Origin of the sequence: Rhizobium sp. WYCCWR 11128, assembly GCF_013416305.1 — a bacterium.
Lineage (GTDB): Bacteria > Pseudomonadota > Alphaproteobacteria > Rhizobiales > Rhizobiaceae > Rhizobium > Rhizobium indicum.
This window is the reverse complement of the sequence record NZ_JACCEZ010000005.1, coordinates 1-115,343: the sequence shown is the minus strand read 5'-3', so window position 1 is coordinate 115,343 and position 115,343 is coordinate 1. Positions and strand designations below refer to the sequence as shown.

The 115,343-nt window shown below is 62.1% G+C and carries 104 protein-coding genes and 2 pseudogenes (1 of these 106 running past the window's edge); 66 read left to right on the top strand and 40 right to left on the bottom strand.

What is annotated here, in order from left to right:
- The 4 genes from pbpC to cueR form a co-directional block, all read left to right on the top strand.
- Positions 1–1,985, top strand: partial view of a penicillin-binding protein 1C gene (gene pbpC / locus HX898_RS17405; protein WP_180195240.1) — the 3' portion only. 94 nt of this gene lie to the left of the window's left edge; only the last 1,985 of its 2,079 coding nucleotides appear in the window; its start codon lies off the left edge, out of view; its stop codon occupies positions 1,983–1,985.
- A gap of 160 nt (positions 1,986–2,145) precedes the next feature.
- Positions 2,146–4,755, top strand: coding sequence for a malto-oligosyltrehalose synthase (gene treY / locus HX898_RS17400; RefSeq protein ID WP_180195239.1), 2,610 nt, complete (start codon positions 2,146–2,148; stop codon positions 4,753–4,755).
- A gap of 108 nt (positions 4,756–4,863) precedes the next feature.
- Positions 4,864–7,389 (top strand): heavy metal translocating P-type ATPase, encoded by a 2,526-nt coding sequence (locus tag HX898_RS17395; protein ID WP_180195238.1) that lies wholly within the window; start codon positions 4,864–4,866, stop codon positions 7,387–7,389.
- 9 nt (positions 7,390–7,398) lie between these two features.
- A complete protein-coding gene (gene cueR, locus HX898_RS17390) occupies positions 7,399–7,788 on the top strand; it encodes a Cu(I)-responsive transcriptional regulator (RefSeq protein ID WP_025397678.1) in 390 nt (129 codons plus the stop codon).
- 42 nt (positions 7,789–7,830) lie between these two features.
- Here the strand turns inward: cueR and HX898_RS17385 are convergent, their stop codons facing one another.
- Entirely contained in the window at positions 7,831–8,139 is a 309-nt protein-coding gene (locus tag HX898_RS17385) for a hypothetical protein (RefSeq protein WP_180195237.1), read from the bottom strand.
- A 188-nt stretch (positions 8,140–8,327) separates the two neighbouring features.
- On the opposite strand from HX898_RS17385, the gene HX898_RS17380 reads away from it, so the two are divergent.
- From HX898_RS17380 to HX898_RS17370, 3 genes are read left to right on the top strand one after another with little or no spacing between them, the layout of a single operon-like run.
- Positions 8,328–8,867, top strand: coding sequence for a sigma-70 family RNA polymerase sigma factor (locus HX898_RS17380; RefSeq protein WP_064655082.1), 540 nt, complete (start codon positions 8,328–8,330; stop codon positions 8,865–8,867).
- Positions 8,854–9,621 (top strand): anti-sigma factor, encoded by a 768-nt coding sequence (locus tag HX898_RS17375; RefSeq protein ID WP_164052531.1) that lies wholly within the window; start codon positions 8,854–8,856, stop codon positions 9,619–9,621. The genes HX898_RS17380 and HX898_RS17375 overlap by 14 nt, the downstream gene beginning before the upstream one ends.
- A 20-nt stretch (positions 9,622–9,641) precedes the next feature.
- The gene (locus HX898_RS17370; RefSeq protein ID WP_171598162.1) at positions 9,642–10,352 is read left to right on the top strand and encodes a Bax inhibitor-1/YccA family protein; all 711 of its coding nucleotides are present in this window, start codon (positions 9,642–9,644) and stop codon (positions 10,350–10,352) included.
- 326 nt (positions 10,353–10,678) lie between these two features.
- Here HX898_RS17370 and HX898_RS17365 read toward each other — a convergent pair whose 3' ends face one another.
- The 4 genes from HX898_RS17365 to repA form a co-directional block, all read right to left on the bottom strand.
- Positions 10,679–11,812 (bottom strand): RHE_PE00001 family protein, encoded by a 1,134-nt coding sequence (locus HX898_RS17365; RefSeq protein ID WP_138331543.1) that lies wholly within the window; start codon positions 11,810–11,812, stop codon positions 10,679–10,681.
- A gap of 180 nt (positions 11,813–11,992) precedes the next feature.
- Positions 11,993–13,207 (bottom strand): plasmid replication protein RepC, encoded by a 1,215-nt coding sequence (gene repC, locus HX898_RS17360; RefSeq protein ID WP_171598164.1) that lies wholly within the window; start codon positions 13,205–13,207, stop codon positions 11,993–11,995.
- Positions 13,208–13,361: 154 nt separating this feature from the next.
- On the bottom strand, positions 13,362–14,357 hold the full coding sequence (repB, locus tag HX898_RS17355) for a plasmid partitioning protein RepB (RefSeq protein ID WP_171598165.1): 996 nt from the start codon (positions 14,355–14,357) through the stop codon (positions 13,362–13,364).
- Complete coding sequence (gene repA / locus HX898_RS17350; protein WP_180195236.1) at positions 14,354–15,550, bottom strand: plasmid partitioning protein RepA; 1,197 nt, start codon at positions 15,548–15,550, stop codon at positions 14,354–14,356. Before repA ends, repB begins: the two co-directional genes overlap by 4 nt.
- Before the next feature lie 203 nt (positions 15,551–15,753).
- Here repA and cobF point away from each other — a divergent pair, with 203 nt between their 5' ends.
- The 5 genes from cobF (at position 15,754) to HX898_RS17325 (ending at position 20,095) form a co-directional block, all read left to right on the top strand.
- The gene (gene cobF / locus HX898_RS17345; RefSeq protein ID WP_171598167.1) at positions 15,754–16,518 is read left to right on the top strand and encodes a precorrin-6A synthase (deacetylating); all 765 of its coding nucleotides are present in this window, start codon (positions 15,754–15,756) and stop codon (positions 16,516–16,518) included.
- 73 nt (positions 16,519–16,591) lie between these two features.
- Positions 16,592–17,971, top strand: coding sequence for a precorrin-3B synthase (cobG, locus tag HX898_RS17340; RefSeq protein WP_180195235.1), 1,380 nt, complete (start codon positions 16,592–16,594; stop codon positions 17,969–17,971).
- A 2-nt stretch (positions 17,972–17,973) separates the two neighbouring features.
- Positions 17,974–18,606 carry a precorrin-8X methylmutase gene (locus tag HX898_RS17335; RefSeq protein ID WP_171598169.1) on the top strand — a complete coding sequence of 211 codons (633 nt, stop codon included), beginning with the start codon at positions 17,974–17,976 and terminating at the stop codon, positions 18,604–18,606.
- The gene (locus HX898_RS17330; protein ID WP_180195234.1) at positions 18,603–19,334 is read left to right on the top strand and encodes a precorrin-2 C(20)-methyltransferase; all 732 of its coding nucleotides are present in this window, start codon (positions 18,603–18,605) and stop codon (positions 19,332–19,334) included. The genes HX898_RS17335 and HX898_RS17330 overlap by 4 nt, the downstream gene beginning before the upstream one ends.
- Complete coding sequence (locus HX898_RS17325) at positions 19,331–20,095, top strand: precorrin-3B C(17)-methyltransferase (RefSeq protein ID WP_171598171.1); 765 nt, start codon at positions 19,331–19,333, stop codon at positions 20,093–20,095. Before HX898_RS17330 ends, HX898_RS17325 begins: the two co-directional genes overlap by 4 nt.
- Here the strand turns inward: HX898_RS17325 and HX898_RS17320 are convergent.
- Entirely contained in the window at positions 20,059–20,829 is a 771-nt protein-coding gene (locus HX898_RS17320) for a cobalt-precorrin-6A reductase (RefSeq protein ID WP_180195233.1), read from the bottom strand. The two genes, HX898_RS17325 and HX898_RS17320, sit on opposite strands and share 37 nt — an antisense overlap.
- Between HX898_RS17320 and cbiE the strand changes: the two genes are divergently transcribed.
- Both cbiE and cobM read left to right on the top strand, forming a co-directional pair.
- Entirely contained in the window at positions 20,828–22,060 is a 1,233-nt protein-coding gene (gene cbiE, locus HX898_RS17315; RefSeq protein ID WP_180195232.1) for a precorrin-6y C5,15-methyltransferase (decarboxylating) subunit CbiE, read from the top strand. The genes HX898_RS17320 and cbiE overlap by 2 nt on opposite strands.
- Before the next feature lie 4 nt (positions 22,061–22,064).
- Positions 22,065–22,823: a precorrin-4 C(11)-methyltransferase gene (gene cobM / locus HX898_RS17310; RefSeq protein WP_180195231.1), complete on the top strand. Its 759-nt coding sequence runs from the start codon at positions 22,065–22,067 to the stop codon at positions 22,821–22,823.
- 96 nt (positions 22,824–22,919) lie between these two features.
- Here cobM and HX898_RS17305 read toward each other — a convergent pair whose 3' ends face one another.
- Both HX898_RS17305 and HX898_RS17300 read right to left on the bottom strand, forming a co-directional pair.
- Complete coding sequence (locus tag HX898_RS17305) at positions 22,920–23,732, bottom strand: TIM barrel protein (protein ID WP_180195230.1); 813 nt, start codon at positions 23,730–23,732, stop codon at positions 22,920–22,922.
- A 161-nt stretch (positions 23,733–23,893) separates the two neighbouring features.
- On the bottom strand, positions 23,894–24,922 hold the full coding sequence (locus HX898_RS17300) for a LacI family DNA-binding transcriptional regulator (protein WP_180195229.1): 1,029 nt from the start codon (positions 24,920–24,922) through the stop codon (positions 23,894–23,896).
- A 131-nt stretch (positions 24,923–25,053) separates the two neighbouring features.
- Here HX898_RS17300 and HX898_RS17295 point away from each other — a divergent pair, with 131 nt between their 5' ends.
- From HX898_RS17295 to nadC, 8 genes are all read left to right on the top strand, one after another.
- Positions 25,054–26,142 (top strand): fatty acid desaturase family protein, encoded by a 1,089-nt coding sequence (locus tag HX898_RS17295; RefSeq protein ID WP_180195228.1) that lies wholly within the window; start codon positions 25,054–25,056, stop codon positions 26,140–26,142.
- 21 nt (positions 26,143–26,163) lie between these two features.
- Positions 26,164–26,478 (top strand): MocE family 2Fe-2S type ferredoxin, encoded by a 315-nt coding sequence (locus HX898_RS17290; RefSeq protein WP_180195227.1) that lies wholly within the window; start codon positions 26,164–26,166, stop codon positions 26,476–26,478.
- Between the two features lie 11 nt (positions 26,479–26,489).
- Positions 26,490–27,716, top strand: a complete 1,227-nt coding sequence (locus HX898_RS17285; RefSeq protein ID WP_180195226.1) for an FAD-dependent oxidoreductase — start codon at positions 26,490–26,492, stop codon at positions 27,714–27,716.
- Between the two features lie 26 nt (positions 27,717–27,742).
- Positions 27,743–28,558, top strand: a complete 816-nt coding sequence (locus tag HX898_RS17280) for a 3-methyl-2-oxobutanoate hydroxymethyltransferase (protein WP_180195225.1) — start codon at positions 27,743–27,745, stop codon at positions 28,556–28,558.
- Positions 28,559–28,587: 29 nt separating this feature from the next.
- On the top strand, positions 28,588–29,586 hold the full coding sequence (locus tag HX898_RS17275; RefSeq protein WP_180195224.1) for a hypothetical protein: 999 nt from the start codon (positions 28,588–28,590) through the stop codon (positions 29,584–29,586).
- Positions 29,587–29,655: 69 nt separating this feature from the next.
- Positions 29,656–30,627, top strand: coding sequence for a quinolinate synthase NadA (nadA, locus tag HX898_RS17270; protein ID WP_017991961.1), 972 nt, complete (start codon positions 29,656–29,658; stop codon positions 30,625–30,627).
- Positions 30,624–32,165, top strand: a complete 1,542-nt coding sequence (locus HX898_RS17265; RefSeq protein WP_180195223.1) for an L-aspartate oxidase — start codon at positions 30,624–30,626, stop codon at positions 32,163–32,165. Before nadA ends, HX898_RS17265 begins: the two co-directional genes overlap by 4 nt.
- The gene (nadC, locus tag HX898_RS17260; RefSeq protein ID WP_180195222.1) at positions 32,143–33,066 is read left to right on the top strand and encodes a carboxylating nicotinate-nucleotide diphosphorylase; all 924 of its coding nucleotides are present in this window, start codon (positions 32,143–32,145) and stop codon (positions 33,064–33,066) included. The genes HX898_RS17265 and nadC overlap by 23 nt, the downstream gene beginning before the upstream one ends.
- Positions 33,067–33,070: 4 nt before the next feature.
- Here the strand turns inward: nadC and HX898_RS17255 are convergent, their stop codons facing one another.
- The 5 genes from HX898_RS17255 to HX898_RS17235 form a co-directional block, all read right to left on the bottom strand.
- Entirely contained in the window at positions 33,071–33,559 is a 489-nt protein-coding gene (locus HX898_RS17255) for a VOC family protein (protein WP_138389834.1), read from the bottom strand.
- Positions 33,560–33,643: 84 nt separating this feature from the next.
- The gene (locus tag HX898_RS17250; protein WP_180195221.1) at positions 33,644–34,891 is read right to left on the bottom strand and encodes an ABC transporter substrate-binding protein; all 1,248 of its coding nucleotides are present in this window, start codon (positions 34,889–34,891) and stop codon (positions 33,644–33,646) included.
- Positions 34,892–34,917: 26 nt separating this feature from the next.
- The gene (locus tag HX898_RS17245) at positions 34,918–36,018 is read right to left on the bottom strand and encodes an ABC transporter ATP-binding protein (protein ID WP_180195220.1); all 1,101 of its coding nucleotides are present in this window, start codon (positions 36,016–36,018) and stop codon (positions 34,918–34,920) included.
- A 3-nt stretch (positions 36,019–36,021) separates the two neighbouring features.
- On the bottom strand, positions 36,022–36,960 hold the full coding sequence (locus HX898_RS17240; RefSeq protein WP_180195219.1) for a carbohydrate ABC transporter permease: 939 nt from the start codon (positions 36,958–36,960) through the stop codon (positions 36,022–36,024).
- Positions 36,957–37,853, bottom strand: a complete 897-nt coding sequence (locus HX898_RS17235; protein ID WP_032986887.1) for a sugar ABC transporter permease — start codon at positions 37,851–37,853, stop codon at positions 36,957–36,959. Before HX898_RS17235 ends, HX898_RS17240 begins: the two co-directional genes overlap by 4 nt.
- Positions 37,854–38,033: 180 nt before the next feature.
- Here HX898_RS17235 and HX898_RS17230 point away from each other — a divergent pair, with 180 nt between their 5' ends.
- From HX898_RS17230 to HX898_RS17190, 9 genes are all read left to right on the top strand, one after another.
- The gene (locus tag HX898_RS17230) at positions 38,034–38,846 is read left to right on the top strand and encodes an aldo/keto reductase (protein WP_180195218.1); all 813 of its coding nucleotides are present in this window, start codon (positions 38,034–38,036) and stop codon (positions 38,844–38,846) included.
- 131 nt (positions 38,847–38,977) lie between these two features.
- On the top strand, positions 38,978–39,418 hold the full coding sequence (locus tag HX898_RS17225; RefSeq protein WP_138331517.1) for a VOC family protein: 441 nt from the start codon (positions 38,978–38,980) through the stop codon (positions 39,416–39,418).
- Positions 39,419–39,560: 142 nt separating this feature from the next.
- A complete protein-coding gene (locus tag HX898_RS17220; protein ID WP_180195217.1) occupies positions 39,561–40,580 on the top strand; it encodes a LacI family DNA-binding transcriptional regulator in 1,020 nt (339 codons plus the stop codon).
- 25 nt (positions 40,581–40,605) lie between these two features.
- Positions 40,606–41,364 carry a sugar phosphate isomerase/epimerase gene (locus tag HX898_RS17215; protein ID WP_138331515.1) on the top strand — a complete coding sequence of 253 codons (759 nt, stop codon included), beginning with the start codon at positions 40,606–40,608 and terminating at the stop codon, positions 41,362–41,364.
- Between the two features lie 267 nt (positions 41,365–41,631).
- A complete protein-coding gene (locus HX898_RS17210) occupies positions 41,632–43,578 on the top strand; it encodes a BTAD domain-containing putative transcriptional regulator (protein WP_180195216.1) in 1,947 nt (648 codons plus the stop codon).
- Positions 43,579–43,683: 105 nt separating this feature from the next.
- Positions 43,684–43,827 (top strand): hypothetical protein, encoded by a 144-nt coding sequence (locus HX898_RS17205; protein ID WP_012763602.1) that lies wholly within the window; start codon positions 43,684–43,686, stop codon positions 43,825–43,827.
- Positions 43,828–43,840: 13 nt separating this feature from the next.
- A complete protein-coding gene (locus HX898_RS17200) occupies positions 43,841–45,103 on the top strand; it encodes a YcaO-like family protein (protein WP_180195215.1) in 1,263 nt (420 codons plus the stop codon).
- Entirely contained in the window at positions 45,100–45,843 is a 744-nt protein-coding gene (locus HX898_RS17195; protein WP_138389841.1) for a TfuA-like protein, read from the top strand. The genes HX898_RS17200 and HX898_RS17195 overlap by 4 nt, the downstream gene beginning before the upstream one ends.
- Before the next feature lie 66 nt (positions 45,844–45,909).
- Positions 45,910–46,176, top strand: a complete 267-nt coding sequence (locus tag HX898_RS17190) for a hypothetical protein (RefSeq protein ID WP_138331511.1) — start codon at positions 45,910–45,912, stop codon at positions 46,174–46,176.
- Between the two features lie 81 nt (positions 46,177–46,257).
- Here the strand turns inward: HX898_RS17190 and HX898_RS17185 are convergent, their stop codons facing one another.
- The 3 genes from HX898_RS17185 to HX898_RS17175 form a co-directional block, all read right to left on the bottom strand.
- Positions 46,258–46,662 carry a helix-turn-helix transcriptional regulator gene (locus HX898_RS17185; protein ID WP_025397650.1) on the bottom strand — a complete coding sequence of 135 codons (405 nt, stop codon included), beginning with the start codon at positions 46,660–46,662 and terminating at the stop codon, positions 46,258–46,260.
- A 202-nt stretch (positions 46,663–46,864) separates the two neighbouring features.
- Positions 46,865–47,701 carry an amidohydrolase gene (locus HX898_RS17180; RefSeq protein ID WP_180195214.1) on the bottom strand — a complete coding sequence of 279 codons (837 nt, stop codon included), beginning with the start codon at positions 47,699–47,701 and terminating at the stop codon, positions 46,865–46,867.
- Between the two features lie 72 nt (positions 47,702–47,773).
- A complete protein-coding gene (locus tag HX898_RS17175; protein WP_180195213.1) occupies positions 47,774–48,559 on the bottom strand; it encodes an IclR family transcriptional regulator in 786 nt (261 codons plus the stop codon).
- Between the two features lie 420 nt (positions 48,560–48,979).
- On the opposite strand from HX898_RS17175, the gene HX898_RS17170 reads away from it, so the two are divergent.
- The 5 genes and pseudogenes from HX898_RS17170 (at position 48,980) to HX898_RS17150 (ending at position 55,820) form a co-directional block, all read left to right on the top strand.
- Positions 48,980–49,714, top strand: a complete 735-nt coding sequence (locus tag HX898_RS17170; RefSeq protein WP_180195212.1) for an SDR family oxidoreductase — start codon at positions 48,980–48,982, stop codon at positions 49,712–49,714.
- 95 nt (positions 49,715–49,809) lie between these two features.
- Positions 49,810–51,087, top strand: coding sequence for an L-fuconate dehydratase (locus tag HX898_RS17165; protein WP_180195211.1), 1,278 nt, complete (start codon positions 49,810–49,812; stop codon positions 51,085–51,087).
- Positions 51,088–51,310: 223 nt separating this feature from the next.
- Positions 51,311–53,890 (top strand): caspase family protein, encoded by a 2,580-nt coding sequence (locus HX898_RS17160; RefSeq protein WP_180195210.1) that lies wholly within the window; start codon positions 51,311–51,313, stop codon positions 53,888–53,890.
- 24 nt (positions 53,891–53,914) lie between these two features.
- Positions 53,915–54,547: a tail fiber domain-containing protein gene (locus tag HX898_RS33245; RefSeq protein WP_246697931.1), complete on the top strand. Its 633-nt coding sequence runs from the start codon at positions 53,915–53,917 to the stop codon at positions 54,545–54,547.
- 17 nt (positions 54,548–54,564) lie between these two features.
- Positions 54,565–55,820, top strand: a pseudogene (locus tag HX898_RS17150) (isoprenylcysteine carboxylmethyltransferase family protein).
- Between the two features lie 10 nt (positions 55,821–55,830).
- Here HX898_RS17150 and HX898_RS17145 read toward each other — a convergent pair.
- The gene (locus tag HX898_RS17145; RefSeq protein WP_180195208.1) at positions 55,831–57,441 is read right to left on the bottom strand and encodes a hypothetical protein; all 1,611 of its coding nucleotides are present in this window, start codon (positions 57,439–57,441) and stop codon (positions 55,831–55,833) included.
- Between the two features lie 160 nt (positions 57,442–57,601).
- On the opposite strand from HX898_RS17145, the gene HX898_RS17140 reads away from it, so the two are divergent.
- From HX898_RS17140 to HX898_RS17105, 8 genes are all read left to right on the top strand, one after another.
- The gene (locus HX898_RS17140) at positions 57,602–58,192 is read left to right on the top strand and encodes a hypothetical protein (protein WP_003553371.1); all 591 of its coding nucleotides are present in this window, start codon (positions 57,602–57,604) and stop codon (positions 58,190–58,192) included.
- A gap of 292 nt (positions 58,193–58,484) precedes the next feature.
- Entirely contained in the window at positions 58,485–58,862 is a 378-nt protein-coding gene (locus tag HX898_RS17135; protein ID WP_180195207.1) for a hypothetical protein, read from the top strand.
- 210 nt (positions 58,863–59,072) lie between these two features.
- A complete protein-coding gene (locus HX898_RS17130) occupies positions 59,073–61,025 on the top strand; it encodes a DUF4384 domain-containing protein (RefSeq protein WP_180195206.1) in 1,953 nt (650 codons plus the stop codon).
- A gap of 22 nt (positions 61,026–61,047) precedes the next feature.
- Positions 61,048–62,664, top strand: a complete 1,617-nt coding sequence (locus HX898_RS17125; RefSeq protein WP_180195205.1) for a caspase family protein — start codon at positions 61,048–61,050, stop codon at positions 62,662–62,664.
- A complete protein-coding gene (locus HX898_RS17120) occupies positions 62,661–65,192 on the top strand; it encodes a trypsin-like serine protease (RefSeq protein ID WP_180195204.1) in 2,532 nt (843 codons plus the stop codon). Before HX898_RS17125 ends, HX898_RS17120 begins: the two co-directional genes overlap by 4 nt.
- A gap of 13 nt (positions 65,193–65,205) precedes the next feature.
- Entirely contained in the window at positions 65,206–66,390 is a 1,185-nt protein-coding gene (locus HX898_RS17115; protein ID WP_180195203.1) for a serpin family protein, read from the top strand.
- Between the two features lie 42 nt (positions 66,391–66,432).
- A complete protein-coding gene (locus tag HX898_RS17110; RefSeq protein ID WP_180195202.1) occupies positions 66,433–68,838 on the top strand; it encodes a serine/threonine protein kinase in 2,406 nt (801 codons plus the stop codon).
- A 265-nt stretch (positions 68,839–69,103) separates the two neighbouring features.
- Positions 69,104–69,415, top strand: a complete 312-nt coding sequence (locus HX898_RS17105; protein ID WP_112908772.1) for a DUF982 domain-containing protein — start codon at positions 69,104–69,106, stop codon at positions 69,413–69,415.
- A gap of 341 nt (positions 69,416–69,756) precedes the next feature.
- Here HX898_RS17105 and HX898_RS17100 read toward each other — a convergent pair whose 3' ends face one another.
- The 4 genes from HX898_RS17100 to HX898_RS33430 all read right to left on the bottom strand — a co-directional run bounded on the left by HX898_RS17100 (position 69,757) and on the right by HX898_RS33430 (position 74,154).
- Positions 69,757–71,286 (bottom strand): LA2681 family HEPN domain-containing protein, encoded by a 1,530-nt coding sequence (locus HX898_RS17100; protein ID WP_180195201.1) that lies wholly within the window; start codon positions 71,284–71,286, stop codon positions 69,757–69,759.
- A 35-nt stretch (positions 71,287–71,321) separates the two neighbouring features.
- On the bottom strand, positions 71,322–71,894 hold the full coding sequence (locus tag HX898_RS17095; RefSeq protein WP_180195200.1) for a hypothetical protein: 573 nt from the start codon (positions 71,892–71,894) through the stop codon (positions 71,322–71,324).
- Positions 71,895–71,946: 52 nt separating this feature from the next.
- Positions 71,947–73,242, bottom strand: a complete 1,296-nt coding sequence (locus tag HX898_RS17090; protein WP_180195199.1) for a restriction endonuclease — start codon at positions 73,240–73,242, stop codon at positions 71,947–71,949.
- A gap of 624 nt (positions 73,243–73,866) precedes the next feature.
- Positions 73,867–74,154, bottom strand: coding sequence for a 4-oxalocrotonate tautomerase (locus HX898_RS33430; RefSeq protein WP_281411931.1), 288 nt, complete (start codon positions 74,152–74,154; stop codon positions 73,867–73,869).
- A 23-nt stretch (positions 74,155–74,177) separates the two neighbouring features.
- Here HX898_RS33430 and HX898_RS17080 point away from each other — a divergent pair, with 23 nt between their 5' ends.
- From HX898_RS17080 to HX898_RS17070, 3 genes and pseudogenes are all read left to right on the top strand, one after another.
- Positions 74,178–75,062, top strand: coding sequence for a LysR family transcriptional regulator (locus tag HX898_RS17080; RefSeq protein WP_180195198.1), 885 nt, complete (start codon positions 74,178–74,180; stop codon positions 75,060–75,062).
- A 230-nt stretch (positions 75,063–75,292) separates the two neighbouring features.
- Positions 75,293–76,128, top strand: a pseudogene (locus HX898_RS17075) (dienelactone hydrolase family protein).
- A gap of 72 nt (positions 76,129–76,200) precedes the next feature.
- Complete coding sequence (locus HX898_RS17070) at positions 76,201–76,578, top strand: VOC family protein (RefSeq protein ID WP_180195197.1); 378 nt, start codon at positions 76,201–76,203, stop codon at positions 76,576–76,578.
- Between the two features lie 203 nt (positions 76,579–76,781).
- Here HX898_RS17070 and HX898_RS17065 read toward each other — a convergent pair whose 3' ends face one another.
- The 11 genes from HX898_RS17065 to HX898_RS17015 all read right to left on the bottom strand — a co-directional run bounded on the left by HX898_RS17065 (position 76,782) and on the right by HX898_RS17015 (position 87,206).
- Positions 76,782–77,657 (bottom strand): FHA domain-containing protein, encoded by an 876-nt coding sequence (locus tag HX898_RS17065; RefSeq protein ID WP_180195196.1) that lies wholly within the window; start codon positions 77,655–77,657, stop codon positions 76,782–76,784.
- A gap of 2 nt (positions 77,658–77,659) precedes the next feature.
- Positions 77,660–78,565, bottom strand: coding sequence for a type II secretion system F family protein (locus HX898_RS17060; RefSeq protein WP_138389859.1), 906 nt, complete (start codon positions 78,563–78,565; stop codon positions 77,660–77,662).
- On the bottom strand, positions 78,562–79,425 hold the full coding sequence (locus HX898_RS17055) for a type II secretion system F family protein (RefSeq protein ID WP_029872054.1): 864 nt from the start codon (positions 79,423–79,425) through the stop codon (positions 78,562–78,564). The genes HX898_RS17060 and HX898_RS17055 overlap by 4 nt, the downstream gene beginning before the upstream one ends.
- Positions 79,426–79,536: 111 nt before the next feature.
- Positions 79,537–81,435, bottom strand: a complete 1,899-nt coding sequence (locus HX898_RS17050; RefSeq protein ID WP_171598211.1) for an ATPase, T2SS/T4P/T4SS family — start codon at positions 81,433–81,435, stop codon at positions 79,537–79,539.
- Between the two features lie 20 nt (positions 81,436–81,455).
- The gene (locus tag HX898_RS17045) at positions 81,456–82,412 is read right to left on the bottom strand and encodes an RcpC/CpaB family pilus assembly protein (protein ID WP_180195195.1); all 957 of its coding nucleotides are present in this window, start codon (positions 82,410–82,412) and stop codon (positions 81,456–81,458) included.
- Entirely contained in the window at positions 82,409–83,335 is a 927-nt protein-coding gene (locus tag HX898_RS17040) for a hypothetical protein (RefSeq protein ID WP_180195194.1), read from the bottom strand. The genes HX898_RS17045 and HX898_RS17040 overlap by 4 nt, the downstream gene beginning before the upstream one ends.
- A gap of 1 nt (position 83,336) precedes the next feature.
- Complete coding sequence (locus HX898_RS17035; protein ID WP_171598217.1) at positions 83,337–84,017, bottom strand: pilus assembly protein; 681 nt, start codon at positions 84,015–84,017, stop codon at positions 83,337–83,339.
- Positions 83,989–85,626, bottom strand: coding sequence for a Tad domain-containing protein (locus HX898_RS17030; RefSeq protein ID WP_180195193.1), 1,638 nt, complete (start codon positions 85,624–85,626; stop codon positions 83,989–83,991). Before HX898_RS17030 ends, HX898_RS17035 begins: the two co-directional genes overlap by 29 nt.
- The gene (locus HX898_RS17025) at positions 85,623–86,420 is read right to left on the bottom strand and encodes a TadE/TadG family type IV pilus assembly protein (protein WP_171598221.1); all 798 of its coding nucleotides are present in this window, start codon (positions 86,418–86,420) and stop codon (positions 85,623–85,625) included. Before HX898_RS17025 ends, HX898_RS17030 begins: the two co-directional genes overlap by 4 nt.
- Positions 86,421–86,425: 5 nt before the next feature.
- Positions 86,426–86,989 carry an A24 family peptidase gene (locus HX898_RS17020; RefSeq protein ID WP_180195192.1) on the bottom strand — a complete coding sequence of 188 codons (564 nt, stop codon included), beginning with the start codon at positions 86,987–86,989 and terminating at the stop codon, positions 86,426–86,428.
- Positions 86,990–87,002: 13 nt separating this feature from the next.
- The gene (locus tag HX898_RS17015; protein ID WP_003548168.1) at positions 87,003–87,206 is read right to left on the bottom strand and encodes a hypothetical protein; all 204 of its coding nucleotides are present in this window, start codon (positions 87,204–87,206) and stop codon (positions 87,003–87,005) included.
- Positions 87,207–87,723: 517 nt separating this feature from the next.
- Here HX898_RS17015 and HX898_RS33425 point away from each other — a divergent pair.
- Complete coding sequence (locus tag HX898_RS33425; protein ID WP_260060310.1) at positions 87,724–87,846, top strand: hypothetical protein; 123 nt, start codon at positions 87,724–87,726, stop codon at positions 87,844–87,846.
- The gene (locus HX898_RS17010) at positions 87,846–88,988 is read left to right on the top strand and encodes an ATPase, T2SS/T4P/T4SS family (protein WP_032982691.1); all 1,143 of its coding nucleotides are present in this window, start codon (positions 87,846–87,848) and stop codon (positions 88,986–88,988) included. Before HX898_RS33425 ends, HX898_RS17010 begins: the two co-directional genes overlap by 1 nt.
- A 21-nt stretch (positions 88,989–89,009) precedes the next feature.
- Here the strand turns inward: HX898_RS17010 and HX898_RS17005 are convergent, their stop codons facing one another.
- From HX898_RS17005 to HX898_RS16990, 4 genes are read right to left on the bottom strand one after another with little or no spacing between them, the layout of a single operon-like run.
- A complete protein-coding gene (locus tag HX898_RS17005; protein ID WP_180195190.1) occupies positions 89,010–89,555 on the bottom strand; it encodes a sarcosine oxidase subunit gamma family protein in 546 nt (181 codons plus the stop codon).
- Positions 89,548–92,505 carry a sarcosine oxidase subunit alpha family protein gene (locus HX898_RS17000; protein ID WP_180195189.1) on the bottom strand — a complete coding sequence of 986 codons (2,958 nt, stop codon included), beginning with the start codon at positions 92,503–92,505 and terminating at the stop codon, positions 89,548–89,550. The genes HX898_RS17005 and HX898_RS17000 overlap by 8 nt, the downstream gene beginning before the upstream one ends.
- Positions 92,502–92,783, bottom strand: coding sequence for a sarcosine oxidase subunit delta (locus HX898_RS16995; protein ID WP_171598226.1), 282 nt, complete (start codon positions 92,781–92,783; stop codon positions 92,502–92,504). Before HX898_RS16995 ends, HX898_RS17000 begins: the two co-directional genes overlap by 4 nt.
- An 11-nt stretch (positions 92,784–92,794) precedes the next feature.
- Complete coding sequence (locus tag HX898_RS16990) at positions 92,795–94,045, bottom strand: sarcosine oxidase subunit beta family protein (RefSeq protein WP_180195188.1); 1,251 nt, start codon at positions 94,043–94,045, stop codon at positions 92,795–92,797.
- An 87-nt stretch (positions 94,046–94,132) separates the two neighbouring features.
- Here HX898_RS16990 and HX898_RS16985 point away from each other — a divergent pair, with 87 nt between their 5' ends.
- From HX898_RS16985 to minE, 16 genes are all read left to right on the top strand, one after another.
- On the top strand, positions 94,133–95,092 hold the full coding sequence (locus HX898_RS16985) for a GlxA family transcriptional regulator (RefSeq protein ID WP_171598228.1): 960 nt from the start codon (positions 94,133–94,135) through the stop codon (positions 95,090–95,092).
- 80 nt (positions 95,093–95,172) lie between these two features.
- Positions 95,173–95,856 (top strand): helix-turn-helix domain-containing protein, encoded by a 684-nt coding sequence (locus HX898_RS16980; RefSeq protein WP_171598229.1) that lies wholly within the window; start codon positions 95,173–95,175, stop codon positions 95,854–95,856.
- An 88-nt stretch (positions 95,857–95,944) separates the two neighbouring features.
- Positions 95,945–96,853 (top strand): glutamine amidotransferase family protein, encoded by a 909-nt coding sequence (locus HX898_RS16975; protein WP_180195187.1) that lies wholly within the window; start codon positions 95,945–95,947, stop codon positions 96,851–96,853.
- Between the two features lie 38 nt (positions 96,854–96,891).
- Entirely contained in the window at positions 96,892–97,578 is a 687-nt protein-coding gene (locus tag HX898_RS16970; RefSeq protein ID WP_170279456.1) for a GXGXG domain-containing protein, read from the top strand.
- 14 nt (positions 97,579–97,592) lie between these two features.
- Complete coding sequence (locus HX898_RS16965; protein WP_003548137.1) at positions 97,593–98,921, top strand: FMN-binding glutamate synthase family protein; 1,329 nt, start codon at positions 97,593–97,595, stop codon at positions 98,919–98,921.
- An 80-nt stretch (positions 98,922–99,001) separates the two neighbouring features.
- A complete protein-coding gene (glnT, locus tag HX898_RS16960; protein ID WP_131628617.1) occupies positions 99,002–100,309 on the top strand; it encodes a type III glutamate--ammonia ligase in 1,308 nt (435 codons plus the stop codon).
- 99 nt (positions 100,310–100,408) lie between these two features.
- The gene (gene purU / locus HX898_RS16955) at positions 100,409–101,293 is read left to right on the top strand and encodes a formyltetrahydrofolate deformylase (protein WP_173883696.1); all 885 of its coding nucleotides are present in this window, start codon (positions 100,409–100,411) and stop codon (positions 101,291–101,293) included.
- Positions 101,294–101,475: 182 nt separating this feature from the next.
- Positions 101,476–102,609, top strand: a complete 1,134-nt coding sequence (locus HX898_RS16950; protein WP_180195186.1) for an aminomethyltransferase family protein — start codon at positions 101,476–101,478, stop codon at positions 102,607–102,609.
- 11 nt (positions 102,610–102,620) lie between these two features.
- Entirely contained in the window at positions 102,621–103,226 is a 606-nt protein-coding gene (locus tag HX898_RS16945) for a dimethylamine monooxygenase subunit DmmA family protein (RefSeq protein WP_180195185.1), read from the top strand.
- The gene (locus tag HX898_RS16940) at positions 103,223–104,188 is read left to right on the top strand and encodes a PDR/VanB family oxidoreductase (protein WP_180195184.1); all 966 of its coding nucleotides are present in this window, start codon (positions 103,223–103,225) and stop codon (positions 104,186–104,188) included. The genes HX898_RS16945 and HX898_RS16940 overlap by 4 nt, the downstream gene beginning before the upstream one ends.
- Positions 104,189–104,222: 34 nt before the next feature.
- Positions 104,223–105,263 carry a DUF3445 domain-containing protein gene (locus HX898_RS16935; RefSeq protein ID WP_138389588.1) on the top strand — a complete coding sequence of 347 codons (1,041 nt, stop codon included), beginning with the start codon at positions 104,223–104,225 and terminating at the stop codon, positions 105,261–105,263.
- A 50-nt stretch (positions 105,264–105,313) separates the two neighbouring features.
- Positions 105,314–106,651 (top strand): NAD(P)/FAD-dependent oxidoreductase, encoded by a 1,338-nt coding sequence (locus HX898_RS16930; RefSeq protein ID WP_180195183.1) that lies wholly within the window; start codon positions 105,314–105,316, stop codon positions 106,649–106,651.
- 106 nt (positions 106,652–106,757) lie between these two features.
- Positions 106,758–107,360 carry a PAS domain-containing protein gene (locus HX898_RS16925; RefSeq protein WP_180195182.1) on the top strand — a complete coding sequence of 201 codons (603 nt, stop codon included), beginning with the start codon at positions 106,758–106,760 and terminating at the stop codon, positions 107,358–107,360.
- A 209-nt stretch (positions 107,361–107,569) separates the two neighbouring features.
- A complete protein-coding gene (gene minC, locus HX898_RS16920) occupies positions 107,570–108,289 on the top strand; it encodes a septum site-determining protein MinC (RefSeq protein WP_180195181.1) in 720 nt (239 codons plus the stop codon).
- Between the two features lie 85 nt (positions 108,290–108,374).
- Positions 108,375–109,190, top strand: coding sequence for a septum site-determining protein MinD (minD, locus tag HX898_RS16915; protein ID WP_018448670.1), 816 nt, complete (start codon positions 108,375–108,377; stop codon positions 109,188–109,190).
- Positions 109,187–109,447, top strand: a complete 261-nt coding sequence (gene minE / locus HX898_RS16910) for a cell division topological specificity factor MinE (protein WP_003548116.1) — start codon at positions 109,187–109,189, stop codon at positions 109,445–109,447. The genes minD and minE overlap by 4 nt, the downstream gene beginning before the upstream one ends.
- Before the next feature lie 41 nt (positions 109,448–109,488).
- Here the strand turns inward: minE and HX898_RS16905 are convergent, their stop codons facing one another.
- The 4 genes from HX898_RS16905 to HX898_RS16890 form a co-directional block, all read right to left on the bottom strand.
- Positions 109,489–109,869 (bottom strand): DUF6481 family protein, encoded by a 381-nt coding sequence (locus HX898_RS16905; protein WP_017957701.1) that lies wholly within the window; start codon positions 109,867–109,869, stop codon positions 109,489–109,491.
- Positions 109,870–110,004: 135 nt separating this feature from the next.
- Positions 110,005–110,229, bottom strand: a complete 225-nt coding sequence (locus tag HX898_RS16900) for a hypothetical protein (protein WP_062940231.1) — start codon at positions 110,227–110,229, stop codon at positions 110,005–110,007.
- Positions 110,230–110,357: 128 nt separating this feature from the next.
- A complete protein-coding gene (locus HX898_RS16895; RefSeq protein WP_003548109.1) occupies positions 110,358–110,567 on the bottom strand; it encodes a cold-shock protein in 210 nt (69 codons plus the stop codon).
- 282 nt (positions 110,568–110,849) lie between these two features.
- Positions 110,850–113,219, bottom strand: coding sequence for a DUF1989 domain-containing protein (locus HX898_RS16890; RefSeq protein ID WP_180195180.1), 2,370 nt, complete (start codon positions 113,217–113,219; stop codon positions 110,850–110,852).
- Positions 113,220–113,469: 250 nt separating this feature from the next.
- Here HX898_RS16890 and HX898_RS16885 point away from each other — a divergent pair, with 250 nt between their 5' ends.
- Positions 113,470–115,254, top strand: coding sequence for an APC family permease (locus HX898_RS16885; RefSeq protein ID WP_180195179.1), 1,785 nt, complete (start codon positions 113,470–113,472; stop codon positions 115,252–115,254).
- The last annotated feature ends 89 nt before the right edge of the window (positions 115,255–115,343 follow it).

The window sequence follows — 115,343 nt, the reverse complement described above, 5'->3', positions numbered from 1 at the left end:
TTCCGCCGCCACTCGCCAGGGCGAATGCCGTGTCGGCCGAAGTGCTGGATGCCGATGGGCAATTGCTGCGTGCCTTTGCGACATCGGAAGGCCGCTGGCGGCTGAAGACCACGGTTCCCGAGGTCGATCCGCAATTCCTGCGCATGCTGATCGCCTATGAGGATCAGCGTTTCTATGACCACGGTGGCATCGACCCCTGGGCGCTCGGGCGCGCTGCCGTGCAATTGGTCAGCAACGGCCGCATCGTCTCCGGCGCCTCGACGCTGTCGATGCAGGTAGCGCGGTTGATCGAGCCGCGCGAAGGGCGCTCGCTTTCGGCAAAGATCTTGCAATTGGTGCGCGCCGTGCAGATCGAACGGCGGCTGTCGAAGGAACAGATTCTCGACCTCTATCTCACACACGCGCCCTATGGCGGCAATCTGGAAGGCGTGCGCGCCGCAAGCTTTGCCTATTTCGGCAAGGAATCGCGCCGCCTGACGATCGCCGAGGCAGCGTTGCTCGTCGCCCTGCCGCAATTGCCGGAACGGCGCCGGCCGGACCGCAATCTCAAGGCAGCCGAGGCCGCGCGCAAGCGTGTGCTCGACCGCGTCGCGGTCGCTAGAGCCGTTGGCGACGGCGAAGCGGAGCGGGCCGAGGGTATCGCGGTCCCACCGCGGCGCATGCAGTTGCCCGCACTTGCCGCCCATGTCGCTGAAGCGGCGCTGCGCAAGGAGCCGACGGTTCTCAAGCATCAGACGACGCTGAAGAAACAGGTGCAGCAGGGGCTGGAATCGGTCGCGCGGGCAGCGGCCATGAAGCTCGGGCCGAAGCTTTCGCTCGCCATGATAATGGCGGATGCGCAAACCGGCGCGATCGTCGGCGAGGTCGGCTCAGCCGATTATTTCGACGCCAGCCGCTCCGGCTGGATCGACATGACGCGCGTCAATCGCTCGCCGGGCTCGACGCTGAAGCCCTTCATCTACGGGCTGGCCTTCGAGCAGGGCCTGGTGTCCCAGGAGACGATCATCGAAGACCGGCCCGCCGATTTCTTCGGCTACCGGCCGCGCAATTTCGACATGAGCTATCAGGGTGACGTCACCGTGCGCGAGGCGCTGCAGCTTTCGCTGAACGTGCCGGCCGTCAAGCTGCTCGATGCCGTCGGGCCGTCGCGGCTGATGGTACGCTTCCGCCGCGCCGAGGTACGCCCGGCCCTGCCGCCGAATGAGACACCGGGGCTGGCGATCGGTCTTGGTGGCGTCGGCATCACCCTGAAGGATCTGGTGCAACTCTATACGGCGCTCGCCAATCGCGGTCAGCCGGTTAGGCTCGGCGACGGCGTCACCGGCACACCGGCCAAGCTCGATGGCGAACCGCTGCTGGAACCGGTCGCGGTCTGGAACGTCGCCGATATTCTCTCCGGCGTCATTCCCCCCGCCGGCGCACCACAGCGCGGCATCGCCTACAAGACCGGCACGAGCTACGGCTACCGTGATGCCTGGTCGGTCGGCTATGATGGGCGTTATGTGCTCGGCGTCTGGGTCGGACGGCCTGACAATAGCGCCGTGCCGGGATTGACCGGCTATGGCACCGCCGCGCCCATCCTCTTTGAAGGTTTCGCCAAGTCGGGCATCGCGACGACGCCGCTGCCCCGCCCGCCTGCAGGCGCCGTGCGCATCGCCCAGTCCGAGCTGCCGATCAGCCAGCGGCGCTTCGCACTCAATGCCAGCGGCCTGCTCGCCTCCGGCCGCGAGGCCGCGCCGCAGATCATCTATCCGCCCGAGGGCGCGCATGTCGATCTCGGCGCTGGGCAAGGCAAGCTGTCACCGCTGATGCTGAAGCTCCAGGGCGGCCGCGCGCCCTTCCGCTGGCTTGCCAACGGCAAGCCGCTGCCCGATCTCTCCCGCCGGCGCATCCAGCAATGGCTGCCTGATGGCGGCGGCTACTCGAAACTGACCGTCATCGACTCGGCCGGACGCGCCGCAAGCGTCGGCGTTTTCATCGACTAGCGCATCGGCCCGAAAATCGGGATCAAATTTCGCAAAGTACGATGCGGGGATTGAAAGTGTTACATCGTTCTTTGCGCGTCTGAAGACACGCCGCGCGGTAAGGGAACAAAGCCGCGCTGCAACCGTTGGGGACAATCTCCTTCCAACGTCAGACGGCCCCATGACACTTCCGACAGCGACCTACCGGATACAATTCCGCAACGGCATGACCTTCAATCGCGCCTGCGAACTCGTCCCCTACCTCAAGACGCTCGGCATCAGCCACCTCTACGCCTCTCCGATCTTCACCGCCGTCAGCGGCTCGACCCACGGCTATGACGTCACCGACGCCAATGAAATCGATCCAGCGCTCGGCGGCCGGGCCGGATTCGAGCGGCTGACGGAAAGCCTTGCCTCGGCAGGCATGGGGCTGATCCTCGACATCGTGCCGAACCACATGGCGGCCTCGCCGGAAAACGGCTGGTGGCGCGACGTGCTGACATTTGGCCGGCAGAGCGCCTATTTCAGCCACTTCGACATCGACTGGAGCGAGCCGCTGACACTGCCGCAGCTTGGCCAGGATTTCAAGGGAGCACTGGCTGGCGGCGAACTGCGCATTACGCTCGACGAAACGCATGGTAACTTCGCCTTCGGTTATTTCGAGACGCTGTTGCCGCTGAATCCCGGGAGTTACGGAGCGATCGCTAATCGGCTCGATGATCCGGTTGCCACCAGAATGGCGGAGGCTGCAGCCGTCACCTCCGGCGAGAACTTCAACCGCGCGATGCGCGATATCCTCTTTGAAGGCGGCGATCGGGCCGTGCTCCGGCAAAGACTCGAAGACGTCTCGGCCGATCGCGATTTCGTCAGAAGCCTGCATGAGGCGCAACATTGGCGGCTGACCCACTGGAAGGCGGCGGCACGACATCTGAGCTATCGCCGCTTTTTCGAGGTGACCGGACTGGTCGGCATCCGCGTCGAAGATCCAGCCGTGTTCGAGGACATGCACCGGCTGGTGATCGAGCTGGTGCGCCATGGCAAGGTGCAGGGCCTGCGCATCGACCATGTCGACGGGCTCGCCGAACCCACGGCCTATCTCGACAGGCTGCGGGAGGCGGTGGGACCGGACACCTATATCGTCGTCGAAAAGATCCTCGGGGCCAGCGAGGTCCTGCCGGAGAGCTGGCCGATTGCCGGCACCACGGGATACGAATTCATCGCTGCACTGAGCGAGCTGTTCATCGACGCCGGCGGCTTGCGCATATTGGACGATGCCTATCGCAGCCTCGCCGGCGAGACGGGTGATCTCGAGGAGGGCCGGCGGATTGCCAAGCGACTGATGGTCGAACGCAATTTCGCCGGCGAGACCGACAGGCTGGTGTCGATCGCGACAGGCATCTTTCCCGAGGTGAAAAGAGACGAGATCGCCACTGTGCTCGGCGAGTTGCTGATCGCCTTTCCCGTCTACCGCACCTATGGCGACGGCGGCCCGCTTTCCTGGCAGGATTCAGCGGTGCTTGCGGCGACCGCCTCGCAAGCCATGGCGCAGCTCGACGATCGGCGTGCATGCGACCATGTGCTGACGCTTCTCGAAGGCAAGGTCGAAGGTGACCCGGCCCACGAGTTCCGTATCCGCTTCCAGCAATTGAGCGGGCCGGTGATGGCGAAGGCGACGGAGGATACGTTGTTTTACCGCTATAACAGGCTGCTTGCCGCAAACGAAGTCGGCGGCGAACCGGGCAAGGCGCCTGGCGGCCCGGAAGAATTCCACCGCCGCATGGCCGAGCGGGCGCGGCTGCAGCCGCATGGGCTTTCGGCAAGCGCCACCCACGACACCAAACGCGGCGAGGATGCGCGCGCAAGGCTTTATGCCCTGAGCGAGGGCGCGGATGTTTTTGCCCAGGCGATCGAGCGGTGGCGCGAGATGAACCGGCCGTGGCTGAAGGATCTGCCGGATGGTGCAGCGCCGGAACCCAATGTCGAATGGATGCTCTATCAGGCGCTGGCCGGCATCTGGCCGGAGGACTTCGACCGAGGACAGACCGAAGAACTCCGCGAACGCTTCACCGATTACGCGATCAAGGCCGTGCGCGAGGCAAAACTGCGCAGCGACTGGACGGAACAGGATGCCGACTACGAGGAAGCGGTCACCACCTATGCCGCGGCACTGGTTTCGCCTGACAATGACGTCTTCCTCGAGGATTTCGAAAGGGTGCTGCAGCCTTTCATCGCGGCGGGTTACCTCAACAGCCTGTCGCAGACGCTGCTCAAGCTGACGGCCCCCGGCATTCCCGATATCTACCAGGGTGCGGAGGGTTTCGATTTCAGCCTCGTCGATCCCGACAACCGCCGGCCGGTCGATCATCAGCGGCTGACGGCCTGGCTTGATGAAGCCGGGCCGATCGCCAAGCTGCAGGCGGCAGCGTTGAAGCAGCGCCTCGTCGGGATCGGCCTGCAGCTGCGCCAGCGGCACGGAGACCTCTTTGCTGGAGGCGACTATCTGCCGCTGAAGGTAACGGGCAACCGGCGCGACCATGTGCTTGCTTTTGCCCGGGTGCATAAGGGTGATTTCGCCATCATCGCGGCGCCGCGGCTGATGTTCGGCTGGCTCGATCCGGGCGTGCTCTTCGCCGGTCCGGAATTCTGGGAGGATACAGCGATTGCCGTCCCCTCCCCGCTTCACGGGCTGAAGGCCGATCTGGTGACCGGAAAGACGATCGAGCCCGGGGGCAGCATTTCAGTCGCCACCCTGCTCGGGAGCCAGCCGGTCGGGCTGATCACCCCGATCTGAGGATCAGCCGCCGCAAAAATCGAGTCCATGAAAATAGTGCTTGACCTTCCAGTCGCTGGAAGGTTGATAAGCTTATCCAAGTGCCCCTCCGGGCACAGGAGAATAGTCATGGATATCAAGCACGAACACGATCACCATCACAGTCACGCCGATGGCGATAATCATTGCCATTGCGGCCATGAACAGGAGAAGGCTGTAAGCGCCATGATCCGTGATCCTGTCTGCGGCATGACCGTCGATCCGCAGGCCGGCAAACCCTCGCTCGACCATGACGGGCGCATCTATCATTTCTGCTCTGAGGGCTGCCGGACGAAATTTGCGGCGGCACCTGAGGATTACCTCACTGCGACGGACCCCGTCTGCGGCATGATCGTCGATCGGTCGACCGCGAAATATTTCCTGAAGCACGAAGGCGAAAAATTCTATTTCTGCTCGGCCGCCTGCCAAGCAAAGTTCGAAGCCGAGCCCGCAGCCTATCGCAACGGCAGCCGCCCAGCGGCAAAGCCGGCACCCCAGGGTACGCTTTATACCTGCCCGATGCACCCTGAGGTCGTCAGCGATCGTCCGGGCGACTGCCCGAAATGCGGCATGGCGCTGGAGCCGATGGGCATTCCGCCTGCTGATGAAGGCCCGAACCTGGAACTCGTCGATTTCGTCAGGCGGCTCTGGGTCAGCGCCATTCTCGCCGTGCCGCTGTTGGCGCTGAGCATGGGACCGATGTTCGGCCTGCCGCTGCGGGACGCGATCGGCGAGCCGCAGGCGACATTCATCGAACTGCTGCTGGCAACACCGGTGGTGCTCTGGGCGGCCCTGCCCTTCTTCCGCCGCGCATGGGCGTCTGTCGTCAACCGCAGCCCGAATATGTGGACGCTGATCGGTCTCGGCGTCGGCACCGCCTATGTCTACAGCGTCGTCGCCACGCTTGCGCCCGGCATCTTCCCGATGAGCTTCCATGGCCATGGTGCGGCCGTGCCCGTCTATTTCGAGGCGGCCGCCGTCATCGTCGCGCTCGTCTTCGTCGGCCAGGTGCTGGAATTGAAAGCCCGCGAACGCACCGGCTCGGCAATCCGCGCATTGCTCGACCTTGCGCCGAAGACGGCGCGGCGCATCGATGCCGAGGGTAGCGAGAGCGACGTGCCGGTGGACGATATCCAGACTGGTGACCGGCTGCGCGTGCGCCCCGGCGAGCGGGTGCCGGTGGACGGCTCCATCCTCGAAGGCCAGTCGACCGTCGACGAATCGATGATCACTGGTGAGCCCCTGCCCCTGGAGAAGTCGAAGGGCGACCCGCTGACCGGCGGCACGATCAACAAGAACGGCACCTTCGTCATGGCCGCCGAGAAAGTCGGCGCCGACATGGTGCTGTCGCGCATCGTCGACATGGTCGCCAAGGCGCAACGCTCGCGGGCGCCGATCCAGAGTGCGGTCGACCGGGTGTCGGCCGTCTTCGTGCCGGCGGTGATCGCCGCCGCCGTCCTTGCCTTCCTCGTCTGGGCCGCGATCGGGCCGGAGCCGCGCATGGCGAATGGCCTGCTTGCCGCCGTCGCCGTTCTCATCATCGCCTGCCCCTGTGCGCTCGGCCTTGCAACGCCGATGTCGATCATGATCGCGACCGGGCGCGGCGCGCAGGAAGGCGTGCTGATCAAGGACGCCGAAGCGCTGGAGCGTTTTTCCAAGGTCGACACGCTGATGGTCGACAAGACCGGCACGCTGACTGAAGGCAAGCCGAAGCTTACCGATATCGTCGCCTTCGGCGGAGTCGAGGAAAACAGACTGCTGTTGCTGGCGGCAAGCCTGGAGCGCGGCTCGGAACATCCGCTGGCCGAAGCGATCGTGTCCGGCGCAAAGGAGCGCGGCGTCCCTTTCCTGGAAGTCACCGGTTTCGAGGCAAAGACCGGCAAGGGCGTTCAGGGCCGTGCCGGCGGCACGACGGTAGCGCTCGGCAATGCGGCAATGCTCGCCGATCTTGGCATCGATCCGGCAGCACTTGCCGAGAAGACCGAAGCCCTGCGCGGCGACGGCAAGACGGTGATGTTCGTGGTGTTCGACGGCGCGCTTGCCGGTCTCGTCGCCGTTGCCGACCGCATCAAGCCGACGACAGCAGCCGCCATCAAGGCACTGCATGAGAGCGGATTGAAGATCATCATGGCGACCGGTGACAACGAGCGCACGGCGCGTGCGGTGGCGAAAAGTCTCGGCATCGACGAGGTGCGCGCCGATCTGCTCCCGGAAGGCAAGAAGGAGCTGATCGACGAGTTGCGCGCCAAGGGCGCCATCATCGCCATGGCCGGTGACGGCGTCAACGACGCGCCGGCGCTTGCCGCCGCCGATGTCGGCATTGCCATGGGTACCGGCGCCGACGTCGCGATGGAAAGCGCCGGCATCACATTGGTAAAGGGCGATCTGAACGGCATCGTCAGGGCGCGGCGACTGGCGGAGGCGACGATGAAAAACATCCGCCAGAATCTCGGCTTCGCCTTCGGCTATAATGCGCTCGGCGTGCCGATCGCGGCCGGCCTGCTCTATCCGATCTTCGGCCTGCTGCTTTCGCCGATGATCGCCGCGGCAGCGATGAGCCTCTCGTCCGTTTCGGTCATTGCCAATGCGCTCAGACTGCGCTTTGCAAAATTATAGGAGATGGCGATGAATATCGGCGAAGCATCGGAACGCTCCGGCCTGCCTTCCAAGACCATCCGCTACTACGAGGATATCGGCCTCATCCGTCCCGAAAGGGGCGGAAACGGCTATCGCGACTATGCCGCAACCGACATCCACAAGCTGCGCTTCCTGCAACGCTCGCGCGGCCTCGGCTTTTCCGTCGAGGAATGCCGGCAATTGCTGGCGCTCTACGAGGACAAGGATCGGGCGAGCGCCGACGTCAAGGATATTGCTGAGACCAAGCTCGCCGAGATCGACCGCAAGATCCGCGAACTGACGGAACTGCGCCGCACCCTCGAGCATCTCGTACATGCCTGTCACGGCAACGACAGGCCGGACTGTCCGATCCTCGAAGAGCTTTCGGACGGCGGCTGATCATTTCAGGAAGCGAGCGCCTCGCTTCAGGCGAGACCTGCCTCAGGAAGGCTGCGGCATGTTCTGGTTGGCCGCCTGCGAGGATTGAGGCCGCTCGTCGGGTCCTTCGTATTCGCCGTCATCCAGTACGCCGTCATCCAGCCGATGCTTGATCGCCAGCGCATAGATCACGTCGAGAATATTGCGATCCCTGAGATGAGGATCCAACAGGGCGAGAAGCGAAGCCCGGACGATCCTCTTGCTGGTGGCCTTCGGACAACGCGCCTTGACGAAAGCGTAGAGCGCCTCATCCGTCAGCCCTTCCATGGCGCCGTCCACGAGAGCTTCGTAGACCCGCTTCTTTTCCTTCATTCTTGATTTTCCCCTGCAAATCAGCGGCGTCATGATCTGTCATGTAATTGTCATAAACAATCGCGGACTTGAGGCACCTGTCCGCTTGAGAAGACTATTTTGATGATGATCCGGCGACGGTCTTTGGTCCGCATGATTTTTTTACGTCCGCCGGGAATAAAACCCGCCGCAATTCCGTATACTCAATCATGGAACGCAGAGAACGCCCCTTCGACGTCATCGGACAGCTTGCAGCGCTGAGGCGCTACGCTCGCTCGCTGGTGCGCAATTCGGACGAGGCGGAGGATCTGGTGCATGATGCGCTGGTGCGCGCCTTCGAGAAGCGAAAGAGCTTCCGCAGTGGCGGCAACCTGCGCACCTGGCTGCTCTCCATCCTGCACAATGCCCATATCGATCGTCTTCGCCGGAACCGGTCGCTGACGCGCCGTCACGACGAGGCGGCTGTCGAAGCCGAGCAGTCGCTGCCGGCCGGCCAGGAACATGCCGTGCGCCTGCAGCAGGTGCGCGACGCCTTCTTCGACCTCCCGGAGGAACAGCGCGAGGCGCTGCATCTCGTTGCGATCGAAGACCTTTCCTACCAGGAGGCCGCCCAGGCGCTCGGCATTCCTGTGGGGACGCTGATGTCGCGCATCTCCCGCGCCCGCGCTCAACTGCGCGAATTCGAGGAGAAGACGCCGCGGGTTTCGCATCTGAGAATCATCGGAGGGAACGGCAATGAAAGCAATTGATCCGATCCTCGATGCCGATCTCGACGCCTATGTGGATGGCGAGCTCGATGTCGCCCGCCGCATCCAGGTGGAATCCTATCTTTCCGAGCATCCGGCGATCGCCGCCAAGGTCATGGCCGACCTCAGCGTCAAGGGCGAACTGCGTCTGGCGCTGGCCGGCGAAAGTGCCTTTGGCCGCCCCGAGACCCGCGATGCCGCCCGGCGGCTGGAACGCGGCCTTTCTTATGGTCGCATCTTCCATTCGATGCAGCGCGTCGCCGCTGTCGGTATTCTGATCGCCGCCGGCTGGGTGGCGCACAATTCCTTCGGCGCCTTCTCGGCGACCGAGGTGGTGGCATCCGTTCCGGCACCCGCCTATGTCGAGGATGCCGTCCGCGCCTATCAGACCGCGGCCCTGCGCCAATCGATGCCTCCGCAGACGCCGGCCACCTATAGCGCCGACGACATTCGCGCCGCCACCGCGATCGTGATGCCCGAGCTGCCTAAGGGTTGGAAGGTCGCCGACGTGCAGATCTTCCCGTCCGAATTCGGCCCCAGCGTCGAGATGGCGATCGAACAATCAGACGGAAAGCAACTGTCGCTTTTCGCCGTCCGTCCGGGCGCCTTCGAGGTCAAGCCGGTCAGTCATCTCACGCTGGAAAAAGCAGAAGCCGCCTATTGGCAGATCGGCGAGGTCGCCTATGCGCTGATCGCCGACGATAGCGGTCTCAATCTCGACCAGGCGGCCGAACGGCTCGCCCGCTCGCTCTATTAATTCAAACCGAGGAGATCAGCATGAACCCGATCAATTCCCGCTACGGCGCCGTCGCCGGCTCCCAGGCCCTGTTCGACGAAGGCCTGCGCCAGCATATGCTGCGCGTCTACAACTATATGGCTCTCGGCCTCGTCATCACAGGCCTCGTCGCCTTTGTCGTCGGTTCGACGCCGGCACTCTACGTGCCGATCTTCGGCTCGCCGCTGAAGTGGGTGGTGATGCTCGCCCCGCTCGCCTTCGTCTTCTTCTTCTCGTTCAAGATCCAGACGATGTCGGCCAGCACTGCCCAGATCACCTTCTGGGCCTTCTGCGCCGTGATGGGCCTGTCGCTCGCTTCCGTCTTCCTGGTCTTCACCGGGGCGAGCATCGCGCGGACCTTCTTCATCACCGCGACGATGTTCGGCGCCACCAGCCTCTACGGCTATGCGACGAAGCGTGACCTCTCGCGCATGGGCTCGTTCCTGATGATGGGCCTCTTCGGCGTCATCATCGCCTCTGTCGTCAACATCTTCCTGGGTTCGAGCGCCCTGCAGTTCGCGATCTCCGTGATCGGTATCGTCGTCTTCGTCGGCCTCACCGCCTACGACACGCAGAACATCAAGGAACAGTATTCGGAAAACTTTGATCAGGAATCGAACCAGAAGCTCGCAGTCTTCGGTGCGCTCTCGCTCTACCTGAACTTCGTCAACATCTTCCAGCTTCTGCTCAACTTCACCGGCGAGCGGGAATAGGACTGCGCTTCTGGGGGCAAAGGAAGCGCAAGAGCGCCTGGTCTGCAGTCTGTGACAGGATGGCGGACTGGGTGCTCACCTAAACGAGACGGCCGGGCCAACGCCCGGCCGTTTCCGTTTTTAAAGCGCATCGCGTCAAATCGGAATCATGCGACTCGCTTTGAGTCTTTGATTGATGCATGTCGTCGTCCCAAAACCGCTGCCCACTTTTGGGCGACATACATTAGAGCGCCGCGCGTCTTTGCAGACGCGCTAAGGACGCTCTATCACTTTGAATCTCCGCATAATCCTTTCCGAAAATCGGTTCCGATTTTCGGGGTTATGCGCTAGATGATACCCCAGGCGCGATAGCGGCCGCGCCCGGTGATTTCACGAATGCCGATGTCGTTGACGAGGTTGAGCGCGCCGCGCGGCGTGATGCGCAGTTGACGGGCGATCATCGCCGCCGAGACCATTGGCCGCGACAGGATGAAATCGGCAAGTTCCGGCAGGCTGCTGTTCGAACGGCGGCCGCGGAACCGCAGCTCCATCTGCGTGCGCGCCAAGGTCAAGCGGTCGATTTCCTTGAGGCCGGCCACAGCACCCAGATGCATCGCCTCCAGAAAGGCTTGTAGCCGCGTGACGCGATCGCGTGCCCGACGACGCTCATGGCGCACCAGCTTCAGCCCGCCGTAGAAAGAAAAGAGATGCGAGGCGACCTTGCCGCGGGCGCGTAGATGGCTTGCGACCAGAAGACCGCCGAGCCAGTGCTGACGCCGCAACGGCTCGATCCTTTCCCAAGCTTCGAAGAGGATGATAGCACCGAGAACCGGCGGCAAGCTATCGCCCAATGGCTGCACGCTTCGCCACTCCGCAAGCCGCTGTTCCTCGTCCCACTCGTCGTCACCGAGCAAGCCGAGGGGATCCTCGTTGCGCCTTGCCGGGGTAACGGCGACCGTCTCGCTTTCCGGCGTTTTCCCGGTATGGATGTCGAGCAGCTTTTGCGAGCGGGCAAGAAGCGCATCGATCTCCGCCATCTCGGCAGCGAGCGGCCCCTCCTCATCCTCGCCCTCTTCGTCGGTCTCGAGTGGAGCGGCGACGCTCTTTGCCTCCGGCGCTTTCCCCTCCCCTTCCCCGCCGGTCGCGGTCAGCGTCGCAAGACCCGCGACGCCGAGTGCCCAGGCGGGTTCGCCGGTCCAGATGCGCCGACGTGCCCGCAGCACGGAATGGGCGATCGTCAGTTCGTGGGTGGGAGCGCGGCTATCCATATGCGCATCATGCAAAACGAGATCCTCGACATGCACGAGTTCGCCGGCCACCCAGAGCGCGCCGGCGGCATCGAAGAAATGGCTGCGTTCGGCAAATCCCTCGCCGACCGGCGAGCGCGACACCCGCTCGTCCAGCCGCGCCACCGCATCCTCCGCCGCGGTAAGGGCTGGAAGCAGGGTTTGAAGCATCGTACCGTCGATATCGTAGCGCATTGTTAAGCTTTACGGTTTTTCACAAATGGAAGCAAAATACGTGTTTCCTTCCGCCATGTATGACATGGTTAACAGCGTATTTCAACAAACCTTGGGAAATGGAAGCCGTTAACCTGGCTGATCGACCGGCCGCATCTCCTTCTAACCGTCTGAGCTGGCGCGAAGCTTTTTCATAGCCGCTCATCCGGTTTTCCTCGCCGTTGGACCATTTGCCCGCATAAGCGCCATCAGCATCGGTCCGAGCGAGAACTCGCCGCGCTCCGCCCGCCGCGTCAGGTCACGCAGGTAGCCGCCGGCCGAGTTGATATGTCCGCCCCTTTCCAGAATGCAGGCGATCACCGTGGCGGCGTTTTCCGGCCCCAGGACATCGCAGGCCAGTTGATAGGCGCTGGGGCTGACGCCAAGCGTGGAACGGACGATGACGGCCGCGGCCATCAGATCGCGCCAGCTGCCGATGCCGCCGCCCGGTCCGTAAGCGATGATCTCCGGGCAGGCCTGCAGCACCATGGCAAGGGGGAAGGATTTCGGCGGCTCGCGCCAATGCCGCGGTTCTTCCTCCGGCTTTGCACCCTGCTTCGGTTCGAAGCTTGGTTCAAGTTCAGAGTTAAGGTGTGGGTTTGAATTATGTATGTGCCGACCGTTTTGGTTATCATTGGCGTCTGATTTTTCTGTTTTCGACTTCGATTCCAGCGTCTTGACGATCAATTCCCGGAAAGCTTCGAGATCGGCCAGCAGGCTTTCCATCTCGGCGGCCGACGGGCGGCGCGGCAGGCTTGCGGAAAGCAGATTGAAATACTTCTGCATCTCGATCCATTCGCCGGCAATTTCCTCTTCCAGCGCGATCTCGATGAGCTTGGTGATGTCACGCCGGCAAAGTGTCAGGCGCTCCCTCAGGCGCTTCCATTCGAGCTTGGCGGCCATCACCTGAGCCGCCTGCGCCTCGATCTCGCGAGCGCGTACCAGGAGCGGCGCCAGGCTGAAGCCAAAGGCCTCTCCAAGCCCGCCCTCGCCGTTGCGCCGGGCAAAACGTTTCCCGTTCGGGCTATCCCGGCGGATGATCAGGCCGGCTTCCACCAGCATCGCCAGGTTCCGCCGCAACGTCGTGCCGGCCATGCCGTGCGCGCGCAACGACAGTTGCTCGTTCGACGGAAAGACGACGAAGCCGTTGGCCTCGGCAATCTCGTTCTTCGGGTAGAAGGTCAACAGCGCGTTGAGAACAGCCAGGGCGCGGTCAGATACGCCGACCATGTCCTTTGCTTCGCAGAGCGCGCGAAAAATCTTCCACTTGTCGACCGATGCGTCCGGATCGACCTTGCTGACGCTTTGCTGACTTGCCAGCATGCCAAGCGTCATCGACCGCCGCCCAAAGGGCGTCGATACATATTGAGGCTCCATGTCCCTCACCTTTTCTCAAGGCAAAAGAAACCTACCACCCAAAAGGATGCCGAAGACGCTTGACAGTGATTCGAGGAAGTGCGATTCTCAGATTGTCCAGATATGAGAAAGGCTTCCGCGGCGGCAACGTTCGGAGGCTTTTTTCTTTTGCGGTTTACTCTCCTGCTTGCAACTTGCCGGCCCGATAGGCTTCGTAAAGCTCATCGAGACGGCGTGAGATGTAAGCGCCGAAATCCGGCGCATCGCCGGTCTTCAACGCGATCGTGAAGGAATTACCGGCGCTCTTGATTCGGCCGGCGATCTTGCCGCCGCTCTTCGGCTTCCAGTCAAATTCCGTGGTTGCGGGCTTTGCCTCTTTCCTGGCGAGCTCGGCGACCAAAAGCTCGAAACGGCGGTCGCTCTCCTCCGCCATGAAACTTCCCGAGGCAACGAGCTTGGCAAGTCGGGCGGCCGTCATCCCATTCCAGTCCTGGGCAAGCGCCATCCAACGGCGCCGCCCGATACCGGGCGCAGCTCCGACCGACCTGACGATTTCGGCGGGGATGGCTTTTGCGACGGATATCAGCTTCGATAGCTCCGTCTTGTCCGTCGACAGCGCTTTCATGATGACCGGGCGCTCAAAACCCTTGAGCTCGAGATTAAGGGCAAAGACCGCGCGCTCGATATAAGAAAGGTTGCGGCGCGCCGAATTCTCGATGCCCTGCGCGATGACGACATCGGTATCGTCGAGCTTACGGACGATCGCCTGCACCTTGAGGCCGAGCAGCTTGACCGCCTGCAGGCGGCGATGGCCGTAGGCGATCTGGTAGCGGTCCTCATCATTGGGATGGCGGCGAACGAGGATCGGCACTTCCTGGCCGTTCTCGGCGATCGACCGCACCAACTCGTCTTCCATATCGAGGGGCTGGTCGGCGAGGCGGTCGCGGACGAAGGAGGAATCGATCAGATCAGGATCGAGTTCGACGATGCGTTCACCGGAGAGCAAGGCCTCCTGCATCGCCCTACTCTCTTCTTCCATGCGGCCAAGGGTCAACGCCATCGTCCGAACCGGCCCGGCCGATCCGCGCGAAGATGGTTCCTCGTAGTTGGCCGCGGCCAACTCCTGCGCCGTATCGTCGAAAAGACCCTTCAGGCGATCGCGTCTGCTCATGTGCGGCCCCACGCTTTGTGAATACCGGCGAGAACCTCGCCGTTGGCGGCATTGACCGATTCCAGCGCCCGGTCATAGGTCGAGCGGCGCACCTGCCCCTTCTCGATCTCGTAGAGCGTCTGCTTGGTCAGGCCGACATCGGCGATCGCCGTCGATTTGAGAATGGTCGCCGTCAACACGTCGTCACTGAAAAGGCCGCGCAGCAGCGCGACGATCTGCGACTGCGGCGCGTCGAAGGGTTCGTGACGCGTGACGACATACTTGATGAAATCATGCTGTAGGTCGCCGCCTGCCTTGCGTACGACGGAAAGCAGATCCGAGGTCATCAGCAGGAACTGCGACATGGAAGCGACGTCGACCATCTGCGGATGGATGGTGATGAGCAGCGATGTCGCGGCACAAACAGCGCCAAGCGTTAGGTAACCGAGCTGCGGCGGGCAGTCGATCACCACGATGTCGTAATCGGCCTCGACCTCGGCAATGGCGATGCCGACGCGACGGAAGAACAGCTCGCCAGGTCGCTGCCGGTCGTTCAATGCCCGTGGCGTCTCATGCTCGAACTCCATCAGTTCGAGATTGCCCGGCACCAGATCCAAACCGTCGAAATAGGTCTTGCGGACGATCTCCTTCAGCGGCTTGCGGTCCGCATCATAGCAAATTGCGCCATAGAGCGTGTCGCCTTCGGAAAGATCAAATTCGGGCTGGACGCCGAGCATGGAAGAGAGCGAAGCCTGCGGATCGAGATCGATCGCAAGCACCCGGTAACCAGCCAGGGCCAGATACTGCGCCAGATAGAGCGTCGTCGTGGTTTTGGCCGAGCCGCCCTTGAAATTGGTGACGGCAACCGTCTGCAACTTTTCGCCAGGGCGGCGCCACGGCTGATAGGAAAGTGCGTCCTTCGGCTTGAGCTTGGCCATATACTGGCGCAATTCGTTGATCTGGCCAAGTGTGTAGGAACGCCGGCCATTCTGGGCAAGATCCGGCTGCGGTCCCTTGCCATCCAGTGAAAGCTGGCGAAGATAGCCGTCCGAGACGCCGATCATCTGAGCCGCCTCGCCGGAGGAGAATGTTCGTAGCGTCTTTTGCGAGAGCGGCGGAAACAGCTTGTCGCGGAGGAGCTTCAGTTGCCGAGAAAGCTGGTTGGCATGCCGCTCGATCCGTACATCTGTCGTCGATACGCTAATGTTGTCCAAAACACTCAATCCTTTTCGATGCGCTTTTCTGTCAACATAGCGTCAAAAAGCGTATCGAAGGTGACACGATTCGGGATTTGCAGCAACAACAGGGCTCAGATGCCGCCTACAGGCTCGGTTGGCCGCGGCCAACTCCCTTTCCCACCCTTGCGGCGAGCCGGCTTTTTCGGCAAGACCGCCAGGACTCAACGGGGAGTATCCGCTTGAAGCATATCCATATCATCGGCATCGGCACCGGCAACCCGGAGCACCTCACCATACAGGCAATCAACGCGATGAACGCAGCCGACGTGGTCTTCCTGCCAGTCAAGGGCGCCGGCAAGGAAGAGCTCGCCGAAATCCGGCGGGATATCTGCGAATGTTATATCACCCGGCCGGCCGGCAGGATTTCAGAATTCGAGGTGCCGCAAAGGCAGACGGCAGACAAGACCTATGCGCAAAGCGTCGATACCTGGCACGGCGAGATCGCCAGTATCTATGGAGAGCTGATCTCCGGTCTCCCGGATGATGGCAGCGGCGCCTTTCTCGTCTGGGGTGATCCCAGTCTCTACGACAGCACGATCCGCATCATCGAACGCGTGCGCCGGGAAAGCAGCCTGGATTTCGATTACAGCGTCATTCCCGGCATCACCAGCATCCAGGCGCTGGCGGCCAGCCACAAAATCCCGGTCAACCTCGTCGGCAAACCAATCGAGATCACCACAGGGCGCAGGCTGGCGCAAGACGGACTTTTGACCGACAGCACCGTCGTCATGCTTGACGGCGAACAGGCTTTTGCGAAGATCGACGATCCCGATGCCGAGATCTTCTGGGGCGCCTATCTCGGTACCAAGGACGAGATCGTCAGATCAGGACGGCTTGGCGACATCGCCACCGACATTCTGACGCTGAGGGCCGAGGCCAGACTGCGGCATGGCTGGATCATGGACATCTATCTCCTGCGCAAGGGACGGGATTTCGACGAATAGCCACTCCGAAGCCTTTCCATCATGCTTTGCCGGCCCGGTTGCGATCATGTAAGAAATGGCCAGAGGATCGAGAATGAGCATTGAGGCCGCAAAGGCGAGCGACAGGACAGGCGAGGCGGATCTGCACGAGCGCCCGGCGGTGACGATGCGTAGGCGCGGCGCCTGCCCCGCCCTTGCCGCGCCCATGCAGACCGGCGATGGTTTGCTGGTACGGCTGCGGCCGGCCGGCGGCGCGTTGACGCTGTCGCAGTTCGCAAGCCTTGCCCGCTCCGCCGCAGCACATGGAAACGGCATTCTCGAAATCACCGCCCGCGGCAATCTGCAGATCCGAGGCCTTCGGACTGAGACCGTCGGACAGCTCGCTGCCGATATCGATGCAGCCGGGATCACCGTGCCGGACGGGCCGGCGATCGAGACATCGCCACTGCACGGCATCGACCCGGAAGAGATCAGCGATCCGGCGGCAATGGAAATGGCCTTGCGCAGCATGCTCCGTGATCAGCTTGCGTCGCCGCGCCTCGCGCCAAAACTCTCGCTCGTCGCCGACGGCGGTGGGGCCTTCGGCTTGTCGGCATTGTCCGCCGATATCCGTATTGTCGCGCAATCCGGCGCAGAATGGCTGGTCGCGATCAATCGCGACGCTGAAACCGCAATGCCGGTCGCGATCGGTAATGCGGAGGCGGCGATATCGGCCGTCGGCGAAATTCTGAGCTTGTTGGCCCTCGGGCAGGGCAGGCGAGCACGGGATATCGATCCGGCGCTTCTGCGGGCGCGTTTTCCCGCGATGGATGGCATTCGACCCATTGCGTCCCGCGCGGCAGGGATGCCGCTTGCCGGCTCGCACAAGCTCGCCGACGGCAAAACCATACTTGGCGTCAGGCCGGAATTGGGGCAGATGAGAGCCTCCGATCTGATCGCTTTGCTTGACTTGGCAGAGGCCCGCGGCGCAACAGCCATCCGGCTTGCGCCCGGTCGCGGTTTCTTCCTCATCGGGCTTTCCGCCGATACAGTGCCGGCTATCCAGATCGCCGCCGCCAGGCATGGCTTCAGCACCCAGCCCGGCGAGAATACCGAGCATATCGCCGCCTGTGCCGGCGCCGGCGCCTGCGGTTCGGCTTTTTACGAGACGCGAACCCTGGCCCGCCGCCTCATTGCCGCGACACCTGCCCTTTTCGACGGTTCGCTGACGCTGCATCTATCCGGCTGCGCCAAGGGCTGCGCTCATGCCCGGCCGGCGCTGACCCTGACGGGCTCGGCGGAAGGTTATGGCCTCATCCTCAATGGGCTTGCTGCGGATCTGCCGGACGAACGGATCGCTGGCGGTCGGATCGATTTCGCTATAGAGAGGCTCGCCCGGGCCATCGAAGATAACAAAGGCGCTGGCGAATCGACCGCCGCCTGCCTTACACGGCTTGGCGCAACCGGCGTTTCGAAGGCGCTGCGACAGGAATAGGAATGCCAGACTACGATTATATCCGCAGCGGCGATGCGATCTACGAGCGTTCCTTTGCCATTATCCGTGCCGAGGCCGATCTTTCGCGCTTCACCGACGATCAAGCCGAAATCGCCGTGCGCATGATCCATGCCTGCGGGCTGGTCGAGGCGGCGGAGCATTTCCTGTTCTCGGCCGATTTCGTCAGCGCGGCGCGCGATGCGCTGAAGGGTGGGGCGCCGATTTTCTGCGACGCGGAAATGGTGTCCCAGGGCGTCACCCGGGCGCGGCTGCCGGCGCTGAACGAGGTGATCTGCACGCTGCGCGATCCCGCGACACCGGAGCTTGCGCGCGAGACCGGCAATACGCGCTCGGCCGCCGCCATGCATCTCTGGCTCGATCGGCTCGGCGGCAGCGTTGTTGCGATCGGCAATGCACCGACCGCCCTCTTCCATCTGCTCGAACTCCTGCGCGACGGCGCCCCGAAACCCGCGGCGATCCTCGGCATGCCCGTGGGCTTCGTCGGCGCCGCCGAATCCAAGGATGCGCTGGCAGATAATTCCTACGGCGTACCCTTTGCCATCGTCCGCGGTCGGCTCGGCGGCAGCGCCATGACGGCAGCCGCCATCAATGCATTGGCGAGGCCAGGCCTATGACCAGAAGCGGCCGTCTCATCGGCGTCGGCACGGGTCCCGGCGACCCGGACCTCCTGACCCTCAAAGCCGTCCGCGCCATCGAAGGCGCTGATGTCATCGCCTATTTCGCCAAGCAGGGCAGGGGCGGCAACGGCAAGGCGATCGTCGAGCCGCTGCTGAAATCCGGGGTGACGCTGCTGCCGCTCTATTATCCTGTGACGACCGAAATCGACAAGAACGACGAACGCTATCAGAGGCTGATCACCCAATTCTACGATCTGTCTGCCAAAGCTGTTGCCGGGCATCTCGATGCCGGGCTGACTGTCGCCGTTCTCAGCGAAGGTGATCCGCTCTTCTACGGCTCCTATATGCACCTGCATGTCAGGCTTTCCCAACGCTACCCGACGGAAGTGATCCCGGGCATCAGCGCCATGTCGGGCTGCTGGTCGCTGGCGGGCATGCCGATCGTCCAAGGCGACGACGTGCTTACCGTACTGCCCGGTACGATGGCCGAGACCGAGCTGACGCGGCGTCTTGCCGATACGCAAGCCGCGGTCATCATGAAGGTCGGCCGCAACCTGCCGAAGATCCGCCGGGCACTGGCGGCCGCCGGCCGGCTTGCGGAAGCCGTCTATGTCGAGCGCGGCACCATGGCGAATGCGGCGATGGAAAAGCTTGCCGACAGGACCGACGGCGATGCGCCATATTTTTCGCTCGTGCTGGTGCCGGGCTGGGAGGGCAGCCGATGAGCGGCAGGCTTTTCGTGATCGGCACCGGTCCCGGCAACCCCGAGCAGATGACGCCGGAAGCTTTGGCCGCTGTCGATGCGGCGACGGATTTCTTCGGCTACGGACCTTATCTCGACAGGCTGCAGCTCCGCCACGATCAGTTGCGGCATGCCTCGGACAATCGCGAGGAGCTCGATAGGGCAGGGGCAGCCCTCGCCATGGCAGCCGATGGCGCCACGGTCTGCGTCGTCTCCGGCGGCGACCCCGGCGTCTTCGCCATGGCCGCCGCGGTCTGCGAAGCGATCGAGAACGGGCCGGCCGCATGGCGCGTGGTCGATCTCATCATCCTGCCCGGCATCACGGCGATGCTGGCAGTGGCGGCAAGAGCAGGCGCTCCGCTTGGCCACGACTTCTGCGCCATATCGCTGTCTGATAATCTAAAGCCTTGGAATATAATAGAAAACCGTCTTGTATTGGCGGCAAAGGCAGGTTTTGTCATCGCGCTCTACAATCCGATCAGCCGGGCGCGGCCCTGGCAGCTCGGCGAAGCCTTCAAGCTGATGCGCGACCATCTGCCTGCAGCAACGCCGGTTATTTTCGGGCGCGCGGCCGGGCGTCCCGACGAACGTATCGCCGTCCAGCAGCTGTCGCAGGCAGATGCGTCGATTGCCGATATGGCGACCTGCATCATCATCGGCTCGGCCGAGACACGCATCGTCACGCGGCCAGGCAGACTGGACCTCGTCTATACGCCTCGTTTCACGGCGGGGGGGAACAGGTGATCGATCGCCGCCAGCGCCGCCTCGACAGTGTCGACCGCCTTGACGATCGAGGCCGGCGCGCGCGCCACCATCATCACCTCGATACCGAGCAGGCGGGCTGCCTCGATCTTCGCATAGGTGGCCGCACCGCCGCTATTCTTGGCGACGATGACGTCAATGTGGTGCTGCCTCAGCAGATCGCATTCACCGTCCAGCGTGAACGGACCACGCTCGAGGATGTACTCGACATTATCAAGCACAAGCGGCGGTTCGACGGGATCGACGCTGCGAACGAGGTAGTGATGCTGCGGTGCGGCTTGCGCATGATGGGCACCCTGCCGGCCCGTCGCCAGGAAGACATGGCGGGGGGAGGGGCCGAGCGCTTCGATGGCAGCCGGAATGCTCCGCACGTCCCGCCAGCGATCGCCGGCCATGCGATGCCATTCGGGACGGCGCAGAGCGATCGCGGCGATGCCGGTGGTCTCGGCCGCGAAAGCGGCATTGGCCGAAATGCGCTCGGCGAAGGGATGCGTGGCGTCGATCAACAGACGATATCCGCCGGCCTTGAGGAAATCGGCAAGTGCGGCAGCGCCGCCGAAACCACCGATGCGAACTGGAACAGGCTGCGCGGCCGGTTTCTCGGTGCGACCGGCAAGCGACAGCAGAACATCGCAATCATCACGCGCCGCCAGCGCCTCGGCCAGCAGCCGCGCCTCGCTGGTGCCGCCGAGGATCAAGATGCGGGGTCTTCCCATGTCTGATGTCTCTCCTGCGTCCGGCCAGCGCTGGCTGACTATTATCGGCATCGGCGAAGATGGTCCAGAAGGGCTGGGCGAGGAGGCGAAGAGGCTGATTGCGACCGCACCCGCCGTCTTCAGCGGTGCGCGACATCATGCACTCACTGCGTCGCTGATCACAGGCGAAAAGCTTTCCTGGCAGAGCCCGTTCGAGCGCTCGGTCGAGGCTATCCTCGAAAGGCGCGGCACGCCTGTTGTCGTGCTCGCCTCCGGCGATCCGTTCCTCTACGGCGTCGGCGCAACGCTCTCCCGCCATGTGGCGGCCGAAGAGATGCGCACCATCCCCGCACCCTCGGCCTTCAGCCTTGCCGCCTCCCGCCTTGGCTGGCCGCTACAGGACGTCGCGACGATCTCGCTGCATGGACGGCCGATCGATCTGATCCGGCCGCATCTGCACCCCGGACGACGCATCCTTGCGCTCACCTCGGACGAGAAGGGGCCTGGCGATCTGGCTGCGCTGCTGACTGCTGCTGGCTTCGGTCAGTCGCGACTTACAGTGCTCGAGGCGCTTGGCGGTGTTCGGGAACGGCAGAGAAGTGCGGCGGCGGCGGATTTCGACCTCCTTGACATCGATCCCCTGAATGTCTGCGCCGTTAATGTTGCGGCAGGGGAGGGGGCTCGCATCCTGCCTTTTGCCGCAGGGCTCGAAGACGAGCTGTTCGAGCATGACGGACAGATCACCAAACGCGAAATCCGGGCGATGACGCTTTCGGCGCTTGGCCCCCGTCACGGCGAACTGCTCTGGGATATCGGCGCCGGCTCGGGATCGATCGGCATCGAATGGATGCTCGCCGATCCCAGCCTGAAGGCGATCGCCGTCGAACAGTCGCCGGAACGGGCTGCACGTATCGCCCGCAACGCAGGCGCCTTGGGCGTGCCGCATCTTGCTGTCGTCGAAGGTACGGCGCCCGATGCGCTGAAGGGCCTTCCGGAACCGGATGTGATCTTCCTCGGCGGTGGCGGCAGCGAACCGGATGTTGTCGATACTGCGATTGCCGCGCTGAAGCGGGGAGGGCGGCTCGTTGTCAATGCCGTGACGCTGGAGATGGAGGCGGTGCTGCTCGCCGAACATGCAAAACGCGGCGGCTTCCTCACACGGATCGAAATATCGCGCGCCCAGCCTGTCGGCGGCATGAGCGGTTGGCGGCCGGCCATGCCGATGACGCAGTGGCGCTGGTCAAAAGGATGACGAGATGACGGTGCATTTTATCGGCGCGGGACCAGGTGCCGCGGATCTGATCACGGTTCGTGGCCGCGATCTCATCGCCCGATGCCCGGTCTGCCTTTATGCCGGCTCGATCGTGTCGGCCGAACTGCTGCAATATTGTCCGCCGGACGCACGCATCGTCGATACAGCGCCGATGTCGCTCGACGAGATCGAGGCAGAATATCTTGGCGCTGCTGCGGCCGGCCAGGATGTCGCCCGGCTGCATTCCGGCGATCTCTCGGTCTGGAGTGCGGTGGCCGAACAGGTGCGCCGGCTTCAAAAACACGGCATCGACTATACGATGACGCCAGGTGTTCCAGCCTTTGCCGCCGCGGCTTCGGCCCTCGGCCGAGAGCTGACGATCCCGGCCGTGGCGCAGAGCCTGGTGCTGACCCGCGTTTCCGGCCGCGCATCACCGATGCCGAACGATGAGACACTGGCGAAATTCGGCGCGACGGGCGCCACGCTGGCGATCCATCTGGCCATCCATGCGCTGAAGCAAGTCGTTGAGGAATTGACGCCGCTTTACGGCGTCGACTGCCCGGTCGCAATCGTCGTCAAGGCCTCCTGGCCGGACGAGCGCATCTTGTGCGGCACGCTTGCCGATATCGAAGCAAAGGTTGCCGCCGAACCGATCGAACGCACGGCGATCATCTTCGTCGGACCTTCGCTGGCGGCCGAGGATTTTCGCGAGAGCTCACTCTATGATCCGGCCTACCAACGCCGGTTCAGAGGCAGGGAATAAGTCAGGCGATTGGCCGCGCCAGTGCGGCCAATCGTGACAATCGTCCCCCGCGCAGTTCCGACGCCAATGGCGGCATCATGCGACGTTCGCGAGGTGTCAAACCCGCGCGCTGAGATAATCCATGCTGGCGCGAAGCGCACCGGCCGGGTCCTTGACCGCATGAACCTCCGCTGCAAAGGGTTCAAAGGAGAACGGACCCTTATAACCGGCCCGCAGCAGCGCCCTGATCTGCCCGGCATTATCGAGCCGGTCGTCGCCGTCAACGAGCACTCGATGGGAATCGCGCATATCGGCAACGGACACGGAAGGATCGCTGACGCCGGAGATGTGCACGAGGCCGGCCAGCTCAGGGAAGGTCGCCGCTTCACCGGCAAGGTGATGGTGGAAGGTGTCGTGGACAAGCCTGAAGGTCGATTCCGCGCCGAGTTCCCTGATTGCCTCGGCCGCCTCGGTCTTCGAGCGCAGCGAGCAGATCTCGAAACCGAGCGGCTCGACGAGACCGATAATGCCGGCCTCCTCGAGCATCGTCTTCAGCGCGGCCAGAGACTGGCGCAGATTGGCCTGCCGTTCGCCATCGGCGCAGCCGGTGCCGTCATTCTTCGGCACGAGGACGAGCGCCTTGGCGCCGGACGCGCCGGCATAATCGATCAGTTCCTGCGCTTCGGCGGCCCGGGTCGCGTTCCACTCGTTGAAGCGCTGCAGGGCGTTGATCGAAATGATCGTCACGCCATGGCTGGCGGCAACCTCCTTGATCGTTTCAGGTTTGGTGCCGTCGAGGATGGCATTGCCGGAAAGGTCGTTGCGGATCTCGACGGCTTCGATGCCGAGCGATCGGGCCAGCGCGAAAAAATCGTCGATGGCAAGCGACGGCGCGGCCATATGGTTGAGCGCAAAACGGATCGACGTCATGATCGGTATCTCCTCCTGATCTCCGCGTCGGGGCGGAGCAGTCTTCGTGAATGGGTCAGCGAATCTCTATCGGAATTCGCGTCGCAATCCATCCGCCATCGCCGGCGCCGGCTTTCATTGCTGAGAGAATTTCGAAAGGATTGATGGAATTCCATCATTCCTCAGATGTTCTCCGAAATATGGATATCGAAAGGCAGGAAGAGCTGCCCGGGAACAGCCGTTTCACCGTTTTCGATGGCGCCCGTCATCAGCACCATCAGCTCCTTACAGAGAGCGGGCAGGGGAGTGCCTATCGCCATGGCGACGATATCGTCGGCAAGACCGGCCTTGCTGTCGGGGGTCAGCTCGTTGACCACCAGGACGATCTTGCCGCCGACGCCTTCTTCGCGGAACGCCGAGATCGCCCCCTCCATGCCGCCGCCGCAGACATAGAGGCCGACGAGATCGGGATATTTCTGCAGCAGCGTCAACGTCGCCTCATGAGTGATTTCGGCTGTCTCGAGATTGATCAGCGTGTCGACGACATCGAACTCAGGCGCATTCTCGCGAAAATAGGAGCGGAAGCCGATTTCTCTGAGCTCATGGCCGTGAAAGCGGTGGCTGCCGACGAAACAGGCGACCTTGCCGGGCCTCTTCGCCGTGCGCGCAATCGTCCAGGCGGCAGTGCGCCCGACCTTGCGGTTGTTGACGCCGACATAGGCGTCGCGCACGCCCGTGGCGAGGTCGGAAAGCAGCGAGAAGACCGGAATACCGCGCTCCTTCAACTCCTCGACCGCCGTCGTCACCGCCGGATAATCCGGGCCGACGAGAGCGACGGCCTGGTTGCGGGCGCCGAGCGTCTTGATCTTTTCGACGATCGCAGCCGGTGTCGCGGCGGACGGAAACTCGATCTGCGTCTGGATGCGCGCGCTCGTCAGCGCCCGCGCTGCAGTTTCGATCTCACGCACGAAGCTCTGATAGAAGGGCTGCATCGGCTTCTGCAGCAGGAAGGCGAGCTTGTATTGCGGCAGATCCTCGAAGACGCGCTGCTTGATCAGCCCGACAGCGTGATAGCCGATCGACTGCGCCGCATCATAGACCCGTCGCGCCGTTTCCTCGCGCACGCGGTGGCGAGCGTTGAGAACGCGATCGACGGTGGCGACGCTGACGCCGGAGGCGCGGGCGAGATCGGATATGGTGGGACGGCGCATCGGCGTTCCTGATGGATTCAATCATGAATGCAAGTCATTCATGACGGATTTTGATAGATTATATCAAGCCTGCATTGAGCGCTTTTCAAAGTCAACCTATTCTCCCAGGCAAGGGCAACGGGAGGCGGATAATGGCGACCCAGACAAAGAAGCGTGACTACGACCTTCTCGGCGAAAGCGGCCGCTCCGCCGTCGAGACGGGGCTGGCGGCAGCCGAATGGTATCACACCGACATTCCCCGCAAGGAGATGAAGGCGCTGATGCAGCGCTCCGATGCACCGGCGATCCGTGACACGGCCCTCTGGGTCGGTAGCATGGTCGTCCTTGCCGGGCTCGGCATTTATTTCTGGGGCTCGTGGATCGCGCTGCCCTTCTTCCTCGCCTATGGCGTGCTCTACGGCTCGGCCTCCGACAGTCGTTGGCACGAATGCGGCCATGGCACCGCCTTTAAGACGCGCTGGATGAACGATGCCGTCTACCAGATTGCCTGCTTCATGATCATGCGCAATCCGGTGACCTGGCGATGGAGCCATGCGCGCCATCATACCGATACGGTGATCGTCGGCCGCGATCCCGAGATCGCCGTCATGCGGCCGCCCGATCTCTTCCGCCTGGTGCTCAATTTCTTCGGCATCCTCGACGCCTGGCATGCGATCATCGACATGCTGCGCAATGCCTTCGGCGGCGTCAGCGCGGCGGAAAAGACGTTCATCCCGGAGATGGAGCAGCCGAAGGCCATCCGCATCGCCCGCATCTGGCTGGCGATCTATATCGCGACGATCGCCGCCGCGATCGCCATGGGTTCGATCCTGCCACTGATGCTGATCGGCCTGCCGCGCCTCTATGGCGCCTGGCACCATGTGCTGACCGGTCTGCTGCAGCATGGCGGCCTGGCCGACAATGTGATCGACCACCGGCTGAACAGCCGCACGGTCTATATGAACCCGATCAGCCGCTTCATCTACTGGAACATGAACTACCACGTCGAACACCACATGTTCCCGATGGTGCCCTACCACGCGCTGCCGAAGCTGCACGCGATGATCAAGCACGACCTGCCGGCACCGAACGCGTCGATCTTCTCCGGCTATCGCGAAATGATCCCGGCCTTCCTGCGCCAGTTGCGCAACGAGGACTATTTCCTGAAGCGTGAACTGCCGGCCACCGCGCGGCCCTATCGCGAGGAATTCCACAACGAGCTGGCCCCGGCCGCGCAATAAAGACAATCGAGCGAGGACAAGATGAGCGGAAATTGGATCCAGGTCTGCGACAAGGACGAGATCGACGAGGAGGATGTCATCCGCTTCGACCACGACGGGCGCACCTTCGCGGTCTATCGCAGCCCGGACGACGAATTCTTCGCAACCGATGGGCTCTGCACGCATGAACAAATCCATCTCGCCGACGGGCTTGTCATGGATGAGATCATCGAATGTCCAAAGCATAATGGCCGCTTCAACTACAAGACGGGCGAAGCCAAGGGTGCGCCGGTCTGCGTCAATCTCAAGACCTATCCTGTCAAGATCGAAGACGGTGCCGTCTTCATCTCGCTCTGAGGGAGGTTGGCGTGGTTCACTTCGTTATCTTAGGCGCAGGCGAATGCGGTGCGCGCGCTGCCTTCGCCTTGCGGGAAAAGGGCTTTGCCGGCGAGATAACGCTGGTTGGCGCCGAGCCTCTTCCGCCTTATGAACGGCCGCCGCTTTCGAAGGCCGGCTCCACCGATGCAAGCGATCCGAAATTCATCGCCGCGGCGGAGAAATACGCCGAAAACGGCATCCGGCTGCTCACCGGTCTGGAGGCCAGGGATTTCGATCCCGCATCCAGGATCGTCACGCTTTCGGACGGGACGGTGCTTTCCTACGACAAGCTTCTGCTTGCGACGGGTGCGGCCGCGCGGTCATTCCCCGGCGCATCGGAAGGCAGCCGACATATTCGTTCGCTGCGGACGCATCACGATGCGGCGGCATTGCGCGATGCGATGAAGCCAGGACGGCATATCGCCATCATCGGCGGCGGCTTCATTGGACTGGAACTTGCGGCAACGGCGCGGCTGCTCGGTGCCGACGTCACTGTCATCGAGGGGCTGGAACGCGTGCTGAAGCGTGGCGTGCCGGCGGAGATCGCCCATCTGCTCACCGAGCGCCACCGCGCCGAAGGCGTCGATATCCGCTGCGGCGTCTCCATCGAGGCGCTGAGCGAGGAAAACGGCAAAGCCCTGATCAGATTGTCGACCGGCGAGGTGATCGAAGCCGATCTCGTCCTCGTCGGCATCGGTGCACGGCCGAATGTCGAGATCGCCGAAAGGGCCGGGCTGGCAATCGACAATGGCATTGCCGTCGATATCAATCTCCAGACCTCCGCACCCGATGTCTTTGCCGCCGGCGACTGCTGCTCCTTTCCGTTGTCGATCTATGGCGGCCGGCGGGTGCGGCTCGAATCCTGGCGCAATGCCCAGGAGCAGGGCACATTGGCCGCGGCCAACATGCTCGGCGTCAACGAAGCCGTTTCGGCGGTGCCGTGGTTCTGGTCGGATCAATACGACATGACGCTGCAGATATCGGGCCTCGCCGAGGGGGCTGCCACGCATCAGCGCCGCGAACTCGGCGCAGGCGCCTTCATTCTCTTCCATCTCGATGCCGACGGACGATTGATCGCCGCAAGCGGCATCGGGCCGGGCAATGCGGTGGCCCGCGACATCAGGCTCGCCGAAATGCTGATCGCAGCGCGCGCCCATCCCAACCCGGCAGCACTCGCAGCCAGCGACATCAAGCTGAAATCCCTGCTGGCCGCCTGAGCCGCCCGATATTTTCAAAGGAATTGATGATGAAGAAACATAGACGCGCAACCGTCGCCGATCTGCTTTCGGAAAAAGGCAAACGCCAGCTCACCATGCTGCGCGTTACCTCACTGGAGGAAGCGGACGCCGCCGAAAAGGCAGGGATCGACATCGTCTCCGTGCCGCCCTCGCTGCTCGGGCCGGTCTTTCGCGAGGCAGCCCCCACGCCCTTTGCCATTCCGGGGCTCGAATATGGCGATCATGTCTCGGCCGAGGACTATCTTCGTGCGGCCTTCGCGGCGCTGAAGGCGGGCGGCGACGCGGTCTATTGCGCCGCAAGCCTGCAGACGATCCGGCGCATGCGGGACGAGGGTATTCCGGTCTGTGGCCATCTCGGACTGATCCCTTCGAAGGCGACCTGGACCGGCGGCTTTCGCGCCGTCGGCAAGACGGCGGCGAGTGCGGCCGAAATCTGGCGGCAGACCAAGGCGCTGGAAGAGGCAGGCGCCTTCGCCGCCGAAATCGAGGTCGTCCCAGGGGATGTCGCTGCCGCCATCAGCAGCAACACCTCGATGCTGATGATCTCCATGGGCGCGGGCAGCGGCTGCGACGCCCAATATCTCTTCGCCGACGACGTGCTCGGCGCCAATCGCGACCACACTCCGCGCCACGCCAAGGTCTATCGCGACTTTGCCGCCGAACACGACCGGCTGCAGCGCGAGCGCATCGCCGCCTTCACGGAATTTGCGAAGGATGTCAGGACCGGCGCCTATCCGGAAAAGCGCCATCTCGTCGGTATCGACGACGCGGAACTTGAAATCTTCCTGCAGCGGCTGAAAAGCGACACAGGCAATAACTGAGGGCAAACGCGTTCTATTGCCTCGATGATGTGGGAAGCGCCGCAAAGGCGCTTCACCTCCATTGGCTTCCGTCCCGGCCTGTGTCAGGAATTATCCGTTCGATTCATTCGGAACGGAGTATTCGGTCCCCTGTGACGATCGGCTTTGCGCATGCGGAATTGATTGCGGTGCTCGTCGCGGTGACGGGGGACGAGCCGCGCGTGATGACCATCCGTTCCGGCAACGCGCTGCCGTCAGGCCCTTTCGAAATGGGGCATCGCACCCTGCAATCTGGCTTGCGCGAATGGGTGCAGGAGCAGACGGAACATCCCGTCGGTTATCTCGAACAGCTCTATACCTTCGCCGACCGCGACCGGAACAACGACATCCCAGGCGGGCGGACGATCTCGATCAGCTATCTCGGCCTCGTCAACGAGCAGTCGGGCGCCGGCCGGCCGGGATGGCATGGCTGGTACGAATACTTTCCCTGGGAAGACCACCGGCAGGGACGGCCGGCCGTGCTTGACGAGGTCATGGCGCGTCTGAGGAGCTGGGCCGATGCCGATCCGGCAAGGCGTGACCATCGCCATCGCCGGGCGGATTTCACCTTCGGCCTCGATGGCGGCGGCTGGAACGAGGATCTGGCCCTGCAGCGCTACGAACTGCTTTACGAGGCGGGGCTTGTCTCGGAAGCCGGATGCGGGGCGGAGGCCAATCTCGGCCGGGCAATGTTTGCCGATCACCGGCGGATTCTCGCGACCGGAATCGCCCGGCTGCGCGCCAAGATCAAATACCGCCCCGTTGTCTTCGAGCTGATGCCGGAGAGTTTTACGCTGCTGAGGCTCCAACGCACCATCGAAGCTTTGGCGGGACTGACGCTGCACAAGCAGAACTTCCGCCGCCTCATCGAACAGCAGGAACTGGTCGAGGAAACCGGCGGAACAGAAAGCGAAACCGGCGGCCGGCCGGCCAAGCTTTTCCGCTTTCGCCACACCGTGCTCGAAGAACGCGCACTGGCCGGAACGAAATTACCGCTCTCCCGCAATTGACATATGCTCACCGTGAGAATATCTCTTTGCCTATGATATGCTCAAAGAGAGCATAATTAGGAGCCGGTCATGAATTATCCTGTTTCCGCATCCTCGCTCTACGAGCGCGTCAGCCGTGTCATTCCCAAAGCCGAGTGGATGACGTTCGAAAATGACGTCGACGCGATCCTCGAGCTCAAGCGCCGCCGCAACGCCGTCATTCTCGCGCACAACTATCAGACACCGGAGATCTTCCACGGCGTGGCCGATATCGTCGGCGACAGCCTGGCGCTCGCCCGCAAGGCGATCGAGGTCGATGCCGATGTCATCGTGCTTGCCGGTGTGCATTTCATGGCCGAAACCGCCAAGCTGCTGAACCCTGAGAAAACCGTGCTGATCCCGGATCTCGGCGCGGGCTGTTCGCTGGCGGATTCGATCACGCCCGAGGATATCGCCCTGCTGCGCCAGGCCCATCCCGGCGTGCCCATCGTCACCTATGTCAACACCTCGGCCGCGGTGAAGGCTGCTTCCGATATCTGCTGCACCTCGGGTAATGCCAAGCAAGTGGTGGAATCCCTCGGCGTGCCGAAGGTGCTGATGATCCCGGACGAATATCTGGCGCGCAATGTCGCCCGCGAGACTGATGTCGAGATCATCGCCTGGCATGGCCATTGCGAGGTGCATGAACTCTTCACCGCCGAGGACGTGCGCCAGTTGCGCGAAAACCATCCGGGCGTCACCGTGCTCGCCCATCCGGAATGCCCACCAGAGGTGGTGGCCGAAGCCGATTTCGCCGGCTCCACCGCGGTGATGTCGGATTATGTCGGCAGGCAGAAGCCGGCGCGCGTCGTGCTGCTCACCGAATGCTCGATGAGCGACAATGTCGCCGTGCACCATCCCGATGTCGAGTTCATTCGCCCCTGCAATCTCTGCCCGCATATGAAGCGCATCACGCTGGCCAATATCCGCGCCGCCCTTGAGGAAAACCGCCACGAGGTCACCGTCGATCCTGCGATCGCCGTGGCCGCGCGCCGCGCCGTCGAAAGGATGCTGGCGATATGACCGAGCTTCTCGACCATCTTGCCGGACGCACGGTGATCGTCGGCAGCGGGCTTGCCGGGCTGATGACCGCGCTCACATTGGCGCCTGAACCCTCCGTCATTATTACCCGCGCTGCCCTTGGCGCAGAGACGTCGAGCGCCTGGGCGCAGGGCGGCATCGCCGCCAGCATGGGCGCCGACGATAGCGCGGCACTGCATCTTGCCGATACGCTTGCCGCCGGCGACGGGCTCTGCGATCCGGCCATTGCCGCCAGCATCATCGCCGAGGCGCCGGCGGCGATCGTCGCGCTGGAGCAGGCCGGCGTTCGCTTCGACCGGAATACCGCCGGCGAACTCTCGCTCGGGCTGGAGGCGGCCCATAATCGCCGCCGCATCGTCCATGCTGAAGGCGACGGCTCGGGTACGGCGATCATCGCCGCGCTGATCAAGGCGGCAATGAAAACGCCAACTATATCAGTGCTCGAAGGCTTCGAGGCGCGGCGGATTGTGATGGATGGCGAGCAGGTCGCCGGCCTGCTCTGCGCGACCGCGAATGGCGCCGTCATTCTGCCGACATCGAAGGTGGTGCTCGCCACCGGCGGCATTGGCGGGCTTTACGACGCGACCACCAATCCGATGGGGAATTTCGGCCAGGGGATCGCGCTCGCGGCAAGAGCCGGTGCTGCGCTCGCCGATATGGAATTCGTCCAGTTCCATCCGACCGCACTCGATTCACGCCGCAGGCCGCTGGCGCTCATCAGCGAGGCGGTGCGCGGGGAAGGGGCTTTGCTCGTCAACGAGCGCGGCGAACGGTTCATGGCCCGCATACCAGGCGCCGAGCTTGCACCGCGCGACGTGGTGGCGCGGGCGATCAGCGCCGAAATTGCCCGTGGCGGACGAGTCTTTCTCGATGCCCGCGCTGCTATCGGCAGCCGCTTTGCCAAGCGCTTTCCTGTCATCTCGACCCTTTGCGGCGAGGCCGGCATCGATCCGGCGAAAGACCTCATTCCGGTGCGCCCGGCCGTTCACTATCACATGGGCGGCGTGGCCACGGATGCAAAGGGCCGCAGCTCGGTTCCCGGTCTCTGGGTCGCCGGCGAGGCGGCCTCGACCGGCCTGCACGGCGCAAACCGGCTTGCCAGCAATTCGCTGCTGGAGGCGGCTGTCATGGGCATGCGGGCGGCGCTCGACATATCAGGCACGCCCGCAAGTGCCGCCGGCACGATCTTCCCCGAGAGACTGCCGGCGCCAGCTGATGCGTCATTCGTGCGGCCGATCGTCTCGCGCCATCTCGGCGTGTTGCGCAATGCCGGCGCCATTCATGGCGCGATCGCCGCTCTGCTGCCGCTTGCCGAAGGCAACGGCCCTGCCGCCGATCCGGCCATCGTCGCGCTCTCGATCGCCGTCTTTGCCAGCCTGCGGATGGAGTCGCGCGGCGCCCATGCCCGCACCGATTTTCCGCTGAAGCTCGCCAACACCAACCGTCGCCAGATGCGCCTTTCCGACGTTCTGGAGATCGCCCGCGCGACACCGCCCTATGCCCTTGCAAGGAGTGCCTGAGATGAGCCTCGTTCCCCTTCCGCGCCTGATCGTCGAACCCTTGGTGCGGGCTGCCCTGCTCGAAGATCTGGGTCTTGCCGGTGACATCACCTCGGCCTCCGTCATCCCTCGCGATCACCGTTCGACGGTGGTGATGGCGGCCCGTCAGCCGGGTGTGATCGCCGGTCTCGATGCCGCCGAACTCGCTTTCGCTCTCGTCGATCCAGAGATCGTCATGCGCCGCCATCTCCAGGACGGCGACGCGGTCAAGCCCGGCGACGTGATCGCCACCATCGAAGGCCCGTCGCGTGGCTTGCTGAGTGCCGAGCGTACCGCCCTGAATTTCCTCGGTCACCTCTCTGGCATCGCCACGGTAACGGCAGGGATCGCCGCCGCCATCCGCGGCACCAAGGCCTCCGTCTCCTGCACGCGCAAGACGACGCCGGGGCTGCGGGCGCTGGAGAAATATGCGGTGCGGGCCGGTGGCGGTATGAATCACCGCTTCGCGCTTTATGACGCGGTGCTGATCAAGGATAATCACGTCGCCATCGCCGGTGGGGTCGCTGAAGCGATCCGCCGGGCGCGGGCTGGCGTCGGCCATATGGTGAAGATCGAGGTCGAAGTGGACACCCTCAATCAGCTGCGTGACGCGATGGAGACCGGCGTCGACGCCGTTCTGCTCGACAATATGACGTCGGATCAGCTGCGCGAGGCCGTCGCCATCGTCGCCGGCCGAGCCATCACCGAAGCGTCCGGCCGCGTCACGCCTATAACGGCTGCCGCAATCGCGGCTTCCGGTGTCGACCTCATTTCCGTCGGCTGGTTGACGCACAGCGCCCCGGTGCTGGATATCGGGCTCGATTTCGTCGAGGCCGCGACCGCAACGGAAACAAGCCCGAGACGGATTGCACAGGTGCTGTAATCCCTCAGGCCTGCTTCGGCTGGACTTCCTTGTCGCTGTCGAATTCCAGCAGTTCGATCATGACGCCCAGATCGGGTACTGTGTCGTAATAGGCATAGCGTCCGTGGCCGCCGTCGAATTCGCCACGCTGGAGCAGGCGGTGGCCCTTGTCTTCCAGATAGCGGTTTCGCTCGGTGAGATTCTTCGTCTTGAAGGCGATGTGGTGGCAACCGGGGCCTTTCTCCTCCAGCAGATCGCGCCAGGCGCTCTTCTCCGGACCGGGCTGCAGGAACTCGACGTCGATGTTGCCGAACTTGAACATGATGATGCGGCAGCCGACCTCGGCGGGCTTGCCGTTGTAGATCGCCTGCGCCTCATCCGGCTCGGCGGCCTTGCCTTCCGGCGGAACCGGCTTGCCGGTCAGTTCCGAGAACCAGGCAGCGGATTTCTGCACATCGTCGGTCACGAAGCAGATCTGCATGACGGCATCTTCATCAAGCAAACGCTTGTCCATCGGTATTCCTTTCTGCGATGGGGCGGGACGGCCCGCCGTTTCGGAAACGGACCGCCCCTTCGGGAGAAGCGTCGAACCGCTGCTCTAGCCGAGAATGGTCTTGTAGTTTTCCTTGATCTTGGCGATCGCGTCGTCGACGCTCATGTCGGGATCGCTCCAGAAGTTGAAGGCCACGTCCCAGATCGAGTTCTCCCAGTCGGCGTCGCTGATGGCGTGCGGGTTCTGTACCTGATGCTTCGGATCGGCAACGATGCGGAGCACTTCCTTGGAGCAGGCGTCGAGACTGTCCTGCGGCGCATCGAGGCGCACCGGGGTCGAACCCTTGGCCTTGGCGAATTCCGCCTGGACATTCGGATCGACGACGATCGAGGCAAAGTCGAGTTCGGCCTTGTCCTTGTCAGCAGGCTGGCCGCCAAGCAGGCCCCAGCTGTCGACGCTGGCAGCCACGGCTTTAGCGCCGGGGATCTGGATGCAGCCGAAATCCTTGCCGGCGGTCTTGCCGGCCGCCAGCCATTCGCCCTTCATCCAGTCGCCATGGATCTGCATCAGCGCCTTGCCGGTGATGACGAGATTGGTGGTGAGGTTCCATTCGCGGTTGGCCGAGCCTTCGTCGGCCGCCTGCTGGAATTTGCGCAGATAGTCGAACACCTGGCGGAATTCCAGCGTATCGAAGACGGCGGGATCGGGCTTTTCGCCATAGATCTTGTTGAAGAAGTCCGGTCCGCCGATCGTCGCCGCCAGCGCATGGGTGAGGTAGCCCACCTGCCATTGCTGGCCGCCGACGGCCAGCGGAATGACGCCGGCCGCCTTGATCTTGTCGAAGTCGGCAAACATTTCGTCGAGCGATTTCCAGGCCGTCGGATCGATGCCGACTTTCTTGGCGACATCCATATTGTAATAGACCATGCCGTCGATGTGCAGCGCGGTCGGCACCTTCATGACCTGGTCATCGACGACCATCGAATGGGCCACGGCATCCGGATACTTGTCCGGATAGCCATGCTCCTTGAAGAAATCGGTCAGCGGCCGACCGAGTCCGGCTTTCGTCAGATCGCGATAGACGCCGGGATTTGACTCCATGAACAGGTTCGGCGGGTTGCCGCCGGCAACGAGGTTCATCAGATTGACGTTGGAGCCGGTGTCATGCGGGATGGCGATGTCGGTCCAGCTGTCGCCTTTGGCCTCCAGGTTCTTTTTGAGCACGTTCAGCGCCGCCACTTCAGGCGGCGCCGACCAGGTGTGGTAGATCACGAGATCGGTCGCGTGCGCGCTTAAGGGGGCGGCGCCCGCGAGTACGGCTGCGGTGATGCCGGCAAGTATCCTGTTCATCATTTCCATTCCTCCCTTTGGTTGCTCATTCACATGCGTCGCCCGGTGCGAGCGTCGAAGACGTTGACCTTGCCGCGCGGAAAATCGGCACGCAGCCTCTGGCCGGCGCTGAAACCGGCGGCGCGGTCCGGATCGACGCGCAGCGCCAGCAATTGGTCGCCGAAGCCGAGATAGGCGGTGGCATCGGAGCCTGTGCGTTCGGCATGTCTGAGCGGCAGCTCGAAGCTTGCCGCTGCATTGGCGACCGGCTGATCGGCGGCGACGAAATGCTCGGGCCTGAGGCCGATGACGACCTCGGCGCCGCTTTCCGGCCGCTGCGAAAAACCATAGTCGCCGAGATCGATGACATCGCCGGTATCGAAGCCCGCCTTGACGCAATGGCCATCCACCTTCAACCGCGCCGGGCGGAGATTCATCGCCGGCGCGCCGATGAAGCCGGCGACGAAAAGATTGGCGGGTTTGCCGTAAATCTCGTCGGGCGTACCGAATTGCTGGATGACGCCGCCATCCATCACCGCGATCTTCGTCGCCATGGTCATCGCCTCGATCTGGTCATGGGTGACATAGACGACGGTCGGTTTCAGCGTGTCGTGCAGTTTCTTGATCTCCAGACGCATCTCGGTGCGAAGCTTCGCGTCGAGGTTCGACAGCGGCTCGTCGAAGAGGATGACGCCGGCCTGCTTGACGAGGGCGCGGCCGATCGCAACGCGCTGGCGCTGACCGCCGGAGAGCTGCCCGGGCTTGCGGGCAAGCAGCGGCTCGATCTGCAGCAGCCTGGCGGTAGCGGCAATGCGCTGCTCGACCTCCGCCCGGTCGAGGCGGCTCGCAGCAAGGCCGAATTTCAGGTTTCCGTAGACGGTCTTGGTCGGATAGAGCGCATAGGACTGAAAGACCATGGCGAGGCCGCGGTCCCTGGGGTCGAGATCGGTGACATCGCGCTCGCCGATCATGATGCGACCGTCGGAGACTTCGAGCAGCCCGGCAAGCAGATTGAGCAACGTGGTCTTGCCGCAGCCGGAGGGGCCGAGCAAAACCAGAAAGTCGCCATCCTCGACCGCGAGATTGAGATCGTCGAGGATCGTCACCGTGCCGAACGACTTGACGATATGTTCGAAGGAAACACGCGGCATGGGTCAACCCTTGATCGCGCCGGCAGTGATCCCCTGAACGAAGAACTTGCCGACGAGGAAATAGATGACGAGGGGCGGAATGGCGGTCAGCAGGGCGGCGGCCATATTGTCGTTATAGGCGACGACGCCGGTGGACACGGTGATGAGATTGGCAAGGATGACGGTCATCGGCTGCGTGCCGAGCCCGCCGAAGGTGACGCCGATCAGATAGTCGTTCCAGATCGAGGTAATCTGCAGGATCAGCACGACGATCAGGATATTGCCCGACATCGGCAGGATGATCTCAATGAAGATGCGCCAGAAGGAACCGGAATCGATGATCGCCGCACGCATGATCTCCTGCGGAATATCCTTGTAATAATTGCGGAAGATCAGCGTCAGCACCGGCATGGCGAGCACGGCGTGCACCACGGCAATGCCCCAGAGCGTGCCATAGATGCCGATCGCCGCGGTGATGCGGATCAGCGGATACATAATGACCTGGAAGGGTACGAAGGCGCAGATGAAAAGCAGGAAGAGAAAGGCATTCGCCCAGCGCACATTCCAGAGCGCCAGCGCATAACCTGTGACGATCGACAAGGCGATCGACAGGATCAGCGACGGGCAGAGGATCAGCACCGAATTCCAGAAGCCAACCTTCAACCCGTTGCAGTTGATGCCGGAGCAGGCCTTGTTCCAGGCGTGGTCCCAGGCCTCGAGCGTCCAGACATGCGGCAGCGAGAAGATCGCGCCCTCGCGGATCTGGTCCATCGTCTTGAACGAGGTGACGACCACGACATAGAGAGGGATGCAGAAGAACAGCGCGCACATCGTCAGGAACAGCAATATGGCGATCGAGCGCCCGGGAATGCGTTTCTTCTTGCGGGGGAAGAAAGGCTGGCGCGGGCCGGGTGAAGCGTTCGTCGCATCTTCCAGCGCTGCTGCTTGCGTCACCATGGTCATCGCGAACCCCCGTTCGCCCGGCGCTGTTGCCAGGTGGTGATCAGCACCAGCGGCAGGAAGATCAGCGCGGTGATTACAAGCATGGTGATCGCGGCGGCCGAGGCATAGCCGATATTGCTCTTGGCCGAGAGCGCGTTGATGGTGAAATAGGCCGGAACCCAGGTGGAATTGCCAGGCCCGCCATTGGTCATCGCCACGATCACGTCATAGGCCTTGATGACGCCGAGCGACAGCAGGATGGCGCAGGTGATGAAGGTGAACTTCATCATCGGGATGATGATCTCCAGATAGAGCCGCCAGAAGCTGACGCCGTCGAGGCGCGCGGCACTCCAGATTTCGGTGTTGATCGATTTCAGGCCTGATAGCATCAGCGCCATGTAGAAGCCGGAGCTCTGCCAGATCGAGGCGAGAATGATCGCGTACATGGCGGTCTCGGGGCTCGCCAGCCAGTTGAAGCTGACCGAGGTGAAGCCGAGGCCGTGCAGGAAATTCTGAAGCCCGAGCTGCGGATTGAAGATCCAGCGCCAGGCAGCACCCGTGACGATCAGCGAGACGGCGAGCGGATAGAGGAAGACCGTGCGGAAGAAACTCTCGCCGCGCCATTCGCGATCGATCATCGCAGCGAGGATGAAACCGAAGACTATGGCAAGGGCGCTGCCGATGCCAAGAATGACCAGGTTGTGCAGCGAGATCGCCCAGCCGGCATCGTTGAAGAGCCGCTCATACTGGCGCGTCCACTCACTCCAATTGATCTCATATTCCGGGACGCGGCGGCTGCGCGTCAGCGATAGCCATGCCGTCCAGCCGATTGCGCCGATGAATGCGACGAAGGTGACGGCGACAGCCGGCGCGAGAGCCAGCTGGGGCATCATCCGGCTCCAGCGTAGTTGCATCTCTTCCTCCCAGACCCAACGCTCCCACATCGGACCAAACCTGAAGCACGCTTGTATTATCGTTAAACTAAGATCAAAAATACCCATGCGTCAACAGGCGATTTTTGCCTGCTATCGCTCGAAACTGGCGATAAGCTCTACAAAGCGGACCGGACACGACCTAAAAGAAAGGGATATCATATGCAAAATCAGCAACTTATACCGAAGCTGGGTTTCGGCACTTGTGGCCGCAACGGCAAGGATGGCATAGGTGCCATCCTCTGCGCGCTGGAAACGGGCTACCGGCATCTCGATACCGCGCAGACCTATGACACCGAATTCGAGACCGGCGAAGCGCTGCGCCGGTCCGGCATTGCGCGACGCGAGGTCTTCATGACGACGAAGATCTCGACCGACCATTTCGGCGAAGGCAAGCTCATCCCTTCGCTCGAAAAGAGCCTGGAAGCGATGCGTATCGACCAGGTCGACCTGACGCTCATTCATTGGCCAGCGCCCAACGGCGCCATTCCCCTGGAGGTCTATCTCTCACAGATCGTCGAGGCGCAGGAGAGGGGCCTGACACGGCTGATCGGCGTCTCCAACTTCACCATCGCACTGCTGCAACAGGCAGAAGCGATCGGCGGAAAGGGGCGGATCGTCAACAATCAGTTCGAACTCAACCCACTGATCCAGAACAAGAAACTTGCGGAATACTGCCAGCGGAACGACATCCTCGTCACCTGCTATCTGCCGATAGCCCGCGGCACGCTTTCGGGTGATCCGGTGCTCGGCTCGATCGCCGACAATCACGCTGCCACGGTCGAGCAGGTAATCATCGCCTTCGAACTCGCCAAGGGCTATTGCGCCATTCCGACGTCGAGCCGGGCCGAACGCATCCGTTCGAATTTCGCAGCCGGCGAACTGCAGCTGAAACAGGAGGAGATCACCCTCATAGAGACGCTCGACCGCAACCAGCGCACCATCGATCCCGACTGGGGGCCTGATTGGGATTGAATCCGCCGGCGGTTGACAATTGCGCGCGGTGCGTACAATTGTGATCTTGTATTATCGTTAATTCAAAATTGGCTTCTGTTGATCGAAACACCGTTGACGGCGGCGACCGACGCCGCCCGTGAGGAGGAAACATGCTTGGAATAACCGGCTACGGCCATGTCGCCATCAAGGTCAAGGACCTCGACGCCTCGCTCGACTTCTACCGCGAACGCCTTGGTTTTCCCGAGATGCTGCGCCTGAAGAACGAGGACGGCTCGACCTGGCTCGTCTATCTCCGCATCACCGACGACCACTATCTCGAAATTTTCCCTGGTGCTGAAAACGACCGGGCGCCCGGCTGGAACGCCAACGGCGTCAACCATATGTGCTTCACCATCGATGATCTGGATGCGACGGCCGAGAGGATCCAGGCGGGCGGCATCAAGCTCACCGCCGAGATCAAGCCGGGGCTCGACGGCAATCGCCAGGCCTGGATCGAGGATCCCGACGGCAACCGCATCGAGCTGATGGAGATGCATCCTGACTGCCTGCAGTATCAGGGCATCAAACGGCTGCATGCCGAAGGAAAATAATGGGGATCGAGGAAAGCCATGGGGTGGTATCCCGTGGCTGTCCCCGTGGAAGCTTCCGCTTTCCCCAGTGGAAACTTTTACTTTCCACTGGGGAAGGTTATGGAAGGAAGATTAAGCATCAGGACATATAGCCGCCCTCACGATGACCAGATCGAGCGTCCGCCTCAAAGACATTGCCGACAAGACCGGATTTTCCGTGAACACGGTCTCGCTGGCGCTTCGCGGCAGTCCGCGCATCCCGGAGGAAACGCGCCAGCTGATCCGCACCATCGCCGAGGCGCTGAATTACCTGCCGAACCATATCGCCCAGTCGCTGGTCAGCCGCGAGACGAAGACGATCGGCCTTATCCTCACCGACATCACCAATCCGACGCTGATGCGCACCGCGCAGGCGATCGAACTGGAGCTGGCCGACAGGGGCTACGGTACGCTGTTTGCCACCTCCAACAACGATCCGGAGGAGGAGATCAGGGCGCTGGAAATGTTCCGCTCGCGCCAGGTCGACGGCATGCTCATCTATCCCCGCAGCCATCGCAAGCTCGATCATATCCGCAAGATCCGCCAGTCGAACTATCCGATCGTGCTGCTCGTCGGCGACCCGGATTCCGGCATTGACGCGGTCTGCGTCGATGAGAGGTGCGGCGCCTATAAGGCGACGCGGCATCTGATCGATACCGGCCATCGCAGGATCGGCATCATCGACAGCGCCAATCCGCTCGGCAATCTGGAAAAGAGCGAAGGTTACCTACAGGCGCTTTCGGAAGCCGACATCACCTTTGAGCCGGTGCTGACGGCCGACCCGCAGGGCCATTCGGTGATGAAGGGCTATTGGGCGATGGACCAGCTGATGAGCACCGCCAACCGGCCGACCGGCGTCTTCGCCGCCAATGATTCCCTTGCGATCGGCGCCTTGCGCTGGTGCCAGAAGAACGGCGTGAACGTGCCGAAAGATGTCGCCATCATCGGCTTCGACAATATCGAATTCGCCGAACATGCGGCGACGCCGATTTCGAGCGTCAACTACGCCGTCGATATCGTCACCGAACTTGCCGTCGAGCGACTGATGCGGCTCGTCGCCGCCAAGGACGCGCTGCCCGATCCGCGTGTCACCATGATCGAGCCGGATCTCGTCATCCGGGAAAGCACCACCGGCCGAAGCTGAGGCCGGCACGAATGGGAGCAAAGACTTGACCTATCCGATCTCCTACCAGCTTTACTCTTCGCGCAATTTTCCGCCGCTTTTTGCCCAGTTTCCCGAGCTGAAGGCTTTCGGCTACGACGCGATCGAACCCTGGCTTCCGGCCTACGAGGCCGATGCCAAGGCTTTCCGCACGGCGCTCGACGACGCCGGGCTGAAATGCCACTGCTTTCACATGCCGCTGAAAGGGCTGGTCGAGGAGCCGCAGCGCTTCATCGACATCGCGCTGACGATGGGCGCCACCATCATGATCCCGCCCTATGTCGCGCCGGAAAAGCGCGGCACGACGGCGAATTATTGGAAGAACCTCGGCGCGCAATTGGCTGAAGGCGCTGAGCAGGCGGAGGAACACGGGCTCAAGGTTGCCTGGCACAATCACGATTTCGAATTCCTTGCGCTGGCCGACGGTTCGCGGCCGATCGACCATATCTTCGCTGGTGGTGGCGACACTGTCGGGTTCGAGATCGATTGCGGCTGGATCACCCGCGCCGGCGCCGATCCGGCCGCCGAACTGAAGAGGTTCGCCGACCGCATTATCGCTATCCAGATGAAGGACATGGCGCCGAAGGGCACCACGACGGAAGACGGTTGGGCTGCGACCGGCGACGGTATCATCGACTGGGAAAAATTCGTACCACTCTTCCGCGAGACAAAAGCTGAGCATATCGTCACCGAGCATGACAATCCGGCCGACTGGCGCCGCTTCGCCCGGCGTTCGATCGAGCACATCAAGGCGCTCGGCCTGTAGCGCGGCCGCGACTTGGTTGGGAATAGCGGGTGACAAGGACCGTCGACAGCTTAATAACCTGCCGCCAGGGAACGCAAAACGTCTGCCATCTAAAATATCGGCAAAGCATCTTCTCGGCGAGCGACACGCGAAAATGCAAATAGTCGCTGAAATTTCTTCTTTTTATAGCAAAGCCGCTATGCGCGGCGGCTTTATAGCTTTAACATGATTTCTTGACCGCCGGTGCGCTTGTGCGCCTTGGCTTTCAGGGGTGAGAACCGAGATGCGATGGACATCCGGCAGATGCTGACGAACAGGCTGTGCCTGCTCGGAAGACCGCGATTGATGGCGGCGGGGAAGGAACTCCCCTTGCCGGAGAAGTCTTATTTTCTCCTCGCCATGCTCGCCGCCGAACCCAATTTCGAACTCGACCGCGAAACCGTCAGGCGACAACTCTGGCAATCGGAGCTGCCGGAAAAGCGGGCGGGCAGCCTTCGCCAACTGCTGGCGCGCATCGAGCAAAGCATTCCCGCCGGCCTTCCACCGCTGCTTGCCGCGACCCGAACACATATCGGCCTTGCCGATGGCTGGGAGGTCGACGTTCATATCCTGAAACAGAAAAGGCCGCTCGCACCCGAAGACGGCGACCTGCTGAACGGCGACTTGCTCGAAGGCGTCAAATCGCCGACGCAGGGCGCCGAGGACTGGCTGACCTTTGAGCGCCAGCGGGTCGACGAGTTGCGCTCCGCCCATCTCGCCCGGCTGGTCGAGACATCAGAAGACAGATCGGATGAAGAGCAGGTCACGCTTGCCAGGCGCCTGCTGGAACTCGACCCTGCCAGCGAGACGGCCTATCGCGCCTTGATGCGCACCTATGTCAGGATGAACGATCCGGCAGCGGCGCGTCAGGCCTATCTGAAGTGCAAGAGCCAGCTGAAGGACGACTTCGACACCGAGCCGGAAGAAAGCACCACCGCTCTTGCCCGCGAACTTAACCTGGTGCCGGCAGCACAGGCAACGTCGGGACATCCTCAGTCGGCGCCTAACCTTTCCGTCGGTCCGCTTGGTCAGCCGCGGATCATCATCCTGCCGCCGGAAAGCATCTTCACCGATCCGCTGATGGAGCGCGTCGGCAGGGCGCTTCTCGAAGACGTCACCATCGGCCTCAGCCAGCAGCGCGGCTTCAAGGTGATCGCGGCGCATACGAGCCTGGAAATCCTCAGCCGTTCGATCGATCCGTCCCGTGCCGTGCCCGGTCCGCTCGACCTCAGCTTCGACTATGCGGTCTACGTCACCATCCAGGGCCGCGACGAGGATGTCTATGCGACCTGCCGGCTGACGCGGACGACGACATCGGAGGTGATCTGGGCCATCGAACTGCCGCTGGTCATGCAGAAGATCAGCGAATCCTTCGCGCATCTGACGCGACGGATCGTATCCTCGCTTGCCGACACGATCGAGCGTCACGAACTGGCGATGCCGATCGGCGACGTGCCGCCGTCCGCCTACCGTCTCTACCTGGAAGGCAAGCGGCTGATCGCCCAGACCGACTTGCAGCATCTGCGCCAGGCGCGCAAATGGTTCAAATCCTCGCTCAATCGTTATGAACATTTCTCCGCCGCCCATGCCGGCATGTCACGCGCGCTCGGCATGGAATGGCTGATCCGCGGCATGCGGGACAAGGAACTGCTCGACGAGGCGAATGGTGCTGCCCGGCAGGCACAGCAGTCCGACCCGAACAGCGGCCGGGCCTATCGCGAGCTCGGCTTCGTGGCGCTTTATCGGCGCCGCTTCGACGAAAGCCTGGAATATTTTCAGCAAGCCCAGGATCTCAATCCCAACGATGCCGACATCCTGGCCGACTATGCCGATGCGCTTTCCCATGATGGCGATTTCGATCGAGCGCTAGAGCTCAGCCGCGCTGCCTTCAAACTCAATCCGCTGCCACCAGACTACTACTACTGGAACCTCGGCGGCATCCACTTCATGCGAGAAGAGTATGAAATGGCGATCGAGGCGCTGGAACCGGTGAAGACGAAGCAGGCGACGGCTCGCCTGCTCGCCGCCTCGCATGCCATGGCAGGCGACACGGGAAAGGCTGGGAATTACGCCAGGATAGTTTTGGAAAACTTCCCCGATTTCCGCAGTGAGGACATCCGTCATTTCGTCCCCGATCGCGATCCCGCCTATACGGAACCGCTGATACAGGGCCTGCAACTTGCTGGCCTTCCCTGATGCACCGCCTTTTAACGAAGCCTGTAACGCTTAAATGACGCAGGCAATGTTTCCTTCCGATGGTTAACGGCAGCAAGGCGCTGCCTGACCAATCGGAGATGAAACATGAAGACGAATGCTGACACCACCGCAGCTCAGACACAGTCACTGCGCTTCTCTGCAGCCGCCAAGGCAGCCATGAAGCAGGACGAGCTCAACGTTTCCGCCAATGCGCTCGAGAGCCTGACACATGCGCTGAGGTTCCGCTAAGGAACAAATCGGTATGTCTGCTTTCACCGACCTTGAAACGCTTGCCGGTGACCTCAAACGATCATCGGCCGGCGTCAGCGACTATCATGACCGCGCCGTCACGCCGGCTCAGACCTTGGCGGCCATCAGGCCGCATCTGCGCGAATTCGGCATTACGCGCGTCGGTCTGCTGACCGCACTCGACGTTCTGAACATCCCCGTCGCCTTCGCAACGAGGCCGAACAGTCATACGCTGTCGGTCTTTCAGGGCAAGGGTATCGACAACGATGCCGCCATGGCCTCGGCGGCGATGGAAGCAGTCGAGACGCGGATCGCCGAAATTGCCCCCACCGACCTGACGCAGGCGACGGTCGAGAGCATGCGGGCTGAGCGTGCCGCGATGATCGATCTCGACAATGTCGCACGCTGCGCGCCCGACGAAATCGGCAGAGGTCCCATTCCCTGGTGCTCCGGGCTCGACATTCTTTCCGGGAGCAGCGTCTTCGTGCCCTGGTGGCTCGTCGGTCTCGACCATCGCGGCGAGAGGCCGCCGGGCTTCGAGCAGTCGAGCGATGGGCTTGCCTCCGGCAACACGCCGTCTGAAGCGGTCCTGCATGGGCTTTGCGAGCTGGTGGAGCGTGACGCCTGGGCCTTGACCCAGCTGAAATCGCCCGAGCGCCTGAAGGAGAGCCGCATCGACCCCGCCTCCTTCGGCGATGCGGTCATCGACGTCATGACCGACCGGATCACCCGCGCCGGCATGAAACTGCTGCTGCTCGACATGACAACGGATATCGGCGTGCCTGCTTTTCTGGCCGTCATCATGCCAGGCAACCTTTCCGACCGTGTCGACGCGCGCTGGTCGCACGTCTGCGGTGGCTGCGGCTGCCACCCCGATCCCGTGCGCGCCGCGCTGCGCGCCATCACCGAAGCGGCGCAGAGCCGGCTGACCGCAATTGCCGGCAGCCGCGACGATTTCTCGCCGCGCATCTATCAGCGGCTCGACAGGAGTGCGGCGATGCAGCAGGTGGTCGAACTCTGCGAGGGCGACGGCCGGATGCGCTCGTTCCAGGCCCGCGATCGCCGCCCGGCGACGATCCAGGACACCATCGGCCATATTGCCGACCGGCTGGCGGCGACCGGCATCGAGCAGATCGTCGTCGTGCCGTTTCCGCACCCGGCCCTGCCGGTTTCCGTCGTCAGGGTGGTCGTGCCGGGGCTGGAGGTCGATATCTCAGGCCAATATATCCAGCTCGGCCTGCGCGCGGTCAACACTATGAGAGGAGCCGAATCATGAAGGTGTTGTTCGTCGGCCCGAGCCTTGGCAGCGATCTTGCCGCGGCAAGGGCCATGTCTCCTCGCATCAATTTCCGGCCGCCGGCCGCCGCCGGCGACATCCTGAAGGCCGTTCAGGACGGCGCCACCGCGATCGGTCTCGTCGACGGCTATTTCGGCGATCTGCCTTCGGTCTGGCACAAGGAAATACTTTACGCACTCGAACACGATGTCGCCGTTGCCGGCGGCGCCAGCATGGGGGCGTTGCGGGCAGCCGAATGCGAGCCCTTCGGCATGGTCGGGCTGGGCTCGATCTTCGAAGATTACGAGTCCGGACGGCTGCTCGACGACGAGGCCGTCGCGCTAGTGCATGCGCCGCAGGAGCTCGGCTGGCTGCCGCTTTCCGTTCCCTGGGTCGATTTCGAGCCGACCATCGATGCGCTTCACGCCAAAGGCGAGATTTCGCCCGGCGAGCGCAAGAAGCTGTTGCTGGCCGGCCGCTTCCTGCATTTCTCCGAGCGCACCTATGCGAAGGTGGCCGACGAGTGCCATTTCCGCAAGCCGCGCCGCGACCATATCCTCGCCGCCATCCGCGGCAGCCGTGTCGAGCGCAAGCGCAACGACGCGTTACTGGTGCTGGAATGGCTGCGCCGGGACAAATTCCGCCCTGTCAACCGTGACTGGCGCTTTGCTGCGACCTCGCACTGGGAGCTCCTGCACGCCGAAGTCACGCGCAATGCGGTTCCTGTAACGCTTGAATAACGGTCGCGGCGGAAGATGCAGTAATGATGGAATCGTAGGGTTCCACGACCAAAGAGGGCGGGAACGATGTTTGAACAACACAACGAAGGTACCGGCAGCGAATATGCAAGGATCTTCCGGCTGCTGTCGGCGGCCAAGGATGAGGCTGAAAAGCTTCAGCTGCGCAATCTGACGCATCTGACGAACATGGCGCTGCTGCAGGTCGTCATCGATTGGGACGGCATAGACCCCGACAGGGAGCTTGACGTCAATCTCGAGAAGCTGCTCGGCAGCAAAGCCAAGATCGCAATGAAGGATGCCAGCGAGAATCTGATCCTGATCGATCGCCATTGAGCCCGATCGATTGCTATTGATCTCGATCAACCGCCATTGATCCTCATGCGGTCCGTTCGGAGCGTGTGAAGGACAACCGGTCTATTCGGCCGCTTCAGTATCCAACTGTCCGGTGTTGGCAATCGCCTGGACGAGCTTCAGGATCTTCTTGCGAAGCGCTTCGTTCTTGATCGAAAAGAACGCCGCATTGAGAAGCACGCCTTCGCGCGAAATAACGAATTCCTCGCTGGGAGCGGCGTTGTCGTTGGCCGTATCAGGGGTCGACAGATCGTCGAAAAACGTCCTGACATCGACCTTGAGCGCGCCGGCGATTTCGACCAGCATGCTGGCGGAAACGCGGTTGGAACCCTTTTCGTATTTCTGGATCTGCTGGAACGTTACGCCCACACGATCGCCCAGTTCCGTCTGAGAAACTTTCCTCAATAGACGCTGGATGCGGATCGTCTTTCCGACGTGAACATCGACGGAATGCGGTTCTTCTTTCATCTCATTTCCCTTCTGAAGGCAGCGGACAAGGGGTTATTCGCCATATCCGTGTCAACAACTTTTAGCCGAGATAAATAAGGCTAGCAATTGCTTGCATGTAGATAGAGTTAAACCCGAAAATCGGGCCCTTTTTGTCCCGGAATGGTACAAAAAACATGCCGAAATGGCACGTCCACGAGACCGGTCGCTTTATTTTGTGACGTCAGAGCGACCAGAGGCGCTGTGCGTTAACGAAAAGCAACTTGGAACGCTCCGCCTCGCTCACGCCGGAAAGCATCGCATGGGTCGCCGCGACCCAGGTAGAGAGGCCGCCACCGAGCGTGCAGACCGGCCAGTCGCTGCCCCAGACGACGCGGTCCCAGCCGAAACTTGCGGTCACATGTGCGATATAGGGCTGCAGCGTTTGCGCCGTCCATGTCTTCGCATCGGTATAGGCGACAACGCCGGAAATCTTGCAGACGACGTTCGGCCGCCGGGCGATCTCCGATATGCCGGCCTTCCAGGGCTCAAAGGCATCCGAGCGGATATCCGGCACGCCGCAATGGTCGAGCACGAACTGCACGTCGGGCGCAAGATCGACGAGGGCGGTCACACGGCTCGCCTGATGCGGCAAGGTGCAAAGGTCGAAGGTCAGGCCGCTGCCGCTGATGCGCCTGATGTTTTCGCGGAACAGGGCGCCTTCGGAGACATCATCGGGCACGACATGCAGCACGCGGCGGAACCCCTTGACGAAGGGATCGGCCTTTTGCCGCTCGAGATAGGCGGCAAAGCCTTCCTCTTCCGGCCGGCAGGAGACAATGGCGCCGGCGATCAGACCGCCTTCCTTCTTGGCGATCCTGGCGACGTGATCGGTCTCGGCCTGCATCGCGGTGGGATCGACGTCGACCTCCATATGCAGCACCGTGGTGATGCCGCAGCGCCGGGCCTCGGTCGCATAGGTCTCGTAGAGGAAATCATGATCGAGATCAGGCGCGCCGGAGAGCCAGGGATAGGGCAGCGCCGAGCGATCGATGATATGCAGATGGGTGTCGATGAACACGCTCTTCCTCCCAGAATGGTGTCGTGAAACTATCCCTGGTGAATGGATTGTTCAAATAGAAATTCCCAGCCGTCAGGCAGGGGTGACGACATCGGCGCCGGCAAGCAGCGAAAGCTGGGCGGCGGTCTTCTGTACCAGCGTGATCGCCTGGGTGATATCGGGGGCCGACGGCGCATTGACGAGCGCGATAAACGGGCAGGTGAGGGCGGCGATGCAGCGGCGGTCCGGTCCGAGAACGGGAGCGGTTAGATTGTAGACGCCTGATGTCTGGGCGCTCGCCATCATCTCGTAGCCGCGCTCACGAATCTGGTCGAGACGATCGTAGAATTCTGGCCCGAGTTCGACGTCCGCGCGGCTGCGCACATGTTCGGAGATCATCATCTCCCGCTCCTCTTCGCTGCGGAAAGCAAGCAGCACATGCCCCGACCCGGTGTCGAAGAGGCTGATATGGGCGCCGATCCGGATCGAAAATCCCCAATAGTCCGGCGCCTCCTGCTGGGCGATGACGACAGCCGCGCCGCGGTCGAAGACGGCAAGATGATTGGCTTGGCGCGTGCGCTGGGCAAGATCGCGCATCAGCGGCGTGGCGTAAGAGGCGAGCCGGCGCACCGGCGCGTGCAGCTGCGCAAGGCCGAAGAGCTTCAGCGTCAGCGAGTAGCGGTCGCCATCCAGCCGGGTGACGTAACCGCGGCGTACCAAGCGATCGAGCATGCGGTAGAATTCGTTGGGGCTGCGGTCGAGCCGCTTGGCGATTTCGGCCTGGGTGAGGCCACTATCGACACCGGCGAGCAATTCCAGGATATCGAGGCCCTTGTCGAGGGCAGGAGCGCGGTAGCGGTCGGACTCGTCGGTCTCCATTCCTTCCTCCTGTGAATATCATTCTGCATATACGCAGAACTGCAGCCGGAAAAGGAAAACTTCACACTTGACCCTTGGCCAATCGTCTGTTTGTCTATAAACAGACAAATCATCACTGAAGAACAGCGCGGCCACGGGGAGGAAGACCATGCAGCGCCATGGGAATGGTCATCGGCCCTGGAGCCGGCGAAGGTCGACTAAAATGCAGCCGATCGATGGGATCCGGCGCCGGCCCGCCTTTGCAACCGTGGCAACTCCTCCATTTAAGACAGAGAGCCGCGCGCATCTTGCCAGAACCCGGTCGAAACGCGCAAAGAGAGCGAATGGCGGACGATGATGCGTTCCATCACGACCGAGCTTCGCCAAGACATCAACCGCACTCCATCGTCCAGCGTAGACATCCCAGAAAAGGCCCGTGATATGACAAACAGACTTTCCGGCAAGACCGTTCTCATCACCGCCGCCGGCCAGGGCATCGGCCGGGCGACGGCGGCAGCCTTTGCCGCGATCGGCGCCAAGGTCCACGCGACCGACATCAACACCGAGGCGCTGGCGACGCTTGCCGCGGAAACCGGCGTCTCCACCCATAGACTGAACGTGCTCGAAGAGGATGCGGTCAAGGCTCTGGTCGCCGAGATCGGAGCCGTCGACGTGCTGTTCAACTGCGCCGGTTTCGTCCATGCCGGCTCAATCCTCGAGATGACGGATTCCGATCTCGAATTCGCCTTCGACCTCAACGTCAAGGCGATGATCCGCACCATCCGCGCCGTGCTGCCCGGCATGATCGAGCGCAAGGACGGGGCGATCATCAACATGGCCTCCGTCGCCTCCAGCATCAAGGGCGTGCCGAACCGCTTCGCCTATGGCGTCACCAAGGCGGCGGTGATCGGGCTCACCAAAGCCGTCGCCGCCGATTATGTCGGTCAGGGCATCCGCTGCAACGCTATCTGCCCCGGCACGGTGGAAAGCCCGTCGCTGCAGGACCGTATGCGGGCGCAGGGCGACTACGACGCGGCGCGCGCCGCCTTCATCGCCCGCCAGCCGATGGGCCGGCTGGGCTCACCGGAAGAGATCGCCGATCTCGCCGTCTATCTGGCCGGCGCGACCTACACGTCGGGCCAGGCGATCGCCATCGACGGCGGCTGGACGATCTGATTTCAGCGAGGCGGCCGGCCCGGCAGTCTTGCCGGCCGGCCCGGCCACTGCAATCGGCTCTCTATAATTGGCCCATTATAATCGGGAGAAACACCATGACCCGCATCACCGACCTTCGTGTCTTCGATCTCCGCTTTCCCACGTCGCAAAGCCTGGATGGATCCGATGCGATGAATCCCGATCCGGATTATTCGGCGGCCTACGTCATCCTCGATACGGATGCGCCTGATCTTGCCGGCCACGGCCTGACCTTCACCATCGGCCGCGGCAACGACATTTGCTGCATGGCGATCGAAGCGATGCGACACCTCGTCGTTGGCGCCGACCTCACTGAAGTTCTCGCCCATCCCGGCGCCTTCTGGCGGCATCTGACCAGCGATAGCCAGCTGCGCTGGATCGGCCCGGAAAAGGGCGCCATTCATCTGGCGACCGGCGCGGTCGTCAATGCCCTCTGGGATCTGCTCGCCAAGCAGGCCGGCAAGCCCGTCTGGCGGCTCGTCGCCGAGATGTCGCCGGAAGAGATCGCCGATATCGTCGACTACCGCTATCTCACCGACGTGCTGACGCGCGCCGAGGCGATCGAGATCCTGAAGCGCGCCGAGGCGGGCAAGGCGGAACGCATAGCCATCCTCGAAAAGGAGGGCTATGCCTGCTACACGACCTCGGCCGGCTGGCTTGGCTACGGCGACGAAAAGCTGCGCCGCCTCTGCCAGGAGGCCATCGATGCCGGCTTCAGCCATATCAAGATGAAGGTCGGCCGCGACCTGGAAGACGATATCCGCCGCCTCAGGATCGCCCGCGAGGTGATCGGCCCCGACCGCTACCTGATGATCGACGCCAACCAGGTCTGGGACGTCGGGCAGGCGATCGACTGGGTGAAGGCGCTTTCCTTCGCCAAGCCCTTCTTCATCGAGGAACCCACAAGCCCCGACGATGTCGCCGGCCACCGCAAGATCCGCCAGGCGATCGGCCCGGTGAAGGTCGCGACCGGCGAGATGTGCCAGAACCGCATCATGTTCAAGCAGTTCATCGCCGAGGGCGCGATCGACATCGTGCAGATCGATTCCTGCCGCATGGGCGGGCTGAACGAGGTCCTCTCCGTGCTGCTGATTGCCGCCAAGTTCGATCTGCCGGTCTGGCCGCATGCCGGCGGCGTCGGCCTTTGCGAATATGTGCAGCATCTGTCGATGATCGATTTCGTCGCAGTGTCGGGGACCAAGGAAGGTCGCGTCATCGAATATGTCGATCACCTGCACGAACACTTCCTCGACCCCTGCCTGATCGAGAACGCCGCCTACATGCCGCCCACCCTGCCGGGCTTCTCCATCGAGATGAAACCGGCCTCGATCAGCAACTATACGTTTCGAGGCTAAGGAACCTTCACCGGCCGCATGTTAAATTCCTGATTTTTACAGTCTTTCTTGTCGACGACGGGCTTCCAATCTGACGGGACTGCTCCAATTCACTTGGAGGCGGCGAAGCTTGCTTTTTAGAGCGCCGAGGAATAGTTTTGAACTGTGAATGCGGAGGGGGCCCAGCACCAGCAGGCCAGCAAATTTTATTGAACTTAGACAATAGAATGTTTGCGATCGAGCCATGCCCAAGTTTCACTGCGTCAAGAGACTGTGCGCTTATCTGCTGATCATCGCAGCAATGCTGCTATCGATCGGCACGGTACATGCAGCCGTCACCGAGGAGAGCGGGCGCCGCGTCGCCCTCGTCATCGGCAACTCGGTTTACAAGACGCTGCCCTCGCTTCCCAATCCTGCCAATGATGTCGAAGAGGTCGCGACCACGTTGCGCGCCGCCGGTTTCGATGTGACGATCGGCGTCAATGTCGACCGCATCGGGCTCGAAGATACGGTGCGCCGCTTCCTGCGTTCGACCAACAATGCCGAGGCCGGCCTGATCTACTATTCGGGCCACGGTATCCAGGTGGGCGGCCAGAATTTCATCGTGCCGGTCGATGCGACGCTGGAGACGCCCTATGACGTCGAGACGCAGACCATGCCGCTCGACCTCATCTTGAACCATCTCAAGCAGAATTCGCGGGTGCAGCTGATCTTCCTCGATGCCTGCCGCAACAATCCCTTCAATGCCCAGAAATTCTGGATGGCGGAAAAACTGGAACCGGTCGGCGCCACACGCGGACTTGCGCGCATCGACAGCGATCTCGGCAGCCTGATCGCCTTTTCGACCGAACCCGGCCAGGTGGCGCTCGATGGCACCGGGGCGCTCAGCCCCTATTCCGAATCCTTCATCAAGCGGGCGAGCGAACCCAACAAGGAAATCCGCCAGGTCCTGACCGATGTGCGCCGTGATGTGATCGCCATGACCAACGGCAAGCAGGTTCCCTGGGAAAACTCCTCGCTGATGGACAGCTTCTATTTCATTCCGGCGCCGCCGCCGCCGAGCGTCGAACCGATGCAGCAGGTGAGCGTGCCGGAGGGTGCGGCCACGACCAAATTGCCGATCGCCCCGCCGCATGACGAGACCGGCTCGGCGCTGCTCGTCACCCTCAACCAGCTTCCCAAGACCGGCAAGCTCAGCTTCGACGGCAAGCCGGTCGAGCAGGGCGCGAAGATGCCAGCCGCGGCACTGACGGCGCTGACCTATGATTCATCAGGTGTTGCCGCCGGAACCGTCGGCCTGATCGGCTATACCGTGAGCGACCCTTACGGCCAGGCGACGCAAGGCGTCGTCGCGATCACCGTCTCGGCCGATGCCGGCGCCAAGATCGCCCAGCTCGAACAGGAAAAGCAGGTGCGGCTGGGCGATGCCGACGCCTATTTGAAGACCCTGCCGCGCGACGTGGACACGACGATCGGCGTCGGCCCTGTAGAAGCCAGCCTGCCGGTCGTGCCGGCAACGGTCGCGGAAATGACCTTCAAGGTCGCGGCCCTGCCCGACAAGGGCACGCTGCGCGCCGGAGACCGGGTGATCGCTCTCGGCCACGTGCTTGAAGCAGCCGATATTCCCGCACTTTCCTATGAGCCGCAGATCGGCACCGAAAACCAGCCTTTCGCCCTAACGCTGCAGGCCGCTAACGACGACTTGCCGCCGGCGACCGTCACTTTCAAGCCGGCGCTCGACGCCTGCGATACATCAGCCGCGGCTCCACTCGACCTGCAGGGCGTGACGGCAGGCAAGTTGCCGAACGAGATCGACGCCGATGAAGCACTGCCGGCCTGCACGGAGGCGATAAAGGCCTATCCCGAGGTGGCGCGCTTCGTCTACCAACTTGGCCGTGCCCAGCTTGCCAACCGCGACGCCAAGACGGCTTTTGCAACGATCAAGAAGGCGATGGATGCCGGGCATGTCCGGGCGATCTATGAACTATCGAGCCTTTACGAGTTCGGTGCCTCCGTCCCGCGCGACGCAGCCAAGGCAAGTGAGATCGCCAAGGGTGGTGCGGCCAAGGGCGATCCCTTTGCCCTGTATAGCTACGGCAAGGCCCTCTACTACGGCCGCGGCACCAAGGCCGATCAGCAGCTGGGGTTGCGCCTGATGCTGCAGGCCGCCGATCTCGGCCATACCTATGCGATGAACGAACTCGGCTATATATTCCTGAACGGCGTCAACGTTCCGGCCGATCCCGAGCGCGCTATCCGCTTCTACGAAGCCGGCGTCCAGCGCAACGACATCTATTCGCTGAACAATCTGGCACTCGTCTACCGTTTCGGAAAAGGCGCTCCGGAGGACCTCCCGAAAGCGCTCGACCTTTTCACGCGGGCGGCCGAGGGCGGTCAGCCCTATGCCCCGACAAACCTCGGGCGCATGTACCGCGACGGCGTCGGCGTTGCCGCGGACAAGACGGAAGCAGTGAAGTGGCTGGAGATGGGCGCGGAACGCGGCGACTATTGGGGTGCACTCGACCGCGCCATTCTGGCGAAGGAAGAGGGTGCGGACGCCGACAGCCTTGCGATCGCGTCCCGTTACTTCGCGCTGGCGACCGCCATCAACATGCCGGGCAGCGGCGATCCGAAGAACCAGGCGCTGGCGGAACTTAAAAGGATGCCTGGCGCTGCGAAGAAGAAAGCGGAGGCCGCCTTTGCCGCCGAGCTGACCGCTCAGGAAAAAAAGGCAATTCCGAAGACCAAGTCGCTCGATGACAGGCTCGTCAAGCTCGCCAAAGCGACCTGGGTAAAGCGAAATCCGAGGTACGATCTCTTCTGAAACGGCGGTCCGGGGGCGCCCTACATGAACAGAAAACTCATCATCCGTGTTCTGCTTTGCTCGACCTTCCTTGCAGGCTCAGGCGCAATCCTACAGAGTTGCATCTTCGATCCGGGCGCCAAGACGCTGTTTGCCAGCGAAGAGCCCGTGGCCAGGAGCGTCACTCCTACCAGGAAAACCACATCCACCGTCAGAAGAGTGCCCACAACGAGCAATCAGCCGGCTTTCGCCCGCTCCGAGAACAGTTCCAGTGGGAATTCCGGCGGCGGAGGTATGGGGGGCGGCTCTGGCTCCAGCGGTTCTTCTGGTTCGAGTAGTTCATCGAGCTCCAGCGGCGGCTGGGGGTCCGATCGCCGCCTGAAGACCGATATTCGTCGGCTCGGCACCTCGGCCGAGGGCATACCGGTCTATGCCTTCCGCTACATCTGGGGCGGCCCGCTGTTCGTCGGCACGATGGCGCAGGATCTATTGGCGATCAGGCCTGAGGCAGTCATCGAAACCGCATCGGGTTACTACATGGTCGATTACGACAAGCTCGATATTGCGATGATCTCGCTGCCGGAGCCCGCGTCTGGCCTGGCGGCTGAAGCAGCGATGGCGCTTGCGACTCGGGCGGCACGGATACGCTCTCGGGGCTCCGTCCAGCCGGCAATGTAATCGAAAAGGCCGAGCGCGTGCCGATATCGCAGGACAGGGATACCGTGCTCGGGAGCCCTCTCGTCAGCCAGGCTGCGACCTTTGCCGGAGTTCTGATCGGCATCGCGCTCTCGACCTATCTGCAGCTTGAGCCCGGCAAGGCAATGGCACTTGCCGTGTTCTGCCTTCTCCTGGCGTGGATCGCCGTCGACGGCACATTCGCTGCTCGTTCGACCTGGGTATCGCGAAAGAGACGAAACGAGGCTGCCGCCATCTTCTGGCGCCGCATCGGAACGAAGCTTGTCGGCCTCGCCGCGCTGCTTGGCGTGGTCGTCATCGCCTGTTCGGTCTTTCCGTTTTTCACGCAGTCGTCGGCGGTCCGATGGATCATCGAGGCTGGGCACACCACTATTCCCCTTTCCATCGCACTTGCCGGCGCAACCATGCTCTACGTCGCGGTCACCGATCTGGTCGCGGAGGAGCCCGACGATTATCTCAATCAGGTCGGGCGCGCGGTGTTGATGCAGGATTTTCGCGAGGAGGACGTGCTGTTCGCATTGCGCCTGCTCGCGATCAAGTGCTTCTTTCTCGTCCTGATGTTCTCGGGCGGCATGGCAGCTCTTTCCAATCTGGCCGAGAAGCCGGCCTGGGCGTTTCCGCCGCTCTCGGCGGCCTGGTTCGAAGGCCTGTTGCAGCTTGCCTTTCTGCTCGACGTCGTGCTTGCCGCCGGCGGCTATGTCGCGACTTTCAAACTTTTCGGATGGCATGTCAGGGCAACGGAGACGACGGCACTCGGCTGGCTCGTCTGCCTCATCTGTTATGAGCCGTTCTTCCCTGCCATCTCACGTGCCTTCGTGCCCTATGGCGAGGGACCGGGCTGGGAGACCGTGATCCAGGAAGGCTCGGCCGTCTTCATCCTCTGGAGCGTCGCGACGCTGTTCTGCACCGTCATCTATGTCTGGGCGACCGTCGCTTTCGGGCCGCGATTTTCAAATCTCACGCATCGCGGCATCATCACATCAGGCCCCTATCGCTTCATGAAGCATCCGGCCTATGTCTCGAAGAACATCGCCTGGTGGTTGCGATCCCAGGCTTCCTCGCCAGCGGCCTTGCGGAAGGGCTTGCCCGGGCCGGCATGCTGGCGATCGTCAGTCTTATCTACGTCATGCGCGCTCGCGCCGAAGAGCGCATGCTGAGCCGGGATCCCGCCTATCGGGACTATGTCGACAGCGTGGCAGCGCATGGACTTCTGGCGATGGCGAAGCGGCGGCTGACATCAAGACCGGCGGCGTGACTCCCACCGTTCAGCCATCGAGCCCCTTGAAGCGCACCGGCTGGTAGCCGCGCATCAACAGGCTGCCGAGCGAATAGGTATTGCGGCAGACGCGGCCCTTGCAGGCATTCGGCGAGGCCTCCATCACCTCCACCTTCTTGTCGGCCGTGAAACGCATGAACAACAGCACATGCGAGCCCGGCTTGTTCAGCGCGTCGCCCGGCCGCATCGACCAGGGGTCTGAGAGGCGCTTGGTGATCCCGGGGATGGCGCGCGTCGAAACGTGCATCTTCAGGCCCCAGGCGTCGCTGACGAAACCGGAGCAGTCGACGCCGAGAATGTTGGATTGCGGCGCGCTCTTGGTGCAGACATTGCCGGCGGTCTGGCCCTTTTCCACGCCGCCGACGAAATTCTCGAGCGGCGTCTTGCAGCCCCAGCAGTAGGGAACACCCTTGACCGTCTGGCCGCGCTTGCCGATCAGGTAGATCGGGCGGCGCAGCCGGTTCATGTTGACGCAGCCCGGGCCGGGATCCCTGCCATAGGCGGTTGATGTCACCAGCCAGTTCAGCGTCTCGAAACCGATTGCCCGCTCGATGACGTCGCTGCGCGACTTCGGCACGATCGCCACCTTCGGCGTCTTGCCGGGCTTGCCGGCAGCAGGCTGTTTGGCCGGGCGGGCGACGGCAAGCTTGCGGCCGGGCTCCCGGCCGTCGAGCCGCAACACCTGCGCCCGGCTTTCCTGCGAGCGGAGATAGAGCACGTCGCCGCGCGGACCGATCGCCACGAAGCGCCTGGAAAATACCGTGCCCGGTTCGATCGGCAGGTCGTAGACCCGGTCCATCGCCCCGTTCGGCGTGAAGCGCACCACCAGCATGCCGGTGCGCTCGGGCCGGTCGGCGGGCACGAGCTCGACCAGCGCATAGGGCCTGCCTGTCGTGTCGATGTCGAGAAGTTCGACGGTGCCGATCCGCCCTTCCGAGGCGAGCTGCAGCGAAAGGAAATTCTCCTCCGAGCTGCTGCGCCGCAGCAGGATCTCCGCCTTGTCGTTTGCGGCAGCCGAGACCTCGGCAACGATATCGCCAAGCCCGCGGCTCGGCACGTATTGAATGACCGGCGGGCGGGCCTCGGGCCGGCTGGTGCTGCGGCCGATCTCGTCGATGATGCTGTTCAGCGGTCCCGGCGATACCGAGCCCATGGAGGCGAAGACCGAGCGGGTGTAGTCGTCGGCGTCAGCGCCGCCGTCGACGGCGCGCAGCGTCTGCGACCGGCCGTCGGCATCGGTGGAGCGCTCGAGCGGCACGACGCCGTCGGACCAGAGGTAGAGTTCGTTGTGAACGACGGCGAGATCCTCCGGCGTGGCATTTTCCGGCAGCGGCAGGATCTCAGGTTCGGCCTGCGAGCGTTCGGCGTCGACGGCAAGCACGCGGCCGTTGTTCTGGTCGAGGATGTAGATGGTGCCGTCGTCGCCAACGGTGATCGCCGCCGGCCCGGATGCCTCCGCTTCCTCGTTGGAAGAGATGATTCCGACCGAACGCGCGCCGTCGCCGCGGCGAAGCTCGATGATCGTCGTATCTTTGGCGAAAACCGGCGAGGCGACCGCAAGTGCCGCGGCAAACAAAATATGCGACCCAAAACTACGCATTGCCTCGACCCCCGGCATCATGCTCTGTGACCGTCAAGTCTTTAAAATGGTAGGCTAGATATGACTTCTCAGCAAGCCGTTGCTTTCCAAACGATTTGGAGATCTGCGCCGGCGATAGTACAAGATCATCGTCTCGAAGATTTGTCGGCAGGAAATGCTTATGCTGGAATGGAACGGTGACGAACTGGCGCTCGATATAAGCTTGCTGGAGCAGGTTCGCGCGGCGAGAATAGGTTTCTCAGACCGCGTCTGCGCCGCCTCGGCCAGCAAGGACGACAAGCATCTGGCGCAACTGCGCTCGGAGCCGACCTATCTGATGGCCGAGTTCCTCTATTCGATGAAGGTCTTCGGCATCAACACCGCCGAAGATATCGAACGCTTCGCCGATCTGCACAATGATTACGTGGTTTCGCTCACCCGCGATCCGGCCAAGCTGCAGCGTCTGGGGCTCTCGCAGGATCGTGCGCTCGCCTCGATGTTCACCGCCGACACCAAGCCGCGGCTGATCCAGAACTGGGCTGATAAATCAGGCGCGATCGACCAGTCCAATCTCGCCCGTTTCCTTGTCGCGGTGATGTCGAGCGAGACCTGCCGCAAGACGTTGATCGATTTCGAGACGGCGGGCTTCATGCAGCGCAAGCGCTCGCCCTACGGCACCATGGTCGTCTGGTCGACCGGAATGATCGAGGAGATCTTCGGCGAGATGCTGCGCGATCTGCGCCTCGGCCTGCAGCAATTGAAGATCCTCTAATGCACGTCGCCCGGAACTGTGCAGCGGGGGGCAACGACATGCATGAAACAAAGAGCGAAAGCGCCGCTGCCAGCCGATTTCAACCCTCCCAATCGATTGGCACCGAGGGCCGTTGCCTTCCTTCCGGCCTCTCCCTATTCTCGGGGCGCTTATGCATGTCGCCCGGAAGGGTGCAGCAGTTCCGGGGCAACGACATGCATAAAAACAAAGAGCGAAAGCACGTCGCATGAATCAATTTTAATGCGACGTGCTTTTGTCGCGCAGTGGCGCCAATAAGACGGATGTGACGACGATGACGAAATCCTGGCTGATAACCTTGTCGATCGGCCTGCTGCTGGCGCTGCAGGTACCTGAGCTCGCGCATTCCGGCCCGGCTGAGGACGCGCTCGCGGCGCGAAACCCCTCGCTTGCGGCACTGCGCCAGCATGACGAAAAGGCCTTTGCCGCGGCGACCGCGATCATCGCCGAACACGAACGCGCCAAGGGGCTTGCACCCGGCGAGGACAAGCTGCCCGATGTGACCTCGCCCGGCCGCGACATGGGCTCGGGTCCCGGCAAGGAATTCACGGTCGACAATCCGGATATTCTCTGGCTCTACAATTCCTCGCCCGAGGGAATGAGCGACCTGATCTCGATTTTGAAATCAGCCGGGCAAAAACCCAAGAACTAACCGCCTCCTCGCAGTTGAACGGACTATAACAGGCCCCGGTTATTCCGAAGCGTGAGTCTTGCTCACGTCTTTGCCTTGGCGGATTCTTCCAGGCTCCAAATAATTTGTAACCCTCCCTCAAGCAAGACAGGCGAAACCATCCCAATTTCGCCAGTCAGTGCTATTCTCATCTTCAACACAGTGTGAGATGTTCGAAGAGGAGGTTTTTCAATGCCGAACCGCAAAGCCATCCTGGCTGCAGCCACCTTTCTTTCGTTCTTTTCGGTGGTTCCCGCCGTCGAGGCGCAGAACGAACGCACATTGACCGAAGCGCCGGCGCAGACCGGGCCTGTCACCATCACCTTCGATCGCGCTGAAGCCAAATACGCCATCGGCGAAGTTGTCGGCCTCTTCATCCAGTCGACCGAGAACGCCTATGTCACGGTGCTGAACGTCTCGCCGAACGGCGCGGTCGTGAAGCTTTTCCCGAACAAATACCAGACCGACGCCCTTGTCGGTGCGGGCAAGCGCGTGCAGGTGCCGGATCCGGCAAGCGGCGCCAAGCTGCAGGTTTCAGGCCCGGTCGGCCAGGAGCAGATCAAGGTCTTCTATTCCTCCAAACCACTCAACATCTTCGCCGATCTCGGCGGCAGCGGCGGTGGCATGTTCCGCTCGATCGACGGCGGCATGGATGCCGTTTCCCGCAGCCTTGAAGAAGCCCGCAGCCTCGGCACCAAGATCAGCAGCAAGACGCTGATGCTGACGACGGTCGATAGTCCGGCTGCTGCCATCCCGCCCGTCGCAGCCGCCCCCGCAGCAAAACCGGTCGAGCAGGCTGCAAAGCCGCCGGTTGCGCCGAAACCTGCGGCCGCGCCGAAGCCGAAGCCGGTAACGAAACAGGAAGTCGCCAAGAAGCCGGAAACGGTGGTGGAAAAACCAAAGCCGGCTGCCCCGAAAAAGGTCGCGCCGAAGCCTGTCGAACAGGCCACACAGCAGCCGCCGAAGAAATACAAGATCGTCACCAACCTGGCGCCCGGCCAGGAGCTTGCCGCCGACGAACTGGAGCTGATCGGTCCGGCCGACACCACCTCATCCACCCGGCCGACCCAATATAAGCAGCCGACGCAATACAAGCAGCCGAGCCAGTCTTCGCAGACGAAGATGCCGAAACTGCCGATGCCGCAGATCAAGATGCCGCAGTTCAAGCTTCCCGGCGGTTTCAGCATCAAGATGCCGCAGCTAAATCTCGGCCGTTCGGCCGAACCTGCCCAGGCCGGCGAGGAGATCGAGGTAGCGAACGCCGATACGCCTGTTTGCACCGCCCTTCTCGACAAGCTGAACACCGCCGTCGCCGCCAAGGATATCGGTGCTGCCGCGGCCGAGGCCGATGCGATCGCCGTCAGCGCCGATTGCGGCCAGTTCCAGGTGAATGCCCAGCGCCGCGTCGCGGCCCTCAGGCTTTCCGCTGCCCAGGAGATGATGGCCGCCAACCAGCCGGTCGCCGATTACGAGCCGCTGCTTGTCGCCGCCGACAGCCCGCAGGTGCTCTGGCAGGCATCCGCCACGCTCGGCGAGATCTATTTCTCCGCACGCCGCTTCGCCGATGCCGCCGCCGATTACCAGCAGGCGATCGAGATCATCAAGAACGAGACCCGCACGCCGAAGGCACCGCCCGCCGAGACGATCTCCGATCTCATCCAGCGCGCCGCCCAGGCCCGCATCCTTGCCGCCAACCCGACGAGCGACAATCCTGAAGGCAGCTTCGTGCCGGCCGAGAAGGACCACCGCAGCGGCGTGCTTGGCGGCATCTATTCCGAGAATGTGCGTGGCATCGTGCCGGTCTCCATTCCGGTTCCGATCACCTTCGATTTCAACAAGTCGAGCTTCACCTCGATCGGTACCGAAGCCGCGGAGGAACTGCTGGAGGCGCTGAAGGAGCAGAAGCCCGGCCGCATCATCCTCGTCGGCCATACGGACCGGCGCGGCGGTGACGACTATAATCAGAAGCTGTCCGAACGCCGCGCCCAGGCCGTCGCCGACTTCTTGAAGAGCCACGGCCTCGATGCGACAATCGACGCCGAAGGCCGCGGAGCTTCCGAGCCGGTGGACGTGACGGCAACCGCAAACCTCACCGAAGACGATGTCGATGCGCTGAACCGCCGCGTCGAATGGCGCCGCGAATAGGCCGGGCGAGGAGGATCTGGCCATGACCGCATTCGTTTCCATGGCCGCAGCACTTGCCCTCCTCACCATGGCGGCCACCGACAGCCTGGCAAAGGTGATCGAGGCGCCCGAGCGTGGTGCAGTCAGGGCCGTGCTGATCGGCATCGACCTCTACCGCAACGTTCCGCCGCTGCACGGCGCCGTCGCCGACGCCGACGACCTTTCGCTTTCGCTGCGCTCGGTCGGCGTCGAGGACATGACGCTCTTGAAGAATGGCGCTGCCGACCGCGAGGGGATCTTCCATGCGATCGAGGCCGTGACGGAACGGGCAGGGCCTGGCGACCTCGTCGTGCTCGGCATCGCCGGTCATGGGTCGAGCGAGCCGGAACGCGTCAAGGGCTCGAAACCGAGCGGCCGCGACGAGGTCTATATCCTCGCAGGCTTCGACACCCGGCTGCCGGGCTCGCGCGAGCGCATCTTCGGCGACGAATTCAAGACGCTGATCCGCAAGCTAGAGACCAAGGGCGCCGATGTCGTCTTCATCGCCGATACCTGCCATGCCGGCGGCATGACCCGCGACGTCGATCCGCGCGGCGCCGAGATCACCTGGCGTCAGGCGCCGTCCTATACGATCGAGGAAGACGATCTCGCCCCGATTTCGACCACGGCGGATGCGCTGTCCACCGGCTTCGATTTCAAGCGGCTGACCTTTCTCGCCGCCGTCGACGACAATACCAAGTCGCCTGAAATCACCATTCCCGGCATTCCGCAGAAACGCGGCGCGCTGAGCTATGCCACCGCCCGCGCCTTCGAAGGGGCTGCGGACCGCAACGGCGACGGCGCCGTCAGCCGCCGCGAGCTGTTCGAATATGTGCGCCAGGCGGTCTACCAGTTCACCAACCAGCGGCAGAACATCTTTACCGAAAGCCCGCCCGGAACCGATCTCGATCGCGCCGTCGTCTACAACTACGAACGGGCGGGGGCGCAGGCGGCGGCGGAGAAATCAAACGCTCCGCTGCCCGCCGAGCCCGCGCCGATCAGCGTTGCCGCCCTCGGCTCCGAGCCGGTGCTACAGGGGATCGACCCCGCCGTCACGCCGTTCAAGCTAACAGAGGGTGCTGATGCCGAACTCGTCTTCGATCCCGAAAAACACGAAGCGATTGCCGGCGGCGATGTCGTCGCCTCCGGCGTCGGTGCCGGCGACATGCCTTTCGTCGTCGACCGGATGGCCGCGCTCGATGCGCTGAAGCGGCTCTCCGAAACAAACCCGCAGACCGTGCGCGTGACGCCTTCCGACACCGTCCATCGCGAAGGCGAACGCGTCGGCGTCACGGTTTCGGATCTATCAGGCCGCAAGCTCGTGCTCTTCGACGTCACCGGCGATGGAACCGTGCAGTTCCTCTATCCCGGCGAGAAGGAGGTCGATGCTGAGATGTCGCACACCTTCGATCTCGATCTTTCCGTCGTCGCACCTTTCGGCACGGACCTGCTCGTCGCCGTCACCTCTGAAACCCCGATGCCCGAATTTATTGAATTCCTGAAGCAGAACGACAGGCGCCGCACCGCCGGCAATATCGCCAAGCGGCTCGGCGAATTCCTGCCCGAAGGTGCACGCGTCGGATTTACGGTCCTCTATACCTCCGCCGGAGCCAAGCTATGAGCACGTCGATCAGCAGGGTCCTCAATATTGCGTCCGTCATGCTGCTTCTGGCTACTCCGGCGCTGGCGCAGCAGGACACCGATTTCGCCGGTGAGGATGGCGGGCGTGTCATCGGCGGCCAGGCGGCCAAGAAGGGCGAATGGCCCTGGCAGGTGAAGATCCTGGCGCCAGATCCCGAACAGCGCGGCCGCTTCGGCGGCCATTGCGGCGGCTCGCTGATCGCACCGCGCTGGATATTGACGGCCGCCCATTGCGTCACCAGCGGCCGCTCCGGCAAGCAGGATCTCTTCGCCCGCGACCTGTTGATCGTCGAGGGCAAGTCGAAGATCGACAAGGTGATCGCCGTCGACGGGCCCGACAAGCCGGGGCTTGCCGTGGAAGAGGTGATCATTCATGAGGATTTCGACCGCAAGGTCTTTGCCAACGACATCGCCCTCATCAAGCTCGCCGAGCCCGCTAAATCGAAGCCGGCGATCCTTGCCTCGGCCGCCGATGACGAGGTGGAGGCCGCCGGCCACCCGGCCGTCGTCACCGGCTGGGGTTACACCAAGGCCGATCACGGCTGGGACGACAAATACCTGCCGACCGAGCTGCAGGAAGTGGAACTGCCGATCGTCCCGCGCGAGGACTGCCGCGCTGCCTACCGCGACAGTTCGATGCGCATGAACCCGATCGACGAGCGCAATGTCTGCGCCGGTTATGCCGAAGGCGGCAAGGATGCCTGCCAGGGCGACAGCGGCGGGCCGCTGGTCGCCCAGCGTCCCGACAAGCGCTGGATCCAGCTCGGCGTCGTCAGCTGGGGCGCCGGCTGCGCCGAGGCCGAACATTACGGCGTCTATACCCGTGTTGCCGCCTTCCGCGACTGGATCGCCGCAAAAACCGACGGCGACGTGCCGAATGTTGAAGGACCTGCCGCCGGCGATCAGGTCGCGTCCACCACCACCGGTGGCGGGACGAAGCAAAGGAAGTCCGGACAGGAAGAGGCCAATCTCGCCATCACCACCCCGCCCGCCAGCGATACGGCGCCGGCTGGCACGACCGAAACGCCTGCTGCCGACACGCCCGCCGGCGATACCTCGCCGGCTGACAAGCCCGTCGCTGACGAACCAGCCGTTCAACCGCCCGTCGTCCAGACGCCGGTGATCGAAAGCTCGCCCGGCGACCGCGCGCTGCTGATCGGCATCGACGATTACGAGATGCGCGAGGCGAAGCTGACCGGTTCCGCCACCGATGTGAAAGCGATGCAGGTCTTCCTCGCCAAGACGCTCGCCTACCGCCCGGAGCAGATCCACACGCTGACCAACCGCAAGGCGACCCGCGAGGCGATCCTTGCCGAGATCGATGACTGGCTGGTGCGCCAGTCTACGCCCGGAAGCCGCGTCTTCCTCTATTTCAGCGGCCAGGGTTCGGAAGAAATGGGCGCCGAGGCGACGACCAGCCCGACGCTGGTGGCAGCCGATGCCAAGCTGGTGCGCGAGGGCGGCAAGGTGACCGTCACTAACCAGATCCGCGAAACCGAGATCGCCGCACGGCTGAACAGCCTCAAGGACCGCCGCGTCACGCTGCTGATCGATGCCTGCCATGTCGGCCCCGGCAGCCGCAGCGCGGTGGCCGCACCCTCCGGCACCGTGCGTTGCCTCGGCCCGGCGCTGGCAGCGCTCGAACCGCCGAACAAATCAGGCAAGGAAGCAAAATTCTCCTTCGGCGGCGAAAACGCCATGGTCTGGTCGGCCGTCAACGCAGGGCAGTGGGCCCTCGTCGACCGAGAGGCCAAGCCGGCGCTCGGCGTCTTTACGCGCCACTTCATCGAAGGCGTGCAGGATGGCGTGGCGCGCGCAGCCGACAAGCCGAATGTCAGCAATGCCGCGCTTCTCGACTACGTCCGGCGCAAATCCGACGAATACTGCCGGACACATGCGGGAGACTGCCGCTTCACCCCGGTGCCGCAATTTTATGGCCAGCCGGATGCGCTCGGCCGGGATGTCATCACCGGCGAGGAGGCGAAGACGCCGGTCGCCGCCGTCGAAAACACGTTGAAGAGCGACAATGAGGCCGGCGTCGCCGTCGACGTGCTGCCCGGCACCGCGGTCAGCATCGGCGACAAGGTGGCGATGCGTGTCTCCACCAAAAAGTCCGGTTACCTGATCCTGGTCGATATCGACGCCTCCGGCAAACTGACGCAGCTTTACCCTAACAAGCGCTCGATGGGCTTGAAGCCGACCGCCAAAAGCGGCGACAACCGGCTCGATCCGGCCCGGCCGGTCGTCGTGCCCGATGCGCGTAATCCCTATACCGGCTTCGAATATGTGGTGGAGGGTCCGGCCGGTGTCGGCATGGTCGTTGCCATCCTCAGCGACAAGCCGATCGAAGTGCTCGACCTGCCCGATGTGCCGACGCCGCTCGTCGGCCAGCGCGCCGCCTTCAACTATGTCTACGATCTCGCCCGAAGCCTCAGGATCGTCGGCGACGACGAGACCGGCGCCCAAGGCAAATGGTCGTTCGATTCCAAATTCTATCGCATCCGCTGAACAGGAGCGAACCATGCCGAAATCCACTCTGATGGCGGGTCTTGCCGCTTCCCTGATGGCGCTTGCCCCGGCCGCTCATGCCGGCAACGCCGGCGACAGCAAGGCGATACTTGCCGCACAGGCAGGGCTTGCGGCCGAACTCATCGACCGGACGCTGGCAAAGGAGGGTGCTGCCAATATCATGGTGTCGCCGGCAAGCCTTGCTGCAGCACTCGGTCTTGCAAGCCTCGGCGCCTCCGATGAAGGCAAGGCCTCGATCGCCAAGGGCCTCGGCTTCGGCGGCGAGGTGAAGGGACCGGAGATGGCGCTTGACGCAATGTATCAGGAAAAGCCCGCAGCGGCGGATGCGCCTTTGACGACGGCGGTCGCGATCGTCTTCGACGATAAGCTGGTGCTCGTCCCAGATGCGCTCCCCATGCTCGCCGGCCACCGGATCAAGCCCTCGATCGAGGATCTCGACGGGCCGAAATCGGTCGAGCACATCAACGGCTGGGTCAAACAGGCAACGCGAGGCGCCATTCCTGTCATCCTGGACGCACCGCCCGGCGGCGGCTTCGTCAGCCTCGGCGCACTCTCCTTCAAGGCGCGCTGGAAGACCTCCTTCGACAAGGAGAGCCCGGCAAGCCCGTTTCAGCGCCCGGATGGCTCGACGGTTTCGGTACCGATGATGCATCTTGCCGGCGATGGCCAGAAATTCCGCTTCGACGAGAAATTCACCGCCGTCGACCTTGCCTATGCCAGCGAGAGCTACAGCATGGTCGTGGTGGCGGCGCGCTCCGGCAAGGGGGTGAGCGGCGCGGACCTGAAGGCGCTCGCTTCCTGGCTGCAAGGGGAAAAATTCGAAGCCGCCAAGGGCGAAATCTTCCTGCCCCGCTTTTCCCTGAACGACGGGCGTGATTTGATGCCGGTACTCAATGCGATGGGAGTAGCGCCCGAGAAGGCCAAGGATGCGGGTTTCCCGGGTTTCACCAAGGAAAACATCCGCTTGTCGCGCGTCCTGCAGAAGACGATGATCAAGGTTGACGAAAACGGAACGGAGGCGGCGGCAGCCACGGCTGTCATCACGGAACGCAGCATCGATCCGAAGCTTATTCGCGTCGTGGCCGATGCCCGTTTTGCCTTCGCGCTTCGCGATACAAGAACCGGCCTGCTGCTCGCCGCAGGCCTGATCGGCGATCCATTACTGGCAGGCGAATAGAATTCGGTTTCATGAATACAATGAATGCAGGGGGACAAGTGCATGAGAAGTGATCTGATCGCCCGCTACACGATCGGCGAGCCGGTCTATGAGAACGAGTTCATCGTCTATCCGGCCCAGGACAAGCGGATGGACCATGCGGTCTTCATCGTTGCGCCCGATATGGCGCTGAAACTGGACAAGGCTCGTTTCGAGCGGGTCTGGACCTCCATCAACGAGGCCAAATCGCTGACCGCGCGACGCTTCGTCGAAATCGAGGACCTCATCCCGCCATCGCCTGACGATGACAATTTCTATATCGTCGAGAAGCGGCCGTCGAAAACGCTGCACCAATATCTCGACGAAACGGAAATGGTGGCTTACGAGCGCGCCGCCGAGATCGGCCGCCACATCCTCGAGGGCCTGGCGACGCTGCACGGCGCCGGCTATGCCCACAATGCGTTGACTGACCAGTGCATCTACGTCTCGGAGGATTATTCCGGCCTGTCGGTCCGGATCGGCAACCTGCATCTGATCTCGAAGATCGGCGAGCACATCATCCCGCCCTATGTGCCGGAATTCGGCGCGCCGGAGATCTATGCCAGCGGCACTTTTTCCGCCTCCGCCGCGCTCGACATCTACGCCATGGGCATGATCGCCTACAAGCTGTTCCTGCCGCGACAGACCTATGCCAGTGTCTTTGACAGCGTCATGGTCTGGGAAGACGAGCACCAGCGCGAGCAGAGCTGGAAGAACATCCATCTCGACCCTTCCAATATCTTTCCCCGCTTGGACGTGCTGATCCCCGGCTTTCCCGAAGGTCTTGCAAGCCTGGTGGAAAGGATGCTGAGCCGCGATCCGAGCGCGCGACCGCGCACGGGCGCCGACGCGCTGGGCGAATTCGCGCGCGTGACGACAGGCATCCAGCCGATGTCGTGGGATCCGCGCGGCGGCATGCCGCAGCAGCAGGACACCCCGAAACCGAAAAAATGGACGCCCGTCAAAATCTCCATGATCGCAGCACTGCTGCTGATCTGCATCGGCGTCGGTGCCATCACCATCCCGAAGCTGCTCCGCCCGGATCCGAAGCTCGTCGCCGACGTCGGAACCTGGAAGAAGGAAGCCGAAAGCCGCAAGCAGAAGGCGATCGCCGCCAAGGCGCCGGAGCGCCCGGCCAGTGACCAGGCGAAACTCGCCTATGACACGGGTGCTGCGGCGCTGACATCGGCCGATGCCCTGCTCAAGGACGAAGATTACGAAAAGGCCCTTCCGGGATTCCAGACGGCCGCCATCAACCTCGGTAATGCGCTGATCGGCATCTCGAAGGAGAATGCCGAGAAGGCGAAGGCTGCCGCTTCGGCCGCCGGCGGCGACAAGGCGCCAGGTTTTGCTGAGGCCGACGCCAAGATGAAGACTGCTGCCGATGCCGCCACCGCAAAGCAGATGCATGCTGCGGTCGGCGCCTACGATGAGTCGAAAACGACGTTTGACGATCTCGCCAAGGCGCTGACCGCGCTGACGGCCGCCGAAAAGGACGCAGCGGCAAAGCGCGAAACCGTCAATCGCATCGGCGCCGGCGATAGCCCCGACGTCGCCAAAGCGAGCGGGTTGATGACCGAGGCCAAGGCCAAGGCCGAACAATGGCAGATGCCGGCCGCGACATCTGGCTATGGCGACGCCGCCAAGCTTTTCGACGCCGTCATCGCCGATGTCATGGCGGCGAAAGACGAGGCGACGGCGCTGAAGCAGAAAGTCACCGATCTCAGCGCTTCCATTGCAACCCGCGCCGGTGCCGCCGAACCGACGCTTGCCGCACTCGTCCCGAAGATCGGCGAGGCCGACGGCCGCTACACCGCGGAAGCCTATAAGCTGGCGGTCGTCGCTTACCAGCCGATCCTTGCCGATCTCGAGGCGCTGTCGGCGCGCGGCTTCTGCCCGGTTTCGCAGACGCTTGCCTTCGAGACCGTGCCGGCGGGCAGTTATTCGCTTGATAATGTCCGGCTGATGACCTCGTCGATGAAGGAGCTCGGCGGCATGCTCGGCGTTGCCAATGGCGCCGTGAAGATCGACAAGTCCTTCTGCATGCAGACCAAGGCCGTCACGCGTGCGGAGATGGCGGAATATTACACCGCCAATTCCGATCCCGCCGCAGCCCAGGCCTATGCCGACAATCCGCAGCAACCGGCCGACGACGTGCCGCTTGCCGTCGCCCAGAACTATACCGCTTGGCTGTCGAAGCAGCTGAACGCGCCCGTCCACCTGCCGTCGGCGACGGAATGGATGGCAAGTGCCACGAAGATTCCCACGGAAAAGCTGCCCGACAATGGCGATATCATCCTGCAATGGAGCGCCACCCCCTGCGAAGCCGGCGGCAATGTCGCCTTCATGGCGCAGGAAGGCTCGACCTTCGTGGTCTGCTCCGACGCGTCGGCCGGCGGCATCTTCCGGGTTACTGCCGAATTGCGGTGAGCGCGGCGAAATGGGACCGAATAGGAAAGCGTGCGCCGCTGATACGGGGGCGAGGTAATCTGTTGCGAACCCGGAATGCGTCCATCGGTGCAAGCTTCGACGGAGCGCAGGGCGCTCCGACATAAGGTTCTAGGGTACTTTTCTGCTTCACTCGAGAGCTCGCGTTCAAGCCGTATGCTTCGACAAATTTCAATTCCAAATTACAAAATACGCGCGTATATTGAACTGGGGACTGCGGTATCCGTGCCTTGAGGGGTCGAGGACAATGTGCTGGAACACATCATCAGCATTCACGCCGGTTGGGTTTGCTTTGCGAGGCCCGGCATCTCGCAAGATCGTATGGACGCTGGGCGACGCGGCGCGTCTCCTGATCAACGATTGGCCTTGCGATGACGGCGAGGAATATGTGGCTGCCGTCAAAGCCTGCGTCGACGCATTGAGCGGGAAGATTGCCCCGGAACAATTTCGGGAAGCGCTTCTGCGTGCGGCCGATGAGGCGGGTATCGCCACTCTATCGCTCGTCCGGCAGGGAATGGGAGAGCGTCGACCGGACCTTCCCTCAAGCGCGCAAAGATAGGCCGAATTTCGGGAGGCTACTCGCCTTTCGACGTCACGTTTGCGCCTGGAGCAGACGTTGGGCTCGGCGTGAAGGAGCGACCGATTTGTGACCGGTTCCGGACTGGCCGCTTTGGGGTACCGATAGTCGGATAGCTGCCATTCGTCGCGCGGCGATTAGCACGACCGCTTCCGACCTCATCACTGCCCCTCAGACCGCTTTCGTCACTAACCAAAACCTGCCGTTCATTCAGTACCTGCCGTACGTCTGAGAGGGAGGCCAAGGGGGCGGCAGCTTTCCGTTAGCAATGGCGGGAAGCTACAATTTAACTACAGCAACATCCGACGATGTTGTTCAGCTGGTCAGCTTCTATCACCGCCCCGTATATAATCATGGTCAGGCACCTCGGATGATAACACCAAGCCGCCACCATCATCCTCATTGCGGCGTTCAGCGAAGACAATAAAATCGACAAAGTAAAAAAGCGCAGCTCTCGCAAGCCTCAGCGAAGCTAGCGTTAGCTTTTCAAACTCCTCAAGATTTTTGTGATCGATGGCGGATGACTTCGATGAATCGTTGCGTTCCATGTCATGAAGCACAGTAAATCGATGGGTCGAAGAATTCCTGAATTGCTTCTGAGCGCCCATGAAGCCGTCGCCGAGGCTTTCATGCTTTGAGATATCCTGGAAGACATTGAAAAGCGCTACGAGCGGTTGATTTCCGCCAATTAACTCGGCCTCGATCTGCTTGGAAAAGACGAACCCTCTTCCCCTTTCCTGCTTGCCCCAAATCGTGATGAAGGATGCCTTCTGCGCCTGCGGAAGCCTTAAATAGCAAGCTATGGCGACAGAAATCTTGTCGAGAATATCAAAAGCAATGCGCTGTGCCGTTGTCAGTGCCGAGTACCTTACCCCGTAAACGGCATAATCCAGAGTGTCCGCGTGAGACGTGGTTTCGAAGTACGACGTATCTGCACCGTCCTCGCAAACCTCGAAGAAGACCTGTCTGGCAAAGGCGAAATCTGCCTTCAGGACGTTCATCATCGCAAATATTTCAGGCACGCCCGGGCCATCTTCCAGCGTCGTGTGGAGATGGGGAATAGTCAAAAGATCAAAACGTCCGGAAGAAAATTCCTGTGCGCTGCAATGCAAGGACAGTGCAATATTGTTCCGGCGGACAAACGAGAAGTACGGATTATCTATGGGCTCTTGCCGTATTTCATCGAGTTTCAGTGCCTGCTCCACCGCCTCTTGAACCACAGGGAGCGCGGACGCCCCGGCAAACTGCCCGAAGACGTCGTAGTTCTTTGAAATGACCGTCGCCAGATATCGAACGCGTTGGCACAAGGCATCAATGTGGCAATAAGACTGGTAGGTTTTTTCCTTTTGGACGAAGAGATTTGCCAGTGACATTAGGCGCCGCATCTCCTGAAATGCCGCGACCGCGTTTGTGGGCAGGATACGCTGTGCATGTTGAAAGCAATCCAGTGCCTCAACCCACCGATGCGTTTCTAGGAACAATATCCCGATATTTGTCAGCATTTGAGATTGGGTCGCTGGCGACGCCGAAGAGTCATTCATGACCGCGCCAAAGAGCACGCGAGCCCGAAAACGATCATCTGCGGCTTGCCCCCGAAAGGACGTTTCGGCCTCGACAGAATACCGTGCACGAAGCTGCAATCCGTTGGCTAAATTGTATGCGATATCGGGACTGAAAGCGACCTCAGCCGATAGGGCTTCAAGGATGTCACCGCCGCGACTGATCGACACGGGATCGCCAAGAGCATCTCCGCAATCAATTAGGATGATCGCAGCGGCAGCCCTTCCATCGGGGGTCTCGTCCAGCTCATCCACCCGGCGGAGAGCTTCTGCGGGGTCTTTGTCCCGCAACACCTGAAGTTCTCTGATTAAGTTTCCGCTCCGATCCATCACGAGCAGATGTGCGCCATCTTCTGTCTAAATTTCTTGCGCAGGTCGGTGTTGGCCGGGTCCTTCAGCGAGGCGAGGTAGTCGTCAAACGCTTTGGTCAGCTCCCGGTGCAAGCGGCTACGATTGATCTCAATACGCCCATCGTCGTGGAAGATGAACATCTTGCCGCTCTTCCGTACGACAATACGGTCAGTTGAACCTGTGTGATGGAGGGCGCAGCGCCCTTGCTCAAACACACTGACTGCCAGATCTTCAGCATCCTTGCCGTCGGGCACACAAGCGGTGAAGGCCGGCCAGTTTGTTAGAAACGCCTTGAAGAGTGCTTTGCTTTGACCATTGTGATTGAGGAGTCCTCTCCGAAAGCCCTGGATGGTCTCGATCAACAGAAAATCGATTGCGAGCACCGCAAAGCCGTTTGTGCCGCGCTCCTTGCCATTCTCTGACTCGATCAGGAGCTGGGCCGGTTCGATAAAGCGGCACCGAATGCGCGCGCCGAGAATTGAAATGGCTGTAGCCCAGTCCGCCGGCGAGGAATTTGTTTCATCCAGGGTGAGACAGGTCCAGTCAGTCACTCTGTAATCTGGCGCGATCTCAAAATTATCCGGTAGCGTAGACGACCCCATATTATCCGGCCCGCGCCTGGCGCCTGGCAGCGTCAGCTTCCCTTTTTTCCGCTGCCTGAGCCTTGCGGTGCGCTGCCACCCGCTTGAGGATGGCTAGCAGCTCGCCAAAATTCTGTACGCTCGGCTCGATATGGAATAACGGACAGTCGTGATCCTTATTGACGGCGAATCCGACCTGGCACGGCGCATCTTGTCGTTCGAGGCGCAGATGTCTCCCAGGCTCCTCAACCTCTTCACTGCCGGCAGGTTCAAGACGCTTCCAATACTCGTCTATTTCGTCCTTACCTTCCGTCAGCGTCATGCGGCTGAACGCGCTCACCCTCGTGCAGTCCGCGCTGCAGACATCCTGAATCTCCGATAAAAGCTGATCGGCGATCGGCATCAGCAGATACGCTTGCACGTCCTCCGGGAACTCGTCCGGCTTGCCGCGAGTGATCGAGTCGATCACCAACTCTGCGACGTTCTCAGCAGGTAGCTGATCGATTGCGCACAAGATCAAATAGGCGAAAGCGCGATTGAGCGGCGTCTGTTCCACGCCTGCCTTGGAGGCGCGCATCATCAGGTAGGGTACATTCACCAGACCCATATGCAGCACTTGGACAAGCGAGGCCGCGTCAAGCACAGCGCCCCAAGGTCGATGCGTGATGCTTCCGTTGGCGAACTCGTTCGCGATAAGCGCAAATAGGCCAAGCGATGTGAATTCGGCCTCCGCGCGGGCCTTCCAAAGCTTCTTTAGCGTGGGTGACGATACAAATTCGAGCTTGTTCCAGAACCGGGATTCCAGCGCCTGAAACTGTCCATCAAGGCTGAGCGCTTCGGAAAAAAGCCGCAAGACAACATCGGGATGGCGCGATAACAGCCGTTCCAGATGGCTGCTGTCCCACAGCTTAACCTTTGGCCTGGGGTTCTTTTTCTGCCACTCCTTAACCCAATCACGCGTGGGATTCGAGAACTGGGTGTTGGTCGCGATGACCACATAGTCGAGGTCGCCCCTGGCTTGCGCGTTGACAACCGCGCTTTTTACCTCGCCCGGTTCAACGGTTCCGCTCCGCCCTTTGCATTCCACCCACCAGACCTGCGGCTCCATTTCCTGGTCCGCCGTTGGTGTATAGAAATGTGCTTCAAGGTCGCGGCCACCGTCCGATGCGCCGCCGCCGCTTCCGCCGGCGCGCCATTCGAGGTCCTTGGCGCCCATCGCGTCTAGGAGCCAATACAGGCATTCCTCCAAATCTCGGCCCTTCAATTCCGTGAATGGAATTGAAGCGGGAAGTATCCATTCTTTTTCTTCGTCGCTCATACGGCTTAATACTACTATCGCTGGAAGAAAATTCCCACCTGATTATTACCTTCGGCGTGCTTCTGCCTACCAAGGAAAGGTGTTCCCGGGTTGTCCCGGCATTGCCGGCCGGGCTCTATCTCGCTCAACTGGACCGAACGCCCATACGCTGCTACTCCGCGCCGTTTGCGGCCTATGCGGCTGTGCGCCTGCGTGAGCCTCCAACACTACCGTGCAACGCGGCTACCTAGCGGAGAACCCAAATAACCTCGCGCTAATTTCCGGGTGACCAGCGCGGGTCGGTTATCATCTACGACGCGGGCGCAAAAAAATGCTTTTCACGATATTCAGACCAATTGTGCTGATCTCCACACGGCCCTGATTGCGGTCGAAGTGCGCTGATCAGGCGAATGGCCGCTTCCCGGCTTTTCCATCCAGAAGCTGTCAGGCCGAACTCCGCCAATGGCTTAACGCGGCCCCGGCGAAGTCGGCTGTCGCAGGCTTGCGGGCGGTGGAGTTGCGGCAGCCAATAAAGTCAACCGGCCGCCCTTCACATTCAGCACGGGAGCCGAGGGGCCGGCTCCCTGTCCAATACCATGGCGGCGGCGGCCCGTAGCTCGAGCCTTCGACACCGCGGGTCGTCTCTCAGGCTTCGGATTTCAGCTTGCCGCCGACCGCCCAGGAATCCTTGGCGATCTCCGTTATCAGGATTTCCAGAGATTCCGGCGGGCAGGCCAGGGTTTCGACGGCGGCCTTGGTTGCTTCGCGCGCGAAGGCGCGCTTCTGATCGTCGGTGCGGCCGGGATGCATCTGCAGGTGAAGAATGGGCATGGTGTCTCCTTGGTCAGGTTGGTGATGTTCGTCGTCTTGACGCGGACATGATGACCATGTTGTAAATTCTCCGGTTGATAAATAAGCTGTTGGTATCGTCATTCGAAACCAACAGGTAGGCAATCGTGGACAAGCTGGCCGGCATGGCGATGTTCGTCAGGGTCATCGACAATGGCAGTTTCGCGGCGGCCGCGGAGATCGCGCAAGTGTCGCCTGCCATGGTTGCCAAGCACATCAAGACCATTGAGACCCGCCTCGGGGCGAAGCTGATCCATCGCACCACACGACGCCATCAGCTGACAGAGGTTGGCCAGCTCTATTACGAGCGTTGCAAGCGCGCGCTTTCCGAAGTGGCGTTGGCCGAGGCTTCGGCGAGCGAGCTGCAATCGGCGCCGCGCGGCCGGCTTCGGTTGGTGGCACCCGTCAGCTTCGGGACGCAGGTCCTGGTGCCGGCGCTGATCGATTACCAGAACGCCTATCCCGACGTCAGCATCGAGCTATCGCTCGACAACAACGTCCATGATCTCGTCGGCGAGGGGTTCGAGCTCGGCATCCACATCGGTCCGCTCTCGGACAGCAGCCTGGTCGCCCGCCCGCTCACGCCCTACCGGCGGATCCTCGCTGCCTCGCCGGACTATCTTGCCCGCCATGGCCGGCCGGCCTCGCCCGAGGCTCTGACGAACCATCTCTGCCTCGGCCACTCCTATTGGCGCATGCAGGATCGCTGGCACCTGGTCGGACCGGGGGGCGAAATGCGCGATGTGTTGATTTCCGGAAAATTCTCGACCAACCAGGGGGCGGCGCTGCGCATGGCAGCACTCAGCGGCGCGGGAATTGCACTTCAGCCGGAACTGCTGCTCGCCACCGATATCGCTGAAGGACGACTCGAGCAGGTGCTGCCGGAATGGTCCTACAAGCCTGTACCGATGTCCCTCATCTATGCGCCGAACCGGCGGCCGACGGCGATGTTGCGGACGGTGATAGATTTCCTGGTGGACCGGTTTGGCTGACAACGCTCGGTCGAGGGCCGACATCGCTCTGCGGTTCTTGGCAGAAACAGCTCATCATGCACACCAGCCGCTAAATCCGGCATCGGCATAAAAAGCCGTCAGATACCTATTAGGGGCGGCTATTTGCCACGCCCCCTTTTAGCCTATGGACGTCGAAGTTTCCGCATCTAGATGATGATCGGTTGTGGATAGCGTTTGATCAACTGCCTGTCGCCCAGCGGAACAACGCAATGCAAATCACAAAGCTTGCTTTCGGACTTTTGCTCATCGCTATCGTGCAGCCTAACCTTGCGGCTCACGCTGACGAGTTGGTGCGATTCGACAGCGCAGTCACAAAGCCAAGTCCATTCCTGGAACGCAAGGCGAGGGAACAAGGTGTCAGTCTCCCGCAGGCACAACCTACGCACTTGCTCGGATATCTGAGCCGACCAGAGGGAGATGGTCCCTTTCCGGCCGTCGTTGTCATGCACGGTTGCGGAGGTATTCGGCCGAACACCAAGACTTACTGGCCGCAGCGATTGACCTCATGGGGATATGTCGTGCTGGTGGTCGACAGCTTCACGACCCGCAACATTGACAACACCTGTGAACGCTATCTTCCCGACCGGGTATTCGATGCCTACGGGGCTCTCGATTTCCTATCGACATACACCTTCGTTGATGCCCGACGTGTAGGGTTGATGGGCTTCTCGGCTGGTGGAATCGCAACGCTGGAAGCCACGAAGGCAACGAGCAGTTCATGGATCGAAAGTTCAAGGCTGCCGTCGGGTATTATCCAGTTTGCGCTCCCCATGAGGGCGATGCGACGGTGCCAACTTTGATCCTAAATGGCGAATTGGACGATTGGAGCCCCGCCGAAAGGTGTCGGCAGAGGGTCTCTCACCTTAGTGGCAAAGGTCCGCCAATCGAACTCAACGTCTATCCGGGTGCATACCATGATTTCGATTCTCCGTACGTCGCGGTGGCAAAGACGGCATTCGGTCATCGGGAAGAATACAATGCGACAGCGGCCGCACAGTCCTTTGACAGTGTTCGAGCATTTCTGGACAAGTACCTCTCTAAATGAAGCCCGCCAGCGTCAGGCTCCTCTGCCCCTTAGGCAAACAGCAGACATTCCGAGCAGAAAAGGAGGCACCAATTGCAACTGAGTTTGGAGCTATTTGTCGACGCGCCTGAGACATCGATTGATTTCTATCGGAGGGTTCTCGGCTTTGAGAGCCAGGTCTCGTCGAGCACCGAATACACGATGTTGAAAAACGGTGATGCGGTGATCGCGATCAATTCGCGCAGCGTCCTTTCGGACGATCATCCGCTACGGATCGATACCGGCCAGAGAGCTGGCCTCGGCGTCGAGATCGTCTTGAAGGTCGCTGACGTCGAGGGTGCCTACCGCACGGCAAAAGAGAGTGGCTGGCCGGTCTCCGATCTTGCTCTACAGCCTTGGGGGCTGCGTGATTTTCGTCTTGTCGATCCTGACGGCTATTATGTCAGAGTGACCAGCCGTCATCCGAACTGACGCATGTCCAAACGTTTGAACAGTGGTTCATTCATCGGCGGCTCCAATTTTCTTTGACAGTCTAAACACACGGTCGGCTCCGACCTTGAGATAAAGGTCATCGCCAGTATTCCGGCAAGTCCCTGACCTCGCTACCCGGCTCGCGCGGCCACGATGATGAACAAGCCACATTTGTATGTCATCGAGCAGCGGCAGGACCATGATCAGCGCCGCGCCGGCGGCTTCACCGCGGCCCGCCGCTGCAGCGCGAAGCGCGCGGCCGAGCAGTTGACGTCGGGAACAAGATCGTAGGTCTGTTGGTAGAGGGTCTGCGCCAGCGTATTGTTGCCGCGGTTTTCAGAGGCAAGGGCTGCGAGCGCCGTGCGTTTGTAGGCCTCGACGATCGGTTCGGCGGCCTTGGCCAGCGCGGCGTCGTCCGATGGTTCGGCTGCCAGCGAAAGGGCGGCATAGGTTGCGTCGCCATCGCGGCCGACACGACCGCCGACGGCGCCGTTGAAGCTGGCCTCCGAAACCTGGCGCATGCGCCGGGCGTTCTTGATGCATGTCGGAATGCGGGCGGCTTCCGCATTGATGCGTTCGGCCGTCGGGCCGCCCTCCGTGCTGCCGCTGTCGGAGAGGATCACGTAGCCGATAATGCCGACGATGGCGAGATAGGCGACACCCATGCCGGCGAGGAAGGCCGGCTGCTTGAGGATCGACTTCTTCGGCTTGTCGTCACTTGCTTTAGAGGTCTCCTTCTTCGGTGCTTCCTTGGCGGCGGCCTTGACGACGAATTGGAACTCGACGTCCTTGCCGAGACGGAAGCTGTCGCCGGCCTTCAGCGACGCCGTCTGCAACAGCGCTTCGCCGCGCAGCATGATCGGGTTCAGCCCCATGCGGCGAATGATGAAGCCGCCGTCGCTCTGTCGCTCGATGCGCGCATGGATCGGCGCCAGGAACGGATCGTCGACGACGATATCGGCATTGGCAGCCCGGCCGATCGACATTTCCGGCCGGTCGAGCACATGGCTGCGGCTCTGGCCGCCGGGACCGGTCTGCAGAAGGCTAGGCTTGTTTCCGCGAAAGAAGGAAAAGACCATGATCAGAACATCCCACTCGACATCATCTCGACAATTGCAGGCGCCAGCACCAGAAGCAGGATCGATACGACGATCATCATCGCCGGCATGACGATCTTGGCCTTCAGCTTTTCACTGGCCCTGTCGGCCTTTTCCCAGCGGCGGAAGCGCAGGTCGCGCGCATGTTCGCGCAGCAACTCGACGCGGTTGCTGCCCTCGACTTCGCCCTGGATTACCGCGCGGATGACGCGGATAACCTCCTCGGCGGTCATGCGGCGCTCCAGACGCTGCAACGCCTCGATCATGCCGGTGCCGAGCGCCACGTCCTTCAGCGTCTGTTCGATCTCCTCGCTCATGACAGTGCCGGGTGCGGCTTCGGCATAAAGCCTCAGGCTTTCCGGCAGCGTCGCCTGCGCCTGCTGCGTCATGACGACGAGATCGAGAAAGTAGGGAAATTCGCGCGAAATGCGTTCCTTGCGATCCTGCGCCTTGTCGTCGGCGACGACCCAGAAATAGATGGCGGGGATCAGGCCGAGGATCAGGCCGGCCACGAGCCCGCCGATCACGCTGCCGCTGGCAATGCCGAACAGCAGGCCGAGCACGACGAAACCGAACAGGCTCAAAACGACGAGAAGGGCGATATATTCCCGTCCCGTTACGCCGCCGAAGGGCCGGCCAGCATAGATCAGCTTCTGCTCGAGCTGCGCGCCGTAATCGGCCAGAAGCGGCTCGAAATGCGTCAGCACGAATTCGACCGGCGTGCGCATGCCGATGCTGTCGACAATGTTCGGGGGCGGACCATCGCCGCCTGCTGACCGGCGCACCACCTGAATGCTGCCGAGCATATCGCCGATCCACCAGACGAACAGCGCAGCGGTGATCCCGGCAAAGACGACGGCGATCGGGGCGAGAGGTATCTGAGACATCATACCGACACCTTCATCATCGAGCGCATCCAGAAGAAACCGGTGGCATAGAGAATGGCGCCGACGATCGCGATGACGATGCCTATGGCGTTGCCGAACACCTTGTCGATCAACTCGGGCTGGCCGAAGAAGATCAGCAGGATCATGAACAGCGCGCCGCCATTGACGACGCGGAAGTTCATGCGCGCCTGCGACGATGAGGTGGTGATCTTCTGATCGAGCTTCCAAATTTCCTTGAAGGATTTCGACATTTCCGTCAGCGGCTCGGAAATGTCGCCGCCCTGCCGGGCAAAGAGACCGAGGGCCGCATCGACCATCTTGAAGTGCAGGCTCGGCACAGTGCGGCCGTGGCGGTCGAGCGCCTCGACTAGGCCGATGCCAAGCTTCTGTTCGCGGGCAATGCGCTCGAATTCGCGCGAGGCCGGCATCTGACCGGTATCGGCCACCGCATTGACGGCGACGGCAAGCGGCTTGCCGGTGCGCACCGCCGAGACGATCTGGTCGACGGCATAGGGAAGCTGCGATTCGATCTGCAGCCAGCGGCGCTGCAGAAAGTAACGGATCAAGCCCTTGGGCAGGAAGAAGGCGACCGGGATGGCGACGACGAAGCCGAAGATCGGCCCGAAGATCAGCGAGATCACGATGAAGACGACGATCGCCGTGATGCCGTAGGCGAGGATCATCGTATAGGGCGGAACCGCATCGCGCCCGAAGACCTGCGCCGCCTCGCTGGCGAGCGCAATGTCACGCTCCGTGGCGCGCAGCAGCGGCGCCGGCCAGCGTACCGGCGCGCCCCAGACGAGCAATCCCGCCGTCACAGCGCCGAGGGCGACCGTAAAAATCTGCAGAATGCTGATATCCATGGCTTCCCCCTCAGAGCAATTCCAGGAAAAGTGCGAAGCGCTTTTGCCGGGGAATTGCGTAAAAACAAAAACTTAGAGCGGTTTTGCGCTTCTGCGAAAACCTGAACCGCTCTAGACGAACATGTCCAGTTTTTCGATCTCGCCGTCGTCGTTGAACTCGACGAGCTCGGCGACGAAGCTCGGCAGGTAGCCGGTGAAGGCATGCACGGCCTGGCCGCCGGCGCGGCCGACGAGATTGAAGATCGGCTCGACGATGATGAGGCCGGTATCCGGATCGATGCCGATCACCTCCGAAATCTCGGTGACCGCGCGCCGCCCGTTCGCCAGGCGGTTGAGCTGCACGACGAGCTCGACGGCGGCAACGATCTGCTGGCGGATCGCCATGACAGGCAGCGAACTCTGGCCCTGCAGCACCATCACTTCCAGGCGGGTCATCATGTCCTGCGGCGTGTTGGCATGCGCCGTCGTCATCGAGCCGGCATGGCCGGTGTTCATCGCCTGCAGCATGTCGATCGCCTCGGCGCCGCGGCACTCGCCGACGATGATGCGGTCGGGCCGCATGCGCAGCGCGTTGCGCACGAGGTCGCGGATGGTGACGCTGGTTTCGGATTCCGCCGTCTTCGGCCGCGATTGAAGATAGACGACATGGATGCCATCGAGCTGCAGTTCCGACGTGTCCTCGACGGCAACGACGCGCTCGCCGATCGGGATGAATTGCGACAGGCTGTTCAAGAGCGTCGTCTTGCCGGAGCCGGTGCCGCCGGAGACGACGATGTTCTTGCGGGAGCGGACGGCCGCCTCGAGGAAGGCGCGCATCGGCTCGCTGAGCGCGCCGGCGGTCACCAGCTTGCTGATGTCGAGCCGCGACTTGCCGCCGAACTTGCGGATGGTCAGGCAGGCGCCCTTGACTGCCAGCGGCGGAATGACGGCGTTGACGCGCGAACCATCCGGCATGCGGAAGTCGGCCATCGCCTCGCTCTCGTTGATCGAGCGGTTGGAATCGACGGCGATGCGCTCGATCACCTTCATCAGCTGCCGTTCATTGGCGAAGGCAAAGGGATAACGCTCCAGCAGGCCGAATTTTTCGACGTAGATCTCGTCATAGCGCGTCACCATGATTTCCGAGATGACGTCGAGATCCATCAGCTCGGAGATCGTCCCCCAGCGATACATCAGCTCCTCGATGCTGGAGCGCAGGTGCATATGGGCGATCTCATAGCGGTCGCCGGCGTTGAAAAGAGCCTGCCGGGACTGGAAGGCGGCGCTGAAACGGGTGTCGAGCTGGGCGAAGTCCGAGCGGGTGGACTCGAAGTTCAGCTTGAGCTGCAGCGCCGAAATCAGCGCCTTGCCGACGTCGAAGAGGCGGCGATTGTCCTGCTCCTCGCGCGACAGGCTTGCGGCATTCGACGAGGCGTCGCGCCGCCCCGTGCGGGCAATGCGTTTGGCCAGCCATCGATAGACGGCGTTCTTGATGACAAGGATGACGAGATCCTGCGGTGCAGCGTCGAGCGCCTCCTTAATGAACATGTCGAGGCGTTCGCGGATGCGGCCGCGCGTCTCCTCGCGGCCGAAATCGGCGGATTTCACCAGCCGGTCATATTGCGTGTCCTTCAGCAGGCGTTCGTGAATTTCCATCTGCAGGGCGAGCACACGTTCCTGATCGGGAAATTGCGTGACCACTTCGGCGGCCGCGGCTGGTTCAACAAGCTCAATGGTGACGTTCGGCACCCAGATCGACATGCCGGCCGAGACCGCAACCGGCATGCCGGCCCGAAGCGGCTGATCGTCGACGCGCGTCGGGTTGCGGCCGTGATGCTGCACCGACCAACCCTGGCCCGACTTCCGCAGCACGAATTGCGGCGAGGAGACGTGGCTGCCGCGCAGGCGCACGACACCCGCTCCGGCGGGCAGCGTCAGCGTGCTGCTTTCGCCAACGAAATAGGTCTCGTTCGCCGAGAGCGGGATGACCTCCCGACCGCTGCCGTCCTCATAGGAAATCTTCAACAGCATGGCTCATTCCCCCGCGGCGGTCACATGCGCGTCCAGTTGATGCTCGGCAGGTCCTCGACGGTATTGTCGGCCGGATTGCGCAGCACGAGGTTCAGGCTGCCGTTCGACTGGCCCATGGCAAAAATCAGCATTTCGGCTTCCGACGGCGTCACTTCGACGGTCACATTGTTGTAGGTGCTGTTGGCCTTGGTGACCGCGCCCTCCGCCGTCGTCGCCGCGCCGACGGCCAGAACCTTGACATTCTGCAGGAAGGTGCGGGTGACGACACGGGTGCGCGAGCTTATGCCGAGTTTGTAGTCCTGCGCCTGCTTGCGGTAGGCGTTGACGTCGTTCTCGTCGGCGCCTGGATATTGGGTGAGATAGTTCTTCAGCATCTGCTCGACCGGCGACTGCGGCTGGGCTGGAGCCTGCGGCTGTCCGGCTGTGGCCGGCGCCTGACCCGGGACGGCGGGCTGACCTGGCACGGCAGCGGGCTGGCCGGGCGCTCCCGGCTGGGTCGCGGCGGCCGGCGCCACGGGCTCGACCGGTTCGTCGACCGTGCCGAGGATATCGACATAGCTGCCCGGCTCGACGAAATGGCCGACGGCCGCGGCTGCGTTGACGGGGAGGGTCAGCGCCCGTTTACCCGGCGCGATCATCGTCGTCAGGCGTCCACCGTCGGTATCGTCGAAATACTGGAAGAGCAGCACCGAACCGGCCGGAATGTCGCTCGCAGCCGTCCTGTCCTTCAGCCATTCCTGATAGGCGCTGGCAGCGGGAACCGCGAGCTTGGCGAGCGCCCCGAAGCTTTCCGGCAGCATCACCGGTTCGGCGAGCATGTCGGGCGTAATCGCCTGTCCTCGTGTGACCTTCCTGTCGGGCTGGAGCCGCATGAAGGCATAGGCCGTCTGCTCGTTCTTGACGCTCTCGGTCCAGAAATAGAGCAGAACGCCGGTGATGAGCCCGACGATGACAGCCGCGATGAGCTTCCAGTTCATGGTGTTATTCCCCCTACGAAGGGTTGCCTGATTTGAATGACTTCGACGGTCCGGCCGTCGGTCTTGCTGCGCGTGTAGAGAACATTGGCCTCGACGCTGCCGCGCCGACCATAAAGGGCAGTGACCCCGCCGCGCTGCGCCGGCGGCGTCTCGATGGTGAAGCCGTCGCGGGCAAGCAGATCGGCGCGCTGATCGGACCAGCGCGTGGCCGACAGCGTGCCTTTCGACACGACCGTGCGCGACGTGTGGCCCTTGTCGCGATCGCCGATATCGCTCAGCACCTCGACACCGGCCGGCGGACGCAGCGACATCGGCAGCTTGCTGACATCGGCCGGAGCCGCGAAGGCCGGCAGCGTCGAGGCAACATCCTCGAAGCGGCTCATCAGCACCTCGGTGGTCGGCGCATCGGCGGGCCTGCGGATCATGATCGTGACGCCCGGGATCGGCGCTCTCGCCGAAGGATTGGCCGGATCCTGCCGGCGGAGATAATCGAGGGCTGCCTCGCCGTCGCCGTCGAAGAACCGCACCACCACGGCGAGATCGTCGCGAATGCGGCTCGTCTTCGGGGCGATCAGCATGTTGGCGGCAATCACGGCAGTCAGTTCTTCCTTGTCGTTGCTCCTCGGCAGGGCAGGCCTTGTATTGGCGGCCAGCACCCGCTGCCATTCGTCGGTGATATCGGAAATGCTGCGATCGCTCTGGTAGGGCGTGAACTCCAGCGGTTGGCCGTTGATGACGAGATCGCGCGGCGCCCGCTCCGGCGCGCCGACGATACTGGCCAGCATCGAATTTAGCGTCACCCTCAAATCCTTGTAGATCTCGGCGCGAACAGGTGTGGCCATGGCGGCGGCGAGCCCGAAGACGAGCACCAAACCAGCGAGATGGCCGACGAGACGAAAGGAGATGCGTGAACCCTGTCTCATCTTATTTCGCTCCCGGAAAGACGCCATCGAAGAGATCGCCGGAATCGCTAGCCACGCCGCGAATCTCCCGGCGCAGCGTCGGATCGTAGCCGCGGCGCGTGGTATCGTTGTTGTGCGAGGCAAACAGCGTGGAATCGTCGACCGTGAACGCGTCCTTCCAGCGGATGCTCCTGATCGTATCGAGATCGTCGGAATCCCTGAACTTGTAGACCCGGTCGGCCGTCGCTGTGACGAGCTGCGGCTTTTCATTGGCGAGGTCGCCGACCATATCGCCGAACTGGCGGCCATCGCTCTCGAGGGTATTCTGCACGTCGTCCCAGACAAAGCTGCGCTGAGGGTCGCCGCCGCCTTCATGCGATGGCGTGCGCGAGCAGCTCATGGCGTCGCGTCCGGGCAGTGCCGGCAAAGCCGGGATCGGGAAGGCGTTCGAGAAATCCGACGTGCAGTCCAGCCCATTCGCCTCGGCGAAGGCGGCGTTGCGCATCGCCACCATTGTTCCGACCTTCTTGGTGGAAATCTTGTTCGCGTGGATGACGAAAATCACGATCAGCAGGATGACCGGCGCGGCGAGCACGAATTCAATCGAGGCGAGCCCGCGCCTGTCGCGGTGCAGCCGCATCAGCAGCCCGCGGCCGGGAGGACCGCTCATTGGCTCAGTGTGTGTTGACGGCAGCCCAGGCATTGGCTCCTCCTCGGTCGAAGACGCGGGTCAGGCCGGTGAAACTATCGGCCGCCGGGCTCTGCTTGATGGTGTTCGAAACCTCGCCGATATCGTCGGCAAGCGTGGCAGGCGCAAGCGATGCGAGCCAGTCCTGGGTGTAGAGGTCGAAGGCCGTGTAATTGTGGACCCAGCTCTGCGCGAGCGCATAGGCGGACGGCGTCTTATCCTTGAAGATGCGGATCTGCAGCCGGGCGCGCGGGGCGCGGGAAACGATCGCCAGCGTCTGGTAATCGTCGAGCTGCTCGCCACCAAAGGGCGTGAAGTTGAAAGGTGTGCGTCCCTTCAGCCAGTAAGGCTTCGGGAAGGACACGGCGGGCAGTGCGCCTGCCATCGAAATCGCAGCGCCCGCCGGGCTGCAGACCCCATTCCAGATCGTGTCGAACTTGCGGGTGAAATCGTTCTCGTCCTTTGTCTGCTTGTCGGAATAGCGCGGTGGCTTGTCGATCGGCAGCTGAAAGGGGTTCACGATGCCGAATTCGATGCCGAAGAATTCCTCGGCGATAAAGAAGCTGCCATCGAGCAGCAGTTCCTGCCACCAGCTGAGATCGCCAAATTGCTCGATGATCGCCTTGAACGGGATCTTGCTCAGATAGGCCGGGCCGAAGGCTTCATAAAAGATGTAGAAGTCCACTAAAGCATCGTCGATGCCGCTCTCGTGATTGACCCAGTCGCGGATATGGCTGCCGTCGACCCCACCTGCGGTCAACGGACCTTTGCCGTTGGGGAAGCCGCGATTGGCAAACTCGCCGCGCATGAGGAACGGGTCCTGCCCCTGGGTGCCATAGGTCATGGCGAGGCACATTTCAGCATAGGCCGAGGCGGGATTGATGCCGTCGCGATCGACCGGCAGGTTGCCCCCGGCGCCCTCTCCGGCGTTGTTGCAGGACTCGCACGGCGGATGGAAGACGACATGATCCGACTTGTTCAGGCGCACCAGATGCAGGGCTTCGTTGCCGACCCGCTGCGGAAAGCTCTCGACAAGGTAGTCGTTGAGGTCGTTCATCGCGTCGATGATGTCGCTGGACTTTTCGATAAGGCCCCATGGATCATAATCGAGCTGTGCTTTTACCGTATACGCAAGCGCTTTGGTGGCTCCTATCGCCCGGACCCCCTGGAACGCCAGGCAAGCACCGTAGATGATGCCGCCGACGATCGGGACCTTCTGCCAGCCCGGGCAATGGGGCATCGGCGGCATCGGCGGCAGCAGCGACGCCGGGCCCAAGCCTTCGGTGAAAGAATATTGGGCGAGTTTTGCCAGAATGGCGGTAGAGCGCAGGGCCAGCTCCGCCGTCGTCAGCTGGAAGGCGACTGACGTCGCCATGACGACCGTTGCCTGCGACGAGGCGACGTTGTTCATCGCCATGATGTTGAGATAGCGGGCTTCCCAGTCGGCATGGACGAGAGCAGCAGCGTCAGCCGTGTCTTGCGTGCGCTGCTTGTCGTAGATCATCTGTCCCGTATTCAGGATCCAGACGATCATCAGGGCGAGCGCGATCGTCATGTAGAGAATGATCGGTGACAGGAAGCCGCGTTCGTCGCGGTGCAGGCGCTTGATAAGGGTCGGTGTCATAGCAGGTTCACCTCCGCCGTCGAGATCGTGTAGTAGCGGCCGTCCTTCCTCTGGCCGCGGGCAAAGACCCAGCCGGCATATTCAAGCAGCAGGAAGCGCGCTTCCACCTTGGCGGTGACCGGCACATGCGGCGAGCGGTTGATGGCGGCATAGAGCGCCATCGGCGCGCGGTCGACGGTCACCGTGACGTTCTGCGGATCGAACATGTAGCGGGCCTGGTTGCGCATCGCCCGCCAGTTCTTCGAAAGGCCCGAGGCATCGGCAAGGCTCTTCAGCGCGTCTTCGGGCGGCTGGCAGGCGCCGACGCATCTCAGCTGGTCGTAAGGGGCAGCCGGGATCAGCGCCAGGCGGGCGGCAAGATCGGCCTTGCCGGCGGCAGCGTCGTCATCGCAGGTCTTGACGTCGATGATGCTTCTAAGCGTGATCGGAAAAGCCGGGCAGAAATAGACGCGGGCGCTGCGGGCCGCCGCATAGGCGGCATAATGGGTGAAGAGGTGGTTCTTGGCCAGGATCGTGAACTGGAAGACCACGAACATGAAGAAGACGAAGACCGGTGTCACAAGCACGAAATCCATCATCGTCGTGCTGCCGGAGATATCGCCGTGCAGCTCCGATATCCGGCGCCGGCGGGCGGAAAGCCGCGGCAGTAGCAGCATCGAGGCAAGCAGCATCATGGCGATCGTAAAGGTACCGAGGAGCGCGCCGTGATCCTGAGGGACCCAGAAGGTCCGCGAGTGCAGGATCGAACTCCAGAAGGCACCGTCGAAGATGGGGCGTTCGAGTTCCGCGCGCATTGCCGTTACCTCACGAATGAAAGAGGGGTGAAATCGGGCATGAAAAGGCACCAGAGAAGTCCGAGAGCAGCCGCAACGCCGAAGCGGACGGTATGATGGGTTTCATGCGGCTTCAGCACCGAAGCGGCATCGCGGAAACCGGCAGGCAGGAGAAGCGCAAACAGTCCGACCGTTCGGGCCAGCACGCCCCACTGAACACGCCGCGCCATGGAGAAAACGGCGATCACGCCGCCGGCCATCAGCGATGCAAGTGTGACGTCGATGGCGGGCCAGAGGCCAAGAATGGCGCCGAGCGCCGCCATCAGCTTGACGTCGCCGCCGCCGCAGCTTCCGGCTGCGAAGGCGATGATGAAGATCAGGCCGGCTGCAAGGAGGCCTGCGAAGGCAAGCCCTATCCCTGCGAGACCGCCGCTGACTGCCGCCAACATGAACCCGCCAAGCAGGCAGGGATAGGTGACGGCGTTCGGGATATGACCGTGGCGATGGTCGAGCACCGCCGCGGTCATGGTGCAGGCGACGGCAAGAGCCGCCGCCGCAGGCATCAGGGTCAGATCATAGGTCGTATCCATGATCCCGACCCGCTTATTGACCCGGCTCAGGAATTCTCTCGGCATCCGAGAGCGCCGTGTTCTTTTCGTTGAACCATTCGCCGATCTGTTTGCCGAATGCGAGCAGGATCAGCATCAGCGGAATGACGATCAGGGCGACGGCCAGGACGATCTGGGCCATGTCGCCGCGTTCGTCCTTGTGAAGTGCAATTGCGAGAGTCTTGAGTTTACCAAACATGTGATTACTCCTCATTCCCAGGTTTGTTTCGGTTCGAAGCCGTGGTGAAGATGAACCAAGCATACGCTATCGATCCGAACGAGCATGTTGCTCGATCCAATGATATTTTCTGCTTCAGCTTTTCTTCCCCGGCGGCCAACGTTTGTTGAGCAACACCATTAAGACCCAAGAGTGCGCCTAAGGCCAGCCCTCCGTCAAGCAAACGAAACGAAGGGTTCCAATTGTCTTGGAGGCATCGGCTGCAAAATCGCAGTTGACGCCCAATTATTTTAACTAAGCTTTTGAAGCGGCTGCATTTTTACCTGCGGATAGGAAGTTTTTGACGACCCAGCGAGGCCTCGTCTACTGCTCCATAATTGGTCAATTCTTTCAAAGCGATAGAAGAAACGGCGCGTGGCGATCATAATGACTGCCTCCGCGGGGGCCGGCCATGGCGTTATTTGGCGATCTGGATTAAGCTTTCGTCAAATGGTGGGTATCGCCCGCCAGTCGATCCGGAGAGAGAACGATGGAAACGATGAGCAGCATCTTAATACTTGGATTGGTCCTCATTCCATTGATGATGTTCTTTCCGACCGCGGTTCAGATGATGGCGACGCTGTTCGGCATGAGCACGGTCCTGGTCGGGATGCCGCTCTAATGAAGGCCGTTTCCGACGACGCTGCCGAACAGGCGACCTTCCAGGTCCTGACCCGGGCGCTGGACAAGCTGCTCGGGCCGATCCGTTTTCTCCTCGATGATCCGAGCGTGTCCGAAATCCTGATCAACGGCACATCCGACATCTTCGTCGAAAGGCGAGGCAAGCTCGAACGCGCCGATACGCGTTTCGCCAGTCGTGAGGATTTGGAATCGGCCGCGCGCAGCATCGCACAGTTCTCAGGCAAGCGGCTGACGCCGGAGGAGCCGAGCATCGAGGCGCGTCTGCCGGATGGTTCGCGCGTGCAGATGATCCAGCCACCGGCCGCCCGCACCGGGCTCTGCATCTCCATCCGCCGCTTCCTGAAAGAACATCGCAGCATCCGCGACCTCGTTACCCAGGGCAGCCTGACCGAGGAGTCGCTATCGCTGCTGCAGGCCGCCGTCGGGCTGCAGAAGAACGTGATCATCTCCGGCGGCACCGGCACCGGCAAGACGACGATGCTGAACGCGCTGTCGGAAGCCTTTGCCGACCACGAGCGCGTCATCGTCATCGAGGACACGTCGGAACTGCAGATCCGCAAGGAACACGTGGTCTATCTCGAAGTGACCAAGCCCGACCGTTTCGGTCGCGGCGGCGCCAGCATCCGCGACCTGTTCCGCTCGTCGCTGCGTATGCGGCCCGACCGGATCATCGTCGGCGAATGCCGCGGCGGCGAGGCGCTCGATATGATCCAGGCGATGACATCAGGCCACAGCGGCAGCCTTTCGACGGTGCACGCGAATACGCCCTACGACTCGCTGCACCGGCTGGAAACGCTGGCGCTGATGTCTGATATCGACATGCCGCTTCGGCCGCTGCGCGCCCAGATCGCCTCGGCGGTCGACGTCGTCGTGCAGATCGCCCGCTTCAAGCGCACCGGCCGGCGCCGGGTGATCGAGATTTCCGAGATCAAGGGGCTGAACAATGACGGCCAGTATATCGTCGAAAGCATCTACAAGCTCGAGGGCGACGGCCATTCCAATCCCGATGGCGCACTGCTGTGGACCGGTGTCGTGCCGAGCTTTGCCGCCGATGCGGTGGAAGAGCTGCAAGGCGCCGAGCGCCCCGAATGGGTCGGTGCCGCCGCGCTGCATACAGCTTAAGAACGATCGAAACCGTCTCTCTCAGACGCCGTCCTTTTCGGCGCTCGCCGCCATGTGCACGAGATCGTCCCAGAGGCTTTCGGCAAAGCTGCGCAGGACCGTGAGTTCGAAGCTGTCATCGCCGGTGCGGACGATCTGCACGGAGAGATGACCGACCATCGTCATGGCCGAATGGCCTTCCGGAAAAACGGAAGGATCGAGATCGACGGCAGTCCCCCTTGAGAGAAGCGCCCGCGAAGAACGGCCGGAAACGCCGATACGCACCCGCCCGTGGCTCTGGTCCATGACGAAAGCCTTTCCCGCAAGCGCCGCAACGAGAGCATCGAGGCTGGTCGGGGCAAGCGGCTCGTCGCCGGCGACGAACCATTGCCGGAAGCCTGCCTGGCGGATCGAACTTTTCGCAAAGCCTGTTTTCACCAATTCCGCGGCGAGCGCGGTTGGCTCGATTGCGCCGAGCACATGCAGGAGATGGCCCTCCGGCAAGGCTTCCAGCCGGACGCCGGCCCCTGAGATACCGGTATATGTTGCCCCGGCGAGAACCGATTTGTGTTGCGGAAGATCACGCATGGAGCTTCTCGTTTTCGGGATCGATGAAGACGGGATGGCAGAGCACCGCATCGGTGAATTCGTTGCGCAGGCCGTTCCAGACCGTCACCTTTTCACCGATGCGCTCCGGTCCACGCCTGACGAGGGCCAGGCCGATCGTATGGCCGAGCCCCGGCGAAAAGGCGCTTGAGGTGACGTAGCCCTGGTCGTTTTCGAGGGTCGCCGCAACGCCGTCGGCGAGAATATGCGAGCCGGTGCGGAAGCCGCTCGCCGGATTAAGCGGCTTGACGCCAACGAGGCGTGGCCGCTCGGCATCCTGCAGGCCTTCGCGCGCCAGCATTGCCTTGCCAATGAAATCCGGCTTGGTTGATGAAACCATGCGGCCGAAACCAAGGTCGCCAGGCGTCACCGTGCCGTTGATCTCGGCATGGGTGACATGACCCTTTTCGATGCGCATGACGCCGAGCGCTTCGGCGCCATAGGCGCAGATGCCATGTTTCTCCCCCGCCGCCATGACCGCATCGGCGACACCTTCGCCGTAGCCGGCCGGCACCGCGAGCTCGTAGGCAAGTTCACCGGAGAAGGAAATCCGGAAGAGCCGGCCTTCGAGGCGGCCGCCGAAGAGAGAGACCTTGCGGGCGCTCATGAAGGGGAAGGCCGCATCCGACAGATCCTCGTCGACGATCTCCTGGAGAATGGCGCGTGACTTCGGCCCGGCGACAGTCATCTGCGCCCATTGATCGGTCGAGGAGGCAAAGCAGACGTCGAGTTCCGGCCACAGCGTCTGGGCGCAGAATTCGAGATGGGTGAGCACGCCGGCGGCGAGCGCCGTCGTCGTCGTCATGAAGAAATGATCGTCGCTGAACCGGCTGGTGGTGCCGTCATCATAGATGAAACCATCCTCGCGCAGCATGATGCCGTAACGCGCCTTGCCGACGGCAAGCTTGGCGAAGCCGTTGCAGTAGATGCGATCGAGGAAGGTCGCGGCATCCTTGCCTGATATTTCGATCTTGCCGAGGGTCGAGACGTCGCAGAGGCCGGCATTCTTCCGGATGTTCAGCACCTCGCGGTCAACGCTTTCGCGCCATGTCGTCTCGCCGGCGCGCGGGAACCAGGAGGAACGGTACCACAGGCCGGTTTCGACGAAGACCGCCCCATTCTTCTCGGCCCAGCCATGCAGCGGCGATTTGCGCGCCGGCTGGAAATGTTTGCCGCGCGACGCCCCGGTCAAGGCGCCGAAGGAAACCGGCGTATAGAAGGGCCGGAAGGTCGTCGTTCCCACCTCGGCGGGCGACACACCGCGCGCCTCGGCGAGAATGCCGATGGCGTTGATGTTGGAAAGCTTGCCCTGGTCGGTCGCCATGCCTGATGTCGTGTAACGCTTGGCGAGTTCGACATGGCCGTAGCCCTCGCGGACGGCGAGGCCCAGATCCTTGAGATGCACGTCGTTCTGGTAATCGACGAAAGCCTTGCCCTTCGAGCCCTTGACCGACCAGAGCGGCTTGGCCCGTGCAGCCGTCTCGGAAGCCGGGGCAAAGGCCGGTTCCGCCGCCGCGAAGCCGATCGTCTTCAGCGCGGCAACTGCCTTTGCGGCGCCATCCCCGAGGCAGGTCGTCGTTTGCGCAAGGCCAGCGGCCGATCCGGCAACGGCAAGGCCTTCCTGCCGGGCAGGCGCCAGAAACGCCGAGGCCTCGTCCGACCATTGCGGTTTCGCACCGCGATGGCAGGCAAGATGGATGATCGGGCTCCAGCCGCCCGACATGGCAAGTGCATCCGCTTCGATCCGACGGGTGCCGCCTGCTGCCTCGACGCTGACGCCGCGCAGGCGCTTGCCGCCAAACGCATCGATGACCCGGGCGCCCTTCAGCACTTCTGCGCGGCCCTGCCAGCTCTCGGCCGCATACCCGCGGCTGTCGACGATCGCCGCGACCGCGAGGCCGGCGGCTTCAAGATCGGCTGCGGTGCGATATCCGGCATCGTTGGTGGTGAAGATGACAGTGCTTCTGCCGGGTGCGACCGCCTGCCGGTTGAGATAGCTGCGCATGGCGCCTGCCATCATCACACCGGGAATATCGTTGCCGCCGAAGACGAGCGGCCGCTCTTCGGCGCCCGTCGCAAGGATCGCTTGGCCGGCGACGATGCGCCACAATCGTTCGACCGGACGATCCGGATCGGGCATCGCCACATGCTTCTGCACCCGTTCGACCGCGCCGAAGACATTGTCGTCATACCAGCCGAACACCGTCATGCGCGCCAGGCGGCGCACGTTCTCCAGGCCCTCCAGCTCGGCAAGCAGCTCGCCGAGAAGGGTGTTTGCCGGTTTTCCGTCGACGGCGCCGGTCTCGGAAAGCAGGCTGCCGCCGAGTTCGGGTCCCTCATCTGCAAGGATGACGCGCGCGCCGGCGCGGCCGGCGGTGAGTGCTGCGGCAAGACCGGCAGGGCCGGCGCCGATCACCAGCAGGTCGCAATGCGCCCAGCATTTCTCGTAGGAATCGGGATCGGCTTCGTAGGAGGCCCTGCCGAGGCCGGCCGCCTTGCGGATCACCGGCTCGTAGAGCTTTTCCCAGAGGCCAGCCGGCCACATGAAGGTCTTGTAGTAAAAGCCGGCGCTGAGAAAGGGCGACAGCAGCCCGTTGACCGCGCCGACATCGAATCCGAGCGAGGGCCAGCGGTTCTGGCTCTTTGCCGTCAGCCCCTGATAAAGCTCGATCATCGTGGCGCGCGTATTCGGTTCGGTGCGCCCGCCGCTGCCAGTCGTCACCAGTGCGTTCGGTTCGGCAGCCCCCGCCGTCAGGATGCCGCGCGGGCGGTGATATTTGAAGCTGCGGCCGACGAGCTGGAGGCCGTTCGCAAGCAGCGCCGAGGCGAGTGTGTCGCCCGGATGGCCTTCGAGCGCCCTGCCGTCGAAGGTGAAGCCGAGCGAGGTGGCGCGGTCGATCCGGCCGCCGGAGGAAAGACGGAAGCTCGTCATGCCGGTTCTCCGCCGAGCTTCGAGAGGGCAGCATCCCTGACGCCATGGACCGCATGGGTGACGGTATCGCGTTCGACGATCAGCCAGCGGCGGCATCCTGACGAATGGTGCCAGTATTCGCTGTGCCGGCCCCGCGGATTGTCGCGCAGATAGACATAGTCGAACCAGGCATCCGCACCGGCATCCGGCGCCGGCCTGACAAGACCGGCATCGCCGCGGATCGAGAATTCCTCCTTCGGTCGGGCGCCGCAATGGGGACAGGAAATCAGGCTTGCCATCTAAAATGTCCTCAGTGCAGATTGGGCTGGGCGCCGACGCCCTTTTCGTCGATCGGATAACCGCGCGCGAAACGGTCGAGCCGGAAGGCGCGGGCGGTCTGATGCGGCGCATTGCGGGCGATCAGATGGGCGTAACAGAAGCCGGAGGCGGGCGTCGCCTTGAAGCCGCCGTAACACCAGGCGGTGTTGAGATAGAGATTGTCGATATGGGTGCGGTCGATGATCGGCGAGCCGTCCATGCTCATGTCCATGACGCCACCCCAGGAGCGCAGATACCGCACCCGCGACAAGGAAGGGATCATCGCCAGCCCGGCTTCGGCGACATGCTCGACCGAAGCGAGATTGCCGCGCTGGGCATAGGAATTGTAGCCGTCGATGTCACCGCCGAAGACCAGGCCGCCCTTATCCGACTGGGACGCGTAGAAATGCCCGGCGCCGAAGGTGACGACTGTGTCGATGAACGGTTTCAGCCCTTCGGAAACGAAGGCCTGCAGCACATGGCTTTCAATCGGCAGGCGAAGGCCGGCCATATCGGCGACGACGGTGGAATTGCCCGCCGCGGCAAGCGCCAGCTTACCGCAGCCGATGAAGCCCTTGCTGGTCTCGACGCCGGTCACCTCACCGTTTTTGCGGCGGATGCCGGTCACCTCGCACTGGGTGATGATGTCGACGCCGCGGCTGTCTGCGCCGCGCGCATAACCCCAGGCGACCGCATCATGGCGCACCGTGCCGCCGCGCGGCTGGAACAACCCGCCCAGGATCGGGAACCGGGCATTATCGAAATCGAGGAAGGGCAATTTCTGGCGCACCGCCTGTCGGTCGAGAAGCTCGGCGTCGACGCCGTGCAGCCGCATGGCGTTGCCGCGCCGCGTATAGGCGTCGCGCTGCGCGTCGGAATGGAAGAGGTTGAGCACGCCGCGCTGCGAGACCATGGCGTTGAAGTTGAAATCCTGCTCCAGCCCTTCCCACAGCTTCATCGACAACTCGTAGAAGGGATTGTTGCCCGGCAGCAGGTAGTTCGAGCGGATGATCGTCGTGTTCCTGCCGATATTGCCTGAGCCGAGATAGCCCTTTTCGAGGACGGCGACATTGGTGACGCCGAATTCCTTGGCAAGATAATAGGCGGTGGCAAGACCATGGCCGCCGCCACCGACGATGATGACGTCGTAATGCGGCTTCGGCGCCGGATCGCGCCAGGCCGGCGCCCAGCCTTTGTTGCCGCGAAGGCCGTTCAGGAAAATCGAAAGAGCGGAATAGCGCATGGGTCACCCCGGAAAGAACAGGTGCATGATGCCAGAAAGGGGAGGATGGACTTGCACAGAAGGGACATGAATCGCTAAGAAAGAGACATGTCCTCGCTTGATAGCAGAAATGTGCAGACGATCGGCTTCATCCTTATCCCGGGATTTGCGCTGATGTCCTATGCCTCGGCGACCGAACCGCTGCGGGCGGCAAATCTTCTGGCCGGACGCGAGATCTATCGGCTGCAGATCTTCTCGCCGGATGGCGCACCGGCGCTCTCCTCCTCGGGTGTCAGCGTCCCCGCCGAACCTCTGCCCGTCAGGGGCGCGGGGCTCGGAACGGCCTTCGTCTGCGCCGGCGGGTTGCCCCGCGACTGGCGATATCCAGGTGTGCTTTCCTGCTTGCGGCAGCTGTCGCGCGAAGGGGTGAGGATCGGCGGCATCTCGGGCGGTCCCTATCTGATGGCCGCCGCCGGACTGCTCGGCGGCCGCGACTTCACCATCCACTGGGAACATGCCGCAGCCCTTCTCGAAGCCTTCCCTGACCTCACGCCGCGCCAGGCACGCTTCATGATCGACGGCAACAGGATTACCTGCGGCGGCGGCATCGCACCGCTCGACATGATGCATGTGCTGATCGCCGAGCGCATGGGGCCGGATTTCGCCCGCCGGGTCAGCGACTGGTATCTTCATACAGAGGTCAACGAACCCGCTGCACCCCAGCGCGCTTCGCTGGCGCAGCGTTATGGCGTCCATCATTCCGGCCTGCTCAGCGTTCTCGAACGGATGGAAGAGACGATCGAGATGCCGCTCGAGCGTGCCGCCATGGCGCGCATCGCCGGCGTCACCACCCGCCATCTCGACCGGCTCTTTTCGGCCCATCTCGGCACCACCTACCTTGATCAGTACCGCAGGATCAGGCTGCAGCATGCCCACCGCCTGCTGAAGCAGAGCCCGCTTTCCGTCTCGGAAATCGCGGTGGCCACCGGCTTTTCCAGTCTGAGCCATTTTTCCCGGATGTTCCGTGCCGTCTACGGCGTCGCTCCGCGCGCGGCGCGACGGGAATAGGTTTTCTTCACGGTTGAGAAATTTTCACTATGACGATAGGGTTGCCTTTGGACAAAAGAGAAGGCGGCAGGGGAAAATCCATGAAATCCAAGCGAGCAGCGGCAGAGCAACCGGAACAGGCGAATAGTGGACGCGCTCCCTTTTCCCAGGACCCGCACGCCGTCCGCGAGCCGAAGGAAAACAACCTCGAAATGGCGATCGGCCATGAGGTGCGCGCCTATCGCAAGAAACTCGGCATCACGGTCACCGATCTGGCGGCCGCGACCGGCATTTCGCTCGGTATGCTGTCGAAAATCGAGAACGGCAACATCTCGCCGTCGCTGACGACGCTGCAATCGCTGTCGCGGGCGCTTGGCGTGCCGCTGACGGCCTTCTTCCGCCGTTTCGAGGAACCGCGCAACGCCGTCTTCGTCAAGGCAGGCCAGGGCATCGAGCTCGAACGGCGCGGCACCCGCGCCGGCCACCAATATAATGTGCTCGGTCATATCGACAACAATACCAGCGGCGTCATCGTCGAGCCCTACCTCATCACCCTGACGACTGACTCCGACATCTTCCCGACCTTCCAGCACGAGGGGATGGAGTTTCTCTATATGCTCGAGGGCGAAGTCGTTTACCGCCACGGCGACCAGCTTTTCCAGATGCAGCCGGGCGACAGCCTGTTCTTCGACGCCGATGCGCCGCATGGGCCGGAGCAGCTGGTGAAACTGCCGAGCAAGTACCTCTCGATCATCAGCTATCCACAGCAGAGCTCGAAAAGCTGACTTGCCTTAAAAGAAAAATTCTTTCTTCCGAGTTGAAAACCCAAAACAGACCTGCTAGTCCTTTCTCAACACGAACGGAGGTCTGGTCATGTGCGGAATTGTGGGGCTCTTCCTCAAGGATAAAAGTCTCGAACCGGAGCTCGGGGCACTGCTGTCCTCGATGCTGGTGACGATGACGGATCGGGGGCCGGACAGCGCCGGTATCGCGATCTATGGCGACGCCAGCGGCAACAATGCCAAGATCACCATCCAGTCGCCGAATCCGAAGAAGGATTTCGCCGGCCTCGAGGCCGAGCTCGGCCAGGCGGTTGGCGCATCGGTCGCCATCCAGGTGAAGAGCACGCATGCCGTCATCACGCTTGCGAAGGATCTGCTCGATACGGGCAAGGCAGTCGTTGCGGAATTGCGTCCGAACATCCGCATCATGAGCAGCGGCGACGCGATCGAGATCTACAAGGAAACCGGCCTGCCGAAGGATGTCGTCTCCCGCTTCGCGGTCAATTCAATGGCCGGCACCCACGGCATCGGCCATACCCGCATGGCGACGGAATCGGCCGTCACGACGCTCGGCGCCCATCCTTTTTCCACCGGCTCCGACCAATGCCTGGTGCATAATGGCTCGCTGTCCAACCACAACAATCTCCGCCGCGAGCTGAAGCGCGAAGGCATGACCTTCGAAACCGAAAACGACACCGAGGTCGCCGCCGCCTATCTGACGGCAGAGATGGCCAAGGGCAAGAATCTCGGCCAGGCGCTGGAAGGCGCGGTGGATGACCTCGACGGCTTCTTCACCTTCGTCGTCGGCACGAAGTCCGGCTTCGGCGTCGTGCGCGATGCGATCGCCTGCAAGCCCGCTGTCATGGCCGAAACGGACCAGTATGTCGCCTTCGGTTCGGAATACCGGGCGCTCGTCAATCTGCCCGGCATCGAGAATGCCCGGGTCTGGGAGCCGGAGCCTGCAACCGTCTATTTCTGGGATCACCAGAAGGTCGCTTGACCGGCACCTCATGCGTATTCTCCAAGGGTTATCGAAACATGCCTGTCATTGATCTTGCCACTACGCCGTTGCGTGAACTCAATAGCGCCCTGCACAACATCCAGAACGGTTCGAACGATCTTTCCTTCGAAGTCGTCAATCCGCGCGGCAGCCATTCGGTTGCCGTCGGCATCGATGCGCCGGTCACCGTCGATGTGAAGGGATCCGTCGGCTATTATTGCGCCGGGATGAACGACGGCGGAACCGTCACCGTTCACGGTTCGGCAGGTCCGGGTGTTGCGGAAAACATGATGTCTGGAACAGTCGTCATCGAGGGCGATGCCAGCCAGTATGCAGGCGCAACCGGCCGCGGCGGCCTGCTTGTCATCAAGGGCAATGCGGCGTCACGCTGCGGCATCTCGATGAAGGGCATCGACATCGTCGTTCATGGCAATATCGGCCACATGTCCGCCTTCATGGGCCAGTCCGGCCACCTCGTGGTGCTCGGCGATGCCGGCGATGCGCTTGGGGATTCGCTCTACGAGGCAAAGCTCTTCGTACGCGGTTCGGTCAAGAGCCTGGGTGCCGATTGCATCGAAAAGGAGCTGCGTTCCGAGCATCTGACGAAGCTGGCCGAACTTCTCGAAAAAGCGGGCGTGACCGAAGTGAGGCCCGAGGAATTCAAGCGTTACGGCTCCGCCCGCAAGCTTTACAATTTCAATATCGACAACGCTGACGCATATTAAGGCGAGGGACCATCATGAGCTATCACAACCCCTATACCCCGCCGCGCAAGTCCGCGACCTTCGACGATTACACGCTGGCGGAAATCCGCCGTGCTGCGGCGACCGGCATTTACGACATCCGTGGCGCCGGCACCAAACGGAAGGTTCCGCATTTCGACGACCTGCTGTTTCTCGGCGCATCGATCTCGCGCTATCCGCTGGAAGGTTACCGCGAGAAGTGCGACACGTCGGTCGTCCTCGGCGCGCGTTTCGCCAAGAAGCCCATTCACCTGAAGACGCCGATCACCATTGCCGGCATGAGCTTCGGCGCGCTCTCCGGCAATGCCAAGGAAGCGCTCGGACGCGGCGCGACGATTGCCGGAACCTCCACCACGACAGGCGACGGCGGGATGACCGATGAAGAGCGCGGCCATTCGCAGACGCTGGTCTACCAGTATCTGCCGTCGCGATACGGCATGAATCCCAAGGACCTGCGTCGCGCCGACGCGATCGAAGTGGTTGTCGGCCAAGGCGCGAAGCCCGGTGGCGGCGGCATGCTGCTCGGCCAAAAGATCTCCGACCGCGTCGCCAACATGCGCAACCTGCCGAAGGGCATCGACCAGCGCTCGGCCTGCCGCCATCCGGATTGGACCGGCCCGGACGACCTCGAAATCAAGATCCTGGAACTGCGCGAGATTACCGACTGGGAAAAGCCGATCTATGTGAAGGTCGGCGGCGCGCGTCCCTATTACGATACAGCGCTTGCAGTGAAGGCTGGTGCCGACGTGGTGGTGCTCGATGGCATGCAGGGCGGAACCGCCGCGACACAGGATGTCTTCATCGAGAATGTCGGCATGCCGACGCTCGCCTGCATCCGCCCCGCCGTCCAGGCGCTGCAGGACCTCGGCATGCATCGCAAGGTGCAACTGATCATCTCGGGCGGCATCCGTTCGGGCGCCGACGTGGCCAAGGCACTGGCGCTGGGTGCCGATGCCGTTGCCATCGGCACGGCAGCACTCGTTGCGATCGGCGACAACGATCCGCATTGGGAAGAAGAATACCAGAAGCTCGGCACGACGGCCGGCGCCTATGACGACTGGCACGAAGGCAAGGACCCGGCCGGCATCACGACGCAGGACCCGGAACTGATGAAGCGCCTTGATCCAATCGCCGCTGGCCGCCGTCTCGCCAACTATCTGAAGGTCATGACGCTGGAAGCCCAGACCATCGCGCGCGCCTGCGGCAAGAACCACCTGCACAACCTGGAACCGGAAGATCTTTGCGCGCTGACGATGGAAGCGGCCGCCATGGCCCAGATCCCGCTCGCCGGCACAAACTGGTATCCCGGCAAGGGAGGCTACTGATTTCTACCGGCCGGGCAAACGTCCCGGCCGTCTTGCATCCATAAGCAAAGTGTCTCCAAGAAATCCAAAGGGGAACGAGAATGACACTGGACCTTGCTGCTTTTGCCAAAGACAAAGGCATCAAATATTTCATGATCAGCTATACCGACCTGTTCGGCGGCCAACGCGCCAAGCTGGTCCCGGCAGAAGCCATCGCCGATATGCAGAAGGATGGTGCCGGCTTCGCGGGTTTCGCAACCTGGCTCGATTTGACGCCAGCCCATCCCGACCTGTTCGCGCTTCCCGATGCTTCCTCCGTCATCCAGCTACCCTGGAAGAAAGACGTCGCATGGGTTGCTGCCGACTGCGTCATGGACGATCAGCCTGTCGAACAGGCACCGCGTGTGGTGCTGAAAAGACTGGTCGCTGAAGCTGCGAAAGAAGGGCTCCGGGTGAAAACCGGCGTGGAGCCCGAGTTCTTTCTGATCTCTGCAGACGGCTCGGTGATTTCGGACCAGTTCGATACAGCCGAGAAGCCTTGCTACGATCAGCAGGCGGTGATGCGTCGGTATGATGTCATCGCCGAGATCTGCGACTACATGCTCGAGCTCGGCTGGAAGCCCTACCAGAACGACCACGAGGACGCGAACGGCCAGTTCGAGATGAACTGGGAGTATGACGACGCTCTTCAGACGGCCGACAAGCACTCCTTCTTCAAGTTCATGGTCAAGTCTGTCGCCGAAAAGCACGGCCTTCGCGCCACGTTCATGCCGAAGCCCTTCAAAGGCCTGACCGGCAACGGGTGCCATGCCCACATCTCGGTCTGGGACATCGATGGCAAGGTCAACGCCTTCGCGGACAAGGAAATGCCATTTGGGCTCTCCGCTCAGGGGAAAACCTTCCTCGGCGGCATCATGAAGCACGCCTCCGCACTTGCCGCGATCACCAATCCGACGGTCAATTCCTACAAGCGCATCAACGCGCCGCGCACCACATCGGGCGCGACCTGGGCGCCGAACACCGTGACCTGGACGGGCAACAACCGCACCCACATGGTGCGCGTGCCGGGACCGGGCCGCTTCGAGCTGCGCCTGCCTGATGGTGCGGTCAATCCGTACCTGCTGCAGGCGATCATCATCGCCGCCGGCCTCGACGGCATCCGCAGCCAAGCCGATCCCGGCCGGCACTACGATATCGACATGTATGCCGAGGGGTATCTGGTGAAGGACGCGCCGCGCCTGCCGCTCAATCTGCTCGACGCGCTGCGCGCCTATGATGCCGACGAGGGCTTGAAGCAGGCGATCGGGGCCGAGTTTTCCGCCGCCTATCTCAAGCTCAAGCATCAGGAATGGAATGCTTTCTGCTCGCATTTCACCCAGTGGGAACGCGACAGCACGCTCGATATCTGAGTGGCCTGGACGCGTCCAATGACAGGCAAACGCGCCGGGGCGAACAAGCTCCGGCGTGATCGAGACCCCTGCACTTGATATGGCGAAGAAAGTGACGGCATGAAGAACTTCGTACTCACCGTATCCTGCAAGTCGACGCGCGGCATCGTCGCGGCGATTTCGAGCTATCTGGCGGACAGGGGCTGCAACATCATCGACAGCTCGCAGTTCGACGATCTCGATACCGGCAAGTTCTTCATGCGCGTCAGCTTCATTTCGGAAGAGGGGCTTTCGGGCGCCGATATCGACGCCGGTTTCGCGGCCGTCGCCGCGCCCTTCGCGATGGATTACGATTTTCACGACAGCGAGAAGCGCATGAAGGTGCTGCTGATGGTGTCGCGTTTCGGCCATTGTCTGAACGACCTGCTCTACCGCTGGAAGATCGGCGCCCTGCCGATCGATATCGTCGGCGTCGTCTCCAACCATTTCGACTACCAGAAGGTCGTGGTCAACCACGACATTCCCTTCCACCATATTCCGGTCACCAAGGCCAACAAGGCGCAGGCCGAGGCCCATATCATGGAAGTGGCCGAGCAGACCGGCACGGAGCTGATCGTGCTCGCCCGCTACATGCAGATCCTGTCGGACGAGATGTGCCAGAAAATGTCTGGCCGGATTATCAACATCCACCATTCCTTCCTGCCGAGCTTCAAGGGCGCCAACCCTTACAAGCAGGCCTACGGCCGAGGCGTGAAGCTGATCGGGGCGACGGCGCATTACGTCACCGCCGATCTCGACGAAGGCCCGATCATCGAGCAGGACACGGCGCGCATCACCCATGCGCAGTCGCCCGACGACTATGTCTCGATCGGCCGCGACGTCGAAAGCCAGGTGCTGGCGCGTGCCATCCACGCCCATATCCACCACCGCACCTTCATCAACGGCAACCGCACCGTAGTCTTCCCGGCAAGCCCCGGCAGCTACGCCTCCGAACGCATGGGTTGAGAAAACGGGTTATAGTCCATCGACGGCAAGACCGTAGTCGCATCCGTTGTGCAGATGACGAAGGTTGCGGCAGGTGCCGTCAAAAGTTTGGGAAATGCATGTCGGGCGGGGTTGCCACGGCGCGAAAGACTTATATAGTCAGGAAATAAATATTCCGTAGAGGAAACAAAAGGGAACGGACAATGGCTTTATCATGGCGTTTCTCCGTCTTGGCGGATCGGCATCGCGCTCTGGGATCGAAGCTCGAGGACTGGAGCGGCATGGGAACCGCCTGGACCTACGACAAGGACATGTCGGAAGAACATGTCGCCGTCCGCACCAAGGCCGGGATCATGGATGTCTCGGGCCTGAAGAAGGTGCATTTGGTCGGCCCGCACGCCATCGCCGTGCTCGACTCCATTACCAGCCGCGACCTGACGAAGATCTATCCCGGTCGCTCGGTCTACGCGACCATGCTGAACGAGCGCGGCCATTTTACCGACGACTGCATCGTCTATCGCACCGGCCCGAATTCCTGGATGCTGGTGCATGGCTCCGGCTCCGGCCACGAGGAACTCGTCAAGCAGGCTGCGGGCCGCAATTGCGCCGTGCTCTTCGACGACGACCTGCACGACCTGTCGCTGCAGGGCCCGCTCGCGGTCGATTACCTCGCCAAATATGTGCCCGGCATCCGCGACCTCAAATATTTCCACCACATGCAGACGACGCTGTTCGGCGCGCCGGTGATGATCTCGCGCACCGGCTATACCGGCGAACGCGGCTACGAAATCTTCGTCCGCGGCCAGGACGCCGTCATGGTCTGGGACCGGATCGTCGAGGAAGGCAAGGAGATGGGCATCATCCCCTGCTGCTTCTCCGTTCTCGACATGCTGCGGGTCGAGAGCTACCTGCTCTTCTACCCCTACGACAATTCGCAGATGTATCCCTTCGCCGATCAGCCGCCCGGCGACAGCCTCTGGGAACTCGGCCTCGACTTCACCGTCAGCCCCGGCAAGACGGGTTTCCGTGGCGCGGAGGAACATGCTCGCCTCAAGGGCAAGGAACGCTTCAAGATCTTCGGCATGCTGATTGATGCCGACGGACCGGCCGATCTCGGCGACGACGTCTTTGCCGACGGCAAAAAAGTCGGCGTCATCACCTGCCCGAGCTATTCCGCGCTGACGAAGAAATCCATGGCGATTGCCCGTCTGGACGTTGACAAGGCGGTGCATGGGACGAAACTCGAAGTCCGCGGCAAGACCGTGAAGGCAAGCGCCACCGCCCATACGCTTCCCTTCGACGATCCGGAGAAGAAGAAGAGGACTGCCGTAGGTTAAGGAGCACGCCAATGCTCGTTGCAGGCATCAAGAGCCGACCAGTCTACACGGGCCTGACCATCCAGCCCAACGCCCGGCGGCACATTTTCGCGCTCGAAGGGGAGGGTGCCAGGGCTCTGCTCGATCAGCAGCCGGCGCTTGACGAAACGGTTCTTTCCCGCAGCGAAATCCTCTATGTCGCCCGCGGCTCGCAAGGATCCGGCCTGGACGAGACGCTGCGCCGCCTCGGCGCCGACATGTTCTTCACGGCACCGACGATCGCAACGCTGCTCTTCCGATTGAAGGGTTCGCTTGCCACCGCCCATATGGGCACGCGGCTTTATCTTTCGGGCACGGAAGGCTTCATCGGCCAGGCAATGCTCGTGGCGCTCGATTACGGCATGGACCATGCCTCCGTCATCACCGAGCATCGCGGCTCGCTGGCCCGGCGCGTGCAATGCGTCCACTGCAAGGGCATCACCGACGACGTCACCACCAGCCCGTTTGCCTGCAGCCATTGCGGGCTGCCGCTTCTGGTGCGCGACCATTATTCGCGCCGGCTCGCCGCCTTCCAGGGCGTCAATATCGATGCGGAAGAACCGGGCAGCGCGCCTGATCCGGAGGAGTTGTTCCTTTGAGCGGTGGCACTGAAATTCCTGTCCGCGTGGCGCGGATCACCCCGATCGCCGAGCGCGTCAAGCGCTTTCGTTTCGAGCGCCTTGACGGCAAGCCGATGCCTTATTTCTCCGGCGGCGCCCACGTCATCGTTTTGATGAACGATGGCGGCCATATGCGCCGCAATGCCTATTCGCTGATGTCGCCGCCGCATGATTGCGCAGCTTATGAGATCAGCGTGCTGCACGTCGAGGATTCACGCGGCGGCTCCACCTTCATGCATGAGAAAGTCCGCGAAGGCGACGAGCTGAAGGTCAGCTATCCCGTCAACCTGTTCCAGCCGGACTGGCGCGGACGCAAGCATCTTCTGATCGCCGGCGGCATCGGCATTACCCCCTTCATCGCGATGATGGAGCAGTTTTCCCGCGACGGCGCCAATTTCGAGCTGCATTATGCCATCCGCACGCGCGACCGCGGCGCCTATTGGCAGGAACTCGCCGAGCGCTATGGCGGACATCGGATCAAGATCTATTGCGATGCCGAAGGCGGCACCATTCCGTTGACCCGCTTGCTCGACAGCCAGCCGCTCGGCACGCATCTTTATGTCTGCGGCCCATCCGGGATGATCGACGGCGTGCTGAAAACCGGCCTCAACGCCGGCTGGCCGGAACAGAACCTGCATTCGGAACGGTTCCTGTCGTCTCTACCAGGCAAGCCCTTCGCGATCGAGCTCCTGCGGTCCGGCAAGACCGTGAAGGTCGGCCACCACGAAAGCATGCTGGAGGCGATCGAGGCGGCGGGCGTCGACGCGCCCTTCCTCTGTCGCGGCGGCGCCTGCGGTCAATGCGAGACCGGGGTCGTCACCTGCGACGGCAAGCTGCTGCACCATGACGTCTATTTGACGAGCGAAGAAAAAGCATCCGGCCGCAAGGTGATGATCTGCGTTTCCCGCTTCGAGGGAAACACGCTTCATCTTGATCTCTAGCGGCATCGGGAAAAGCGGAACAAGGAGACCGGACATGGCAATCGTCTTCAAGCAGGAAACCTTCCGGAACGATTTCAGCTATCGGAACAGCCCCGAGAACATTCGGCGTTTCCCGTTTCCCTTCGACCGCGACGAATACATGTATTCGGTCAATATGGAGCCGCATGTGCATGGCCGGGCGGGAACCGTCTACGAAAGCCTGATCGACGTCGACGAGCATTACGTTGCCGAGATGCACGACCGGGCCCTCGTCCTAAAAGAAGATCCGCTGCGCTACCAGGCGCTGCCGCACATGATGAGCGCGCAATGGGATACGCTTGAACTGTTGATGGAAGAGCAGGCGGCGGGTTACCCCGACCATTTCACGCTGATCCGCAACGGCGACCAGTGGCGCTGGATCAACCGCCCACTCGGCATCGACGACAGCTTCACCTTCGGCGATGCCTCGACGCTGCCCTATGAGCCCTTCGAATATATCACCCGCCAGGCCCAGGGCGACTTCTGCATCGTCGACCAGCGCGACAGCAATCTCTGGATGGATGCCGGCATGGTGACGACGCAGGCCGACTGGTCGCTCGATTTCGATATCGGCATGAACTTCATGGAATGGCACGGACCGGTGCCGCTCGCCCACCAGATCGGCGTCTTCGACCGGGCGCTGAAATTCCTGCTGAACCTGCAGCAGGGCAAGCCGACACGACGCTTCAACTGGACGATGACGATCAATCCGCGGCTCGACACCAGCCCGGAGAATTATCACAAATGGGGTCCTGACCGCACGACGGTGACGCCAGACAATGTCGGCGAGAAGGTGCATCTGCGTGTCGAATTGCAAAGCCTCTGGCGCCTGCCGCGCTCGAACGCCATCCTCTTCGTCATCCGCTGCTACCTGATAAACATGGAAGAGCTCGTCACCGTGCCGAAATGGGCGCGCCGCTTTCCGCGCGTGCTGAGGACGCTGCCGCCGGAGCTTATCGACTACAAGGGCCTCACCCGCTTCCGCGAGACGACGATCGACTGGCTTTCGAAATATGACGATGGGGCGCCGACCAGCCCCGGCATCTATCCGGACTGAGGTGCAGCGATGCACCAGATAAAACGATATAATCAAGAGGGGAATGCTTCATGACAAGAGTAGCCGTCATCGGTGCCGGTCCTTCCGGGCTGGCGCAGCTGCGCGCCTTTCAATCGGCGGCCCAGAAGGGCGCCGAGATCCCGGAGATCGTCTGCTTCGAAAAGCAGTCGGATTGGGGCGGGCTCTGGAACTATACCTGGCGCACCGGGCTCGACGAATATGGCGAGCCGGTCCATGGCAGCATGTATCGTTACCTCTGGTCGAACGGCCCGAAGGAATGCCTCGAATTTGCCGATTATTCCTTCGAGGAGCATTTCGGCAAGCCGATCGCCTCCTATCCGCCGCGCGCCGTGCTCTGGGATTATATCAAGGGCCGCGTCGAGAAGGCGAACGTCCGCCATTGGGTGCGCTTCAGCACGCCGGTGCGCATGGTCCGCTTCGACGATCAGACGAAGAAGTTCACGGTGACGGCGCATAACCGCATCGAGGACCGGATGTATGACGAGGAATTCGACTATGTCGTCGTCGCCAGCGGTCACTTCTCGACGCCGAACGTGCCCTATTTCGAGGGTGTGAAGACCTTCAACGGCCGCGTGCTGCACGCCCACGACTTCCGCGACGCGCTGGAGTTCAAGGGCAAGGATATCCTGCTCGTCGGCCGCAGCTATTCGGCCGAAGACATCGGCTCGCAATGCTGGAAATACGGCGCGAAATCGGTGACGACGAGCTATCGCTCAAAACCGATGGGCTTCAAATGGCCGGAGAATTTCGAGGAGCGGCCGCTTCTGACCAAGCTCGAAAACCGCACGGCGCATTTCCTCGACGGCTCGACCAAGGAGGTCGATGCGGTGATCCTCTGCACCGGATACCAGCACCACTTCCCCTTCCTGCCCGACGATCTCCGGCTGAAGACCGCCAACCGCCTTTGGGCCGACAGCCTCTACAAGGGGGTGATCTTCGACAGGAACCCGCAGCTTTTCTATATCGGCATGCAGGACCAGTTCTACACCTTCAACATGTTCGACGTGCAGGCCTGGTGGGCACGCGACGTGATGATGGGCCGCATCACCCTGCCGCCGGAAGAGGAGCTGAAAGCCAATTTCGACATGTGGCGCGCCCGCGAGGAAACACTTGAGGATGCCGAGCAGATGATCTGGTATCAGGGTGACTATGTGAAGGAACTGCTTGCCGAAACCGATTATCCCAGCTTCGACATCGAGGCGACCAACCAGACCTTCATGGAGTGGGAACACCACAAGGCCCACAACATCATGGGCTTCCGCGACCATGCCTACCGATCGCTGATGACCGGCAACATGTCGCCGACGCACCACACGCCCTGGGTCGAGGCGCTCGACGATTCCATGGAGGAATATCTGCGCAACTGATGAGGCGGGCCTGCATTGCCGGAGGAGGGTGTTCGGGCACTCTCCTCCGGAAACGAGACGACATACATAAATCCATCTGCAACTCTTCTCTTCGGATGTGGCCTTCATGGATTTTCAAACGAGCATTCTCGGGCGCATGAGCGGTTTTCTCTATCGCTGCCGCGCCGATGAAAACTATACGATGCTTGAGATGACCAACGGCATCGAGCGCATCTTCGGTTATCCGGCCGACGAAATCATCGGCAACCGCACGCGGACCTTCACCTCGATCATGTACGAGGAAGATGTGCCTCTGATGGACGAGATCGTCGGACGGGCGCTGGAGAAGCGCACAGACTGGACGATGGAATACCGCATCCGTCACGCCATGGGCCATCTCATCTGGGTCACCGAGACCGGCGGCGGCATCTGGGACGAAAAGGGCGAGCTTCTCTATCTCGAAGGCAGCATCATCAACATCGAATCACTCTACCAGCGAATCGATGACCAGACCGCCGACATGCGCGTCACCGCTTCGAAGACCAATGAGATTCTGCAATCGCTGCGTTACCTCAAGCTGCTCGCCGTCAATGCCGGCATCGAGGCCGTCCGCGCCGGCACGGCCGGATCAGGCTTTGCGGTGCTTGCCGCCGAAATGCGCACGCTCGCCAACTCCTCGGAAGAGGCCGCACGGGCCATTTCCAACGCACAACGCAAGGCAGAAGGCTGAGCTTTACCCAAGCAGCGGCAGATTTGCGGCTCACGTTCAAAGCCGCATTATTAACCGTTCGGCGCCTCCGCAGATTGCAACGCTTTTCCAATGACTTGCGGTAGTCCTGCGCTTGCAGAATCTGCTGTGATTATGGCTAATGTTAAGGCTGCGTTAACTTTTTGTTAACCATAGCAGCGGTAGACATGGTCAACGATTTCTTCACATAGATGACCAAAGTGCTAACAGACGCTCGCTCTATCCGCATCAAGGGCCGCTCATTCCTCGCGGTCATGCTGTCCCCGGATCTTCCGATCGATGATTGGTTGATCAGGCTGGACGATCTGGCCGCGCGTTCGGCCGGCTTCTTCCTTGGACGGCCCGTCGTGCTCGACCTGACGGACCTGCAAATCGACCGGCCGCAGCTGAAGGACCTGATTGCCGAACTTGCCAAGCGCAATGTCAGCATCATGGGCATCGAAGGCGCGCGGCCTTCGATCCTCGGACCCGGCATGCCGCCGGCACTCAAAGGCGGTCGTTCGGTTTCCGATATCGAGGTTCAGGCAAAGGAGCCTGCCGATCCGCCCGGCAAACAGGCAGTGGCGGAGACCCGCCCGGCCATGCAATCGATCGTCATCAGGGAGCCGGTGCGCTCGGGGCAATCGGTGATCTTTCCGGAAGGCGACGTCACCGTCATCGGATCGGTCGCCTCGGGTGCCGAGGTCATCGCCGGCGGCTCCGTCCATATCTATGGCGCCTTGCGTGGCCGAGCCATGGCGGGATCCATCGGAAACGCATCGGCGCGGATCTTTTGCCGCAAGCTCGAGGCCGAGCTGGTTGCAATCGACGGCATCTACAAAATGGCGGAAGACATGGCCCCCAATCTTCGCGGACAGGCTGTTCAGCTCTGGCTTGAAGACGACGCGATCATGGCGGAAAAACTGATCTGACGACAGCGCCGCGCGTCTCTTCGAGAGCCGCAAAGGACGCTTTAACACTTAGAATTACTGGGGCCACGGCAAAGGAGAGACAATGATGGGGAAAGTGATCGTCGTCACGTCAGGCAAGGGCGGGGTTGGCAAGACCACCTCGACCGCCGCATTGGGAGCGGCGCTGGCGCAACGCAATGAAAAAGTCGTCGTCGTCGATTTCGACGTCGGCCTGCGCAATCTCGACCTCGTCATGGGCGCCGAGCGCAGGGTGGTCTACGACCTGATCAATGTCATCCAGGGCGACGCCAAGCTTACCCAGGCGCTGATCCGCGACAAGCGGCTGGAAACGCTGTTCCTGCTGCCGGCCTCGCAGACGCGCGACAAGGACAATCTGACAGCCGAGGGCGTCGAGCGCGTCATCAACGACCTGAAGCGCTATTTCGACTGGATCATCTGCGACAGCCCCGCCGGGATCGAGCGCGGCGCAACGCTTGCCATGCGCCACGCCGATGTTGCCGTGGTCGTCACCAATCCCGAGGTCTCGTCGGTGCGCGATTCCGATCGCATCATCGGCCTGCTGGATGCCAAGACCGCCAAGGCCGAGCGCGGCGAGCGGATGGAAAAGCACTTGCTGCTCACCCGCTACGACGCCAACCGCGCCGAACGCGGCGACATGCTCAAGGTCGACGACGTCCTGGAAATCCTGTCCATCCCGCTGCTCGGCATCATACCCGAAAGCATGGATGTTCTGCGGGCATCCAACATCGGTGCGCCGGTTACGCTGGCAGACAGCCGCAGCGCGGCTGCGATGGCCTATTTCGATGCCGCTCGCCGGCTCGCCGGCGAGACGGTGCCGATCGCCATCCCAGAGGAAAAGAGGAATATTTTCGGTAAGATCTTCGGACGGAGGGCGGCATGAATATTTTCCGTCTTTTCAACAAGCAGAGAACCGCACCGGCCGCCCGTGAACGGCTGCAGGTCCTTCTCGCACATGAACGTTCCTCGGCGGGGTCGGACCTGGTCACCCTGCTGCGCGAGGAAATCCTTGCGGTGATCGCAAAGCATGTACAACTCGACCACGACAAGGTGCAGGTGACGATCGACCGCAACGAATACGTCTCGACCCTTGAGATCGACGTCGAAATCCCGCTGAATGCAGCCGTGCAGGCCGCTTGAAAGAGAGCGCTGCCTGTTACGACAACAGGCGGCGCTGACGATCAGGACTTCCTGGCTTTGCGATTAGCGTAACGCAGGTCGCGTTCGGCCTTTCGGGCGGCTTCATCGGCAATCACCCGGGCGATCCGGTCTTTGTCAGCCGCTTCGCGCGCGTCGGCATCGGCGCGTGCTGCGGCCTCGGCGGCAGCCTGACGTTCGGCCTCGGCGGCCTGAGCCCGCTCCAGCTCCTCGAGCTTGACCCGTTCCCGCTGAGCGCGACGTTCTTCCCTGGCCGCGGCAATGGCTTGACGCTCCGCCTGCTTTGCCAGCCTTGTCGGTTCGGCTGAATCCTTGGCGCTACGATACGCATTGAGGAGAGCCGCCTTGGCTTCGGCAGCGGCGCTGCGGCGATCGGAAAGCTCGTTGTTTTTGGCGTTTTTCAAATCTGTTTCCTGACTGTTTGACTTCGACCCTACGGCGCCGCACGTCTTAAGACGCGCAAAGGGCGCTGTAATACCTTGAACTGCTGCATCGCTTTATCCGGAAATCGGACCGATTTAAGGAATTATGCCGTAGGGTCAGATTTTCTTTTTTCGCTTCGCGCTGGGAGCAGTAACCCCTGTCAGGCGATCCTGCAATTCCTTGGCTTCACGCGCTTCGCGTAACCGCAAGGTTTTTTCCTCGCGGGCACGTACGGTCGAATCGATCTCTTCGACCGCGCGGCTTCGCGCCAGGAATTGCGATTGCGCGTTTCCAAAGGCAATCTCCGCCTGCTTGCGTGATTTGCTGTGTGACTCTGTCATATTAATCCTGGATTTGTGAGCCCGCTTGGCGAAAGCAGCAAAAAGGCCAGGCAACTTGCCTGACCTTGATAGTATCATACTTTCGACAGTGCCGGTACATCCGCGGTCAAAGGAAAGCAGATTTCAGTTTAAGCAGCTTGGAGATTGCAAGCGGACATTTTGCCCGACTTGTTATCGCGCTCAAGCTCGTAGCCGATCTTCTGGCCTTCGACGATTTCGCGCATGCCGGCGCGTTCGACGGCAGAGATGTGGACGAAGGCGTCAGCGCCGCCGTCATCAGGCTGAATGAAGCCGAAGCCCTTGGTGGAATTGAACCATTTAACTGTGCCAGTGGTCATAACAAACCCTTTCATAGCAATTGAACGACCGCACGTGCGGAAGCACGACGGATGATGATCTCGATTTTGAAGAGGGAAGTTCGTCCAGGGCACGTTGCCAGCGTGCGATAACAAAAGTCAAACAAGCAATATCGACCACCGAGATATAATCATCAAAGCCGGATATGTCAACTTTTAGTTTTTTTGACACGCCAATTCGCCATTAGATTGCATCTCGCTGGTCGTGCGCGTCGGCGGCAATATCAACTGCCGATCACCGTCTCCCGACCTCGAAAGCAGGCATTACGAGCGCGGCCGCGTCTTCTGCGGGTCGTAGTGCGAAAGCGGCACGGTCGTCGCCGGCAGGCGCTTCTGGTGGCCGTCGAGCTTACCGATCTCGACCTCGGTGCCGGGGCTTGCATGCATCACGTCGATGCGGGCGAGCGCGATCGTCTTGCCGAGGATCGGCGAGCGCGTGGCGCTGGTGATAACGCCCACCTGGCCCCGGCCGATATGGATGCAATCGCCATGGCCGACGGCCTCGTTGGCCTTGATGTCGAGGCCGACGAGCAGATGGCGCGGATGCTCCTTGCGCCGGATCAGCGCCTCGCGGCCGATGAATTCGTCCTGCTTGGATTTCAGCGGCACCGTGAAGCCGATCCCGGCCTCGAACGGGTCCGTCTGGTCGGTGAATTCGTGATGGGCAAAGATCAGGCCCGCCTCGATGCGAACCATGTCGAGCGCCTCCAGCCCCATCGGCTTCAACCCGTACGGCTGGCCCGCCTCCCAGACCGCGTCGAACACCGTCAGCGCATCCTTCGGATGACAGAAGATCTCGTAGCCGAGCTCACCCGTATAACCGGTGCGCGAGACGACGACAGGAGCGCCCTCGAAGCCGCCGATACGGCCGACGGTGAAGCGGAACCATTCGAGCTCGCCGATATCAGGCTGGCGCGGCGCCGTCCAAATGATCTCCTTGAGGATCTCGCGGCTTTTCGGCCCCTGCAGGGCGATGTTGTGCATCTGATCGGTCGAAGAGCGGACCCAGGCTTTGAAACCCTTTTTCTCCGCCTGCTGACGCAACCAGATGCCGCTGAAATCATCGCCGCCGATCCAGCGGAAGTTCTTGTCACCGAGCCGGAACAGCGTGCCATCGTCGATCATGCCACCGTTTTCGTAGCACATGGCGGAATAGACAACCTGGCCGGTCGACAGTTTGCGCACGTCGCGCGTCAGGCAATATTGCAGCAGCTCTTCGGCATCCGGCCCCGTCACCTCGAATTTCCGCAAGGGCGAGAGGTCGATGACGGCAGCGCGCTCGCGGCAGGCCCAGTATTCCTCGACCGGCCCTTCGCTGGAAAAGCGGTTCGGCAGCCAGTAGCCGCGATATTCGGTGTAGTCCCGTGTCAAGGCGGAGAGGCGGGGATGGAAGGCGGTTTCGCGCGTCAGTTCGGCGTCTGCATCTGGGGTCATGCGATAGGCCACCGCTCGTGAGAATTTCTCTTTTCCGGAAAAGGTGCGGACGTGGATATCCGTCGGATCCCAGCCGTTCGCAGCGTCGATATCGTCAGGGCAAGACGAGGAGACGCAGACGAGATCGGTCAGCGCCCGCATCAGCACGTAATCGCCGGGACGCGACCAGGGCTCGTCGAGATAGAGCTGGTTGTTGTGGTCGATATTGGTGTTGTAGAAATAGTTCAGCGCTTCCCAGCCCTTGCGGCCGGCAATGCCGTAAGGCGCCAGCACCGCATTGAAATTATCCGTGCAATTGACGTGGCCGGGATAACCCATGTCGTCGTAATAGCGCGAGTTGCAGGCGGTCGCGAAAGCATCGTGGCGCCCGACCGTATCCTGGACGATTTCGACCAGTGGCTCGAAGTCGCGGTCGAAGGCCTTGGAGGGGAGACCCGGCATCGGATAGCTGCGGCCGAGCAGAGTGCGGGTGACGGTGGAATCGAGCGCGAGGTCGAGACCCTTGTCGACCTTGCGGGCGGCGAAGGCCTGGAAATCGGTGCACTGGCGTCCATAGACGTCGATGATCTGGATGAATTCGCCGGCCCGCACGAAATAGGCCGCGGCGGTCGCCGCCCGGATGCGGATATCCTCGACGGGATCGGCGGCCGGTTCCGGCAAAGCGGAAGCGTAATCGCGGATCAGCAGGCTGCGCATGATCCTGATCTCGATCGGCGTCGCCGTATCCTGCGCCTCCGGCGACATGGTGCTGGCGGGTGCCGCGACGATCAGCAGGCCCTTCAGGGAAATCGTGAAATCCGCCCGGCTGCCAGGCATCGATCCCGCCCCGAAGATGCAGAGCGCGCCGGCGACTGCCAGATCGGCGCCGCGACGCTGAAGCGCTGCACGCGTACGGGCAGCGCTCTCATCCTCCGCTTGAAGAATGGCTTTCAAACCTTCGGCTGAATTGCTGAAATCCGTTCCGAGACCGGCCGCGAGGAAACGCCCTTTCTCGTCGAGAAAGGAGATCTCGCAGAGCTGACCGCCCTCGCTGTCGATGACGCTGACGCGATCGCCCGGCTCGACGCGCATAACGACCGATCCGCCGCCCTTTGTCCTATAGCGCTCGGTTCCCGCCGGCAGGGTGGGAATGCCGGGATAATACACGAGGCTCGGAGCGGTCGGCCGCAGGCCTGTCATAGCAGGATGAAGTTCTCGCATACTGCCCTCATGGGAGGATCGGGCGTCCTCGGACACCCATCCATGCAGGTTACAAAATGCCCCGGGAAAGTAAAGTGATGTTGACTAAAAAGAAAATATCTTCACTATGCATAAAGAGTTGAGACTCGGGGAATCCGTCGGGAACACGGATCGCCAAAATCATCCGGGCGGGCTTGAGACTGTCAGGGAGACACGTTCAGGGAGACGTACGAAGATACGTCCGGAACAAATAGAATGGGGAATTTCACCGATGACAGACGTTGTGGAGGCCGGGATTGCATCCGGCACCGAAGGTAAGCTTGTACGCGCGCTCGACTGGAAGGGCGCATTCTGGGTGGCTGCGGGCGTGCCGCCGCTCGTTCTTTTCTCCATTGGCGGCATCGCAGGCACGACGGGCAAGCTCGCCTTCGTCGTCTGGATCATCTCGATGGTGATGGGTTTCCTGCAATCCTTCACCTATGCCGAAATCGCCGGCATGTTCGCCAACAAATCCGGCGGCGCCTCAGTCTACGGCGCCACTGCCTGGCTGCGTTACTCGAAATTCATCGCGCCGCTGTCCGTCTGGTGCAACTGGTTTGCCTGGTCGCCGGTGCTGTCGCTCGGCTGCGCCATCGCCGCCGGTTATATCCTCAACGCTTTCTACCCAATTCCGGCGGCGGATTCGCAAATGGTCCTCGACTGGATCTCAGCGCATGCCGCTTCCGTCACGGCCGACAGCCCCCGCGTCGCCGAATATATCGCAGCCCATGCCGGCACTACGCCGGATGACGCCGTCAAGGCGTTGCTCGGCACCGACGGGATCGCCGCTCTGACGCCGGCGATCCGCAGCTGGTCGCTCTTGAGCTTCAACATTCCCTTCCTCGCCACCGCCAATATCAACGCCACCTTCTTCATCGGCGGCATGCTGATGCTGATCATCTTCGCGATCCAGCATCGTGGCATTTCGGAAACGGCAAGCGTGCAGAAGTGGCTGGCCATCATCGTGCTGGTGCCGCTGCTCATCATCGGCCTCTATCCGATCGTCAGCGGCCAGATCCTTGCCACCAACGTCACCGGCCTCGTGCCGCCGACAGCCGCCTATGCCGCTGCCGACGGCACCTGGAGCAACGGCGGCTGGACGCTCTTCCTCGGCGGCCTCTATATCGCCGCCTGGTCGACCTACGGCTTCGAGACGGCGGTCTGCTACACCCGCGAGCTGAAGAACCCGAAGACCGACACCTTCAAGGCGATCTTCTATTCCGGCCTTGCCTGCTGCCTGTTCTTCTTCCTCGTGCCCTTCGCCTTCCAGGGCGTTCTCGGCCATGCAGGCATGCTGGCCCCCGGCATCGTCGATGGCACCGGTGTCGCCGAAGCGCTCGGCGGCCTGATCGGCGCCGGCCGGATCGTCACCCAGCTGCTCGTCGTGTTGATGATCATGGCGCTTTTCCTCGCCATCATGACGGCGATGGCCGGCTCGTCGCGCACGCTCTACCAGGGCTCGAAGGATGGTTGGCTGCCGAAATATCTCGACCACGTCAACGAGCACGGCGCGCCGACCAGGGCGATGTGGACCGATTTCGCCTTCAATCTCTTCCTGCTGGCGATCGCCTCGGATGTCGGCGGCTACTTCTTCGTGCTCGCCGTCTCGAATGTCGGCTACATCATCTTCAACTTCCTGAACCTCAATTCCGGCTGGATCCACCGGATGGATTCCGGCCATATCGAACGCCCCTGGAAGGCGCCGACCTGGCTGATCGGCCTCAACACCGTGCTGGCCTTCGTCAACGCGCTGTTTCTCGGCGCCGGTGCCAAGGTCTGGGGTTATTCCAATGCGCTCTGGGTCGGCTTCATCTTCGCCGCCCTGATCCTGCCGGTCTTCGCCTATCGCCACTATGTGCGCGACGGCGGCAAATTCCCGGCCGGCGCGATGGAGGATCTTGGCCTCGTCGGCCAGGATCTGGGCGTCAAGAAAGCCGGCATGCTGCCCTATCTCGCACTCGCCGGCGGCCTGGCGATCGTCCTGATCGCCAACGTCATCTTCCAGCTTCCGGCCTAAAATCGCCTCCCAAGCAGAAAGGCCGAAAAGCCGCCATGGAAACATGGCGGCTTTTTCATTGGTGGTTGCAGACCGGGCGAGACGACTCT

Bases quoted from the DNA above. Each gene is read 5' to 3' on its own strand.
- treY (WP_180195239.1), top strand. From the start codon at position 2,146: ATGACACTTCCGACAGCGACCTACCGGATACAATTCCGCAACGGCATG.
- HX898_RS17395 (WP_180195238.1), top strand. From the start codon at position 4,864: ATGGATATCAAGCACGAACACGATCACCATCACAGTCACGCCGATGGC.
- cueR (WP_025397678.1), top strand. From the start codon at position 7,399: ATGAATATCGGCGAAGCATCGGAACGCTCCGGCCTGCCTTCCAAGACC.
- HX898_RS17385 (WP_180195237.1), bottom strand. From the start codon at position 8,139: ATGAAGGAAAAGAAGCGGGTCTACGAAGCTCTCGTGGACGGCGCCATG.
- HX898_RS17380 (WP_064655082.1), top strand. From the start codon at position 8,328: ATGGAACGCAGAGAACGCCCCTTCGACGTCATCGGACAGCTTGCAGCG.
- HX898_RS17375 (WP_164052531.1), top strand. From the start codon at position 8,854: ATGAAAGCAATTGATCCGATCCTCGATGCCGATCTCGACGCCTATGTG.
- HX898_RS17370 (WP_171598162.1), top strand. From the start codon at position 9,642: ATGAACCCGATCAATTCCCGCTACGGCGCCGTCGCCGGCTCCCAGGCC.
- HX898_RS17365 (WP_138331543.1), bottom strand. From the start codon at position 11,812: ATGCGCTACGATATCGACGGTACGATGCTTCAAACCCTGCTTCCAGCC.
- repC (WP_171598164.1), bottom strand. From the start codon at position 13,207: ATGGAGCCTCAATATGTATCGACGCCCTTTGGGCGGCGGTCGATGACG.
- repB (WP_171598165.1), bottom strand. From the start codon at position 14,357: ATGAGCAGACGCGATCGCCTGAAGGGTCTTTTCGACGATACGGCGCAG.
- cobG (WP_180195235.1), top strand. From the start codon at position 16,592: ATGAGCATTGAGGCCGCAAAGGCGAGCGACAGGACAGGCGAGGCGGAT.
- HX898_RS17335 (WP_171598169.1), top strand. From the start codon at position 17,974: ATGCCAGACTACGATTATATCCGCAGCGGCGATGCGATCTACGAGCGT.
- HX898_RS17330 (WP_180195234.1), top strand. From the start codon at position 18,603: ATGACCAGAAGCGGCCGTCTCATCGGCGTCGGCACGGGTCCCGGCGAC.
- HX898_RS17325 (WP_171598171.1), top strand. From the start codon at position 19,331: ATGAGCGGCAGGCTTTTCGTGATCGGCACCGGTCCCGGCAACCCCGAG.
- cbiE (WP_180195232.1), top strand. From the start codon at position 20,828: ATGTCTGATGTCTCTCCTGCGTCCGGCCAGCGCTGGCTGACTATTATC.
- HX898_RS17320 (WP_180195233.1), bottom strand. From the start codon at position 20,829: ATGGGAAGACCCCGCATCTTGATCCTCGGCGGCACCAGCGAGGCGCGG.
- cobM (WP_180195231.1), top strand. From the start codon at position 22,065: ATGACGGTGCATTTTATCGGCGCGGGACCAGGTGCCGCGGATCTGATC.
- HX898_RS17305 (WP_180195230.1), bottom strand. From the start codon at position 23,732: ATGACGTCGATCCGTTTTGCGCTCAACCATATGGCCGCGCCGTCGCTT.
- HX898_RS17300 (WP_180195229.1), bottom strand. From the start codon at position 24,922: ATGCGCCGTCCCACCATATCCGATCTCGCCCGCGCCTCCGGCGTCAGC.
- HX898_RS17295 (WP_180195228.1), top strand. From the start codon at position 25,054: ATGGCGACCCAGACAAAGAAGCGTGACTACGACCTTCTCGGCGAAAGC.
- HX898_RS17290 (WP_180195227.1), top strand. From the start codon at position 26,164: ATGAGCGGAAATTGGATCCAGGTCTGCGACAAGGACGAGATCGACGAG.
- HX898_RS17280 (WP_180195225.1), top strand. From the start codon at position 27,743: ATGATGAAGAAACATAGACGCGCAACCGTCGCCGATCTGCTTTCGGAA.
- nadA (WP_017991961.1), top strand. From the start codon at position 29,656: ATGAATTATCCTGTTTCCGCATCCTCGCTCTACGAGCGCGTCAGCCGT.
- HX898_RS17265 (WP_180195223.1), top strand. From the start codon at position 30,624: ATGACCGAGCTTCTCGACCATCTTGCCGGACGCACGGTGATCGTCGGC.
- nadC (WP_180195222.1), top strand. From the start codon at position 32,143: ATGCCCTTGCAAGGAGTGCCTGAGATGAGCCTCGTTCCCCTTCCGCGC.
- HX898_RS17255 (WP_138389834.1), bottom strand. From the start codon at position 33,559: ATGGACAAGCGTTTGCTTGATGAAGATGCCGTCATGCAGATCTGCTTC.
- HX898_RS17250 (WP_180195221.1), bottom strand. From the start codon at position 34,891: ATGATGAACAGGATACTTGCCGGCATCACCGCAGCCGTACTCGCGGGC.
- HX898_RS17245 (WP_180195220.1), bottom strand. From the start codon at position 36,018: ATGCCGCGTGTTTCCTTCGAACATATCGTCAAGTCGTTCGGCACGGTG.
- HX898_RS17240 (WP_180195219.1), bottom strand. From the start codon at position 36,960: ATGACCATGGTGACGCAAGCAGCAGCGCTGGAAGATGCGACGAACGCT.
- HX898_RS17235 (WP_032986887.1), bottom strand. From the start codon at position 37,853: ATGCAACTACGCTGGAGCCGGATGATGCCCCAGCTGGCTCTCGCGCCG.
- HX898_RS17230 (WP_180195218.1), top strand. From the start codon at position 38,034: ATGCAAAATCAGCAACTTATACCGAAGCTGGGTTTCGGCACTTGTGGC.
- HX898_RS17225 (WP_138331517.1), top strand. From the start codon at position 38,978: ATGCTTGGAATAACCGGCTACGGCCATGTCGCCATCAAGGTCAAGGAC.
- HX898_RS17220 (WP_180195217.1), top strand. From the start codon at position 39,561: ATGACCAGATCGAGCGTCCGCCTCAAAGACATTGCCGACAAGACCGGA.
- HX898_RS17210 (WP_180195216.1), top strand. From the start codon at position 41,632: ATGGACATCCGGCAGATGCTGACGAACAGGCTGTGCCTGCTCGGAAGA.
- HX898_RS17205 (WP_012763602.1), top strand. From the start codon at position 43,684: ATGAAGACGAATGCTGACACCACCGCAGCTCAGACACAGTCACTGCGC.
- HX898_RS17200 (WP_180195215.1), top strand. From the start codon at position 43,841: ATGTCTGCTTTCACCGACCTTGAAACGCTTGCCGGTGACCTCAAACGA.
- HX898_RS17195 (WP_138389841.1), top strand. From the start codon at position 45,100: ATGAAGGTGTTGTTCGTCGGCCCGAGCCTTGGCAGCGATCTTGCCGCG.
- HX898_RS17190 (WP_138331511.1), top strand. From the start codon at position 45,910: ATGTTTGAACAACACAACGAAGGTACCGGCAGCGAATATGCAAGGATC.
- HX898_RS17185 (WP_025397650.1), bottom strand. From the start codon at position 46,662: ATGAAAGAAGAACCGCATTCCGTCGATGTTCACGTCGGAAAGACGATC.
- HX898_RS17175 (WP_180195213.1), bottom strand. From the start codon at position 48,559: ATGGAGACCGACGAGTCCGACCGCTACCGCGCTCCTGCCCTCGACAAG.
- HX898_RS17170 (WP_180195212.1), top strand. From the start codon at position 48,980: ATGACAAACAGACTTTCCGGCAAGACCGTTCTCATCACCGCCGCCGGC.
- HX898_RS17165 (WP_180195211.1), top strand. From the start codon at position 49,810: ATGACCCGCATCACCGACCTTCGTGTCTTCGATCTCCGCTTTCCCACG.
- HX898_RS17160 (WP_180195210.1), top strand. From the start codon at position 51,311: ATGCCCAAGTTTCACTGCGTCAAGAGACTGTGCGCTTATCTGCTGATC.
- HX898_RS33245 (WP_246697931.1), top strand. From the start codon at position 53,915: ATGAACAGAAAACTCATCATCCGTGTTCTGCTTTGCTCGACCTTCCTT.
- HX898_RS17145 (WP_180195208.1), bottom strand. From the start codon at position 57,441: ATGCGTAGTTTTGGGTCGCATATTTTGTTTGCCGCGGCACTTGCGGTC.
- HX898_RS17140 (WP_003553371.1), top strand. From the start codon at position 57,602: ATGCTGGAATGGAACGGTGACGAACTGGCGCTCGATATAAGCTTGCTG.
- HX898_RS17135 (WP_180195207.1), top strand. From the start codon at position 58,485: ATGACGAAATCCTGGCTGATAACCTTGTCGATCGGCCTGCTGCTGGCG.
- HX898_RS17130 (WP_180195206.1), top strand. From the start codon at position 59,073: ATGCCGAACCGCAAAGCCATCCTGGCTGCAGCCACCTTTCTTTCGTTC.
- HX898_RS17125 (WP_180195205.1), top strand. From the start codon at position 61,048: ATGACCGCATTCGTTTCCATGGCCGCAGCACTTGCCCTCCTCACCATG.
- HX898_RS17120 (WP_180195204.1), top strand. From the start codon at position 62,661: ATGAGCACGTCGATCAGCAGGGTCCTCAATATTGCGTCCGTCATGCTG.
- HX898_RS17115 (WP_180195203.1), top strand. From the start codon at position 65,206: ATGCCGAAATCCACTCTGATGGCGGGTCTTGCCGCTTCCCTGATGGCG.
- HX898_RS17110 (WP_180195202.1), top strand. From the start codon at position 66,433: ATGAGAAGTGATCTGATCGCCCGCTACACGATCGGCGAGCCGGTCTAT.
- HX898_RS17105 (WP_112908772.1), top strand. From the start codon at position 69,104: ATGTGCTGGAACACATCATCAGCATTCACGCCGGTTGGGTTTGCTTTG.
- HX898_RS17090 (WP_180195199.1), bottom strand. From the start codon at position 73,242: ATGAGCGACGAAGAAAAAGAATGGATACTTCCCGCTTCAATTCCATTC.
- HX898_RS33430 (WP_281411931.1), bottom strand. From the start codon at position 74,154: ATGACGATACCAACAGCTTATTTATCAACCGGAGAATTTACAACATGG.
- HX898_RS17065 (WP_180195196.1), bottom strand. From the start codon at position 77,657: ATGGTCTTTTCCTTCTTTCGCGGAAACAAGCCTAGCCTTCTGCAGACC.
- HX898_RS17060 (WP_138389859.1), bottom strand. From the start codon at position 78,565: ATGATGTCTCAGATACCTCTCGCCCCGATCGCCGTCGTCTTTGCCGGG.
- HX898_RS17055 (WP_029872054.1), bottom strand. From the start codon at position 79,425: ATGGATATCAGCATTCTGCAGATTTTTACGGTCGCCCTCGGCGCTGTG.
- HX898_RS17050 (WP_171598211.1), bottom strand. From the start codon at position 81,435: ATGCTGTTGAAGATTTCCTATGAGGACGGCAGCGGTCGGGAGGTCATC.
- HX898_RS17045 (WP_180195195.1), bottom strand. From the start codon at position 82,412: ATGAACTGGAAGCTCATCGCGGCTGTCATCGTCGGGCTCATCACCGGC.
- HX898_RS17040 (WP_180195194.1), bottom strand. From the start codon at position 83,335: ATGAGACAGGGTTCACGCATCTCCTTTCGTCTCGTCGGCCATCTCGCT.
- HX898_RS17035 (WP_171598217.1), bottom strand. From the start codon at position 84,017: ATGCCTGGGCTGCCGTCAACACACACTGAGCCAATGAGCGGTCCTCCC.
- HX898_RS17030 (WP_180195193.1), bottom strand. From the start codon at position 85,626: ATGACACCGACCCTTATCAAGCGCCTGCACCGCGACGAACGCGGCTTC.
- HX898_RS17025 (WP_171598221.1), bottom strand. From the start codon at position 86,420: ATGCGCGCGGAACTCGAACGCCCCATCTTCGACGGTGCCTTCTGGAGT.
- HX898_RS17020 (WP_180195192.1), bottom strand. From the start codon at position 86,989: ATGGATACGACCTATGATCTGACCCTGATGCCTGCGGCGGCGGCTCTT.
- HX898_RS17015 (WP_003548168.1), bottom strand. From the start codon at position 87,206: ATGTTTGGTAAACTCAAGACTCTCGCAATTGCACTTCACAAGGACGAA.
- HX898_RS33425 (WP_260060310.1), top strand. From the start codon at position 87,724: ATGAGCAGCATCTTAATACTTGGATTGGTCCTCATTCCATTGATGATG.
- HX898_RS17010 (WP_032982691.1), top strand. From the start codon at position 87,846: ATGAAGGCCGTTTCCGACGACGCTGCCGAACAGGCGACCTTCCAGGTC.
- HX898_RS17005 (WP_180195190.1), bottom strand. From the start codon at position 89,555: ATGCGTGATCTTCCGCAACACAAATCGGTTCTCGCCGGGGCAACATAT.
- HX898_RS17000 (WP_180195189.1), bottom strand. From the start codon at position 92,505: ATGACGAGCTTCCGTCTTTCCTCCGGCGGCCGGATCGACCGCGCCACC.
- HX898_RS16995 (WP_171598226.1), bottom strand. From the start codon at position 92,783: ATGGCAAGCCTGATTTCCTGTCCCCATTGCGGCGCCCGACCGAAGGAG.
- HX898_RS16990 (WP_180195188.1), bottom strand. From the start codon at position 94,045: ATGCGCTATTCCGCTCTTTCGATTTTCCTGAACGGCCTTCGCGGCAAC.
- HX898_RS16985 (WP_171598228.1), top strand. From the start codon at position 94,133: ATGTCCTCGCTTGATAGCAGAAATGTGCAGACGATCGGCTTCATCCTT.
- HX898_RS16980 (WP_171598229.1), top strand. From the start codon at position 95,173: ATGAAATCCAAGCGAGCAGCGGCAGAGCAACCGGAACAGGCGAATAGT.
- HX898_RS16975 (WP_180195187.1), top strand. From the start codon at position 95,945: ATGTGCGGAATTGTGGGGCTCTTCCTCAAGGATAAAAGTCTCGAACCG.
- HX898_RS16970 (WP_170279456.1), top strand. From the start codon at position 96,892: ATGCCTGTCATTGATCTTGCCACTACGCCGTTGCGTGAACTCAATAGC.
- HX898_RS16965 (WP_003548137.1), top strand. From the start codon at position 97,593: ATGAGCTATCACAACCCCTATACCCCGCCGCGCAAGTCCGCGACCTTC.
- glnT (WP_131628617.1), top strand. From the start codon at position 99,002: ATGACACTGGACCTTGCTGCTTTTGCCAAAGACAAAGGCATCAAATAT.
- purU (WP_173883696.1), top strand. From the start codon at position 100,409: ATGAAGAACTTCGTACTCACCGTATCCTGCAAGTCGACGCGCGGCATC.
- HX898_RS16950 (WP_180195186.1), top strand. From the start codon at position 101,476: ATGGCTTTATCATGGCGTTTCTCCGTCTTGGCGGATCGGCATCGCGCT.
- HX898_RS16945 (WP_180195185.1), top strand. From the start codon at position 102,621: ATGCTCGTTGCAGGCATCAAGAGCCGACCAGTCTACACGGGCCTGACC.
- HX898_RS16935 (WP_138389588.1), top strand. From the start codon at position 104,223: ATGGCAATCGTCTTCAAGCAGGAAACCTTCCGGAACGATTTCAGCTAT.
- HX898_RS16930 (WP_180195183.1), top strand. From the start codon at position 105,314: ATGACAAGAGTAGCCGTCATCGGTGCCGGTCCTTCCGGGCTGGCGCAG.
- HX898_RS16925 (WP_180195182.1), top strand. From the start codon at position 106,758: ATGGATTTTCAAACGAGCATTCTCGGGCGCATGAGCGGTTTTCTCTAT.
- minC (WP_180195181.1), top strand. From the start codon at position 107,570: ATGACCAAAGTGCTAACAGACGCTCGCTCTATCCGCATCAAGGGCCGC.
- minD (WP_018448670.1), top strand. From the start codon at position 108,375: ATGGGGAAAGTGATCGTCGTCACGTCAGGCAAGGGCGGGGTTGGCAAG.
- minE (WP_003548116.1), top strand. From the start codon at position 109,187: ATGAATATTTTCCGTCTTTTCAACAAGCAGAGAACCGCACCGGCCGCC.
- HX898_RS16900 (WP_062940231.1), bottom strand. From the start codon at position 110,229: ATGACAGAGTCACACAGCAAATCACGCAAGCAGGCGGAGATTGCCTTT.
- HX898_RS16895 (WP_003548109.1), bottom strand. From the start codon at position 110,567: ATGACCACTGGCACAGTTAAATGGTTCAATTCCACCAAGGGCTTCGGC.
- HX898_RS16890 (WP_180195180.1), bottom strand. From the start codon at position 113,219: ATGCGAGAACTTCATCCTGCTATGACAGGCCTGCGGCCGACCGCTCCG.
- HX898_RS16885 (WP_180195179.1), top strand. From the start codon at position 113,470: ATGACAGACGTTGTGGAGGCCGGGATTGCATCCGGCACCGAAGGTAAG.